The 113701-nt window shown below is 58.9% G+C and carries 109 protein-coding genes, 1 tRNA gene and 13 pseudogenes (2 of these 123 only partly in view); 52 read left to right on the top strand and 71 right to left on the bottom strand.

Annotation, left to right across the window (positions count from 1 at the left end):
* From bcp to C8029_RS01830, 6 genes are all read left to right on the top strand, one after another.
* A protein-coding gene (gene bcp / locus C8029_RS01850; RefSeq protein ID WP_009571470.1) for a thioredoxin-dependent thiol peroxidase crosses the window boundary here: on the top strand, positions 1-41 show its end. It extends 418 nt beyond the left edge of the window; the window shows 41 of its 459 coding nt (coding positions 419-459); the start codon falls outside the window, past its left edge; the stop codon is at positions 39-41.
* Entirely contained in the window at positions 38-889 is an 852-nt protein-coding gene (locus C8029_RS01845; protein ID WP_009571471.1) for a ferritin-like domain-containing protein, read from the top strand. Before bcp ends, C8029_RS01845 begins: the two co-directional genes overlap by 4 nt.
* 298 nt (positions 890-1187) lie before the next feature.
* On the top strand, positions 1188-2492 hold the full coding sequence (locus C8029_RS01840) for a M23 family metallopeptidase (RefSeq protein ID WP_009571472.1): 1305 nt from the start codon (positions 1188-1190) through the stop codon (positions 2490-2492).
* Positions 2482-3018 carry a bactofilin family protein gene (locus C8029_RS01835; protein ID WP_009571473.1) on the top strand — a complete coding sequence of 179 codons (537 nt, stop codon included), beginning with the start codon at positions 2482-2484 and terminating at the stop codon, positions 3016-3018. Before C8029_RS01840 ends, C8029_RS01835 begins: the two co-directional genes overlap by 11 nt.
* 266 nt (positions 3019-3284) lie before the next feature.
* Positions 3285-3419: a hypothetical protein gene (locus tag C8029_RS22640; RefSeq protein WP_269771040.1), complete on the top strand. Its 135-nt coding sequence runs from the start codon at positions 3285-3287 to the stop codon at positions 3417-3419.
* A 96-nt stretch (positions 3420-3515) separates the two neighbouring features.
* Entirely contained in the window at positions 3516-4412 is an 897-nt protein-coding gene (locus C8029_RS01830; RefSeq protein ID WP_152002111.1) for a DMT family transporter, read from the top strand.
* Between the two features lie 15 nt (positions 4413-4427).
* Here C8029_RS01830 and C8029_RS01825 read toward each other — a convergent pair whose 3' ends face one another.
* Positions 4428-5198: a DUF2189 domain-containing protein gene (locus tag C8029_RS01825; protein ID WP_009571475.1), complete on the bottom strand. Its 771-nt coding sequence runs from the start codon at positions 5196-5198 to the stop codon at positions 4428-4430.
* 153 nt (positions 5199-5351) lie between these two features.
* Here C8029_RS01825 and C8029_RS01820 point away from each other — a divergent pair, with 153 nt between their 5' ends.
* Both C8029_RS01820 and C8029_RS01815 read left to right on the top strand, forming a co-directional pair.
* Positions 5352-5801, top strand: a complete 450-nt coding sequence (locus tag C8029_RS01820) for a MerR family transcriptional regulator (protein ID WP_152002110.1) — start codon at positions 5352-5354, stop codon at positions 5799-5801.
* Positions 5788-6138, top strand: a complete 351-nt coding sequence (locus C8029_RS01815; RefSeq protein ID WP_226946211.1) for a carboxymuconolactone decarboxylase family protein — start codon at positions 5788-5790, stop codon at positions 6136-6138. Before C8029_RS01820 ends, C8029_RS01815 begins: the two co-directional genes overlap by 14 nt.
* Positions 6139-6153: 15 nt before the next feature.
* On the opposite strand, the gene C8029_RS01810 is transcribed toward C8029_RS01815, so the two are convergent.
* Both C8029_RS01810 and C8029_RS01805 read right to left on the bottom strand, forming a co-directional pair.
* On the bottom strand, positions 6154-7590 hold the full coding sequence (locus tag C8029_RS01810) for a S1C family serine protease (RefSeq protein WP_152002109.1): 1437 nt from the start codon (positions 7588-7590) through the stop codon (positions 6154-6156).
* Between the two features lie 54 nt (positions 7591-7644).
* Entirely contained in the window at positions 7645-8823 is a 1179-nt protein-coding gene (locus C8029_RS01805) for a divergent polysaccharide deacetylase family protein (RefSeq protein ID WP_152002108.1), read from the bottom strand.
* 568 nt (positions 8824-9391) lie between these two features.
* On the opposite strand from C8029_RS01805, the gene C8029_RS01800 reads away from it, so the two are divergent.
* Both C8029_RS01800 and trpD read left to right on the top strand, forming a co-directional pair.
* Entirely contained in the window at positions 9392-9979 is a 588-nt protein-coding gene (locus C8029_RS01800) for an anthranilate synthase component II (RefSeq protein ID WP_009571480.1), read from the top strand.
* The gene (trpD, locus tag C8029_RS01795) at positions 9976-11007 is read left to right on the top strand and encodes an anthranilate phosphoribosyltransferase (RefSeq protein ID WP_152002107.1); all 1032 of its coding nucleotides are present in this window, start codon (positions 9976-9978) and stop codon (positions 11005-11007) included. The genes C8029_RS01800 and trpD overlap by 4 nt, the downstream gene beginning before the upstream one ends.
* A gap of 85 nt (positions 11008-11092) precedes the next feature.
* On the opposite strand, the gene C8029_RS01790 is transcribed toward trpD, so the two are convergent.
* From C8029_RS01790 to C8029_RS22220, 7 genes are all read right to left on the bottom strand, one after another.
* The gene (locus C8029_RS01790) at positions 11093-12487 is read right to left on the bottom strand and encodes a TRAP transporter large permease (RefSeq protein WP_009571482.1); all 1395 of its coding nucleotides are present in this window, start codon (positions 12485-12487) and stop codon (positions 11093-11095) included.
* A 5-nt stretch (positions 12488-12492) separates the two neighbouring features.
* Positions 12493-13194, bottom strand: a complete 702-nt coding sequence (locus C8029_RS01785; protein ID WP_009571483.1) for a TRAP transporter small permease — start codon at positions 13192-13194, stop codon at positions 12493-12495.
* Between the two features lie 106 nt (positions 13195-13300).
* Entirely contained in the window at positions 13301-14305 is a 1005-nt protein-coding gene (locus C8029_RS01780; RefSeq protein WP_152002106.1) for a DctP family TRAP transporter solute-binding subunit, read from the bottom strand.
* A 329-nt stretch (positions 14306-14634) separates the two neighbouring features.
* The gene (locus C8029_RS01775; RefSeq protein WP_152002105.1) at positions 14635-15645 is read right to left on the bottom strand and encodes a DctP family TRAP transporter solute-binding subunit; all 1011 of its coding nucleotides are present in this window, start codon (positions 15643-15645) and stop codon (positions 14635-14637) included.
* A 113-nt stretch (positions 15646-15758) separates the two neighbouring features.
* Complete coding sequence (locus C8029_RS01770; protein ID WP_152002104.1) at positions 15759-17003, bottom strand: sigma-54-dependent transcriptional regulator; 1245 nt, start codon at positions 17001-17003, stop codon at positions 15759-15761.
* Positions 17000-17998: a sensor histidine kinase gene (locus C8029_RS22225; protein WP_226946210.1), complete on the bottom strand. Its 999-nt coding sequence runs from the start codon at positions 17996-17998 to the stop codon at positions 17000-17002. Before C8029_RS22225 ends, C8029_RS01770 begins: the two co-directional genes overlap by 4 nt.
* A complete protein-coding gene (locus tag C8029_RS22220; RefSeq protein ID WP_226946209.1) occupies positions 17998-18738 on the bottom strand; it encodes a cache domain-containing protein in 741 nt (246 codons plus the stop codon). Before C8029_RS22220 ends, C8029_RS22225 begins: the two co-directional genes overlap by 1 nt.
* A gap of 178 nt (positions 18739-18916) precedes the next feature.
* Between C8029_RS22220 and C8029_RS01760 the strand changes: the two genes are divergently transcribed.
* From C8029_RS01760 to lexA, 5 genes and pseudogenes are all read left to right on the top strand, one after another.
* Positions 18917-20101, top strand: coding sequence for a cytochrome P450 (locus C8029_RS01760; RefSeq protein ID WP_152002103.1), 1185 nt, complete (start codon positions 18917-18919; stop codon positions 20099-20101).
* Positions 20102-20152: 51 nt separating this feature from the next.
* Positions 20153-20959, top strand: coding sequence for an indole-3-glycerol phosphate synthase TrpC (gene trpC, locus C8029_RS01755; RefSeq protein WP_009571489.1), 807 nt, complete (start codon positions 20153-20155; stop codon positions 20957-20959).
* 13 nt (positions 20960-20972) lie between these two features.
* Positions 20973-21451: pseudogene (moaC, locus tag C8029_RS01750) on the top strand (cyclic pyranopterin monophosphate synthase MoaC).
* Positions 21448-22619, top strand: a pseudogene (locus C8029_RS01745) (molybdopterin molybdotransferase MoeA). Before moaC ends, C8029_RS01745 begins: the two co-directional pseudogenes overlap by 4 nt.
* 387 nt (positions 22620-23006) lie before the next feature.
* Positions 23007-23720 (top strand): transcriptional repressor LexA, encoded by a 714-nt coding sequence (gene lexA, locus C8029_RS01740; RefSeq protein WP_009571492.1) that lies wholly within the window; start codon positions 23007-23009, stop codon positions 23718-23720.
* A gap of 88 nt (positions 23721-23808) precedes the next feature.
* Here the strand turns inward: lexA and C8029_RS01735 are convergent, their stop codons facing one another.
* Positions 23809-25959, bottom strand: coding sequence for a ComEC/Rec2 family competence protein (locus tag C8029_RS01735; protein ID WP_152002102.1), 2151 nt, complete (start codon positions 25957-25959; stop codon positions 23809-23811).
* 91 nt (positions 25960-26050) lie between these two features.
* On the opposite strand from C8029_RS01735, the gene gltX reads away from it, so the two are divergent.
* A complete protein-coding gene (gltX, locus tag C8029_RS01730) occupies positions 26051-27508 on the top strand; it encodes a glutamate--tRNA ligase (protein WP_152002101.1) in 1458 nt (485 codons plus the stop codon).
* Between the two features lie 296 nt (positions 27509-27804).
* Entirely contained in the window at positions 27805-29100 is a 1296-nt protein-coding gene (gltA, locus tag C8029_RS01725) for a citrate synthase (RefSeq protein WP_009571495.1), read from the top strand.
* Positions 29101-29186: 86 nt separating this feature from the next.
* Here gltA and C8029_RS01720 read toward each other — a convergent pair whose 3' ends face one another.
* Positions 29187-29630 carry a hypothetical protein gene (locus C8029_RS01720; RefSeq protein WP_152002100.1) on the bottom strand — a complete coding sequence of 148 codons (444 nt, stop codon included), beginning with the start codon at positions 29628-29630 and terminating at the stop codon, positions 29187-29189.
* Between the two features lie 70 nt (positions 29631-29700).
* On the opposite strand from C8029_RS01720, the gene C8029_RS01715 reads away from it, so the two are divergent.
* The gene (locus tag C8029_RS01715) at positions 29701-30141 is read left to right on the top strand and encodes a MarR family winged helix-turn-helix transcriptional regulator (RefSeq protein ID WP_009571497.1); all 441 of its coding nucleotides are present in this window, start codon (positions 29701-29703) and stop codon (positions 30139-30141) included.
* Here C8029_RS01715 and C8029_RS01710 read toward each other — a convergent pair.
* From C8029_RS01710 to C8029_RS01655, 14 genes and pseudogenes are all read right to left on the bottom strand, one after another.
* The gene (locus C8029_RS01710) at positions 30138-30914 is read right to left on the bottom strand and encodes an enoyl-CoA hydratase-related protein (protein WP_009571498.1); all 777 of its coding nucleotides are present in this window, start codon (positions 30912-30914) and stop codon (positions 30138-30140) included. The genes C8029_RS01715 and C8029_RS01710 overlap by 4 nt on opposite strands.
* A 102-nt stretch (positions 30915-31016) precedes the next feature.
* Positions 31017-31577, bottom strand: a complete 561-nt coding sequence (locus tag C8029_RS01705; RefSeq protein WP_152002099.1) for a DUF2087 domain-containing protein — start codon at positions 31575-31577, stop codon at positions 31017-31019.
* Between the two features lie 230 nt (positions 31578-31807).
* Positions 31808-32257, bottom strand: a complete 450-nt coding sequence (locus C8029_RS01700) for a cytochrome c-type biogenesis protein (protein ID WP_152002098.1) — start codon at positions 32255-32257, stop codon at positions 31808-31810.
* A pseudogene (locus tag C8029_RS01695) lies at positions 32254-34229 on the bottom strand (heme lyase CcmF/NrfE family subunit). Before C8029_RS01695 ends, C8029_RS01700 begins: the two are co-directional and overlap by 4 nt.
* 157 nt (positions 34230-34386) lie before the next feature.
* Complete coding sequence (locus C8029_RS01690; protein ID WP_009571502.1) at positions 34387-34809, bottom strand: hypothetical protein; 423 nt, start codon at positions 34807-34809, stop codon at positions 34387-34389.
* Positions 34806-34943, bottom strand: a complete 138-nt coding sequence (locus C8029_RS21935) for a hypothetical protein (protein WP_157789798.1) — start codon at positions 34941-34943, stop codon at positions 34806-34808. Before C8029_RS21935 ends, C8029_RS01690 begins: the two co-directional genes overlap by 4 nt.
* A 4-nt stretch (positions 34944-34947) precedes the next feature.
* On the bottom strand, positions 34948-35124 hold the full coding sequence (locus tag C8029_RS21930; protein WP_176832808.1) for a hypothetical protein: 177 nt from the start codon (positions 35122-35124) through the stop codon (positions 34948-34950).
* Positions 35117-35713 (bottom strand): holin family protein, encoded by a 597-nt coding sequence (locus tag C8029_RS01685; RefSeq protein ID WP_152002097.1) that lies wholly within the window; start codon positions 35711-35713, stop codon positions 35117-35119. Before C8029_RS01685 ends, C8029_RS21930 begins: the two co-directional genes overlap by 8 nt.
* Entirely contained in the window at positions 35704-36315 is a 612-nt protein-coding gene (locus C8029_RS01680; RefSeq protein ID WP_152002096.1) for a holin-associated N-acetylmuramidase, read from the bottom strand. Before C8029_RS01680 ends, C8029_RS01685 begins: the two co-directional genes overlap by 10 nt.
* A 143-nt stretch (positions 36316-36458) precedes the next feature.
* Positions 36459-37061, bottom strand: coding sequence for a thermonuclease family protein (locus C8029_RS01675; protein ID WP_226946208.1), 603 nt, complete (start codon positions 37059-37061; stop codon positions 36459-36461).
* A 95-nt stretch (positions 37062-37156) separates the two neighbouring features.
* Entirely contained in the window at positions 37157-37600 is a 444-nt protein-coding gene (gene ccmE, locus C8029_RS01670; protein ID WP_009571505.1) for a cytochrome c maturation protein CcmE, read from the bottom strand.
* A 31-nt stretch (positions 37601-37631) separates the two neighbouring features.
* Complete coding sequence (gene argC, locus C8029_RS01665) at positions 37632-38660, bottom strand: N-acetyl-gamma-glutamyl-phosphate reductase (RefSeq protein WP_009571506.1); 1029 nt, start codon at positions 38658-38660, stop codon at positions 37632-37634.
* Positions 38661-38783: 123 nt separating this feature from the next.
* Positions 38784-39595, bottom strand: a pseudogene (locus tag C8029_RS01660) (glutamate racemase).
* Between the two features lie 28 nt (positions 39596-39623).
* Complete coding sequence (locus C8029_RS01655) at positions 39624-40580, bottom strand: lysophospholipid acyltransferase family protein (RefSeq protein ID WP_009571508.1); 957 nt, start codon at positions 40578-40580, stop codon at positions 39624-39626.
* Between the two features lie 267 nt (positions 40581-40847).
* On the opposite strand from C8029_RS01655, the gene C8029_RS01650 reads away from it, so the two are divergent.
* The 5 genes from C8029_RS01650 (at position 40848) to grxD (ending at position 45640) form a co-directional block, all read left to right on the top strand.
* The gene (locus C8029_RS01650) at positions 40848-41756 is read left to right on the top strand and encodes a LysR family transcriptional regulator (RefSeq protein ID WP_009571509.1); all 909 of its coding nucleotides are present in this window, start codon (positions 40848-40850) and stop codon (positions 41754-41756) included.
* A gap of 456 nt (positions 41757-42212) precedes the next feature.
* A complete protein-coding gene (gene purL, locus C8029_RS01645) occupies positions 42213-44372 on the top strand; it encodes a phosphoribosylformylglycinamidine synthase subunit PurL (protein ID WP_009571510.1) in 2160 nt (719 codons plus the stop codon).
* A gap of 70 nt (positions 44373-44442) precedes the next feature.
* On the top strand, positions 44443-44925 hold the full coding sequence (locus tag C8029_RS01640; protein ID WP_009571511.1) for a hypothetical protein: 483 nt from the start codon (positions 44443-44445) through the stop codon (positions 44923-44925).
* Positions 44926-45002: 77 nt separating this feature from the next.
* Entirely contained in the window at positions 45003-45233 is a 231-nt protein-coding gene (locus tag C8029_RS01635; protein WP_009571512.1) for a BolA/IbaG family iron-sulfur metabolism protein, read from the top strand.
* Positions 45234-45280: 47 nt separating this feature from the next.
* Positions 45281-45640, top strand: coding sequence for a Grx4 family monothiol glutaredoxin (grxD, locus tag C8029_RS01630; RefSeq protein ID WP_009571513.1), 360 nt, complete (start codon positions 45281-45283; stop codon positions 45638-45640).
* A 95-nt stretch (positions 45641-45735) separates the two neighbouring features.
* On the opposite strand, the gene C8029_RS01625 is transcribed toward grxD, so the two are convergent.
* The 3 genes from C8029_RS01625 to C8029_RS01615 are packed head-to-tail and all read right to left on the bottom strand — an operon-like array spanning position 45736 to position 47054.
* A complete protein-coding gene (locus tag C8029_RS01625; RefSeq protein ID WP_009571514.1) occupies positions 45736-46098 on the bottom strand; it encodes an MliC family protein in 363 nt (120 codons plus the stop codon).
* Entirely contained in the window at positions 46088-46495 is a 408-nt protein-coding gene (locus C8029_RS01620) for a cell division protein ZapA (protein WP_009571515.1), read from the bottom strand. Before C8029_RS01620 ends, C8029_RS01625 begins: the two co-directional genes overlap by 11 nt.
* A 1-nt stretch (position 46496) precedes the next feature.
* Complete coding sequence (locus C8029_RS01615; protein WP_009571516.1) at positions 46497-47054, bottom strand: hypothetical protein; 558 nt, start codon at positions 47052-47054, stop codon at positions 46497-46499.
* A 361-nt stretch (positions 47055-47415) separates the two neighbouring features.
* Between C8029_RS01615 and tkt the strand changes: the two genes are divergently transcribed.
* The 7 genes from tkt to C8029_RS21920 all read left to right on the top strand — a co-directional run bounded on the left by tkt (position 47416) and on the right by C8029_RS21920 (position 53916).
* Positions 47416-49437 (top strand): transketolase, encoded by a 2022-nt coding sequence (tkt, locus tag C8029_RS01610; RefSeq protein WP_009571517.1) that lies wholly within the window; start codon positions 47416-47418, stop codon positions 49435-49437.
* 108 nt (positions 49438-49545) lie between these two features.
* Complete coding sequence (locus C8029_RS01605) at positions 49546-50088, top strand: NADPH-dependent FMN reductase (RefSeq protein ID WP_009571518.1); 543 nt, start codon at positions 49546-49548, stop codon at positions 50086-50088.
* Between the two features lie 238 nt (positions 50089-50326).
* On the top strand, positions 50327-51325 hold the full coding sequence (gene gap / locus C8029_RS01600; RefSeq protein WP_009571519.1) for a type I glyceraldehyde-3-phosphate dehydrogenase: 999 nt from the start codon (positions 50327-50329) through the stop codon (positions 51323-51325).
* A 139-nt stretch (positions 51326-51464) separates the two neighbouring features.
* Positions 51465-51608 (top strand): hypothetical protein, encoded by a 144-nt coding sequence (locus tag C8029_RS21925; protein WP_040402006.1) that lies wholly within the window; start codon positions 51465-51467, stop codon positions 51606-51608.
* A 173-nt stretch (positions 51609-51781) separates the two neighbouring features.
* The gene (gene gap / locus C8029_RS01595) at positions 51782-52783 is read left to right on the top strand and encodes a type I glyceraldehyde-3-phosphate dehydrogenase (RefSeq protein ID WP_009571520.1); all 1002 of its coding nucleotides are present in this window, start codon (positions 51782-51784) and stop codon (positions 52781-52783) included.
* 166 nt (positions 52784-52949) lie between these two features.
* Positions 52950-53600 carry a MarC family protein gene (locus C8029_RS01590; protein ID WP_009571521.1) on the top strand — a complete coding sequence of 217 codons (651 nt, stop codon included), beginning with the start codon at positions 52950-52952 and terminating at the stop codon, positions 53598-53600.
* Between the two features lie 157 nt (positions 53601-53757).
* Positions 53758-53916: a hypothetical protein gene (locus C8029_RS21920; protein ID WP_193217567.1), complete on the top strand. Its 159-nt coding sequence runs from the start codon at positions 53758-53760 to the stop codon at positions 53914-53916.
* A gap of 108 nt (positions 53917-54024) precedes the next feature.
* Here C8029_RS21920 and coaD read toward each other — a convergent pair whose 3' ends face one another.
* The 3 genes from coaD to C8029_RS01575 all read right to left on the bottom strand — a co-directional run bounded on the left by coaD (position 54025) and on the right by C8029_RS01575 (position 56035).
* Positions 54025-54519: a pantetheine-phosphate adenylyltransferase gene (coaD, locus tag C8029_RS01585; protein ID WP_009571522.1), complete on the bottom strand. Its 495-nt coding sequence runs from the start codon at positions 54517-54519 to the stop codon at positions 54025-54027.
* A gap of 117 nt (positions 54520-54636) precedes the next feature.
* Positions 54637-55071, bottom strand: a complete 435-nt coding sequence (locus C8029_RS01580) for a CBS domain-containing protein (RefSeq protein WP_009571523.1) — start codon at positions 55069-55071, stop codon at positions 54637-54639.
* 70 nt (positions 55072-55141) lie between these two features.
* Positions 55142-56035 (bottom strand): LysR family transcriptional regulator, encoded by an 894-nt coding sequence (locus C8029_RS01575; RefSeq protein WP_040402080.1) that lies wholly within the window; start codon positions 56033-56035, stop codon positions 55142-55144.
* A gap of 180 nt (positions 56036-56215) precedes the next feature.
* On the opposite strand from C8029_RS01575, the gene C8029_RS01570 reads away from it, so the two are divergent.
* Entirely contained in the window at positions 56216-57715 is a 1500-nt protein-coding gene (locus C8029_RS01570) for a CoA-acylating methylmalonate-semialdehyde dehydrogenase (RefSeq protein ID WP_152002095.1), read from the top strand.
* A 183-nt stretch (positions 57716-57898) separates the two neighbouring features.
* Positions 57899-58102 (top strand): YgaP family membrane protein, encoded by a 204-nt coding sequence (locus C8029_RS01565; RefSeq protein WP_009571526.1) that lies wholly within the window; start codon positions 57899-57901, stop codon positions 58100-58102.
* Between the two features lie 4 nt (positions 58103-58106).
* Here C8029_RS01565 and C8029_RS01560 read toward each other — a convergent pair whose 3' ends face one another.
* The 11 genes and pseudogenes from C8029_RS01560 to C8029_RS01510 form a co-directional block, all read right to left on the bottom strand.
* Positions 58107-58763 carry a Crp/Fnr family transcriptional regulator gene (locus C8029_RS01560; RefSeq protein ID WP_009571527.1) on the bottom strand — a complete coding sequence of 219 codons (657 nt, stop codon included), beginning with the start codon at positions 58761-58763 and terminating at the stop codon, positions 58107-58109.
* 31 nt (positions 58764-58794) lie between these two features.
* Positions 58795-59232 carry a DUF302 domain-containing protein gene (locus C8029_RS01555; RefSeq protein WP_009571528.1) on the bottom strand — a complete coding sequence of 146 codons (438 nt, stop codon included), beginning with the start codon at positions 59230-59232 and terminating at the stop codon, positions 58795-58797.
* 77 nt (positions 59233-59309) lie between these two features.
* Positions 59310-60383 (bottom strand): c-type cytochrome, encoded by a 1074-nt coding sequence (locus tag C8029_RS01550; protein WP_040402008.1) that lies wholly within the window; start codon positions 60381-60383, stop codon positions 59310-59312.
* Positions 60364-61649 (bottom strand): annotated as a pseudogene (gene soxC / locus C8029_RS01545) (sulfite dehydrogenase). The gene C8029_RS01550 and the pseudogene soxC overlap by 20 nt, the downstream one beginning before the upstream one ends.
* Before the next feature lie 75 nt (positions 61650-61724).
* Complete coding sequence (soxB, locus tag C8029_RS01540) at positions 61725-63422, bottom strand: thiosulfohydrolase SoxB (protein ID WP_009571531.1); 1698 nt, start codon at positions 63420-63422, stop codon at positions 61725-61727.
* A gap of 121 nt (positions 63423-63543) precedes the next feature.
* Entirely contained in the window at positions 63544-64410 is an 867-nt protein-coding gene (gene soxA / locus C8029_RS01535) for a sulfur oxidation c-type cytochrome SoxA (protein WP_009571532.1), read from the bottom strand.
* A 66-nt stretch (positions 64411-64476) separates the two neighbouring features.
* Positions 64477-64806 (bottom strand): thiosulfate oxidation carrier complex protein SoxZ, encoded by a 330-nt coding sequence (gene soxZ, locus C8029_RS01530; protein WP_009571533.1) that lies wholly within the window; start codon positions 64804-64806, stop codon positions 64477-64479.
* A 27-nt stretch (positions 64807-64833) separates the two neighbouring features.
* Positions 64834-65249 (bottom strand): annotated as a pseudogene (gene soxY / locus C8029_RS01525) (thiosulfate oxidation carrier protein SoxY).
* A gap of 37 nt (positions 65250-65286) precedes the next feature.
* A complete protein-coding gene (soxX, locus tag C8029_RS01520) occupies positions 65287-65760 on the bottom strand; it encodes a sulfur oxidation c-type cytochrome SoxX (protein WP_009571535.1) in 474 nt (157 codons plus the stop codon).
* A gap of 159 nt (positions 65761-65919) precedes the next feature.
* Complete coding sequence (locus C8029_RS01515) at positions 65920-66516, bottom strand: thioredoxin family protein (RefSeq protein WP_414632328.1); 597 nt, start codon at positions 66514-66516, stop codon at positions 65920-65922.
* A 5-nt stretch (positions 66517-66521) separates the two neighbouring features.
* Positions 66522-67277: a cytochrome c biogenesis CcdA family protein gene (locus tag C8029_RS01510; RefSeq protein WP_009571537.1), complete on the bottom strand. Its 756-nt coding sequence runs from the start codon at positions 67275-67277 to the stop codon at positions 66522-66524.
* 158 nt (positions 67278-67435) lie between these two features.
* Here C8029_RS01510 and C8029_RS01505 point away from each other — a divergent pair, with 158 nt between their 5' ends.
* The 4 genes from C8029_RS01505 to C8029_RS01490 are packed head-to-tail and all read left to right on the top strand — an operon-like array spanning position 67436 to position 69826.
* Entirely contained in the window at positions 67436-67828 is a 393-nt protein-coding gene (locus C8029_RS01505; protein ID WP_009571538.1) for a thioredoxin fold domain-containing protein, read from the top strand.
* Between the two features lie 19 nt (positions 67829-67847).
* Positions 67848-68354, top strand: a complete 507-nt coding sequence (locus C8029_RS01500; RefSeq protein ID WP_009571539.1) for a GlcG/HbpS family heme-binding protein — start codon at positions 67848-67850, stop codon at positions 68352-68354.
* A gap of 54 nt (positions 68355-68408) precedes the next feature.
* Positions 68409-68738: an ArsR/SmtB family transcription factor gene (locus C8029_RS01495; RefSeq protein WP_040402083.1), complete on the top strand. Its 330-nt coding sequence runs from the start codon at positions 68409-68411 to the stop codon at positions 68736-68738.
* Positions 68739-68773: 35 nt separating this feature from the next.
* Positions 68774-69826 (top strand): YeeE/YedE family protein, encoded by a 1053-nt coding sequence (locus C8029_RS01490; RefSeq protein ID WP_152002094.1) that lies wholly within the window; start codon positions 68774-68776, stop codon positions 69824-69826.
* Between the two features lie 129 nt (positions 69827-69955).
* Here C8029_RS01490 and C8029_RS01485 read toward each other — a convergent pair whose 3' ends face one another.
* Positions 69956-70582 (bottom strand): YdeI/OmpD-associated family protein, encoded by a 627-nt coding sequence (locus C8029_RS01485; RefSeq protein ID WP_009571542.1) that lies wholly within the window; start codon positions 70580-70582, stop codon positions 69956-69958.
* Between the two features lie 163 nt (positions 70583-70745).
* A complete protein-coding gene (locus C8029_RS01480; RefSeq protein ID WP_152002093.1) occupies positions 70746-72044 on the bottom strand; it encodes a glycerate kinase type-2 family protein in 1299 nt (432 codons plus the stop codon).
* A gap of 154 nt (positions 72045-72198) precedes the next feature.
* Between C8029_RS01480 and selD the strand changes: the two genes are divergently transcribed.
* On the top strand, positions 72199-74394 hold the full coding sequence (selD, locus tag C8029_RS01475) for a selenide, water dikinase SelD (protein WP_152002092.1): 2196 nt from the start codon (positions 72199-72201) through the stop codon (positions 74392-74394).
* 5 nt (positions 74395-74399) lie between these two features.
* Here selD and mnmH read toward each other — a convergent pair.
* Positions 74400-75448: pseudogene (gene mnmH, locus C8029_RS01470) on the bottom strand (tRNA 2-selenouridine(34) synthase MnmH).
* 294 nt (positions 75449-75742) lie between these two features.
* Between mnmH and C8029_RS01465 the strand changes: the two are divergent.
* Complete coding sequence (locus tag C8029_RS01465) at positions 75743-76852, top strand: S-(hydroxymethyl)glutathione dehydrogenase/class III alcohol dehydrogenase (protein WP_009571546.1); 1110 nt, start codon at positions 75743-75745, stop codon at positions 76850-76852.
* Positions 76852-77691 carry an S-formylglutathione hydrolase gene (gene fghA, locus C8029_RS01460; protein ID WP_152002091.1) on the top strand — a complete coding sequence of 280 codons (840 nt, stop codon included), beginning with the start codon at positions 76852-76854 and terminating at the stop codon, positions 77689-77691. Before C8029_RS01465 ends, fghA begins: the two co-directional genes overlap by 1 nt.
* Before the next feature lie 15 nt (positions 77692-77706).
* On the opposite strand, the gene C8029_RS01455 is transcribed toward fghA, so the two are convergent.
* The 7 genes and pseudogenes from C8029_RS01455 to C8029_RS01425 all read right to left on the bottom strand — a co-directional run bounded on the left by C8029_RS01455 (position 77707) and on the right by C8029_RS01425 (position 85256).
* Entirely contained in the window at positions 77707-77910 is a 204-nt protein-coding gene (locus C8029_RS01455) for a formate dehydrogenase subunit delta (protein ID WP_152002090.1), read from the bottom strand.
* Positions 77907-78680 (bottom strand): formate dehydrogenase accessory sulfurtransferase FdhD, encoded by a 774-nt coding sequence (gene fdhD, locus C8029_RS01450; RefSeq protein WP_152002089.1) that lies wholly within the window; start codon positions 78678-78680, stop codon positions 77907-77909. The genes C8029_RS01455 and fdhD overlap by 4 nt, the downstream gene beginning before the upstream one ends.
* A pseudogene (gene fdhF, locus C8029_RS01445) lies at positions 78677-81609 on the bottom strand (formate dehydrogenase subunit alpha). The gene fdhD and the pseudogene fdhF overlap by 4 nt, the downstream one beginning before the upstream one ends.
* On the bottom strand, positions 81606-83123 hold the full coding sequence (locus C8029_RS01440; protein WP_009571551.1) for a formate dehydrogenase beta subunit: 1518 nt from the start codon (positions 83121-83123) through the stop codon (positions 81606-81608). The pseudogene fdhF and the gene C8029_RS01440 overlap by 4 nt, the downstream one beginning before the upstream one ends.
* Complete coding sequence (locus C8029_RS01435; RefSeq protein WP_193217566.1) at positions 83120-83614, bottom strand: formate dehydrogenase subunit gamma; 495 nt, start codon at positions 83612-83614, stop codon at positions 83120-83122. Before C8029_RS01435 ends, C8029_RS01440 begins: the two co-directional genes overlap by 4 nt.
* A gap of 90 nt (positions 83615-83704) precedes the next feature.
* Positions 83705-84607, bottom strand: coding sequence for a LysR family transcriptional regulator (locus C8029_RS01430; protein ID WP_152002088.1), 903 nt, complete (start codon positions 84605-84607; stop codon positions 83705-83707).
* A 223-nt stretch (positions 84608-84830) separates the two neighbouring features.
* Positions 84831-85256 (bottom strand): hypothetical protein, encoded by a 426-nt coding sequence (locus C8029_RS01425; RefSeq protein WP_009571554.1) that lies wholly within the window; start codon positions 85254-85256, stop codon positions 84831-84833.
* Positions 85257-85363: 107 nt separating this feature from the next.
* Between C8029_RS01425 and C8029_RS01420 the strand changes: the two genes are divergently transcribed.
* The 3 genes and pseudogenes from C8029_RS01420 (at position 85364) to C8029_RS01410 (ending at position 91490) form a co-directional block, all read left to right on the top strand.
* Positions 85364-86368, top strand: coding sequence for a GT-B fold glycosyltransferase domain-containing protein (locus C8029_RS01420; protein ID WP_040402010.1), 1005 nt, complete (start codon positions 85364-85366; stop codon positions 86366-86368).
* A gap of 166 nt (positions 86369-86534) precedes the next feature.
* Positions 86535-89411, top strand: coding sequence for a hypothetical protein (locus C8029_RS01415; RefSeq protein ID WP_152002087.1), 2877 nt, complete (start codon positions 86535-86537; stop codon positions 89409-89411).
* A 164-nt stretch (positions 89412-89575) separates the two neighbouring features.
* Positions 89576-91490, top strand: a pseudogene (locus C8029_RS01410) (monovalent cation:proton antiporter-2 (CPA2) family protein).
* A 144-nt stretch (positions 91491-91634) separates the two neighbouring features.
* On the opposite strand, the gene cobT reads toward C8029_RS01410, so the two are convergent.
* On the bottom strand, positions 91635-92639 hold the full coding sequence (cobT, locus tag C8029_RS01405; RefSeq protein WP_152002086.1) for a nicotinate-nucleotide--dimethylbenzimidazole phosphoribosyltransferase: 1005 nt from the start codon (positions 92637-92639) through the stop codon (positions 91635-91637).
* 124 nt (positions 92640-92763) lie between these two features.
* Between cobT and cobS the strand changes: the two genes are divergently transcribed.
* The gene (gene cobS, locus C8029_RS01400; RefSeq protein WP_009572705.1) at positions 92764-93540 is read left to right on the top strand and encodes an adenosylcobinamide-GDP ribazoletransferase; all 777 of its coding nucleotides are present in this window, start codon (positions 92764-92766) and stop codon (positions 93538-93540) included.
* On the opposite strand, the gene C8029_RS01395 is transcribed toward cobS, so the two are convergent.
* From C8029_RS01395 to C8029_RS01370, 6 genes and pseudogenes are all read right to left on the bottom strand, one after another.
* Positions 93537-93872 carry a hypothetical protein gene (locus tag C8029_RS01395; RefSeq protein ID WP_009572706.1) on the bottom strand — a complete coding sequence of 112 codons (336 nt, stop codon included), beginning with the start codon at positions 93870-93872 and terminating at the stop codon, positions 93537-93539. The genes cobS and C8029_RS01395 overlap by 4 nt on opposite strands.
* Before the next feature lie 99 nt (positions 93873-93971).
* Entirely contained in the window at positions 93972-94487 is a 516-nt protein-coding gene (locus tag C8029_RS01390) for a CarD family transcriptional regulator (protein ID WP_009572707.1), read from the bottom strand.
* A 423-nt stretch (positions 94488-94910) separates the two neighbouring features.
* Positions 94911-95249: a ferredoxin FdxA gene (gene fdxA / locus C8029_RS01385; RefSeq protein ID WP_009572708.1), complete on the bottom strand. Its 339-nt coding sequence runs from the start codon at positions 95247-95249 to the stop codon at positions 94911-94913.
* A 51-nt stretch (positions 95250-95300) separates the two neighbouring features.
* A pseudogene (locus C8029_RS01380) lies at positions 95301-95694 on the bottom strand (RNA-binding S4 domain-containing protein).
* 26 nt (positions 95695-95720) lie between these two features.
* Positions 95721-98672 (bottom strand): helicase-related protein, encoded by a 2952-nt coding sequence (locus tag C8029_RS01375; RefSeq protein WP_152002085.1) that lies wholly within the window; start codon positions 98670-98672, stop codon positions 95721-95723.
* A 50-nt stretch (positions 98673-98722) separates the two neighbouring features.
* A complete protein-coding gene (locus C8029_RS01370; RefSeq protein WP_009572711.1) occupies positions 98723-99301 on the bottom strand; it encodes a tetratricopeptide repeat protein in 579 nt (192 codons plus the stop codon).
* A gap of 95 nt (positions 99302-99396) precedes the next feature.
* On the opposite strand from C8029_RS01370, the gene C8029_RS01365 reads away from it, so the two are divergent.
* The 3 genes and pseudogenes from C8029_RS01365 to C8029_RS01355 all read left to right on the top strand — a co-directional run bounded on the left by C8029_RS01365 (position 99397) and on the right by C8029_RS01355 (position 102538).
* On the top strand, positions 99397-99687 hold the full coding sequence (locus C8029_RS01365; RefSeq protein WP_009572712.1) for an SCP2 sterol-binding domain-containing protein: 291 nt from the start codon (positions 99397-99399) through the stop codon (positions 99685-99687).
* A 5-nt stretch (positions 99688-99692) separates the two neighbouring features.
* Positions 99693-100643, top strand: a complete 951-nt coding sequence (locus C8029_RS01360) for an alpha/beta fold hydrolase (RefSeq protein ID WP_009572713.1) — start codon at positions 99693-99695, stop codon at positions 100641-100643.
* Positions 100644-100706: 63 nt separating this feature from the next.
* Positions 100707-102538: pseudogene (locus tag C8029_RS01355) on the top strand (M3 family oligoendopeptidase).
* Positions 102539-102614: 76 nt separating this feature from the next.
* Here C8029_RS01355 and C8029_RS01350 read toward each other — a convergent pair.
* Positions 102615-102932, bottom strand: a complete 318-nt coding sequence (locus tag C8029_RS01350; RefSeq protein WP_152002084.1) for a DUF4389 domain-containing protein — start codon at positions 102930-102932, stop codon at positions 102615-102617.
* A 172-nt stretch (positions 102933-103104) separates the two neighbouring features.
* Here C8029_RS01350 and C8029_RS22885 point away from each other — a divergent pair, with 172 nt between their 5' ends.
* Together C8029_RS22885 and C8029_RS22880 are read left to right on the top strand one after the other, a co-directional pair.
* Complete coding sequence (locus C8029_RS22885; protein ID WP_353617579.1) at positions 103105-103578, top strand: hypothetical protein; 474 nt, start codon at positions 103105-103107, stop codon at positions 103576-103578.
* Complete coding sequence (locus tag C8029_RS22880) at positions 103575-104282, top strand: dipeptidase (RefSeq protein ID WP_353617578.1); 708 nt, start codon at positions 103575-103577, stop codon at positions 104280-104282. The genes C8029_RS22885 and C8029_RS22880 overlap by 4 nt, the downstream gene beginning before the upstream one ends.
* A 276-nt stretch (positions 104283-104558) precedes the next feature.
* On the opposite strand, the gene C8029_RS01340 is transcribed toward C8029_RS22880, so the two are convergent.
* From C8029_RS01340 to C8029_RS01330, 3 genes are all read right to left on the bottom strand, one after another.
* Positions 104559-105530 carry a Gfo/Idh/MocA family protein gene (locus C8029_RS01340; RefSeq protein WP_152002083.1) on the bottom strand — a complete coding sequence of 324 codons (972 nt, stop codon included), beginning with the start codon at positions 105528-105530 and terminating at the stop codon, positions 104559-104561.
* Between the two features lie 112 nt (positions 105531-105642).
* Positions 105643-106551 carry an RNA polymerase sigma factor RpoH gene (gene rpoH / locus C8029_RS01335; protein WP_009572718.1) on the bottom strand — a complete coding sequence of 303 codons (909 nt, stop codon included), beginning with the start codon at positions 106549-106551 and terminating at the stop codon, positions 105643-105645.
* Between the two features lie 251 nt (positions 106552-106802).
* Positions 106803-107711, bottom strand: coding sequence for a LysR family transcriptional regulator (locus C8029_RS01330; RefSeq protein ID WP_152002082.1), 909 nt, complete (start codon positions 107709-107711; stop codon positions 106803-106805).
* 98 nt (positions 107712-107809) lie between these two features.
* Between C8029_RS01330 and C8029_RS01325 the strand changes: the two genes are divergently transcribed.
* Positions 107810-108460 (top strand): DUF4386 domain-containing protein, encoded by a 651-nt coding sequence (locus C8029_RS01325; RefSeq protein ID WP_193217564.1) that lies wholly within the window; start codon positions 107810-107812, stop codon positions 108458-108460.
* On the opposite strand, the pseudogene C8029_RS01320 reads toward C8029_RS01325, so the two are convergent.
* Positions 108457-109475: pseudogene (locus C8029_RS01320) on the bottom strand (RluA family pseudouridine synthase). The gene C8029_RS01325 and the pseudogene C8029_RS01320 overlap by 4 nt on opposite strands.
* Here C8029_RS01320 and C8029_RS01315 point away from each other — a divergent pair.
* A complete protein-coding gene (locus C8029_RS01315) occupies positions 109474-109794 on the top strand; it encodes a DUF6476 family protein (protein WP_152002080.1) in 321 nt (106 codons plus the stop codon). The pseudogene C8029_RS01320 and the gene C8029_RS01315 sit on opposite strands and share 2 nt — an antisense overlap.
* A gap of 52 nt (positions 109795-109846) precedes the next feature.
* Here the strand turns inward: C8029_RS01315 and C8029_RS01310 are convergent.
* Positions 109847-109923 (bottom strand) — tRNA-His (locus tag C8029_RS01310).
* Positions 109924-110110: 187 nt separating this feature from the next.
* Between C8029_RS01310 and C8029_RS01305 the strand changes: the two genes are divergently transcribed.
* Positions 110111-110299: a DUF6324 family protein gene (locus tag C8029_RS01305; RefSeq protein ID WP_009572740.1), complete on the top strand. Its 189-nt coding sequence runs from the start codon at positions 110111-110113 to the stop codon at positions 110297-110299.
* 3 nt (positions 110300-110302) lie between these two features.
* On the opposite strand, the pseudogene C8029_RS01300 reads toward C8029_RS01305, so the two are convergent.
* Positions 110303-110784: pseudogene (locus C8029_RS01300) on the bottom strand (MmcB family DNA repair protein).
* A gap of 96 nt (positions 110785-110880) precedes the next feature.
* On the opposite strand from C8029_RS01300, the gene C8029_RS01295 reads away from it, so the two are divergent.
* Complete coding sequence (locus C8029_RS01295) at positions 110881-111741, top strand: aminoglycoside phosphotransferase family protein (RefSeq protein ID WP_152002079.1); 861 nt, start codon at positions 110881-110883, stop codon at positions 111739-111741.
* A 241-nt stretch (positions 111742-111982) separates the two neighbouring features.
* On the opposite strand, the gene C8029_RS01290 is transcribed toward C8029_RS01295, so the two are convergent.
* From C8029_RS01290 to ribB, 4 genes are all read right to left on the bottom strand, one after another.
* A complete protein-coding gene (locus C8029_RS01290; protein WP_009572744.1) occupies positions 111983-112291 on the bottom strand; it encodes a hypothetical protein in 309 nt (102 codons plus the stop codon).
* 200 nt (positions 112292-112491) lie between these two features.
* Positions 112492-112980, bottom strand: coding sequence for a transcription antitermination factor NusB (gene nusB, locus C8029_RS01285; protein WP_009572745.1), 489 nt, complete (start codon positions 112978-112980; stop codon positions 112492-112494).
* Entirely contained in the window at positions 112977-113537 is a 561-nt protein-coding gene (locus C8029_RS01280; protein ID WP_009572746.1) for a 6,7-dimethyl-8-ribityllumazine synthase, read from the bottom strand. Before C8029_RS01280 ends, nusB begins: the two co-directional genes overlap by 4 nt.
* 3 nt (positions 113538-113540) lie before the next feature.
* Positions 113541-113701: the final stretch of a 3,4-dihydroxy-2-butanone-4-phosphate synthase gene (gene ribB, locus C8029_RS01275; RefSeq protein WP_009572747.1), read on the bottom strand. 946 nt of this gene lie beyond the right edge of the window; the window shows 161 of its 1107 coding nt (coding positions 947-1107); the start codon falls outside the window, past its right edge; it ends in the stop codon at positions 113541-113543.

The raw sequence follows: 113701 nt of genomic DNA, 5'->3' as shown, positions 1-113701 counted from the left end.
CGGGACACGCAGACGAGGTTCTTGCGGTCGCCACCGCATGAGCGCGACTTTGAACACAGGGCCGCTGACGCTGGCGCAAATGGCCGAGGCGGTGCTGCGCACGGCGGATGGGCGCGAGAAAACCGCGCTCAGCCACCGCTATGCCGAGATGTGGCGACAGTCGCGCGCGCCAAACGGCACTCCGATTGAGATCGGCACGGCCTCCCCGCCCTTGCAACCGGCGCGCCCGGACAAGCCCGAACAGCTCGACCCGCGCGATGTGCCGCGGCGCAAACCCGGCAGTCCCGAAGGCCGGATCGCGATTTTGCACGCGATTGCCCATATCGAATTGAACGCGGTGGATTTGCATTGGGACATCGTGGCGCGGTTCACCCATGTGCCGTTTCCGATTGGATTTTATGACGACTGGGTCAAGGCGGCGGATGAAGAATCCAAACATTTCAACCTGATATGTGATCGACTTGAAGCGCTCGGCTCCTTTTATGGCGCCCTGCCTGCCCATGCGGGGATGTGGCGCGCCGCCGAGGATACGGTGGAGGACATCATGGGACGGCTGGCGGTGGTGCCGATGGTGTTGGAGGCGCGGGGTTTGGATGTGACACCGGGCATGATCAAGATTTTCCAAAACGCCAAAGACCGCGAAACGGTGGAGGCGATGAACGTGATCTATGCCGAAGAAGTGTCTCATGTCGCCTATGGCGCCAAATGGTTTAACTTTCTCTGTGGTCGCGAGGGACTGGACCCGACCGAAGAGTTTCACGCCCTTGTGCGCCGGTTTTTCCCGTCGGGCACCAAGCCACCCTTTAATGACGAAAAACGCGCCGAAGCCGGGATGCCGCCGGATTTCTATTGGCCCCTGTCCGATGAGATGCCCGCCGCCTGGCGATAAAGCGTCAAGGCCCCCCCTGCGGCAGGCGGTCGCGGGGGGGGGCAAATTCGCCCACTATGGTGGCGCTCACATAGGCAAAAAACCGCCCACAAACAGTCATTTCCCGCCCATGGCTCGCCCAAACCGCCGACAGGGAGGCAAAAGCGTTGCCCGCTTGGACTTGGTTCGCTAACAGAGTGCAACCGCTTGTTTTTGTCAGTGCCGATTTGGGAAAAGCCACGCAAAAGACGTGCAAAACTCAAAGTTCACAAGGTCTGAAGCGGATAGAGATGGGAATGAGGACGGTTTTAGCCTAACAATGATACACAAGCTCAATCACATGCTTGAGCGCAGACTCCCCGAACGCCGGGTGTTTCTGCGGTCTGACTCTGAGACCCGCTATCTGCGGCTTTCTCCCCTGACGCAATTGGTGGCCGTGACCGGAACCTCGCTGATCGCCGTATGGATGATCGTCGCCTCCGCGATCATTTTGATGGACAGCATCGGGTCGGGCAATCTGCGCGAACAGGCGGGACGTGATCTTGTGTTGTTTGAAAATCGCGTGGCGGAACTGGCCCATGAACGCGACATGCGCGCCACGGAGGCCGCCGCCGCCCAAGAGCGCTTTAACACCGCGCTCAAACAAATCTCCGCCATGCAATCCCAGCTTTTGGCCTCTGAGGAGCGTGTGCGCGAACTGGAAACCGGCGTGGATGTGGTTCAGGCCAATCTGCGTGATGCGTTGAAAGCCCGCGACGAAGCGCAGATCAGCGAAGAACAGGTTTTGGCCAAACTCAACGGCGACGCGAATGCGGCCAAGGGGATGACGCCGCAGGACATGGAAAGCACCGTCGATGTGTTGGCCGTGGCGCTGGCCGATACGGCGGCGGAACGCGACGAGATGGCCCTGACCGCGTCTCAGGCGATGAAAATGGCCGATGTGTTGGAAACCGATCTCAAGCTGATGGAAGAAAAGAACGACCGTATTTTCACCCAGCTCGAAGATGCGATGACCGTGTCCGTCGCTCCGCTTGATAAAATGTTCAAAGCCGCCGGGATGCCGGTCGACTCGATGCTCGCCACGGTCAAGCGCGGCTATTCCGGTCAGGGTGGTCCACTGACCCCGATCACATTTTCGACCAAGGGCGGCATGATGGACCCGGATTCGATGCGCGCCAATGCGTTGATCGACAAGATGGACAAGCTCAACATTTACCGGATCGCCGCCCAAAAAGCCCCTTTTGCCCTGCCGCTCAAAAACAGCTTCCGTTACACTTCGGGCTTTGGCCCGCGCTGGGGGCGAATGCATGAGGGGACGGATTTTGCCGCCGCTTACGGCACGCCGATCTATGCCACTGCCGATGGTGTGGTGACATTTTCCGGCTGGTCCTCGGGGTATGGGCGTTTGGTAAAAATTCAACATGAGTTTGGAATTGAGACACGTTATGCTCACCAATCCCAACTTCTTGTGAAAGTTGGTCAAAGAGTCTCGCGTGGGGAGCAAATCGGTGCTATGGGGAATTCTGGCCGCTCCACTGGCACGCACCTCCACTATGAAGTCCGCGTACAGGGCAAGGCCGTCAACCCGATGATCTACATTAAGGCTGCCAACGATGTTTTCTAAAAGCAGGATCAATGAACCCGGCCCGAAACAGGGCGAGGATGTCACGAAACCCGAAGCGGCGGCTGCAAAGCCCGCCTTGCCGAAAACTCCGGCGCCTGACTTCTCCCAATCCGCCCCCAAGGCGAAACCGCCCGCATCGGTGCTGTCCTCTGACCTCACTGTCGTGGGCAATCTGAAAACCTCCGGCGATATTCAAATCGAAGGGACGGTTGAGGGCGACATTCGCGCCCATCTTTTGACGGTTGGTGAAACCGCGATGATCAAAGGCGAAGTGATTGCCGATGATGTGGTGGTCAATGGGCGTGTTGTCGGTCGTGTGCGTGGCTTGAAAGTCCGCCTGACCTCGACCGCTCGTGTCGAAGGCGACATCATCCACAAAACCATCGCGATTGAGAGCGGTGCGCATTTTGAAGGCTCGGTTCAGCGCGCTGACGACCCTTTGTCGATCGGCTCGAAAGCCGGCGGGGCGAAACCCCAGCCTGCGAAGGCACCGGAACCGGCCGCCGCACCGGCCAAACCCGCCTGATCGGGTCTCATATTTGACTTTTAAAAGGCGGCCTTCGGGTCGCCTTTTTCATATCTGGCTCTCGGATCAGCTCACTTGCGCAGATACAAACGCAGGCGTAGATTATCGTCAGCACGACCGCCCAGAGAGCGGCGTTTGCGACTCACCGAAATCATCGCCCTGGCTTGGTCCCCGCCTCTTGAGGCCCCCGTCTGGCAACCCTGATTTTCTTGAGGGAGACCCCTTCGGCCTGTCGCCGGAGGGTCATATCGACATGGGAGATCATCATGGGAAAAGGCGACAACAAGCGCGGCAATAAAGAAGTCAAAAAGCCGAAGCAAGAAAAGACCAAGGTCTTGGCCACAGCGAATTTTGGCGCGGCCAAGCCAATGTCTTTGGGCGAAAAGAAAAAGGGCAAATGATCTGAGCGGTACTGGCGTAAAACTGCAAAGCTGTTTTGCCCTTGAGACCCACGGTCGTCCCGGTCATGGTGGCGTGCACGCTATAGTGGAGCCACCATGACCCTCGCCCCTGACCTGACCCTTCTCAAAGCCGGAAATCTGCGCGGGGCGCTGTTGATGGTCATGGCCATGGCCGGGTTCTCGATCGAGGATATGGCGCTGAAATACGTCACCGCGCATGTGCCGGTGGGCGAAGTGTTGATCCTGTTCGGTCTGGGCGGTTTGACGGTATTTGCCGTGCTGACCCGTCAGCGCCGCGAGCGGATTTTTCACCCGATCCTCTTCACCCGCGTGATGGCCATTCGCGCCCTGTTTGAAATGATGGGGCGGGTGTTTTTCACCCTCTCGCTGGCGCTCACCGCCCTCTCCACCACCTCCGCGATTTTACAAGCCACGCCTTTGGTCGTGGCCGCCGCCGGGGTCTTGATCTTTCGCGAAAGGGTCTCGCCCCTGCGATGGGCCTTGATCGCACTGGGCTTTGTCGGTGTGTTGATGGTGCTCAGGCCGGGGTTGTCGGGCTTTACGCCGCTGTCGATCCTGGCCGTGCTGGGCATGATCGGTTTTGCCGGGCGCGATCTGGCCACCCGCGCCGCCCCCCCGATCCTGTCCTATGCGCAATTGGGCGTCACGGGCTTTGCCGCGCTTATCCCCTCGGGCGCGATCCTGTTGCTCTGGGGCGGCGCGTGGGTGATGCCCTCGCTGGTCGATCTGGCGTTTTTGTCAGTGGCGGTGGTCGTCGGGGTGATCGCCTACACCGGCATCACCATGGCGATGCGCATGGGCGAATTGTCGGTGGTCACGCCGTTTCGCTATGTGCGCCTGTTGTTCGCAATGATCCTGGGCGCGCTGGTCTTTGGCGAGCGCCCCGACGCGATGGAACTGGCGGGGGGCGCAGTGATTGTCAGTGCCGGTGTGTTGTTGATGCTCAGTTCGCGGCGGCGGCGCGCCGCCTGATCCGGCGCAACTGGGTCACACCAAAGCCCGGCGGTAGAGGTGCCATGTTGCATGGCCCATCACCGGCAAGACGATGAACAGGCCCAAAAACAACGGGATCAGCGCCAAGATCGACAGTATCGCAATCAGTCCGGCCCAGATCAACATCACCCAGAAATTGTCTTTGACCACGCGAAACGACAACAGCATGGCGGTGACGAAATCGACCTCTTTGTCCAACAGATGCGGCAGGGACGTGACCGTGAGGGAGAACAGCAAAAAGGCGAACAGGCTGCCCACGCCCAGTTCAACCGCGATCATGGTCAAACCGTTCGGAGTCAAGAAGACCTCATAGGAAGAGCTGATATTGGTCATCGCCGAGAGGCCCATGAAGAGCGCAAAGAGCATATGGGCAAAGAACGACCAGAACAGCACATAGATGACGATGATCGCCCCCATCCACGGGATTTGCCGGTCTTTTTCGGCCTTCACCACGCTTAGGACTTGATACCAATCGAGCACTGCCCCCGCCTCCATCCGGCGCGAAACCTCATAGAGGCCAACGGCGGCAAAGGGCGCAAACAGCGGGAAGGCCAGCGAGAAGGCAAAGGTCCACGCCACCGTGCCCGCGCCAAACAGGACAAACCCAAACCCGATCAGCACATAGACGGCGGAAAAGAAAATCCCAAAAGCGGGCGCGCGGCGAAAATCGCGCCAGCCGCCGCGCAGGGCGGCGCGTAAATCCGAGATCGTTAAATGCGCCACATCGGGCACCGGGGCCGCAGCCACCGCCTGAACCTGTTCCATAAACTCTCCCTGTCGGCTCTGCGCCGATCTCCTCGCCGCAAGTTCACGACAAAATGTCGCAGCCTGTCAAGCACGCGTGACGTGCAAATCCGCTCTTGACTTAGAGTGCGCTCAAAGCCCTAGGGTCGGAAGCGTCGAAGAAAAGAGGGTGGCATGAAGATCGGAGATTTGGCGAAACGCACTGGGATCACGGCCCACACCATTCGCTATTACGAACGGATCGGGCTTTTGCCCTATGCCCATCGCGATGGCTCCGGGCGGCGCGATTATGGCGAAGACAGCGTGGTCTGGATCGGGTTTCTGTCCCGATTGAAAACCACCGGAATGCCGATCCGCGACATGCTCCGCTATGCCAAGCTGCGCGCCCAAGGCGACAGCACTGGCCCGGCGCGCGCCGCACTTTTGAGTGAACATCGCGACCGGGTGCGTGCGCATCTGAATGAGCTTCATAGCGCCCTCACCGTCCTCGACACCAAAATCGCCGGATATGGCGAGACTGAAAGGATGGACCCAAATGACGCAGACCCAAATGACACCGACAACACCAAAGGCAACACCACAGACCCGATTGGAGCGCGGCACGGCCGCCATGGCCGCGATTGACGGCGAGGCAGGCGAAAACGTGATCGCTTCGCTGGCCGGGATCGCGCCGGATTTTGCCACCTACCTGTTGGAATTTCCCTTTGGCGATATTTACAGCCGCCCGGACCTCAGCCTACGCGACCGCGAAATCGCCACCATCGCCGCGCTTTGCGCCATGGGCACAGCACGCCCGCAATTGGAGGTCCATATTGAAGCCGGGCTGAATGTTGGCCTGACACGGGTGGAGATCACCGAAATCCTGATGCAAATGTCCGTCTACGCCGGCTTCCCCGCCGCCCTCAACGGGTTTGCCGCAGCCAAGGCGGTGTTCGCACGTCGTGAGGATCAGGGGATCTAACCCCCCTCTTGCGGATCAATCACAGGTGATGAAAACCGTGAATTTTGTTGCCTGCTCAGCCAGTTCAATGGACGAAAGTGGAGATATAATGTCACTCATCACCGGCGTCACAGAGTTTAGGGATAAAAAAAGACGCGCGGCCTCACCTCGAATCGCAAAGTTGATATTTTGCGGAATATCGCCAATGGCATCGGCCACCACCATCGCATCGAGTTTTGAAACAACAACGCCCAAGACCGCGCCCGTGTCAGAGAGGACGGGCCCGCCAGAATTACCGGGCTGAACGGGAGCGGAGATTTGCATGGTCGTCTCCTCTCCCCCAAGGCCTGTCACACTCGAAACAGCCCCGCGTGTCACATTCACACCGCCAAGCAACCCGGCCAACGGGTATCCGACAACAATGACGTCTTGATTGAGGCGGGCGGTGGATGGGGAAAAAGGCGCAATCTGTGTGCCTAAACTATCCGATGATTGCACAAGCGCCAAATCAAAGCTGGTTGAGACCGTTATGAGCTCGGCGGGCATACCATTGACCTCAAGGCTATTGCATCCCTCAACCACATGCGCATTGGTCAGAACGTGTCCGGCGTCAGAGACGATAAACCCTGTGCCTGAAGACGATCCATCTGAGGCTTCCTCAGAGGATCTGGGCGGAGTGGCGACAGCCGTTTCTTGACCGTCCCACTCTGCCGCATCAAGGAGATCCGCCGCTGTCGCAGCAATGGAGAAAAGGTAACCTCCGCGGGGTACATAAAGCTGAGCGTATTTCTCTGTCGCGATGCTGGCCGCCACAGCGGCCAAAAGGGCGGCGTCTTGGCGTTCGGCAGAAATCATCAGCGTTGACCACTGCCCCTGCCAAAACAGTGATCGTACATAAAGCGTTTGGCCGGACGCGTTTGTGGCAGAGGTGATCGCCATCCCCTGTTTCCGCACAGTGTATATGGGGTTTGGCCCAGCGTGAAAACGGTACGCATACTCATGCAATGCTTCGGCCTTTCGTAAATCGCCAAAGCCGATGGAATAGTTCAGCGAACTTTTCGAGTGCTCATAGTTTAACAAATTTGGCGTGGATTGAGCTTCGATAAGCGCCCGCGTCGGGATCAGAAAAGACAGGCCTAAACTGTCATAATATCTGATCTCCCAACCATCGCGTTCCAAAAAATCGGCGGCCAAATACGCGATGAGCGCTGCATGTATTTCAAGGGGTGCCTCATCAAAGGTGTCCCGTGCATAACGCGTTATGGCAGTGTTGGAAATGCGGCCCCATGCTCCGTCTAAAAGGCCATTGTAGTGACCTTCCAATGCCAACCCTAGTTGCAAGAAACGCAATTCATTTTGACTGTAGTGACTTGGTGTGAAGGGCGTAAAAAGGTGATCGTACTCCTGCGACACGGCCTGTTCTGCCTGCAGAGCAAGCCAAACACAAAGCAAAACGCGCAGAATTGCATTCATTTCCACCTCCTCCCCTACAGTGTTCCAGCTTCAGTGGGCAAGATCATGACACACTCAATGCGTCAGCAAATAGGACAGAGGCACGATCGAGACCGCCGCCGCGCGGTTGCCCAGGGACCATTCGGCCAGAGCCTGAAGTGTCTCCGGTCTTGAGCGGCCCAAGAGGACGATTTTCTCGTCAATATTGGCGCGGAAGGCTGCTTGGTCGAGGAACCGTTTGATCGCGGCGATGTCTTGGCCGCGGCCATCGAAATCGCGAAACACAAGGGCGGCGGGCGCATCGGCCCGCTGGGCTTCCTGCTCCAAGGCATTGAGCCCCCGCGGGAAGGTCAAAAGCCCCCGCCCGCTGTCCTGGGCGCTGGCCACGACTTGGGCGGCGATGGTGCGCGAGCTTTGGAAGGTGCCCGAGGGGACGTCCAAAAAGCCAATAGACACCGGCACAAGCTCAGCGGCCTGTTGCAAGGTCACAGAGACGTCTTGCGGTGTCGCGCCTTCGGGCAAGGACACCATGGCCATGACCTCGAGCCCCTTGTCGCGGTAGGTCTTGGCCCGATCGCCCGCCCGCGCCGCCACCGCATCAACGGCAAAAGTGACCGGAAACGGCAGTTTGGACAGGATCGGATCATTGGGGCCAAGCTCGGCAATATCCACCAAAACGATGCTCATCATCGGCCCTGTTGGTGTCCCGGCATAATCGGCGGAAAAGGCCACAAGGGCGGGAAGATCATCGGCCAGTACCATGGGGACCGCGTCATCCGGGGTGGGTTGCGCCGAAATAGACGGCAAGCGCGAGGATTTGCGGGCGTCGTCCCGGTCGGTGAAAGAGCCAACTTTTTCGCCCAGTTGGGTCTCGCCTTGTGGTGCCAGAAGACTGTCGGTCTGTTCTTGGACCGGGTCGCCAGGCACCGGCGGCGTCTCAGGTGTGGTATCCATCAGCACAGTGTCGACCGAGCTGCTTTCCGGCAATCCGGGCATGTTTGGTGCGACATCCGATCCTTCAGGCGTTGATCCCGGCACGCTCTCTTCCGCAGTCGGGAGCGCGTCTGGGGCTTCCGCTTCGGGGGCCAGCCCTAGCGGCGGGGTCAAAACCGGTTCGATTGCGGGCGCTTTTGCCGCCGTCTCCATTGTGTCGTCGGGCGCGAATTGTGGCCCGGTGGGGGCGGTGATGTCCGGGGCGGCTGCGGCGGCTGTTTCAGCCTCGGGCGGCGTTTCCTGGCCCTCGGGCGTGCGCACATCAGGCTGGGTGCCAGACCGGTTTGGGTCGCCGCGGCCATATCCGGGGCAATCTCCGGGGCGTCCTCGCCCTCAGGCGCGGTGGTCAAGGCGGGGGCGGCCTCTGTTGTACCCTCTGGGATCACTTGCGTCTCGGCGGACGCAGGGGGTGATGCCACTGGGGCCGACGCCACTGGGGTCATCTCCAACGTCACAGGTGCGACGATCTCATTTGCGACCGTCAGGATTCCAAATCCAACGACACCGCCCCAAATCAACCCAGTGAAAATTCCCCGCCCCATTGTCTTTGGCGCTCCTTGCCCTGTTGCCGGATGTGTCACACACATCGGCCCTGTCATTTGCTCTATCGGCCCTTTTACGATCAGCGGTATCAGGCCGTGATTACACCTTTTTGATCAAGGCGAACCCCTTGACCCTCTGAGGTCCTTGTGACCATGTATAACCCGGCTTTATCAAAGGATCATCCCCCTTTCATGCCACAAACTCTCCCCGCGCGGCGCTTGGCCGGTGCCAGTGCGGATTTATGTGCGGATTTCACCGCGTCATGTCACGCCAAAGGACCAAAGCGATGCTGCTTCTGATCGATAATTACGACAGTTTTACCTACAACCTCGTCCATTACATTGGCGAGATGGGGTGGCAAGCCAAGGTGGTGCGCAATGATGCTTTGAACGTGCAAGAGGCCATGGCGTTGCGCCCGTCTGGTATTGTGTTGTCACCCGGACCGAAAACGCCGCATGAGGCGGGCATTTGTGTGCCTTTGGTTCATGCCGCAGCCGATGCGGGCATTCCGTTGTTTGGCGTCTGCTTGGGACATCAATCCATTGGCGAGGCCTTTGGTGGCAACGTCGTGCGCTGTCATGAGATCGTGCATGGCAAGATGGGCGAGATTTATCATCAGGGCAAAGGCGTCTTTGCCGGCCTGCCCTCGCCCTTGCAAGGCACGCGCTACCATTCGCTGATCGTCGACCGCGCCACCCTGCCCGACTGTCTTGAGGTCACGGCGGAATTGGCGGATGGCACCATCATGGGGCTGCGTCACAAAACCCTGCCGATTGAAGGCGTGCAATTTCACCCGGAAAGCATCCGGTCCGAACATGGTCACGAGATGATCGGCACCTTTCTCAATCAACTCAAAGCGGAGGAAGCGGCATGAGCGCACCTGCAAACCCCAATGCGATGAAACCGCTGATTTTTGCCGCCTCCGAGGGACCATTGAGCCGGTCGCAGGCGGTGGAGGCCTTTGAAATTCTGTTTGAAGGCCAAGCAACCGACGCCCAGATCGGCGGCTTTTTGATGGCCATGCGCGCGCGCGGCGAGGCGGTGTCGGAATATGCCGCAGCCGCTTCGGTGATGCGCGCCAAATGCGTCAAGGTCACGGCGCCTGAGGGCGCGATGGACATCGTCGGCACTGGCGGTGACGGCTTGGGCACGCTCAACATCTCCACCGCCACCGCCTTTGTCGTCGCCGGCGCAGGCGTGCCCGTGGCCAAACACGGCAACCGCAACCTGTCCTCGAAATCGGGCGCGGCCGATGCGCTGTCGGTCAGTGGCGTCAATGTCATGGTCGGCAAGGACGTCGTCGAAGAGGCGCTGCGCGAGATTGGCATCGGCTTTATGATGGCACCGATGCACCACCCGGCAATGAAATATGTCGGGCCTGTGCGGGTCGAATTGGGCTGTAAAACCATTTTCAACATCTTGGGCCCCCTGACCAACCCGGCGGGCGTGAAACGTCAACTCACCGGGGCTTTCGCCCCTGATCTGATCTTTCCGATGGCCGAAACGCTGCAAATGCTCGGCTCTGAAAAAGCCTGGCTGGTGCATGGCGCGGATGGGATGGATGAAATCTCGATCACTGGCACAACGGCGGTGGCGGCCCTTGACGGTGACGTGATCAAATCAATGGAAATCCACCCCGAAGACGCGGGCCTGCCGGTGCATCGCCTGAAAGACATCCTTGGCGGCACACCACAGGAAAACAGCGCCGCGATGATTGCGCTGTTGAACGGCGAAACCGGCGCCTATCGCGATGCGGTCCTATTCAACGCGGCGGCGGCATTGGTTGTGGCGGACAAGGCGGCAACCCTGAAAGACGGCGTCGAGATTGCCAAAGAGAGCATCGCCTCAGGTGAGGCCATCGGTCGCCTGACCGCGCTGGCGGAACTGACCTCACGGCATTAAAGCGTCACACCTTTACCGTGACCTAAATACTCAAACAAAAGGGGCCCAAGAGGCCCCTTTTTCATGTCTGTGCTTTGGGCTCAGATCACTTCGTTATAATCTCAGGCCCCATCAACGCATTCGGCAGAACCGTCGAAATCCACGGCACATAGGTCACAAGGATCAAGAACACAAAGAGGATCGCAAGGAACGGCAGCGCCGCGCGGACCACCGCCATCATCGGCATCCCGGCGACGCCGGAGGTGACGAACAGGTTCAGACCCACCGGCGGCGTGATCATGCCAATCTCCATGTTCACCACCATGATGATACCCAGATGGATCGGGTCCACCCCAAGTTCAATCGCAATCGGGAACACCAAGGGTGCAACAATGACGATCAGGCCCGACGGTTCCATGAACTGGCCACCAATAAGCAAAATGACGTTGACCATGATCAGGAACATGATTTTGCCGAAGCCCGCCGACAGCATCGCATTGGCGATTTGTTGTGGGATTTGTTCGTCGGTCAGCACATGTTTGAGGATCAAAGCGTTGGCGATGATGAACATCAACATCACGGTCAGCTTGCCCGCATCAAACAGGGTCTGGCGCGTGTCTGCGTGAAACCATGCGGTGAGCAAGGCCTGCGGTTTTCGCAACAAAGGGGTCGGTCCCGCCCCGTTCCGCCCCGCCAGTGGTCCCATGTCACGATAGACAAAGGAGGCCACCAGGAAGGCATAAACGGAGGCAACGGCGGCGGCTTCGGTCGGCGTAAAGATCGCGCCAGTGAGGCCCGGAACGCCGTAAATGCCGACCATGATGATGACGATCAACATCAGGCCCCAAAACGCGTCTTTGAACGAGGCGTAGATCTCGCCCCAGCCCGCCCATTCGCCTTTTGGCAGGTGCTTGATCCGCGCGATGACATAGATCGCAATCATCAACATCGTGCCCGCCAAAATGCCCGGAATGACGCCTGCAAGGAACATCCGACCGACCGACACGTCCACGGCGGAGGCATAGACCACCATCACGATGGAGGGCGGGATCAGGATGCCCAAAGTGCCCGCGTTACAGATCACGCCCGCGGCAAAGTCCCGCGAATAGCCCATTTTGCGCATCGCCGCGATGACGATGGAGCCGATGGCCACCACAGTCGCAGGCGATGAGCCGGACAGAGCTGCAAAGATCATACAGGCAAACACGCCCGCAATCGCCAAACCGCCATGCATATGGCCGACGCAGGCGATGGAAAACCGCACGATGCGCGTGGCCACGCCGCCCGTCGACATGAAGGAGGAGGCGAGGATGAAAAACGGGATCGCCAGGAGCGTGTAATGCCCGGCCATCGCTTGGTATAAAGATTGAGCGACGGAGGCCAGGGAGGTGTCGGAGAAGACCAACAAAAAGATCATCGAGGACAGGCCCAAAGAGACCGCAATCGGCACGCCGATCAGCAGGAGCCCGATGATCATGACGAAAAGAAGGATGACATCCATAGGGGTTATTCCTCGTATTCGGGGTGCGCAGGATGGGCCGCGACACGCTCGACGTCTTCTTCGGCTTCATGGGAAACGATCAGGATCGACTGGGTGCCAAGGATGATGCGGATCGTCGCCTGAACCACGCGCAAGAGCAAAAGGGCGGCGGAGAGCGGGATGATGAAATAGGGCACAACGCGGGGCAACTTGTCATAGCTGTCGCCATAGTTGATCGCCGCCTCCAACCAGCGGAAAATCCCCAGCATCGGGATTTGATCGGTGACATAAAACGCCCGGTCGCGCACGCCCGAGTCGATGCCAGTCGGGAACCAGCGGCCTGTTGTGGGCTGAAGCCCGGCGAAGGGTGCCCAGTAATCCCACGCGCCTTTCATTAAAAGCGCCGCATAGACGACACAGGCCAGCGCCGAAAGGATGGCCAAAATCCGGTGCCCCCGCGAAGGCAGCATGTTGATCACTGCATCCACACCCAGATGCGAGGTCTTTTTAAACCCGTAAGGGATGCCCAAAAGCACCAGCCACGCAAACAGGATCAGCACCACCTCAAGCCCCCAAATCAGGGAGTCATTGAACAGGTAGCGCATCACCACATTCACAAAAGTGACCAGCGTCATCAGTCCCAAAATCAAAGCGATCAGGTTTTCTTCCAAAGCGTCGAAAAACTCGGCGATGGGCGTTGTAGGCAGGTTGTCTTGAGATTGTGTCATCACTGGCCCCCTCTTTTGGCCCCAGATGCCCGGATACGGGCAAAGGATGCAGAAAACGGCCCCGCGTCAAATGCGCGGGAACCGTTCGTGTTCAAAGGCTTAAGCCTTAGTTTTTGGCATTGATCTCTTGCGCTGCGGCAATGTTGTCTGCGCCGACATCGGCTTCAAACTGTGCCCAAACCGGTTTCATCACATCGACCCAGGCCTGACGTTGCTCATCGGTCAATTCACGGATCACACCGCCTGCCGTCAACACAGCCTGACGGTTGTCTGCGTCCACTTCGGCAATCGCGGCGTTCCGCTCGGCGGTCACTTCGTTCATGATCGTTGCCAATTGATCGCGGGTGTCGGCATCCAGCCCTTCCCACCAATCGACGGAGGTCACGACCATATAGTCAAGCACGCCGTGGTTGGTTTCTGTGGTGCCGTCCTGAACCTCAAAGAATTTCTGGCCGTAGACATTGGACCATGTGTTTTCCTGACCATCGACAACGCCGGTTTGCAGCGCGCCGTAGACCTCGGAAAAGGCCATTGGCTGCGGCGAGGCATCGAGCGCTTCCATCTGGGCGACCAACACGTCGGAGGGCTGCACCCGGAATTTCAGGCCTGCGGCATCTTCGGGCATCACAAGCGGTTTGTTGGCAGAGAATTGTTTCAGACCATTGTGCCAGAACCCAAGGCCCAAAAGCCCGCGGCGCACCATGACTTCTTTCATGTTCTGCCCGACTTCGGAGCTTTGGAACTCCTCGACGGCCTCCATGTTCTTGAACATGAAGGGCAGATCGAAAATGCGGTAAACTTTGGTAAAGGATTCAAATTTCGACAGCGACGGTGCCGCCATTTGAACGTCGCCCTGAAGCATCGCTTCCAGCACTTGGTCATCGTTATAGAGCGTGGAGTTCGGGTAGACCTCGACACAGGCTTTGCCGTCCATCTCGGCATTCACCCGCTCCATAAACAGGTTCGCAGCAATGCCTTTCGGGTGTTTGTCGGTGTTGGTGACATGGCTGAATTTGATCACCATTTCGCCAGCATCACAGCCCATCGTATCGGCAAAAGCCCCGGTTGCGGTGAGCGCGAGTGCGGTGGCAGCGGTTGCAAGAAATTTCATGGGTTTCCTCCCTGTCATGAAATCGAATGTCAGTCGCGGTGCACGCGATTTTGGCCCGTACACCTCTGGGGCAGACCAAACAGGGGCAAGAGATTTGGAACAAGGTTTCGTGACGGAGGCGTGAAAATTTTATAATTCCCTTTATTTTTCATTTGGTTGCAGCACAGCTCAAGCGCATAGCAGCCATGCTGCATCTGCATGGTGTGCGGATCCCCACACGCCCAACTTTCTCAGACGTGCGAAAATCCGCACACATCACAGATATTCAAAACATCGCGACCTGCGCGACTCAGCCCCTGCCGCGTCGCACACATCACGCTCAATTGCGCTCAATTGCGCGCGTTGAAGTCCTGCGCGGCGGCAATGTTGTCTGCGCCCACATCGGCCTCAAACATTTTCCAAACGGGTTTCATCGCATCGACCCAGGCTTGGCGCTGTTCGGGCGTCAGGGTGCGCACGACACCGCCTGCTGCCAAAATCCCGTCTTTGGCCTCCTGATTGACCCGCTCAGACTCGCCATTGCGCGCCACGGTCACCTCATGAAGGATGGTGGCAAACTGATCTCTGACATCCGCATCGAGGCTCTCCCACCAATCGACCGAGGTCACGACCATATAGTCAAGCAACAGGTGGTTGGTCTCGGTTGCCCCCTCCTGAACCTCATGGAACTTTTGGCCATAAATGTTGGACCAGGTGTTTTGCTGACCATCCACGACGCCGGTTTGCAACGCGCCATACACCTCAGGAAAGGCCAGTGGTTGCGGGTTGGCGTTCAGGGCGCGCATCTGTTCAATGATCACCTCGGCGGGCTGAACCCGCATTTTGAGTCCGGCCACATCTTCTGGCATGACAAGCGGCCTGTTGGCGGTGATTTGTTTCATGCCATTGTGCCAAAACTCAAGGCCCAAAAGCCCACGCCGCACCATGCCTTCTTTCATCGCCTGCCCGGTGTCCGAGGCCTGAAACGCATCCACGGCCTCCATGTTTTTAAACATGAACGGCAGATCGAAAATGCGGAATTGCTTGGTGAAGGATTCGAATTTCGACAAGGACGGAGCCGCAAGTTGGACATCGCCCTGAAGCATCGCCTCCAACACTTGGTCATCGTTATAGAGCGTGGCGTTGGGGTAAACCTCCATACAGGCGGTCCCGTCCATCTCTGCGTTCACCCGGTTCACCAAAAGTGTCGCGGCGATGCCTTTCGGGTGTTTGTCTGTGTTCACGATATGGCTGAACTTGATCACCATCTCACCCGGATCACAGCCTTCGGTTCCGGCGAACGCGCCAGAGACGGACAGCGTCAACAGTCCAGCGGCCAAGGCGCAGGTCAAATTTCTCATGGATTTCCCTCCCGTATTTCGTCCCGTGCTTTCGGTCGGGACTGGAGGCAGGAAACAAAGGTCGCATATTTTAGCAAGGTATCAGATCATGCTTTAGAGGCACAGCAAGGGTCTCAACCGCGATACAATTCCGCCCGCACGCCGTGGCGCGCGAGCTTGTCGTAAAAGGTTTTACGCGGCAATTTCAATCCCTTCGCCGCCTCTGTGGCATTGCCACCGTGGCGTTGCAGCGCGGCGATCAAGAGCGAACGTTCGACTTGCGCCAATTGTTCGGCCAGTCCCAATTCGTCCTCTTGCGCCTCGCCTTCGGACAAGCCCATGGCAAAGCGCATCGCTGCATTCATCAGGCTGCGCGCATTGCCCGGCCAATCCTGTGCAATCAGGTTGGAAATCACCTCAGGCGTGATCTCCGGCACCGGCAGGTCGGATTGCTCGCAAGCAATATCAACGTAATGACGAAACAAGGTCGGGATGTCTTCGCGCCGTTCGCGCAGAGGCGGAATGCGGATCACCGCCGCCTCAAGCCGGTAAAACAGATCGGGCGAAAACGTCCCTTCAATAGTCTCATGGCGCAGATCGGCATAGGTGCCCGCGATCAGGCGCGGGCGATCATGGCCTTCGAGCAGTTCCAAAAGCGCGAATTGCGTCGGACGCGACAGGGCGACGATTTCATCCAAAAACACCGAACCATCCTTGGCGGCGTCAAAGGCGGCGGCGAGGCTTTCGGGGGTTTGCGACACCGCCGGAAATTTCAAAAACGGTGCCATGGAGCCCGCCGAGAGCAAATGCACCACCTCGGCCATTTTCGCGGTGCCCACGCCCGGCTCGCCCGTGACCAACACATCGGCGGCGGAGCGCGCCACCGCGCGGGCCTCTTCGCGCATCCGCTTGGAGAACTCGGAGGTGCCGCGCAACAGCCGTGCGGCGGCATCGCCTTGGGCCACTTGCCGTTTCAACCGCCGGTTTTCCAACACCAGCGCGCGGGTTTTCAGCGCCTTTTCGACCACGGCAATCAAGTCTTTCGGGGCGCAGGGTTTTTCCAAAAAATCAAAAGCCCCAGACGAGATGCCGCGCACCGCCATCGGCACATCGCCCTCCCCCGTCAGCAAGATCACCGGCAATTCCGCATCGACCGATTGGGCGAACTCCAATAAGGCAAAGCCGTCTTTGCCGGGCATCCGAATGTCGGATACGATCACCCCCTCAAAGCGGGGCGTGATGTGATCTTTAGCCTCGATATAGCTGCCCGCCAGGGTCGGCACGAGATGGGCCAGCTCCAGCGTCTGCCCCAGAGCCTCACGTACCGAAGCGTCATCATCGACCAATAAAACCCGTTCCACGCGCCCTGCCCGGTTCATTCATCCGCCTCCTGTGCCAGTGTCAAACCTGCTGTCAAACGTGCCGGGATCAATTCGATGGTGAAAATCGCCCCCTTCGGCGGATGCCCCTCTTGGGCGCGATTGGCGCCGCGAATGCGCCCGCCGAAAGATTGGATCAAGCCGTAAGAAATCGACAGGCCCAACCCCATGCCCTCGGACGCGCCGACCTCTTTGGTGGTGTAGAACGGATCAAAGATTTTGTCCGGCTCGGCGATGCCCGGCCCGGTGTCGGCCACAGTCAGCCGGGTGGGTGTGACTCCCGCCTGGCCCGCAGATATGCGAATCTCAATCCGTTTATCAGGACTGTCCGACATCGCGTCCACCGCATTGGACAACAGGTTCATCACCACCTGTTGCAACCGCACCTCGCCGCCACGCACCCAGACCGGTTCCCCCGGCGTCCAGTCCAAAGTGACCCCCGCCCGCGCGACCTTGCCCAGGGTCATTTCCAACGCCGCCTCGACCACTGCGGTCAGTTCGACATTGGTGATGGTCTCGGATTCTTGTCTGGCAAAGGCGCGCAGGTTTTTGATGATCCGGCCCATGCGGCGCGCCAGTTCGGAAATCCGGCCCAGATTTTCCGCCGCCTTGGCCGCATTGTCGCGCTCTAAAAACGCCTGTGCATTCTCGGCAAAGGACCGGATCGCCATCAGCGGCTGGTTCAATTCGTGGCTGATCCCCGCCGACATTTCGCCCAGGGCCGAAAGTTTCCCGGCCTGCACCAAATCGGCTTGGACGCGTTTGAGGCGGGCTTCGGCCTCAAGCCGCTCTGTGACCTCGCGGGTCAGGTCGCGGTTGGCGATTTCCAGCGCCTGGGTGCGGGTCGCCACACGGGCCTCCAGCCGTGTGTTGGCCTCGGCCAAGGTGCGTCTGCGTTCACGGGCGAAAAACCAAAACGTCGCAAAGACCAAAGCCAGCGCCGACGCCATCCCGGCCTGAAGGCTTGAGAGCGCGATCACCGGTTTGAGATCCATCAGCAATTCGGCCTCCAAGCGACGACCGGCAGGGGCTGGGTGATGTGCAGCGCGGGCGAGGGAATATAGGGCCCGGCCTCATGCAACCAAAGATCATGGCCCGAAATCTGACGGCGCGCGGTGACCGGCATCGGCCCGGCCAAGCCGCCACGCAGCACCAATTCGGAACGGTTGGACACGAAGACCACGCCATAGTCATCGGTGAAATAGATCGCCGAGGGTTCGGTCGGCCAGCCCCATTCCAACAGGCCGATGTTGACGTTGACGATCACGGCGGCGCGGGCCGGGCCGCCCGGATCAAAAACCGGGGCGGCAAACACATAGCGGCGCTGCTGGTCGGTGTCGACAAAATGCGCCACGCCCAACGCTCCGCTCATGGCACGGTTAAAGGCGGCTTGAGCCCCTTTGGGCAGAGTCTGTTCGCCCGCCGCGGCCAAAACAGTCCCATCGCGGGCCACCAACATCAACGAATGCGCGCCGGTTTTATCCGCCAGATTTTGCAACACATCGGTGGCGGCGCGGGCGACGTCCGCAGATTGATCGGGGCTGAGCGCCCGCGCCCAAACAGTGGGGTGATCCGACAGGAACACCGCCAATTCGCGGTAGCGTTGCAGGCCCGTGGTCAACCGATCCGAGGCCAAGGCCAAATCAGATGCGCCCCGTGCAGACGCCTGATCCAACCCCGCCCGAAAACTCAGACCAAAGACCAAAAGCCCAAAGGCCACGACAGCGACGAACATCCCCAACGCCCAAGACAGGCGGGGGTGGACCGGGGGGGAGGCCGGATCAAGGGCTGGGGTGTGCTCTGTGGTCATCTGAACCGAGAGTAGAAAACCTGTCTTGCAAAGGAAAGCGGTTCCCGACAAGTTCGCGCCATGAAAAACAGACCCTGAAAAACAGACCGCGAAAACATAAACAATGAAAAAACTCAGCTGCGCCCCCACCGACCCCGGTTTTGTCCAAAACCCCTATCCGTTTTACGATCACCTGCGTGAGGCGGGTCGCATGGTGTGGTGGGAGGACTTGGGCCTTCCGGTGATTGCGGGCTATGATGGCGTGTCGATGGCGCTGCGTGACGCGCGGTTTGGCCGCGAGGCGCCAAGCGGGTTTGAGCCCGACATCCCGGTGCATCTGCGCCCGTTTTATGACATCGAAGACCATTCGATGTTGGAGCTTGAGGGCGACCGGCACAAGCGGTTGCGCGGGCTGGTGCTGCGGGCGTTTACGTCCCGGCGGATCAAGGGCTTGGTGCCCGATCTGGAAGAGATCACCAATGATTTGATTGACCACTTCCCGCAAGATGCGGATTTTGACCTGTTGCCCGCCTTTTGCAAAATGGTGCCGGTGCGGATTATTTGTCGGCTTTTGGGCGTGCCCGAAGCGATGAGCGAACAGCTTTTGGGGTGGTCCAACGCCATGGTCGCGGTCTACACGCCGGGGCGCACGATTGAGATCGAGAGGGCGGCGGCAACCGCCGCCACGGAGTTTGCCGCCTTTATGCGCGGCTATGTTGACGAGCGCCGGTCCTCCCCCGCCGATGATCTGATCACCAGCCTGATTGCCGCTGAGGAAGAGGGCGAAAAGCTATCGACCGATGAGTTGATCACCACCTGTATCCTGTTGCTGAACGCTGGCCATGAGGCAACGGTGCACAGTCTTGGCATCGCGGTGAAGACCCTGCTTGAACATCACACCCCGCGTGAGATGATCATGGACGGGCGCATTGACGGGGTGATCGAAGAGGTGATCCGCTTTGATCCGCCGCTGCATCTGTTCCAACGCTGGGTCTACGAGGACACCACGTTTTTGGGCCAAGCGTTGAAACGCGGCGACAAGATCGGGCTTTTGCTCGGCGCGGCGGGGCGTGATGATGACGCGTGGGACGATCCTAATGTGTTTGATCCGACCCGTCCGGTGAAACAAAACATGGCCTTTGGCGCCGGTATTCATTTTTGCGTCGGCGCCCCCTTGGCGCGGCTTGAATTGCGGGTGGCCCTGCCGATCCTGTTTGCCCGCTGCCCCAACCTGCGCCTGCTTGAGGTGCCGCGCTATGCCCAGACCTGGCATTTTCATGGGCTGGAACGGCTCATGGTACGAACCTGATGGCGCGTTTGACATCTTTCCTTTGATCCCAACCCAAGGTATCCCTGCCCCATGGCAACCGTACTCGATAAAATCAAAGCCTATAAACTCGAAGAGGTGGCTGCGGCAAAGACCGCCGTGCCGCTCTCGGAGTTGGAGGCGACAGCCAAGACCCAAAGCCCCGTGCGCGGCTTTGGCTTGGCGCTGCAACAGGCCGCCACAACCGGCTATGGGTTGATCGCGGAGGTCAAAAAGGCCTCCCCCTCCAAGGGCTTGATCCGGCCGGATTTCGATCCGCCCAGCATCGCGCGCGCCTATGAGGCGGGTGGCGCAACCTGCCTGTCGGTGCTGACCGACACGCCGTCCTTCCAAGGCGCACCGGAGTTTTTGGTGCAAGCCCGCGCGGCGGTGTCCCTACCCGTCTTGCGCAAGGATTTCATGTATGACCCGTATCAGATCACCGAGGCCCGCGCTTGGGGGGCAGATGCGATCCTGATCATCATGGCCTCGGTGTCCGACGCGCAAGCGGTTGAGTTGGAAGATGCCGCTTTTGCATGGGGCATGGATGTGTTGGTCGAGGTGCATGACGCCGAGGAATTGGAACGGGCACAGGTGTTGAAATCGCCGCTTCTGGGCATCAACAACCGCAATCTTAAGACCTTTGAAACCACATTGGACACCACCCGCATGCTCTCCAAACTCGCGCCGCCCGAGCGCACACTAGTCTGCGAAAGTGGGTTGTTCACCCCCGAAGATTTGGCCGACATGGCAGGATATGGCGCGCGCTGTTTCCTCATTGGCGAAAGCCTGATGCGGCAAGACGATGTCGAGGCCGCCACCCGCGCGCTTTTGGCCAACCCAGCCCCAGCCACGCTGTAACGGAGGCGCGCTTATGGCCGAACTCACCCATTTTGACGACTCTGGCAACGCCATATGGTCGATGTTTCCGGCAAAGCGGTCACGGATCGTTTGGCCGTGGCGGAGTCTTCGGTCACGATGACGCCTGAGACGTTGGCCTTGGTCGTGCAAGGCACGGCGAAAAAGGGCGATGTGTTGGGTGTCGCACGGCTTGCGGGCATCATGGCGGCGAAAAAGACCGCTGATCTGATCCCTTTGTGCCATCCTTTGCCGATCACCAAAGTGACCTTGGATTTGACCCCTGACGAGACCCTACCCGGCGTGCGCATCCGCGCCACGGTGAAAACATCGGGGCAAACCGGCGTGGAAATGGAGGCGCTCACCGCCGCCTCGATTGCCGCCTTGACCATCTACGACATGCTCAAAGCCGCCGAAAAAGGCATGGAAATCGGGCCAACTCGATTGCTGCGCAAAGAGGGTGGAAAATCCGGGGTGTATGAGGCGGGTCAATGATTTCTGTCGCGGAAGCACTCGACAAAATCTTTGCCCTGTGCAGCCCACTTGAGCTGGAAACCGTGCCGCTGCGCCACGCCCATGGCCGCGTCTTGGCCGAGGATGCCGTGGCCAAACGCGACCAGCCGCCCTTTGCCTCTTCGGCGATGGATGGCTACGGGGTGTTGGACCTTGATGTGCCCGTGGGGGCGCAGTTCACCGTTGTCGGTGAATCCGCCGCAGGTCACGGGTTTGACGGCACGTTGTCCAAAGGCTGCGCCATACGCATTTTCACTGGCGCGCCGGTGCCTGAGGGCGTCACCCGCGTGATCATCCAAGAGGACGTGACGCGCGAGGGCGATGTCATCACCGTCACCGAGACCTTGTCAGAGAACACCAACATCCGCCCCCTTGGCGGCGATTTTCGCGTCGGTGACCGGGTCACGGCCCCGCGCCGCCTGAGCGCGCAAGATGTGGCGCTTTTGGCCGCGATGAACATTCCCGAGGTCCGCGTCAGCCGCCGCCCCGTCGTGGCCCTGATCGCCACGGGCGACGAATTGGTCATGCCGGGCGAAACGCCTGGGCCGTCGCAAATCATCGCCTCGAATTCTTTCGGCTTGGCCGCGATGATCGAAGAGGCCGGCGGGATCGCGCGGATGTTGCCCATCGCGCCCGACAATGAGACCGCGTTGCGCGCAACGTTTGAGTTGGCCCAAGGCGCGGATGCGATCGTCAGCATCGGCGGAGCTCGGTGGGCGATCATGATTTGGTTGGCAAGGTCGCCGCTGACATGGGCTTGGATCGGGCGTTTTACAAAGTGGCGATGCGGCCCGGCAAACCTTTGATGGCGGGGCGGTTGAACGGGGCTTTGATGATCGGCCTGCCGGGCAATCCGGTGTCCTCTTTGGTCACGGCCAAGCTGTTTTTGATCCCCGCACTCTGCGCAATGCAAGGCCTGCCCGCCGCCCCTGCCCCGCACCATAAAGCCCCGCTTTTACAGGATATTTCCTCAAACGGTCCGCGGGCTCATTATATGCGGGCGCGGCTTGAAACCGGCGGCATTCGCCCCTTTGAGCGCCAAGACAGCTCGCTGATGTCGATCCTGTCCTCGGCCAATGTGCTTTTGGTCCGCCCGCCGCTTGATCCGGCGCGCATATGCGGAGAAATCGTCACCTATATTGCGCTCTGAATTTTACTCAGGCGCCTTTTGATAAAATTTTCCAAATCGACCGTACGTTTTAACGCCGAATTAACCAAGCTCCCATCTTCTCTCCGCAACAGGCCCAAAGCCGCGCGGTCCAAAAGGAGAGGAACGTTGACACATTTCGGGAACGACGGTAGAACATTATTAGAACATGGTGCAAAACCCGTCTGGGGACTCGCGGACAATGGCGGACCTGTCGCCTTTGGACAAAAGGGCCAGATTGGGCGTAATGACCAATTAACGATGCGGATTTCGGGCGTGATCCCGTCCGTGCCGGTGCATTGGGTCAAAACGCTTTCGGGGGATGCCGTGACCCACGGCCCGATCCAATCGGGACCAAACGATCCCGAACCGGGGAAGAGGACCGAGCAGATGCTGACACGCAAACAACTCCAGCTGTTGGAATTTATCAACACGCGGATGCACAAGGACGGCGTACCACCCTCCTTTGATGAAATGAAAGAAGCGCTGGATCTGCGCTCGAAATCGGGCATTCACCGCTTGATCACCGCTTTGGAAGAGCGTGGATTTATTCGCCGCCTCGCCCACCGCGCCCGCGCTATCGAGATTGTGAAACTGCCCGAATCCATGGGGGGGCCATCGACCGCGCCGACCTCCGCCGGATTTTCACCGCGCGTGATCGACGGCGACCACCCCAACAGCCCGCCGCCGAGCCATGCTTTGGATGTGGAGGTGGTCTCTGCGATCAACCTGCCGATCATGGGCAAAATTGCCGCGGGCGTGCCGATTGAAGCGGTCTCTGACGGGACGATGAACGTGGCTGTGCCGGGGTCAATGCTTTCCGGCCACGGCAATCACTATGCACTTGAAGTCAAAGGCGAATCCATGATCGAGGCCGGGATTAACCACGGCGATATTGTGGTCATCCGCGAGACCTCAAGTGCCAACAATGGCGACATCGTTGTGGCAATGGTCGAAGGCTATGAAACCACGCTCAAACGCTACAAACGCCAAGGCGATATGGTGGCTTTGGAGGCGGCGAACCCGGCCTTTGAAACCCGCGTATTGCCCGCCCATCAGGTCGAGGTACAGGGCAAACTTGTGGGCCTGATCCGCAGCTATTGATCGCGCATTGCTAAAACCGCCATCAAAGTCCCCTTTGGTGGCGGTTTTTTATGATTTCGTTTCCGTCATGTTTTTCGTTTCCGTCGGTTTATTGCCTGTTCGCCAAACGCACCGTATCGGGGGCAAACCGTGCTCCCAAAACCATGGGCGGTAATGCATCGCGCACCTCTCGCGCCTCGCCCCCGCGCGGCCCACGCAAGGCGGGCGTGTTCCAAAGGCGCACACCGGAGGTGGCATAGGCCGTGCGCATCTCCACCGTCTCGCCCCGAGGCGAGAGCGCCAAAGCGCCGCTTTGACGTAGGAAACCAACATCCACCAAAAGACAGCCCTCCGGCACTGCCTCCTGCCAAATCTGGTTGATCACCACGAAATCATGGTCGACACAGGCCCTGCGGGTGGCCTCCTGCCAGCCTCGTCCGCTGACATGGGCGATGCTCAGACCGGGCAGGTCCAAAACCGGCATATCGCGGGCGGCGGCCGTGATTTGATCGGCAAAATCGCCGTCATTCTCCAACCAGACAGAGGCGACAAAGCCCGCGCCTTTGGCTTTGTTCAGCACCCGCCCCTCGGCCCCGATCCGACCGATCAAACTGCCATCATCCGAGATCAAAAGCGCCGGGCGATCCGCCATGAACCAAAGCACAAACCCGGCCAACACCGGCAAGATGCCCAAAAGCTGTCCGCGCCCACGCCAAAGGATAACAAAAATGCCGCCGATCGCGATGAGCGGCAAGGTCTCGGGCGGCGGGGCGGCAAGGTGACTGACCGCGCCGTCCCAGCCCGAGACCATATGGGCCACCGCCAAAATCCACCGGATGCCACCGCCCATGACGGCAAGAGCAAGGCCTTGAAGCCCGAAGGGCGTCAGCAGGAGTGCTAAAATGGCGGCGGGCATGATCACAGCACCCATCATCGGCACGGAAATGACATTGGCCAACAGGCCGAAATCCGCGATGCGATTGAAATGCGCGGCAGCAACCGGAGCGGTGGCGATCCCCGCCACGGCAGAGGACAGAACGACCGTGGCAATCCCGCGCAGCCAAGTGGGCCAGCCCGACATCAACCGCAATCGGCGTACGATAGTGAAAACGGCGACAAGGGCGGTGGTGGCGGCAAAAGACATTTGAAAGCCGGGTTCGGGCAGGACTTCGGGACGCAACACGAGGATCAAAAGAGCGGCAATGGCGACGGCACGTAAGGAAATGGCTTGGCGGTCCAACAGCACGGCGACAAGCATGACTGAGACCATGACAAAAGCGCGTTCCGTGGCGACGTTGAAACCGGAGAGCGCGAGGTAAAACAGCCCTGCGGCCAATGCGCCGGAGGCGGCGATTTTCTTGAGCGGCCAAGTAAGTGCTGCGCCGGGAAACATGGCGAGGCAGAGGCGCAGGGCAAAGAACACGGACCCGGTCAAAAGCCCCATATGCAGACCTGAAATCGCCAAGAGATGCGACAGGTTGGCCCCGCGCAGGGCCTCGGCCGTGTCCAAGGTGATGCCGGATCGGTCGCCGGTGAGGATGGCGGCGGCGAAGGCACCGGGTTGGCCGGGGATTTGGGATTGGAGCGCCGAGGACAGGGTTTGGCGCAGACGATGGACCCAAAGCGTGAGCGAGCGATCGGTGTCAGCGATGCGCAGGGCGGGCACGCGGGTGTAACCGACCGCGCCCAGCTTGTCGAACCAGGCCATGCGTTGAAACTCGAACGCGCCGGGTTCAGCGGGGCCGGAGGGCGGCGACAAATGGGCGGTCAGTGCAAGGCGCATACCGGGTTCGGGGGCGACAAAGCTTTGGTCGCCATACAGCGAAATACGGACCTTATAGAGCGTGCGGTCCGGGGAAAAGTTCCGCAACGTGACCCGATCCAAAGTCAGGCGCAGGGCGTCGGAGGCGGAGCGGTCGATATGGATCACCCGCCCCTCGACCGGGCCGTAATAGCGGAAGGTCAGCACCGGCTCAGAGACCATATGGCTGCGCAACCCTGCCGCGAAAAAACCCATTGAAACCGTCAGCATCGCGATCAACAGAGGGGCTACGCGCGGCGGGGTTTTGATCAGGGCCAAAAGGCCCAGGATGACCCCGGCGAGGATCACGCCCAGCAGGGTGACCGAGGGTTCCAGAGATTGGGCGAAAAACACGCCAATGCCGATGCCGAAACACACGGGCAGCCAAAGGAAAAGCCGCCCGCGTTGCGCGTCGACGATATCGAGAGGCACCTGTGCAATGAGCGTGAAGAGGCGCACCCTTGTTTCCCTATCCCCGTTCCCTTATTCCGTGCTCAACACCTGTCTGCCATCATGGCGCAATCTTGGTTACCAAAGGGTTAATTCTCGCATGTCCGCCACCTCTTCCGCATCCGCCAAAACCTCTCCTGTTGTCACCCGTATCGCCCCCTCGCCCACCGGCGATATGCATATCGGCACCGCCCGCACAGCCCTGTTCAACTGGCTGTTTGCGCGCGGCCATGGTGGCACGTTTTTGATGCGGATCGAGGACACGGATCGGGCGCGGTCTACCCCCGAGGCAACGCAGGGCATTTTGGACGGGATGGCGTGGCTGGGCCTGGACTATGACGGCGAGGCGGTAAGCCAATTCGAACGCGCCGGGCGCCACGCCGAGGTCGCGCATCAGATGTTGGCGGCAGGCACCGCCTATAAATGTTTCGCCACCCAAGAGGAGATCGAAGCCTTTCGCGAGGCAGCGCGGGCCGAGGGGACATCCACGCTCTACCGCAGCCCGTGGCGTGACGCCGACCCAAGCACCTACCCCGATGCGCCCTATGTGATCCGCATGAAAGCCCCGCGCGAGGGTGTCACCGTGGTGCAAGACGCTGTGCAAGGCGAGGTGACGTTCAAGAACGAATTGCTTGATGACATGATCGTGTTACGTTCGGATGGCACACCCACCTATATGTTGGCCGTGGTCGTCGATGATCACGACATGGGGGTGACCCATGTGATCCGTGGAGATGACCACCTGAGCAACGCTGCACGCCAGATGACGATCTATACTGCGATGGGCTGGCCCCTCCCGGTTTATGCCCATATCCCTTTGATTTTTGGGCCTGATGGCAAGAAAATGTCGAAGCGCCACGGCGCGACCGGGGTCAAGGAATATCAGGCCATGGGTTACCCCGCCGCCGGGATGCGCAACTATTTGGCGCGGCTGGGGTGGAGCCATGGCGATGATGAGTTTTTCACCGATGCGCAGGCGCAAGAATGGTTTGAACTGGATGGAATCAATAAGGCTCCGGCACGGTTTGACACCAAAAAACTTGAAAACATCTGTGGTCAGCATCTTGCGGTGATGGAAGATGCCGAAATCTTGGGCGAAATCATCGGCTATCTTGCCGCCGCCGGTGAGACAAAATTGACGGATGCACAGCAAACGCGGCTTTTGGCGTCTCTGCCGTTTCTCAAAGGCTCGGCCAAGACATATCCGCAACTCATTGAAAAAGCACGATTTGCCTTGGTGGATCGACCTGTTTCGATGGATGAAAAGGCGCAAAAACTGGTGGGTTCAGTATCCAACGGTATACTGGAAGAATTGACGCCGCACCTGCAAAGTGTTAGCTGGGAGCGCGACGCGTTGGAGGAGGCTGTCGGCCGCGTTATGGAGGCGCAAGAGATCGGGTTTGGCAAGGTGGCCGCGCCTTTGAGATCCGCCCTCGCTGGCCGCAGTGCAACCCCAAGCGTGCTTGATATGATGGTGGTTTTGGGCCGCGACGAAAGCCTCGCCCGGATCGCGGATTTTATGGCAAGTGAGCCTGAACAAACGGGCGGGACTGCTTAATTTGGCCGAAAGACCACCTGAGATCAGGGTCACTTCGGCATGTGGTGACCGAAGCGTTTTGGTGACGGTCACATGAGATTTATGCCGAGGCTGGACAGGCTTCGGACGCCCGTAGGGTAAGGCCTCGCAGAATATGCGCCCCCCTCGCCCGCGGGATCGGAACTGGAACCAGATATGAGGTTCCCAAGCCAAGACGGTGCCCGAGAGTTTCTTGGGCGCTCGCCTGATCACCAACGGCCCTTTGGCGTCTGCAGACGCGGATCAAAAGGGCACCGTTGCCAACCGAAGGAACGACCATGGCAGACACTCAAAAGACCGCGACCCTGACGCTTGACGGCAAGACTTTCGATCTTCCGATTTATTCGCCCACCGTGGGGCCTGACGTGATCGACATCCGAAAACTCTACGGCCAGGCCGGTGTTTTCACTTACGATCCGGGCTTTACCTCCACCGCCGCCTGCGACAGTGCCATCACCTTTATCGACGGGGACGAAGGCGTTCTTTTGCACCGGGGCTACACCATCGGTGAACTGGCCGAAAAATCGCATTTCCTCGAAGTGTGCTACCTGTTGCTTTACGGGGCCCTGCCGACCGCGAAAGAAATGGAAGACTTCGAGGCGCTGGTGACCCGTCACACCATGGTGCATGAGCAGATGCATAAATTCTTCACCGGCTTCCGTCGTGACGCGCATCCGATGGCCATTATGGTCGGTGTTGTCGGCGCCATGTCTGCCTTCTACCACGACTCGATCGACATCGCCGATGCGCATCAGCGCGAAGTGGCGACCATCCGTTTGTTGGCAAAAATGCCGACGATCGCGGCGATGGCCTATAAATACACAATCGGTCAGCCGATGGTCTACCCGCGCAACGATTTGGATTACGCGTCCAACTTCTTGCACATGTGTTTCTCGGTCCCTGCCGAAGAATATGTGGTGAACCCGATCCTGGCCCGCGCCATGGACCGGATCTTTACGCTGCATGCCGATCACGAACAAAACGCTTCGACCTCGACCGTGCGTTTGGCCTCCTCTTCGGGTGCCAACCCGTTCGCCTGTATCGCTGCGGGCATCGCCTGTCTTTGGGGTCCGGCGCATGGTGGTGCCAACCAGGCCTGTCTTGAAATGCTGCGCGAAATTGGCACCGTGGACCGTATCCCGGAATACATCGCCCGCGCCAAGGACAAGAACGATCCGTTCCGCCTGATGGGCTTTGGTCACCGCGTTTACAAAAACTTCGATCCCCGCGCGACGGTGATGAAACAGTCCGCCGACGAGGTTTTGGAACTCTTGGGTGTGGACAACAACCCGACGCTTCAGGTCGCAAAAGAGTTGGAAAAACAAGCGCTTGCCGATCCGTATTTCCACGACAAGAAACTGTTCCCGAACGTCGATTTCTACTCCGGCATCATTTTGGAGGCCATGGGTTTCCCGACTGCGATGTTCACCCCGATCTTTGCGCTCTCGCGCACCGTCGGCTGGATTTCGCAGTGGAAAGAGATGATCGAAGATCCGGCGATGAAAATCGGTCGTCCGCGTCAACTTTACACCGGCGCAACCGAACGCCCCTATGTGAATGTCGAAGACCGCTAAGATCCTGTCGATTTTCTGAAAAATGCGAAACCCGCTTCAAAAGAGGCGGGTTTTTCTTTGAGTTTTTTGGCAACTATGGAAACGGATCACGCCGAACCCGCGCGGCGACGCGAGAGCCGCAATCCGTCACGCATGTTGAAGCTCAAAAGCGTGATGGTGGCGGCGCCAGCCAACGGCTCCACCGTCTGGATGCCCCAATAAGGCAGCCCGCCCTGCCCTTGCATCGCGAGAGGCAAGAGGATGAGCGCAGAGGGCACGAGGAAAATGATCCCGTTGAAAGCGATGATCTTCATCCGCTTTTGTTTGGCGCCGATCAGCGGCCCGCGCAGGTTCTGGCCGAGGCGATTGCCGGATAAACCTGTCAGGATCAGCATCGGAATGAGCGCCCAAAGACCCCAGGCGATACCGGTTTTTGCCATGACGATGAGGTATTTATCCCCGATTACAATCGTCGTGACCGTGGCAGCCCAGAAGGTCGCAATGATCAGGAGGGCCGCCGCCCCGAAGGCAGCATGGAATTTGGGCAGCATGGTGAGTCTCCACATTAATAGCTTGCTATATATATTTGCATAGCAAGCTATATTGTGAAAAACAAGCCTCATGACACAGACTAAATTTTCCCGCGCGCACTCCGAAGGCTATCAGGTGAACCACATGGCCCGGCTCTTCATCCGTGCCATTCAGGACCGGATCAAACCACTGGGCCTGTCCACCGGCACCTTCCCCGTGATGCTGGCGCTTTGGGAGAAAGAGGGCCAAACGCAGCGCGAGCTGGTGCGGGAGCTGGGCGTCGAACAGGCGACCATGGCCAACACGCTGTCGCGGATGGAGCGGGACGGTTTGGTGATCCGGCGCGCGCATGAGGCGGATGCACGGGTGCAGACCGTCTGGCTGACGGAACGCGCGCGGGGGCTCAGAGACCCTGCGATCGAGGAGGCGACTGAGGTCAATGATCTGGCGACCCAAGGCATGAGCGATCAGGAGCGCGCCGATTTCACCGCGCTGATGGCAAAGGTCGTCGCAAACCTGTCTGAGACTTAACGACCTTCATATTTGGGTTTGCGCTTTTCCAAAAAGGCGATGACACCCTCTTTGAAATCGCGGGTTTGGCCGCAGTGGTTTTGCAACTTCGCCTCAAGGGTCAATTGCTGGGCCAGAGTGTTGTCATAGGAGGCATGCATGGCCTCTTTGAGGTGGCGATAGGACACGGTCGGGCCCTTGGCCAGATACCCGGCCCGCGCGCGCCAATGAGCGTCGAAATCGGCGTCAGGCACGGCCTCGTAAATCATACCCCATTGCATCGCCTGAGCCGCCGAAATTTCATCGGCAAACAGCGATGCCCCCATGGCACGCGCCAGCCCGACCAAACGCGGTAAAACATAGGTGCCACCCGCATCCGGGATCAGGCCGATGCGCGAAAAGGCCTGAACGAAGACGGCGGATTGGCTGGCGATCACCACGTCACAGGCCAGCGCCAAAGAGGCCCCTGCCCCTGCCGCAGCGCCATTGACAGCGGCGATGGTGGGCACCGGACTGTCATGAATGGCGTGGAGCATCGGCTCATATTCATCGCGCAGCGTACGTTCCAGATCGGCGGTGGCGGCATTCACCCCATCGCCCAGATCCTGACCGGAACAAAACGCACGGCCCTCGCCGGTCAACACAACCACCCGCGCCGATTTGGCGGCGTCGCGCACCGCATGGGTGATTTCCGCGCGCATCTGGGTGTTGAGCGCATTCATCACCTCGGGGCGATTGAGGGTGACGACGGCAATGTCGTCCGCCTGCTCAAAGCGAATTGTGTCGTACTGCATGGACGTCTCTCTCCCTGATTGGTTGCCCCAAAGATAGGCATCGCGGCGCCAAAAGGAAGAGAGACGCTCCGTCATCGTGCAAGTTTCATGACTGACGTCTCATCAAAGACCAAACAGCGCAGAACTTCGGTCAGGCACATCGGGGTTGGCCTGCCGTCTGCGCATCACGGCGCGGATCACCGCCAAGGCGGTTTCATCGGGGCGCGCCTCAAGGCGGATGTAGCGCGAGCCATCGCGGTTGCGTTCCAAAAGCCCGTCCTCAATCAAAGAACGGCGGATTTGGGCGGCATCGCGAAAGGAGGTCATGGTGTCGAACAGATCGGAAATCTCGCGCTCAGAGAACACGTGGCGCGGCGGCACCTGAGCCCAGAGCGCCCAAAGCCCGTGTTGACGAACCTTGCGTTTGGTCGACCATGAGGTCAAACGCCCGGTCTCATCAAACCGCGCCAAAGCGCGTGACACGGCCCGTCCTTCGGCAGCCATGATCGGTTCGACGCCGATTTGAGTGGCTTTGAGATGTTGAAAATTGCGATAGCCCCCGGCGCGGGCAATCGCATTCAACAGCGATTGATGCGGCGGGGCCGTGTCGCCCAGATCGGATTTGAGCGCACGCGCAAAGGCGGACACGTCGGGAAGGGTGAGTGAAATCACGTCACGAGTCATCGGTTCTCTCCGTTGATCGCGTCTGTTACATCGTGCGGGAGCTGTCCTTGCCACGCTCAAGACGCGCGGAAACCGGGAGTGTTCAAAGGCTTAAACAGGTTCAGCGTATTTCCATGTGGAAACGACAGCGACTCGGTGAACTGCGGACCGTGGCACGGGTATACAGAACCCCGCCCTGCGATGGCAAGCGGCGGGGTTTGAGTATTTTTAACACGGTAAAGGCGGCGGCTTTAGTCGTTCAAAAGCGCCTGTAGCCGCTTTTCTTCGTCTTCGGTCAGCTCGGATTGTTCGGGTTCCGATTGCCGACGGCGCAGAAAGCCAAAACCGATGCCAAGCGCGATGATCAACATGGCGGGGCCTGCGATCCACAGCAATTTGTTGGCCCCGGTCAGGGTCGGTTTCAACAGCACATATTCGCCGTAACGGTCGACGATATAGGCCACGGTTTCCTCGTTCGTATCCCCCGCGACAAGGCGTTCGCGAACCAAAAGCCTCAGGTCTTTGGCCAGAGTCGCGTTGCTCTCGTCGATGTTTTCATTGCGACACACAAGACAGCGCAGCCCTTGAGAAATCTCACGGGCGCGCGATTCCATCACCTGATCGGGCAGAACCTCGTCGGGTTGCACCGCGTAAAGTGGCGTGGCGAGGAGCAGCGCGAGGGCAAGGATCAGGCGTTTCATTCGGCGGGCACTCCTTTTGGGGCAGAGGCCAGCGACTTTTTGCGCGCGCCTGCCGCGACCCGGTAACGGCGATCCGTGAGGGAGAGAACGCCGCCAAAGGCCATGATCAACGTGCCGCCCCAAATCCAGTTGGCCAGCGGTTTGATATAGGTGCGCACGGCCCAGCCACCGTTGGATTGCACATCCCCGATCACCAGATAGACATCGCGCAAAAAGCCGTTGTCGATCCCGGCCTCGGTGGTCGGCATTTGCGCCACCGGGTAGGAGCGTTTTTCGGGGTGCAACGTGGCGACTTTTTGGGGGCCTTCAAAGACAGACATGGTGGCCATGGTGGTGAGGTAATTCGGCCCCTGTTTGCGTTCGACCGCATCAAGCGTGATGGTGTAGCCCGCGACATCAAAAGTTTCACCAATCTGCACGACACGGATGTCTTCGACAGTCCAGGCCGTCAGCCCGGCGATGCCCGCGATGGTGATGCCGAGGCCGCCATGAGCGAACAAGCGCCCCCAATCGGCGCGCGGCAGACGGAACAGCCGCGACAGATTGCGGTTTTTACCGAGCTTCAGAACGATGTCTTGGATGGCGCCCGCAACGACCCAAGTGCCAAGGCCAAGACCGATGGGCGCAAGGAGGGTCTTTTGCGTTTGCATCGACCAGATCAGCCCCATGACCGCAAGCGTCAGGATCAGCGCCGGGATGAGCCTTTTCAGCGCCGCCCCAAGGCGCGCGCGTTTCCACGGCAGGATCGCGCCGATGGGCAAGACCACGGCCAGCATGGTGAAAAACGGCGTGAAGGCGGCGTTGAAAAACGGCGCGCCGACAGAGAGTTTGCGCGCCCAGAAGGCTTCGGCCACCAAGGGCCAGATTGTGCCGGTGAAGACAACCAGAGCCGCAACGGCAAGCAGGATGTTGTTCACCACCAAAGCGCTTTCGCGCGAGACCATGGAGAACACGCCCTTGGCGCTCATCACATTGGCGCGCAAGGAGAACAGGAGCAACGCACCGCCCATGAAAAAGGCCAAGATCATCAGGATGAAAATGCCGCGTTCGGGATCATTGGCAAAAGCATGAACCGAGGTGATCACGCCCGAGCGCACGAGAAACGTGCCAATAAGCGAGAAGCCGAAGGCCAAAATGGCCAGCAAAATGGTCCAGCTTTTGAGCGCCTCGCGTTTTTCCACAACGATAGCGGAATGCAGCAGCGCGGCAGCAAAAAGCCAAGGCATGAAAGACGCGTTTTCGACCGGATCCCAGAACCAAAAGCCGCCCCAGCCAAGCTCATAATACGCCCACCACGAGCCAAGGCCGATGCCGATGGTGAGGAAAATCCACGCCGCCAAGGTCCAGGGACGCACCCAGCGGCCCCATGCGGCATCCACCCGCCTTCGAGCAAAGCGGCGACGGCGAAGGAGAAGGTCATCGAGAGACCAACATAGCCGAGATAGAGGAACGGCGGGTGAAAGGCGAGGCCCGGGTCTTGCAACAGCGGATTAAGGTCTTCGCCATTCATTGGAGGGAATTCGAGACGAGTGAACGGGTTGGACGTGAACAGGATAAAGGCCAGAAACGCCAAACCAATCGAGCCTTGAACCCCCAAAACCCGCGCCCGCAATGTGTCCGGCAGGTTGCTGCCAAACAGCGCCGCCGCTGCACCGAAAAGGGCCAAAATCAGCACCCAAAGCAACATCGAGCCTTCGTGGTTGCCCCAAACGCCGGAGACTTTGTACAGCATCGGTTTGAGCGTGTGCGAGTTGGCCACCACCACTTTGAGCGAGAAATCCGAGGTGACGAAGGCGTAGGTCAACGCGCCAAAAGAGAAGGCAATCAACACAAGTTGCACCAAAGCCGCCGGTTCGCCCACGGCCATCAGGGCTCGTTTGCCCATTTGCGCGCCCCAGAGCGGCAAAACGGTTTGAGCGATTGCCACGACAAAGGCCATGACGAGGGCAAAATGTCCTAGTTCTACGAGCATGTGCGTCTCCCTTTTGCGACTGTTCTACCCGGTTGTGGGCGACCCGCCAATGGGCTGCGCGCGCATGTCGCAAGCGGATGCAACGAGACCCGCGACCAAAGCACAAGAAAAAGGGGCCAAAGCGGCCCCTTTTCCGTCTCACCCCACCCCCTTGTCGCTAAAGCAACAAAAGGACCCCAAGAGAGACAAACAACGCGCCAAACACCGGCCAAAGAAAGGCGAGGCCGCGCAGACCAAAGGAGCCTTGGATCACCGAAAAGTGAAGCACCGCCCCGGAGATCAGCAGTGAGAGGAACAAAAACAACGCCGCCGCTTCGGCTCCCCATGCCGGATTGTCAGCGATTTGCATCAACCACCACCAGCCGATGGTCAATCCAGACCCCGCCCACGACAGCGACATGCCAAGCGCCAAAGGCGTGGCGCGCACCTGCCAGAGCCATAAAAACGTCACCGAAATCAGCAACGCCATCAAGGCAATGGCCCCGTAGGCGATCAACATTGCCTGTTCATATCCGACGGTCTGCACCGCCAAAAACGCCGCTACGACAACCACGGCGTAAAGAATTGCGACCTGTTTCATTGTTCAAGCATCTCCTTGACGACCGCGTCCAATGCGGCGGCGGCCTCGCGGTTTTGGCGCAACGCCGTGGCAAGGGCTTCGCCCCACCAGAGCCTGCGAAGTTTGGTCCACATCTTGCGAAAGGGATCTGTCATCACGTCATCCCCTCGGCAGCCGTTCGCGGATCATCGTGGTCATTTCCACCAAAATCTGCGTGTTTTTGTTGAGCACATCACGGGTCGCCTGATCCTTTTGCGCATCGCGATAGAGCAGGAAAAACACCATCAACACCCAAGGCCCGTGTTCAGAGACAGCGGCAATCAACGCATCACTCATTCCCGCCCCCTTTCCAGGCCTCAAGGGCGGGATTTTCCGCCTCTGCCCCCGGCACATAGATCGGCTTGGCCTCCCAAGAGGGGTGAGATGCCACAGGCGGAACACCCTGCCCCTGCGCCCCCGCTTCAAGCGCCTTGAGCGCCGCGATATTGGCGGTCACAATCGGGGCTTGCGCCACGGTGGCGGCGACAGAGCGTTGAAATTCTTGCGATTTCACCTGATAGCGCGCGCCAAAGTAAAACGACACGATCGTGCCCAACAGCCACCAAAGCGGCTCCGGGATCAGCGCGACCCCCTGCATCCTTGAGGCAAACCAAAGCGGATCGACCATGGCCGAAACGCACAACCCGATGGTGCCAAAGGCCATCAACGGGCGAGGCACGCGATTGAGCGCATCCATCAACCGATCAAACGCGCCTTTGCGTTCCACCGCAAATTCGGCGGCGAATTGTTGCATCGCAGAACTGCGGTAATTGGCCTCGCGCACCGCGCCCGCCTCTTTGTTTTCGAAAAACACTTCGGCCGTGTCTTTGACCAGATTGCGCCCGTCGCCAAAGATCACCTCGAACAGCCTGCCGATTATCCCCATGACGCCACCCGCGCCGCATGTTCGGCCTCAGTCAAGTGATACCGTGGAGAGACGAATTCCTCGGCACGAGTGATCCAGCCGCCTTTGCCGCCCTTGCGTGTGCGCGCGTATTTGCGCGAGGTCGGGCGGCGATCTGCCAGAGCGTAATAGTAATTGCGCCGGGCGATGCCGTAGGCGTCGGCCAAATGATGCGGGGCCAAAGATTGCGCGATATGGGCGGCCTCGATGGTCTGCGGCCCAATCGCCCCATCCACCGCAATCCTCTGACCCATATCGGTCAAAAGCCGCTGCAAAATCCGCACGGCAGTCCCACCCGCGTTGACATACATGTCAAACACGCTGGCCTGCAAAACCGGGGGCAATTCGTCGATGCGGGGGCGGTGAAAGTAGTGTTCAACAAAAATGTCGCGCGCCTGAACCCGCGTCAGCTTGCGCAGGTCGGATGTCGTCACCCGCCCGTCGCCATCCACATCGACGCCCAGCGTGCGCATCGTGCCGATGGTGACGCCATATTTGGTTGCCCCGCCCGGATCGTCGGGGTCATTGACGTATCCGCCCTCACGGGCAATGATCTCGTCTGCGATCTGTTGTACTGTTTTCATATGCCTCAATCCCACCAATTGATGGGATCAAGGTTGCGCAAAAAGGTTAACGCCCGTGGACCTGAGCGCGCGTGTCAAAATTTACCACATTATTACAATATCTTGTGAAGAATATCCGTTCCCTTATCCGGAATGAAAGAAATCTAGCCGCCCCCTTGGCGCTCATCCTGTTTCACTTCGAATTGCTTCCAAACATGCATTCGCCCTTTTTGGCGGGCATCGGCGAGCCAGAGCTTTTTGCGTATATCTGGGACTTCCATAGACTGATAGAGACCGCCAGAAAACTTGGGCCAATCAATCGCAAGGCCTTGCTTGACCATTTCCGCAGATAAGTCGCGCCCATCCGGCAAATAACACCGCGCAACGGTGCGACCATGGCTATCCACATCAGTCACCTCGGCACGAATAGATTGCCCTTTGCAAAGACGGACCAATGCCCATTTCGCCTTTTTTCCATAGGGGTGGTTCATCTCCGGCGCATCGACACCGAAGAGACGTATTTGGGTTTTCTGGATCACAATCGTGTCGCCATCAACGACATAGGCACTTCCCCGCAGAACAGGTTTTTCCAGTGCCTCTCGTGCGGCCTTTTCGTTGAATGCGTTGGCGGGAGAAACAGGTTTGCTTCGATTAGGTGGAATAGATGGTTTCAACGCTTGACGTGCGGCGCGTCTCACCTCTTTCTTCGCATGACGCATAAATGCAGCGCCCGCTATAAGAGCGATAATAAAAAATAACTCAGCCAAAGCCCAATCCTCCCCAAAATAAAGAGGATTAAAATGCACAGATGCTAGGAATTCAAGAGGCGGGCAGCTTCGCGCCTCGCGGTGTTCAGAAAGACTTAGCTTTCCGGCTCTTTATAGAGACCCTGTTCCTTGAGAGCGTCCACAACCTCTTTCGGCATATAAGACTCATCGTGTTTGGCCAGAATTTCGGTCGCCACAAACACCCCGTCTTGCAGGCTGCCGGTGCCGATCATACCCTGATTTTCGTCAAACAAATCCGGCAAAACACCCTCAAAGCGCACCGGAATCGTCTCATTGGTGTCTGTCACGCTAAAGGTCACATGGGTGCCCTCACCGCGCACCAAACTGCCCTCTTCGACCAACCCGCCGATGCGAAAAATCTCGCCCGCGCGCGGTGGTTCTTCGACCACTTGCGTGGGCGAGCGAAACAGATTGATGCCATCGCGAAAGGCATAGCCAATCAGCGACACGGCCACCACAAGGGCCACGGCGGCAATCGCAATCACTTGAATGCGACGGGTCTTTTTCAGGGTCTTCAAACCGGCCATGGCGTCCTCCTGTGAGACAATGTTACGGATACATCGGTGCGTTCATAAGACCGGCGGTCTCATCGAGCCCAAGCATCAGGTTGGCGTTTTGGATCGCTTGACCAGACGAGCCTTTGGTCAGGTTGTCGATCACCCCCACCACGATGGTCCGGCCTTGGATACGATCCTCCACCACGCCAATATGACAGAAATTTGAGCCGCGCACATGTTTCATCGCCGGCACCTGCCCTAGTGGCAGCACTTTGATAAACGGCTCGTTCATATAGGCATCAGCCAGCGCGTAATGCACCGCACTCGCCTCGCCCTGAACATAGGCAGTGGCCAAGATGCCACGGGTGGCGGGGATCAGATGCGGGGTGAATTGAATGCGTACATCGCGGCCCGCGACCAGGGAGAACTCCTGATCAAATTCGCCCAAATGCCGGTGTTTTCCGCCGACCGAATAGCCAAAGCTGTTGTCTTCAAGCTCGCCGAACAAAAGATGCTCTTTCAGCGCCCGCCCAGCGCCGGAGACCGCCACTTTGAGATCCAAAATGATCTGATCGAGGTCGATCACCCCGGCGCCAATCAAAGGCCGCAGGATGAATTGCCCGGTCGCGGCGTTACAGCCGGTCCCGGCCACAAGCCGCGCGGTCTTGATCTGATCGCGGTAAAATTCGGTCAGGCCGTACACTGCCTCTTTTTGCAACTCGACCGCAGAGTGCGGTTTGCCGTACCATTTCTCATATTCAGCCGGGTCACGCAGCCGGAAATCGGCAGACAGGTCCACCACTTTCGTCGTCGCAGGCAGCTCTTTGATCACCGCTTGGGAGGTCGCATGGGGCAGCGCGCAAAAGGCCAGATCGACATTTGCAAAATCAATATCCTCGATCTTGCACAGCGCCGGAAGGTCCATGTGGCGTAGATGCGGATAGACATCGGCCATCGCCATGCCCGCCTTGCGATCACCAGACAGCGCCACGATCTCCATCGACGGATGGGTGGCGATCAAACGGACAAGCTCGGCCCCTGTATAGCCGGACGCGCCCAGAATGGCGATTTTATGGGTCATCGGTGTCTCTTTCGTGCATCGAGCCTCTGAGAGGCTCGGTTGAACTCTAATCTAGGGAGGAACGCGCCCCGCCGCAATTGCGACAGGACCGCGCGGGGTATCAAACGGGTCACTCTTTGGCGATCACGCCTTTTGAAACGTGACCGGTCGTCGCAAAAACTGCGTCGCCCCGCGGGAGACCTTGGCCGGGTCACCCGTGGTCAGGAACATCGACTCGGTGCCGGTGCCAATCATCTTTGGGTGGCGTTTGAGGTAATCCTCAAGGCTCGCGGCCACCAGATTGGCCTGAGAATAGACTTTCACCTCCGCGCCCAACGCATCTTGGAACACGTCTTGCATGATCGGATAATGGGTACAGCCCAAAATCGCCGCGCCCGGATGCGGCATTTTGCGTTTGAGCGCGTCCACATGCGAGCGCACCAAAGCATCCGCCAGGATCATATCGCCGTCCTCAATCGCATCCACGACACCGCCACAGGCCTGCGCCTCGACATCGACTCCAATGGCACGAAACGCCAATTCGCGTTGAAAGCGCGTGAGGCCACGGTCGCGGGGGTGGCAAACAGCGCCACATGTTTGACCTCGACTTCGCGCGGTGGCGAATTGTCGCCCCATTGCCGTTCGGTCAACGCCTCGATCAGCGGCACAAAGACGCCCAACACGCGCTTGTCCGAAGGAATCCAGCTTTCCTGCATCCGCCGCAACGCCGCAGCCGACGCGGTGTTACAGGCCAGAATCACCAAATCGCAGCCCGCCGCCCAAAGCCGCTCCACCGCCGCCGTGGTCAGATTGTAGAGGTCATCCGCGTCGCGCACGCCATAAGGGGCATGGGCATTGTCGCCGAAATACACAAAAGGCACGTCTGGCAACCGCTTGGACACTGCATCCAAAACCGTCAGACCACCCAACCCGCTGTCAAAAATACCCACTGCCATGTTCAATACCGGTCCTTTAGACCCTTGTTTAATATCGGTCTTTAAGACCCTTGCGGGGTTTGGCCCCGTGTTTGATTTCAAACTCGTACCCCAAAGCCGGATTTGGCATCGGGGTTGAGGATAAGGCATAGGTCTCGGCGCGCAGAAAATCCATCAACTTTTTCGGGTCACCCTTAAATTGTGCCAATTTTTCCGGCCCGATCGGTGCTCCCACCGACACCCGCACGGGTGCGCCGATTTTGGCGCGGAATTCCCGGATCAAAAGCCCCATCCTCAGGGTCGTGTGCAGGTGGCTGGCCAATTGAAACAGCCGCGAATTGGCCCCGTCGAAATAGAGCGGCACCACCGTCGCCCCGGATTTTGCCACCATCTTTGCCGTAAAGGCCCGCCAGCCCGGGTCCATCGGCCGTCCCATCGGGCGCGCCGCCGTCGACACCGTGCCACCCGGAAAAATCCCGATGCATCCGCCTGCGTCCAAATAGGACAGTGCCTCCTTGCGCGTCGCCAGATTGAGCGCCACTGCCTCTTTCGTCTCTTCAAACGACACTGGCAGGATCACGCGGTCAATGTCTTCGGCACGTTTAAACACGCTATGGGCCAAAATCCGAAAATCACCCCGAACCACGGACAGGATATGCCCCAACATCAACCCGTCCAAAATGCCATAAGGATGATTGGCTACAATGATCAAAGGTCCGGTAGCTGGAATCGCATCCAACGCACCGTTGATCACCTCAAGCTCCAACCCATAGCGTTCAACCATCACCGCCCAGAAATCGCGCCCCTCGGCGACATCAAGGTTATACCCCTTCGCCCGCCGGATCAGCGACAAGCGCCCCGTCGCATTCTCCATCAACCGGATCAGAACCCGCCCCGTGCGCGTGCCCGCAGAACTGGCATAGGAAATATCGCGCGCCACCTGCCGCTCGCTCCATTTGGCCTTTTGCCATTTGGCCGTCGGACTGTGCCTCAGTTGCTCTTGCATGGCCCTACTGTCCCTTCCGTTCGCGGTCCACGACTATATCGCGTCCACGCCCAAAGGCCAATCGGCACGAACCCGCCAATGCACTGCCTTAAAAACTTGCATTTCCTTCGCTCGTCTCCGCCAATTTGTGTTAGCGCAATGCATTCCTCTTGCGATCTGTGCGAAAAACGCGAATGAAACGCCCAAATGACCTCACACCCACATTATGTTAGCGTAGGGTAGATGTGTGAGACTTAAATATGTGTGGTCTTTTAACAGGTGACGGGTATGGACTGGGACAAACTTAGAATTTTTCACGCCGTGGCAGACGCGGGATCGCTGACTCATGCAGGGGATACCCTGCATTTGAGCCAATCGGCCGTGTCGCGGCAGATACGCTCGCTCGAAGAATCACTCGGCACCACCCTGTTTCACCGACATGCCCGTGGGCTGATCCTGACCGAACAGGGCGAATTGCTGTTTGACGCCACCCGCTCCATGGCCAAACGTCTGGACGCCGCCGCCGCGCGCATTCGCGACAGCGAAGAAGAGGTTTACGGCGAATTGCGTGTCACCACCGCCACCGGCTTTGGCACGCTCTGGCTCGCGCCGCGCCTCTCCAAACTCTATGCCAAATATCCCGAGCTCAAAATCGACCTGATGCTTGAAGAACGCGTGTTGGACCTGCCGATGCGTGAGGCCGATGTGGCGATCCGCATGAAAGAACCGTCTCAGGCCGATCTGATCCGCAAACGGCTGATGAACATCCGGATGCGCCTGTTTGCCACCAAGGAATATCTGGCCGAACACGGCACACCGCTCACCATGGACGATCTTTCCACCCATCGGTTGATCTGCCAAAACCCGAACGCCCATCAAGTCGCCGCTGGCGCGCGGTTGGTCGAAGAGTTGAATGAACATGACATCCGCTCGAAACTTTTCGTGAACAATTATTTCGGCGTGCTTCAGGCCGTGCTCAACCATTTGGGGATTGGTGTTTTACCCGATTACCTTGTCGAAAGCGCGCCGGATCTTGTGCGTGTACTGCCCGATTTGGAAAGTGGCGAAGTGCCGGTGTTCCTCGCCTACCCCGAAGAATTGCGTCATTCCAAACGGATCGAAGTGTTTCGCGACTTCATCACCGAAGAAATCAGCGCCCATCGCAAGAACATGCGCGACGACGAAGGATCACACTGATCCGCATCTTTGACTTTTTGGTCAATGTTTTGCCGAGGTTACGCGAGCTATGCGCAATCAGCATATCGGCATTGCGTGAAATGTGATGAAAATACCTTGAACCGTTCACAAACCGCCCCTAAATGCATCAATGAAGCCGCCGAATGAGGCAACTCCTAGCGGCTTTACCTCCCTGTTGGACTTGGGCCGAGCTTTTGCTCGGCCTTTTTTTTTGACCGCCACCTTATGTGACCCCCGATTTTTTGACCCACGACTTTATTTGGCCGTCGCCATGCTCTGTCTCGGCGTCTCTCGCGGATTTGACATGTGCCTGCGCGCGCCTCACCAACACTCCTCCTCCAACACTTCCCCTCAAAGCACAGCTCCGATACCCCACAGCGCCGTTTAGCCCCTTCCCCATTGGCCCCACTTGCCTAAGAGAACGCGGGAAAGACAGCTGCCGCCGAGGGACATACTATGACCGAGCCAATGATCACCGAGGACCTGATCGCCGCCCACGGGCTCAAGCCGGACGAATACGCACAAATCCTGCGTATTCTGAACCGTGAGCCGAGCTTTACTGAGCTTGGGATTTTCTCGGCGATGTGGAACGAACATTGTTCCTATAAGTCCTCAAAAAAACACCTGCGCGGATTGCCCACAACCGGCCCGCAAGTGATCTGTGGTCCGGGCGAAAACGCCGGTGTCGTCGATATTGGCGACGGTCAGGCCGTGGTGTTCAAAATGGAAAGCCACAACCACCCCTCCTACATTGAGCCTTACCAAGGCGCGGCCACGGGTGTTGGCGGTATTCTGCGCGATGTGTTCACCATGGGCGCGCGTCCGATTGCGGCGATGAATTCGCTCTCCTTTGGTGTCAAAGATCATAAGAAAACCAAACAGTTGGTCCACGGCGTCGTCGAAGGTGTCGGCGGCTATGGCAACTGTTTCGGCGTCCCCACCGTGGGCGGCGAAGTCCGCTTTCATGCCGCTTATAACGGCAACTGCCTTGTGAACGCTTTTGCTGCCGGTCTCGCCGATGCCGACAAAATCTTTTATTCTGCCGCCTCGGGCGTCGGTATGCCCGTGGTCTATCTGGGGGCCAAAACCGGCCGTGATGGCGTCGGTGGCGCGACCATGGCCTCGGCTGAATTCGATGACACGATCGAAGACAAACGCCCCACCGTTCAGGTCGGCGATCCGTTCACCGAAAAATGCCTGATGGAAGCCACGCTTGAGCTGATGGTCACGGGCGCTGTGATCTCGATCCAGGACATGGGCGCGGCGGGTCTGACCTGTTCAGCGGTTGAAATGGGCGACAAGGGGCACCTTGGTATCCGCCTTGACCTTGAAAACGTGCCACAGCGCGAACCCAACATGACCGCCTACGAGATGATGCTCTCCGAATCCCAAGAGCGCATGTTGATGGTGCTCAAGCCCGAAAAAGAGGCCGAGGCCCGCGCGGTGTTTGAAAAATGGGACCTCGATTTCGCCATCGTCGGCGAAACCATTGCCGAAGACCGCTTCTTGATCATGCACAACGGCGAATGCAAAGGCGATTTGCCGCTCTCCACTCTGGCCTCCTCTGCGCCCGAATATGATCGTCCGTGGGTGCCGACGCCTGCCGCCGAACAGGTCGCAGATGTGCCGCAGATTGATCCGATTGATGGTCTCAAGGGTCTGATCTCCTCACCGAACTATTCGTCCAAAGCCTGGGTTTACGAGCAATACGACACTCAGGTCATGGCCGACACCGTGCGCGCGCCAGGTCTTGGTGCGGGCGTGATCCGCGTCCATGGCACCGGCAAGATGCTGGCCTTCACCTCCGATGTGACACCGCGCTACGTCAAAGCCAATCCGGTTGAGGGCGGCAAACAGGCGGTGGCCGAAGCCTATCGCAATCTGATCTCCGTCGGCGCGACCCCCTTGGCGACCACCGATAACCTCAACTTCGGCAACCCGGAAAAGCCCGAGATCATGGGCCAGTTTGTCGGCGCGCTCGATGGCATCGGTCAGGCGGTGTCCTTCCTCGACATGCCGATCGTGTCGGGCAACGTCTCGCTGTATAATGAAACCGACGGCGAGGGCATCCTGCCGACCCCGACCATCGGTGCCGTGGGTCTGATCGCCTCCGAGGACGATCTCATTTCCGGTCTGGCGCAAAATGGCGATGTGGCTGTTTTGATTGGCGAAACCCATGGTCACCTCGGCCAATCCGCGCTTTTGGCCGAAGTCTTCCACCGCGAAGATGGCGATGCGCCGCATGTTGATTTGGCAACGGAAAAACGCAATGGCGAATTCCTGCGCACCCATGGCAAACTGATCAACGCGGTCACCGATCTCTCCGATGGCGGGCTGGCTTTGGCGGCGTTTGAACTCGCCGACGAGGCTGGCGTTGGCGTGCATCTGGACAGCGACGACACCGCCACGCTCTTTGGCGAAGACCAAGCCCGCTACCTCGTGGCCTGCACCTTTGATCAAGCCGAAGCCCTCATGGTCGCGGCAGGTCAAGCCGGGGTTGCCATCTCCACGGTTGGCAAATTCGGCGGCGATACCGTCAGCATGGGTGGTGCCTCCGCGCCTCTCGCGGAGCTTTCCACGATCTACCGCACCAGCTTTGGCGAGATCTTCGGCTAAGTCTTTCGCCGCGAGACACACACAATCAGGCCCGCGTTCGCGCGGGTCTGTTCCGTTATAAGGACCCCGGATGGACCTGCCCGATCTCGCCTCTGATTGCTCCAACTGCGCGGCGCTGTGCTGTGTTGGGCTGACGCTCGACAAAGGCGATCTTTTTGCCTTCGACAAACCGGCGGGTACACCCTGCCCCAATCTCAAAGGTCATCTTTGCTCGGTTCACTCTGAACTGAACGCCATCGGCAATCCCGGCTGTGTGCTTTATGATTGCGCCGGGGCCGGGCAACGGGTGACACAGATGCGCTTCAACGGCGAAAGCTGGCGCGATGCCCCCGAACTTTTGCCCGCCATGATCCGTGATTTTGAACGGCTGCGGCCGCTGCACGAACGCATGACACAACTCGTGGCCGCCCAACACCTCGCCCTCCCGCCCGCGCTTGAAACTGAGCGCCTCGCACTTTTGACCCGTCTATCGCGGGCCTGGTCCGACACGGACAAAATGGCGGCGGCGTTTGACACCTTTATCGACGCCCTGCGTCAAGGTGGCTTCGAGTGATCTCACCAAACCCGCTTGCAGCGCCGCGCCCGCGCCCTTACATTTGGCCCAACACCAAAGATCAAGGAGCGCCATTCATGGCCATCACTGCCACCGACATCGAACACCTGATCCGCGAGGCCTTTCCCGACGCCCATATCGTTGTGCAAGGCGACGACGGGCAACATTTCGCCGCCGAAGTGGTCGATGCATCGTTTGCGGGGATGAACCGGGTGCAACAACAGCGTGCCGTCACTGCCGCGATCCGTGAAAAACTCGACAGCGGTGAATTGCACGCCCTCGCCTTGACCACCCGCGCCCCCGAATAAGTCCCTCACCCACATCCGTGCTGAGCGACAGCTGAAAGGATACTCCAATGACTGCCCAAGACACCATCCAAAAGACCGTGACCCATAATGACGTTGTGCTGTTTATGAAGGGCACGAAAATGATGCCGCAATGTGGCTTTTCGTCAAAAGTTGCGGGCATTCTCAATTTCATGGGTGTGGACTATGCCGATATCGACGTGCTGGCCGATGCCGATATTCGCCAGGGCATCAAAGAGTTCTCCGACTGGCCGACCATCCCGCAGCTTTACGTCAAAGGCGAATTTGTCGGCGGCTGTGACATCGTGATCGAAATGACCTTGTCAGGCGAGTTGGATCAGATGTTCGCGGACAAAGGCGTTGTGTTTGATCAAGACAAAGCTGAACAAATCCGCGCGGCCAACGTCTAAGCCACGCAAGCCCCAAAGAAAAAGGCGCGATGGGTTCATCCCGCGCGCCTTTTTTCATACCGGTTTTCATGCCGCTGAGGGCCGTATCGTTCGCGCTATTCAGCCACGTTGCAAAAGGCAAAAAGCGTCACGGACTCGCCGTAGTTGGCGTCAAAGTAACTCAGCGTTGCCGTGTCGCCCTTGGTCCACCACTCATAGCCAGAGGCCCCTACGGCTTCTGCATAGCGCGCGCCTGAGGCCGATACCGCCTGTGACAAGGAGATCAGCCGCCCTTCGGCATAGATCACCGCAGCGGGGGCGTCATCCGTGCCGGTGTAAACCGCATCAATACCAACGCCGCGTTCACAGACGTAGTGAAAGACCTCCGGCGCGGCGGCCATCTGTGGCATCTCATCCGCCATCGCCACCCCCGCACACGGCACAAGGGCCGCCGACAGGATCAAATCCTTAAATCGCATCTTTTACGCCCAACCGCTCTTCAAACGCCGCCGCCATGCTTTCCGCCCGCGCCGCCATTTCGGCCAAAGTATCGGTCACCTCGATGGGCACCACGGGCACTTCGACCCGCTCGGGTGCCGGGGTGGGACGGGCGCGCATTTCTTCGATCAAGGCTTCTTGTGCCCCAAGTTTGGCCTCAAGCGCGCGCATCTGTTCTTCAAGCCCTGCGGTCTTATCCGCCAACATCAAGCCCGCCATCAATAGCATCCGCTCGGCGGGCAAACGCCCGATTTGGCTCGACAACACCGAGGCCTCATTGTCCAAAAGCTGGGCGGCGGATTTGAGAAAATGCTCCTCACCCGCTTGGCAGGCGACCTCAAACTCACGTCCACCGATCGAGATTTTCACTTCGGGCATATCACACCTCCTCGTTGGACAGGTCAGACGGCGCAGGCACGTCGGTTGGCGCGGCCCCATTGGCCACACGCGCCATAACTGCGCGCAGCTCGGTCAGGATCGCATCCATTTCGGTCACATCCGCCTCGCGCGCCACTTTGAGCGCCTCAAGTTCGGTGCGCATCCCGGCATCAATCAGCGCCGCATCACCAAGCCCTTGCGCATTGGCGGCCCGAAGCCCGGCATTGTTTTCGCGCAATTGCGTGTTCACCAACCGCAGTTTTTGCATCTCGCGGTCATGGTCCATCAGTTGCCGCCGTAGCGTCTCGACCTCTTCTTCGAGCGCCGCCACATGGTGTTCTTGCCGATCATGGATCGCCCGGACCCGCTCTTCGAGCTGGGTGTTGGCGGCTTTTTCCACCTCCAACGCCTCGGTCAACCGGCCCAGTTCCAGTTCCATCGCTTCAGAAGCGATTCCCCCCGTCGTCGCCTCAGCACGCTCCTCGGCCACAGCCACAGCCCGCCCAATGCGTTCCAGCGCCGCGGTGATCCGGGCTTCGAATTCAGAAATATCATTCATCGCCGTTCACTCACACTTTGACTTTCTTTGTCTCTGCTCTGTTTGGTCCAAGTGACAGGCTGGACCTTTCCCCGCCCCGCTTTGGTGCCAAAACCAGAAACTTCCTTTGGCATCAAAGGCGAAGCGCACGGGCCTCATCCTATCGCACTTGATTCGAGAGCCTAGCGCATGGGGCAGGCTTTACCAATATGTCTGACCAAGTTAGCCCCAAACACCGGCGAAAAGGGGCAGATGTCCCGCTCAAACGCCCGCGCCGCCTTGCACTTTGCTGTCACATCGTTATCACGAAGCCGGAAAAGCCAAGGAATGCGGGGCTTACGCGCGCGACTTGGTTGTTTTGGGAGAGCAAGGAGATCCGCTTATGGACATCGCAACCCTGCGCGAGGCGCACCCCGACCATTGGATGCGCGCCACCGCCATCCGCACGTTGACCCTCGATGCCGTTGCCGCCGCCAATTCCGGTCACTCCGGGATGCCGATGGGCATGGCCGATGTCGCCACTGTTTTGTTTGGCAAACACCTGAAATTCGACGCCTCCGCCCCGACATGGCCGGACCGGGATCGGTTCATCTTGTCTGCGGGCCACGGCTCGATGTTGATCTATTCCCTGCTCTATCTCACCGGCTACAAAGAGATGCCGATTGAGGAGATCAAAAATTTCCGTCAGATGGGCGCGAAAACCGCCGGTCACCCGGAAAACTTCCTGCTTGAGGGCGTTGAGACCACCACCGGCCCGTTGGGTCAGGGCATTTCCAATGCTGTCGGCTTTGCCATGGCCGAAGAATCCCTGCGCGCACGGTTCGGCTCGAAACTTCAGAACCACTACACCTATTGTATGGCCGGTGACGGTTGTTTGATGGAAGGCGTGAGCCACGAGGCCATTGCGCTGGCCGGTCGCCAGAAACTCGGCAAGCTCATCGTGTTCTGGGACAACAACAACATCACCATCGACGGCACCGTCGATCTGTCCGACCGCACCGATCAGGTGATGCGCTTCAAAGCGGCGGGTTGGCATGTACAGTCCATTGATGGCCATGACCCGGAACAAATCGACGCCGCCATCGAGGCCGCGAAGAAGTCCAAAAAACCGTCGATGATCGCCTGCAAAACCCACATCGCTCTGGGTCACGCGGCGCAAGACACCTCGAAAGGCCACGGCGCATTGACCAATGCCGATCAATTGGCCGCCGCCAAAGCCGCTTACGGCGTCACTTGGGGTCCGTTCGAAGTGGCCGCCGATGTGAAAGCCGAATGGGAAGCCATTGGTGCCCGTGGTCACGAAGATCACGCCGCATGGAAAGCCCGTTTTGACGAGCAATCCGAACGCCGTCAGATCGAATTCAACCGGGTGTTTGCAGGCGAGGTGCCGAAAAAGCTCTCCGCCACGATCAAAGCGTTCAAAAAACAAATCTCCGAGTCGCAACCGAGCCTTGCCACCCGCGCCTCGTCGCAAAAGGTGCTTGAGGTGATCAACCCGATCATGCCGGAAACCATTGGCGGTTCGGCCGATCTCACCGGCTCCAACAATACGCTGACGGCGGATATGGGCGTGTTTGACGAGACCAACCGCAAGGGTCGCTATGTCTATTACGGCATCCGTGAACACGGCATGGCCGCCGCGATGAACGGCATGGCGTTGCATGGTGGCATCCGTCCCTATGGCGGCACCTTCTTCTGTTTCACCGACTACGCCCGCCCCGCGATGCGCCTGTCGGCGTTGATGCAGATCCCGGTGACTTACGTCATGACCCATGACTCCATCGGCCTTGGCGAAGACGGTCCGACCCACCAGCCGGTCGAACATCTCGCCATTTGCCGCGCCACGCCGAACACCTTGACCATCCGTCCCTGTGACACGGTCGAGACGGCGGAAGCGTGGGAAATCGCGCTGACCTCGCAGAAAACGCCGTCTGTCTTGGTGCTGACCCGTCAAAACCTGCCAACGCAACGTGTCGAGCATAAAACCTCCAACCTCGTGGCCAAAGGCGCCTATGTGCTGGCCGAAGCGGAAGGCAAACGCGACGCGATCCTCATCGCCACCGGCTCTGAGGTTGAGATCGCCATGGAGGCCCGCAAAATCCTGCAAGACAACGGCATTGGCACCCGTGTCGTTTCCATGCCCTGCATGGAGCTGTTTGCCGAGCAAGACGAAACCTACCGCCGCAAGGTCCTGCCCGCAGGTCCGGTGCGTGTTGGCATTGAGGCGGCTGTGCGCGATGGCGGTTGGGATCGTTGGCTTTTGGGCGAACGTGGCCGCGAAGCGAAACAGGCGTTTGTCGGCATGACCCGCTTTGGCGCGTCCGCCCCGGCCGAAGAGCTTTACGCCAAATTCGGCCTCAGCGCGGAAAATGTCGTAGCTCAAGTCAAGGCGCTGTTGGGCTAAACCGCCCCACATCAAGATCACAAAAGCCCGCGCCACATGCGCGGGCTTTTTCATGGTCTGACGCCTCTGTGAATTGACGTTTTGGCGCACAGTGATGTTCATACGCCCATGCATATTCTTGCCCTTTCAGGCAGCACTCGCCGCGCCTCCACCAACACCGCCTTGCTCAATGCCCTGTCTGCTGTTGCGCCTGAGGGCATGAAGATCACCATATGTGACGGGCTGGGGCAGTTGCCGATCTTTTCGCCTGATCTTGAGGGGCCTGATCGCCCCAAAGCCGTGTCGGATTTCATCGCCCAGATCAAAGCCGCCGACGGGGTGATCATCGCCAGCCCCGAATATGTCCGCGCCCTGCCCGGCGGATTGAAAAATGCTCTGGATTGGTTGGTCTCCGGCGAGGAGTTAATTGGCAAGCCCATCGCTTTGGCCCATGCTTCTCATCGTGGTGAGGATATGCTGACCGACTTGCGTCGGGTGCTCTCGACCCTGTCCACCGGCTTTGCGGCGGATATTTTTCTGCGCGTCCCGGTGATGAAATCATCGCCTGAGGACATTCATGCGCTGGTGACCCACCCAGACACAGCCCAAGACGCCCGCGCCTTTTTGATCCGCTTTTCCGAGTGGGCACATAGCCTCGCCCCCTCCCGTTAACCCCATCGACGCCAAATCACTGTGCAGTGTTTGCGCTAACCTTTATGTTTTCGCTAACATGTTGGCGCTAAAGACTTTTCCTATGCAGCATACGCCCGTATACCACGCTCAACATCCTGCCGGTCTGCGAACCGCGGCCCCTGCCACTCGCCGCACAAAACACCGCTCTAAAGACCGCACAGAAACCGCACGGACGGCGGGCAATGCCCCGCCAACAGAGAGCTCGGGAGACGCAAGAATGACCATCAGACTTGGGATCAACGGTTTTGGCCGCATCGGTCGCTGCACCTTGGCACATATTGCCGAGGCCGGCCTCAATGAGGTTGAAGTGGTGAAAATCAACGCCACCGGCCCGATCGAAACCAACGCGCATTTGCTCAAATACGATTCTGTCCATGGCCGCTTTGGCGGCACCGTGCGCGTTGAGGGCGACACGATGGATCTGGGCCACGGCCCGATCAAAGTCATGTCCACCTACGATCCGCAGGAGTTGGATTGGGAGGGCGTTGACGTTGTGCTCGAATGCACTGGCAAATTCAACGACGGCCTGAAATCCGCCGTTCACCTTGAGCGCGGCGCGCGCAAAGTGTTGATCTCGGCGCCTGCCACCAATGTCGCGCGCACCGTGGTTTTCGGCGTGAACCACCGCGATATTTTGGCGGAAGACCGGATCATTTCCAACGGCTCTTGCACCACCAACTGCCTCGCGCCCTTGGCCAAAGTGTTGAACGACGCCATCGGCATTGAAAGCGGGATCATGACCACGATCCATAGCTACACCGGCGATCAATCCACCCATGACCGTCGCCACAAAGACCTCTACCGGGCGCGTGCCGCCAGCATGGCCTTGATCCCGACCTCGACCGGGGCGGCCAAAGCGCTGGGTCTGGTGTTGCCGGAACTTGCGGGCAAATTGGACGGCACCTCGATCCGCGTCCCGACCCCGAACGTCTCCGCCGTCGATCTGACCTTTCAGGCCAGCAAGGACGTCACCGTTGCGGATGTGAACGAAGTCGTGCGCCAAGCCGCCGCCGGTCACATGGGCGCGGTGCTGGGCTATGATCCGGAGCCGAAAGTGTCGATCGACTTTAACCACACCACCGAATCCTCGATCTTTGCGCCCGATCAGACCAAAGTCGTCGGTCGCACCGTGCGCGTTCTCGCTTGGTATGACAACGAATGGGGCTTTTCGGCGCGGATGGCCGATGTCGCCGCTGCGATGGGCCGCCTGCACTAAGCTCACTGGGCGCACGCCCCCACAGGTTTTGAGGTCCGGCATCACTTTGCCGGGCCTTTTTTTGTTTTTTTGATCTGAACCCTTTTTTTCTTTACCTCCCTGACGCATTGTTCGGTCAAAGAAACAGTTAGCGCTACACATGACCAACCAAATTGCCGTCGGGCTCGCCATTGTGATTTTGATCGCGCTCGGTCTTGATTTTGGGCTGAACGGGGGGCACGGCTCTCTTTTTCTGACCCGTAAGTTTCTTGAATTGCTGCAATTGGTCGCCTTCTGGCGATGAAAGTCGCATTCCGGTTGACCTTTTCGCTCGGATCGTGATGTTAGCGATAACAACGAATTGCTCACGAATTTCTCCATGGCGGGATTTGCCACAGCGCACCATCATGGATCTCATCTGAGAGGGCCCTCTCCCATCGCCCTCTTTCCTGCCAAAGCGTCATAGGAGGTGCTGATATGGCCGTAAAAGTTGCAATCAACGGATTTGGACGAATTGGGCGTAATATTTTGCGCGCGATCATTGAGTCGGGTCGCACCGACATCGAAGTGGTCGCGATCAACGATTTGGGCCCGGTCGAGACCAACGCTCACCTGCTCCAATACGACTCGGTGCATGGCCGTTTCCCGGTGGAAGTCACCTTTACCGAAGACTCCATCGACGTTGGCCGTGGCCCCATCGCAGTGACCGCCATCCGCAACCCGGCAGACCTGCCCTGGTCGCATATTGACGTTGTGCTCGAATGCACCGGCATTTTCACCTCGAAAGAAAAATGCCAAGCGCACCTCGAAAACGGCGCCTCGCGCGTGTTGATTTCGGCCCCCGGCACCAATGCCGACAAGACCATCGTTTACGGTGTGAATCATGACCAACTGAGCGCCGATGACATCGTCGTCTCGAACGCCTCTTGCACCACCAACTGTCTCGCGCCGGTGGTCAAAGTGCTCAACGACAATATCGGCATCGTCAAAGGCTTTATGACCACGATCCACTCCTACACCGGCGATCAGCCGACGTTGGACACGATGCACAAAGACCTCTACCGCGCCCGTGCCGCCGCTTTGTCGATGATCCCGACCTCAACCGGGGCTGCCAAAGCCGTGGGTCTGGTTTTGCCGGAACTCAATGGGAAACTCGATGGCGTTGCCATCCGCGTGCCGACCCCGAATGTCTCTGTCGTCGATCTGACCTTTGAAGCCGCGCGCGACACAACGGTCGAAGAGATCAACGAGCTGATCCGCACCGCTGCAAACGGCCCGCTCAAAGGCATCCTCGGCTACACGGACCGCAAACTGGTGTCCTCGGACTTCAACCACGATCCGCACAGCTCGACCTTCCATTGCGATCAGACCAAAGTCATGGAGGGCACCATGGTGCGCATTCTGACGTGGTATGACAACGAATGGGGCTTTTCAAACCGTATGGCCGACACCGCCGTCGCTATGGGCAAATTCCTGTAAGCGAGCGGTTACAAACGCAGCTATCCCGCGCGAACGGGAAGTGGGCGCTCCGAGCCTTTGGGTTCGGGGCGCTTTTTTTCGCTTTGCGGTCGAATCGGATCCACCTCCTCTTGCGTTCTCCTGCCCTGCGGCTATTTCAGAACAAACCCTCCAAACGCGCGTGCCCATGTTCAACCTCTCCACCCTCCTGAGCGAATTCATCACCCTGTGGGTCGTCATTGATCCCATCGGCACCCTGCCCGTGTTCATCGGTGCAACCGCCAGTCTGGAGCCGCGATTGGCCCGCATGGTTGCGGCACGCGCGGTGTTGACGGCCTTTCTCATCCTGTTGCTCTTCATCCTGTTTGGTCAGGTGATTTTGGACGCTTTGGGCCTTGGCCTACCCTCATTCCAAATCGCCGGCGGGCTGGTGCTTTTCCTCTTTGCTCTCACCATGATCTTTGGCGATGGCAAACCCTCGCATGAGGTCGCACAGGTCGAAAAACCGCTCTCCGACCAACATGTGCAGGCCCGCCGCGTGGCCGTCTTTCCGCTGGCGATGCCCTCCATCGCCTCCCCCGGTGCAATGCTGGCCGTGGTCATGCTCACCGACAATGATCGGTTTTCCATGGCGCATCAGGCGATGACCGCCTCGATCATGACCGTTGTCCTGTTGATCACTCTGCTGATCCTCTTGGCCGCCGCCCCCATCCTCAAGGTACTGCGCGAAACCGGCGCGGCCGTGGTCAGCCGGGTGATGGGGATGATTTTGGCGGCTGTGGCGGTGGACACCGTTCTCAAAGGCTTTGTGGCCATTGGCGTCATCCCAAGTTTCTGAGCGCGTGCTGCACAGCCCACCCTCAAAAGCCATGCAGTTTTACCCTCACCCATGCGAAAATCGCATGACGCCTTTGGCGAACCGGCATTGGTGTTAGCGCTAATTCAGGCGCATATAGGAGGCAGAAATTCATCATAGCCCAGAAAGGATCGGCACCATGAAACTTTTCGCCAACCTGAAAAACGCCGCTCAAAAACGGGCCGCTTATCGTCGCACCCTCGCCGAATTGGACGCCCTGCCGCAAAAGGTCAAAACTGATCTCGCCATGGACCATAGCCGCGCCTGCGACCTTGCCCGCCAAGCCATTTACGGCTGAGCGCCCCAACAGTTTCTCATGAAAAAGCCCCGCGGGTTTTCCCGGCGGGGCTTTTATCATCTCTGATTTTTATAATCTCGCAGTGCCGCCTTTCGACGGCAGAAGTGATCACCGCTTGAATTTTGCCAAAAGCCGGTCTGCCACGTCGGGGGCCACGAATTTGGAAATATCCCCATCAAGACGGGCGATCTCTTTGACCAGTTTCGACGCAATCGCCTGATGTTTGGCATCTGCCATCAAAAACACGGTCTCGATATTGCTATCAAGGGCGCGGTTCATGCCAACCATTTGATATTCGTATTCAAAATCCGCCACAGCCCGCAGACCTCGGATAATGATCGACGCATTCACATCGCGGGCGCATTGGATCAACAGGTTTTCAAACGGATGCACCACAATCTCACAGCCTGTCTCATCGGCAATACGGCTTGTGTACTGTTTCAGCATCTCCACCCGCTCTTCGAGCGTGAACAACGGCCCCTTGTCGCGGTTGATTGCCACGCCAATGACCAAACGATCGACCAAAGCACAGGCCCGGCGAATAATATCGCCGTGGCCATGGGTCACAGGGTCAAATGTACCGGGATAGAGTCCGATGCGCATGGGGGTCCTCCTCTTTCTGCGGTGCACGCAACTATATTGCGGGTGCAAAATCAAGGGGATTGGGGCGCGAACGCCCCGTCACCCCGTCATAATCACACCAAACCGCGATGAGAGGGCTCAATGCCCCATGATCATCCCTTCAAGGGCGTTGTTTTCCATCGCCAATTCATCAAGACGCGCTTTCACCACATCGCCAATCGAGACGATGCCGATCATCTTGTCGCCTTCCATCACCGGCATGTGGCGAAACCGCCCCTGGCTCATCCGCTCAAGCACAACAAGCGCGGTATCGGTCGGCTCACAGCTCACCAGTTTGCGGGTCATGAAATCACTGACTTGATGCCCAAGAATCTCGCCGCCAGTCTTGCCCAATTCGCGCACAATATCGCGCTCGGACAGGATGCCTTCGGGGCGCTCAGGGTCTGTGGCCACAATCACCGCACCGATTTTGCGAGACGACAAAAGTGCGGCCGCATCGCCCACGGTCATGTCCGGGCGAATCGTGATGGCTTCGCCAATGACTTTCGATTTCAGAATTTGTCCTACAAGCATAGGCCCTCCCTTATGTGTTTGAGTTCAATCGTCTCCCTGTCCTCAGCGTCCACTGAGCGGGCCGTATCTGTCAAGTCTCGGCTTCAAGACTTTCAACCACAGCGCGCATGTCCACCGCCAACATATCGGCAAAACGCGACAGCCGCTCGACCTTGCGATCGTCGGCATGGCGGACCAAATAAAACGCCCGTTTAAGGCGGATTTGATCGGGCAAAAGCCGTGTCAAACGCGGCACATAGGGCAGGCAAAAATCATGCACGACCCCCAATCCAAGTCCGGCCCGGATCATGTTGAGCTGAACCGAGACCGAATTTGACGTATAATCGACCTTTGAAACCCCGATTTCCTCAAGATAATCGAGTTCCTTGTCGAAAATCAGATCGGGCACATAGCCGACCATCTTATGGGTCGACAGATCCTCTAGCCTGCTCACCTCGCCATGTTGGCGCATGTACCATTTCATCCCGGCGAGCGAGAGGTGATAGTCGGTGATCTTCTGTACCAAAAGCCGCCCGGAGGTCGGCGCGGAGACGCTCACCACAAAATCGACTTCGCGTTTGGACAGGTTGAACAGGCGCGGTTGGGCCACGATTTGCACCTCAAGGTCCGGGTGCGCCTCTGCGATTCGCGCAATCACACGCGGCAACACGTAATTGGCACAGCCATCCGGCGCACCGACCCGGATCACGCCCTTCAGGCCCCGATCTCCCTCGCCGCTCATGTCCTCGGCGCCAAAGGCCACCGCCTGTTCCGCCGCCTCCGCATGGCTCAACAGCCGTCCACCGTCGCGGGTCAGCTCATAGCCCTGGGGCGATTTGGCAAACAACGCCACACCAAGCCCCTCTTCGAGCCGCGCGATCCGCCGCCCCACCGTCGCTGGATCAATTTTCAACTGACGCCCTGCCCCCGACAGGCTTTCGGTGCGCGCCACCGCCAAAAACACCTTTAGATCGTCCCAATTCATGCTCATAGGCGTGTCTTTCCCTTGATGAGAGTTGTCGAACCTCGTGACCTGTACAGGATACCAGCGCGCCGATGTCTCACCACGCGCCCTTTGCAATACTGCAAAATGTTTTTGAAATCTTCCCTCTTTTTAACTCATTTTCGCAAGGCTACCGTGGCGCAAATGAAAAGGAGCCCCCCCATGCAAGAGCTGCAACATTACATCAACGGTGCTTTGGTCGCCGGAACCTCCGGTCGGTTTTCAGATGTGCTGAACCCCTCCACCGGCGAGGTGATCGCACGCGTGCCGCTGGCCAAGCCTGCTGAATTGGACGCAGCGGTGCAAAAAGCCGCCGTGGCGCAACAGGCGTGGGCCAAGGTCAACCCACAGCGCCGCGCAAGGGTGATGATGCGCTTTGGTCAGTTGATCAACGACAACATGGACAAGCTGGCCGAATGCCTGTCGCGCGAGCATGGCAAGACCCTGCCCGATGCCAAAGGCGACGTGCAACGCGGGCTCGAGGTGGTTGAGGTCTGCATGGGCGCGCCTGCGATGCTCAAGGGCGAATATACCGGCGACGCGGGTCCCGGCATCGACCTTTACGCGATGCGTCAACCGCTGGGTGTTGTTGCGGGCATCACGCCGTTCAACTTCCCGGCGATGATCCCGCTGTGGAAAATGGCCCCGGCGATTTCGGCGGGCAATGCGATGATCCTCAAACCCTCTGAACGCACACCGATGACCTCTTTGATGCTGGCCGAGCTGTTCACCGAGGCGGGTCTGCCCGAGGGTGTGTTGCAGGTTGTCCATGGTGACAAAGAGGTGGTGGACGCCATTTTGGACCATGACACCATTCAGGCCGTGGGCTTTGTCGGCTCCACCCCGATCGCGCAATATATTTATGGCCGCGCCGCAACCAATGGCAAACGCGCACAGTGTTTTGGCGGGGCGAAAAACCACATGATCATCATGCCGGACGCTGATCTGGACATGGCTGCCGATGCGCTGGTTGGCGCGGGCTATGGTGCCGCAGGCGAACGCTGCATGGCGATTTCCGTGGCTGTGCCGGTGGGCAAAGAGACCGCAGATCGTTTGATCGCTAAACTGATCCCCAAAATCGAAGCCCTCAAAGTCGGCCCCTACACCGCGGGTGCGGATGTCGATTTCGGCCCGCTGATCACCGCCGCCTCCAAAACCCGCGTCGAGGGCCTGATCGCCTCCGGTGTCGAGCAGGGTGCCAAACTTTTGGTCGATGGTCGTGGTCTGAGCATTCAAGGCTATGAAAACGGCTTTTTCACCGGGGCCTCGCTGTTCGACGATGTGACTCCCGACATGGACATCTATAAAGAGGAAATCTTTGGCCCGGTGCTCTCCACCGTGCGGATGGACAGCTACGAAGAGGCGTTGCAACTGATCATCGCCAATGATTACGGCAATGGCACCGCGATCTACACTGCAGATGGCGACACGGCGCGCGATTTTGCCGCGCGCGTCAATGTCGGCATGGTCGGCATCAACTTCCCGATCCCGGTGCCGTTGTCCTATTATTCCTTTGGCGGCTGGAAAAAATCGGCCTTTGGCGATTTGAACCAATACGGGCCGGACGCGTTCAAATTCTACACAAAAACCAAAACCGTCACCGCACGCTGGTTCTCCGGCATCAAAGACGGTGCGGCTTTGAACTTCAAAGCGATGGACTAAAACTTCACTACATTGAACCAATTGAGACGGGGGGCCTTCGGGTTCCCCGTTTTCATTTGCAGATGCCGAACAGCCTTCGTGTTTCACGCGGATCAAACCCGTCCCGCGCCGCTTGTGAGTTTGTCACAGACAGAGCGGCGAAAACCGCCTATGGTTAAATCAGTGTCACAAAGGGAGACTCCCATGCTCAAACAGAACATCGGCAAGATCGACCGCATTTTGCGGATCGTCGTCGGCGCGGCCCTTATCCTCGGATTTTTCATGAACCCGGATGCGTCGATGCGCTGGCTTTACCTGCTCGGGATCATTCCCTTGGTCACGGGCCTGATGTCGAGCTGCCCGCTCTATTCCATCTTTGGGATCTCGACCTGCCCAATGAAGAAGTAAGGCGTTACGCCGCTTCTGACAGGTTTCTCAGTGCGGCGGGGTTGACCAACGTCACCTCGCCGCGCGCGGTTTCAACCCAGCCACGGCGTTGAAATTCCTGCAACTGACGCGAAATCACTTCCCGCGCGGTGCCCAATTCGGCGGCCAGTTGCGCATGGGTGGCTTTCAACCTGCCCGCCCCTTTCGACAATTCCAACAGCTTTTGCGCCAAACGAATATCGACCTTTTGAAAGGCAATCTCTTCGATCACATGAAACAGATCGGTGATCCGGCGCGAATAGGCGGAAAAGACAAAGGTGCGAAAGCTCTGAGAGTTCGCCACCAGATCGTCAAACACCCGGCGCGGAATAGCCACGGCTTCCACCTCGGTCTCCGCGATGCCTTCGGCGGAATAGTCCTCATAAGCCAAGAGGCACGCTGTGGTCAAAACGCAGCTTTCACCGGCGTGAACGCGGTAAAGCACAATCTCGCGTCCGCCTTCGGTGGTTTGTTGCACCCGCACCGTGCCTTCGAGCAACAACAACAGGTTCTCCGGGCTTTTCCCCGGTCCAAACAGCACCGTACCCAGAGGCAAATGGACGATCTGCGATTGCGCCACAAGCCGTTCGCGCACGCGCGGCTCAAGGGATGATAACCCCGCAAATCGGTCGATCCAGTCCATAGGCCTCATCCCTTTGGTTCAGAGGCTACATTTAGAAGCTTGTGGCCTCTTCGACAATCTCTGTCAGCAAATCTTCGACCGCTTGCATCGGGCCATCGGGGTAATTGGGAAAGCCGATGGTGACTTTTCCGGCTTGGTCGGCGACATAGATCGAATAGGGGCAATAGACGATATTCGCCGGATCGGCCTCCATCACCTGACGCGACACCACCGCCGAGCAGAACAGAAACACGTCGGCCGCATCAAATATCGTGACGTCAGAGCCAACATCCGCGCGGGTGCGTTCCAACATGTCGCCAGTGCGTGAGCGGTAGTCGATGACCAACCCTTTCGAGACGATAGCATCCTCGACCGCGAAGGTCGCATCCTCGAATGTGCCGTCATAGTCAAAGGTGATGGCCGGATCTTCGGCAGAGGCCGGGGATGCGCAAATGAGACCGACCGCAATTGCCTTTATCATTGTTTTCATGTGATTTTCCTCCCTTTGATCTCAGTCTACCACAGAAAAAGGGCGACCCCTAGGCCGCCCTTTCTAACTCTGTTCAATTACTGCGACACTGATTTGAGATATTCAATCACTGCCGCGATTTCGCTGTCTTTTTTCAGCCCCGCAAAGGTCATTTTGGTCTTGGCATAGACGCTCTTGGGCTTGGCCAGGAATTCCGCCAGATGCGCCTCATCCCAAACCGCTCCAGCCTCGTGCGCGCCCAGCATATCATTGGAGTATTTGAATCCATCGACATGGGCAACTTTGGCCATGAACACACCGTTGAGCACCGGACCTGTTTTGTTGGTCGCGCCCTCGCCGGTCTGATGACAGGCTTTGCACTTTTTAAAGACCGTTTCGCCTTTGGCCGCGAGATCGGCATCAAATGCCGCACTCACGACATCGGTCGGGGCTTCAACCGGCGCCTCTTCCGCCACGGCGACCTCAACAGGCGCGGCCTCGGCCACAGGCTCGGCGGCGGCTTGGTCCGTACCCTCTTCTTCGGGGGTCACATCCAAAACAGTCGCCCGTTTGGTGATCTCAACGTTGTCTTTGCAATTTTCGTAACAGGCGTTTTCTTCAGTGAAGATCGTGTATTCACTCGAAGGACGATCATCGACGATAAACCCATCGGCATTGGGCATGTCCACATCGAGGAAGTTCTCGTTGGAGAGCACGAAATCATCCTCAACGATGTAGTTCGAATAGAGGATATAGGCGGTGATCGCGTAGACATCATCATCCGACATGGTCTGCGCATTGCCAAAGGGCATGGAGCGGCGGACGTAGTCATAGACAGTCGAGAGATACGGCCAATAGGAACCGACAGTCTTAAGCGGATCTTTGTCCGCCAAAGTGCCGTCGCCGCCCGCCAGTTTCGGCCAATTGTCCACGCCCTCGGCAAACTCGCCGTGACACACCGCGCAGTTTTCCGAAAAGATCATTTCGCCATCTTCCACCGAGCCGGACCCCACCGGGAGCCCATCGCCATTGGGGGAAATATCAAGGTTCCATGCGGTGATTTCTTCGGGCAAAGCCGGGCGGCCCAGACCGAAGCCCTCGGCAAAAGCCGGGATGGAAAGCGTGGCGGCCAGCGCCGTTGCCGTCATGAGTTTAGGAAGAAACTTCGACATTCTCTGCCTCCCCGTTGGCTTTGACATGCCATGTCTGAATACAGTTGTTGTGATAGACCGAGTTCTCGCCGCGGACCTCGCGCAGCTGCGCTTTGGTCGGTTGAACATAGCCGGTTTCATCATGCGCCCGGCTTTGCAGCAACATCTCCGAGCCGTCCCAATCGGTATCGAGATAAAAGCGGGTGAGCGCCATTTTCTCGCCGGGCTTGGCCAAACGCGCCTTTTCCCAGGTCTTGCCTCCGTCTTTCGACACATCGACGCCGGTGATGGCGCCGCGCCCGGACCACGCCAGACCGGTGATCACCAAAGGCCCGGTGCCATGCGCAATCGGGCTTTGCGGGCTGGGCGAGGTGACGACGGATTTCGCATCCATCACCCATGTCCATTTGCGCGACGTGCCATCCGCCAAAGTGTCGGTGTATTTCGAGGTCTCTTCGCGGCCCTCAACGGCCTGTGCGGTCACTTCGATGCGACGCAGCCATTTGACCCACATGTTGCCTTCCCAACCGGGTACAACCAAGCGCACCGGATAGCCATGCTCCATGCGCAGCGCTTCGCCATTGGCCTTAAACGCCACCATGACGTCATCAAGCGCCTTTTCCATCGGAATGGAGCGACCGTTTGACGACGCGTCCGCACCTTCGACATAGACCCATTTGTCCGACAAATCGCCGGCAGCCGTCAGCCCCGCCTCTTCGAGCAGCGTGCGCAGGGAAACGCCCGAATATTCCATATTGTGGATCATGCCATGGGTGAATTGCGCCCCGTTCAATTGCGCCCCCGCCCATTCCATCCCGGTATTGGCGGCGCACTCCAAGAAGAACGTGCGGTTTTCACGCGGGAAACGCTCCAGATCGGCATAGGTAAAGACCAGAGGTTGATCGACCAAGCCATTGATCATCAAACGGTAATCTTCTTTTTTCAACTCAATCGCACCGGAGTGATGGCGCTCGAAGGCACAGCCCTGCGGCGTGATCGTCCCATCGAGAGCATGGATCGGCGTGAAGTTGATCGAGGAAATCGGATCGGCGGTGAGCACGGTACATTGCGCCGGATCACGTCGCCCTCGTATTTGATCGGCAAGCCATAAGGCGTTTCATCAACGCCCGCGCCGGTGGTCATGGCCCAATCTTGTTTCTCCGTGATCAACGGATCGGGTGTGCCTTGTGCCGAGGCTGACCCTGCGGCCAAACCGACCCCCGTTGCCGCCGCTCCGCGCAAAAACGCGCGGCGCGAGGGGCTTATGTCCTTTTGGGTGTCACTCATGGTGTGTGCTCCCTTTTGAGGTTGTGACGTTTCCGCCCGGCCACTGTGCAGCCTGGGCGACATGTTCAAATGCGATCAGGCGCCGATGACCTGAACCGAGGTGTTCGGTTGCAAGGTGATCGTGCCCTGTTTGCGGATGTGATCTTCGACCACGTCCCAAATCTGCGGCCCTTCGGTGGCCTCATTGACCGAAGCCCAGCCAGCAACGACGTAGTTTTTCGCCGGGTCGAGTTTTTCGCCGGTTTTCAACAGCGTCAGCTCGGAAATCCGCTCTCCCTGCGGTTTGGTGATGTCAATGCGGTAGCCAAGGCCGCCCATCCGCACCATGTCACCGCCCTGTTGGTAATAGGGATCGGGGTTAAAGATGTTATCGGCCACGTCTTCCATGATCGTATGGATGAACTCACCGGTCATCTCGCTCCGGTACGCCTTGCCATAGGTCATCGAGGTGGCGTTCCAAATGTCTTCACGGGTGATGTCATCGCCCGGAAGCAGCGAGGGGCCCCAACGCACGCCCGGAGACATGGCAATATCCGCCTCGCGCTCAGAGATCAGCGCATCACAGATCAGGTCATCCCATGTGCCGTTAAAGTTGCCGCGACGATACAGCAGGCTGTCTGTCTGGCCGATCACCTCGGACATATCGGCCTCATAGGGGGCGCGTTGTTCGTCAATCAACGCGGCGACCTCTTTGTCCGGCTCGATCACATCGGAGAAGATCGGGATCAATTTGTGACGGAAGCCCATCATCCGGCCATCGCGCACATCGAGATCAACGCGGGACACGAATTTGCCGTTGGAGCCAGAGGCAATCAGGATCGTCTCGCCCACCAGCACAGGTTCGGGCAGTGCGTCATGGGTGTGACCCGTCAGGATCACGTCGATGCCGCTGACCAGACCTGCCATCTTTTTATCGACGTCAAAACCGTTGTGCGACAAAAGCACGACCAGCTCTGCGCCCATGGCTTTGACCTCGTCCACCACCTCTTGCATCCGCTCGGTGCGAATGCCGAAAGAGTATTCCGGGAACATCCAGCCGGGGTTGGCAATGGGCATATAGGGAAAGGCCTGACCGATCACGGCGATCTTCACACCACCACGTTCAAAGAATTGGTAGGGCGCGAAATCCTCGGAGGGTTCGTCCCACTCGGCATCAAAAATATTGGCCCCAAGCGCGGCAAAGGGCAGATCGCCGACGATCTCACGCACCCGCTCAGAACCCAGCGTGAATTCCCAATGGAAGGTCATCGCATCGGGTTTGAGCGCGTTCATCACATTGACCATGTCTTGGCCTTCGGTGTGATAACAAGTGTAGGAGCCGTGCCATGTGTCGCCCCCATCCAAGAGCAACGCATCAGGACGGGCGGCGCGGATCGAATTGATCACTGTGGCCACGCGGTCAAGGCCCCCGACTTTGCCGTATGCCCGACCCAGTGCGGAAAAATCCCCCGCCGAGAGCGCGTAATGCGAGGGCGAGTTTTCTTCGATCCCATAGAGTTTGCGGAAATCCGCGCCGGTGACATGGGGCACCTGCCCTTTGTTGCCGCCCACCCCGATGTTGATCGACGGTTCGCGGAAATAGATCGGCTTGAGCTGGGCATGGATGTCGGTGACGTGGATCAGGGAGACATTGCCAAAGGTGTCAAAGTCCAAAAGCTGATCTTGGGTCAGCGCCTGTTGCGCCGCCAAACGGGACCAATTGCCAAAGCCAGACGCTCCCACCAAAGCGGAGGCGGCCATGGAGACCTGAAGGAAGTCACGACGAGAGATCATGCGTGTTGCTCCGTTGCATTTTGCCAAAACCGGCGCATTTGCGGCCAAGTTTCATGCGTAAAATTGAATATATTGAGGAAAACAAAGCCCCGCACAGCACAGCCGGCGGGGCTTTGACAGATCAGTTGCGGACAGACGGGCCTTCGACCGACAGGCCGTTGCCACGCGACGCGACATAAAGCTCAAGTGCTACGAACTCCGGTGAACCCGGCGCAAACGTCTCGGCGCGGGTGTCACGGATACAGCCTTTGAACCGGCTATGTGCGCCCGTCAGCTTGTTGTCTTTGATCCGATACACCGGGAACCCATTGGTCTGGCCCTGCGACAGGTGGTCAGCGCGGATCATGTTGCCGTAGTTCTGCTCATGACAGTTGGCACAGGACAGATCGAGTTGGCCAAAGCGTGTGTAATACATCTCTTTGCCCTGCTCCCATGTCGATTGAGCCGGACCGTCAATGGCCACGTTCATCGGAGTGCCGCGCGCCACAGAGGCCAGAACAGCTTCGAAGTTCAGCATTTTCTTGCTGTCGTATTTCTCAGCTTCCGCACCCATCCGTTCGGTCAGACAATCGTTGATCTGCATCTGAATGGTGTAAACCGCCTCTTTGGCGTCATTCCATTTTGGATAGGTCGGCCGTACAGAGGCCAGGCTTTCCACACCATCGTGACAATCGGCACAGGCTTTGCCTTCAGACCCCATCACGGTGTCGAATTGGGCAAGCCCTTCTTCGGCCCCCAACATGCCGGGGTTGTCGAAATCGTCCATTTCCATCGCCTGCGTGTCATCAGAGCGGAAGCGCCAACCCGACATGATCTCTGTGAGGTGCCCCTCAAGATGCGCGGGCGCCGTCGTCTTGGTGACGATCTCAATCTCGCCGTTGATCACCAGTTCGGCATCCTCATCGGCGAATGCCGGGGCCGCAACGGCAAAAGCGGTCAGGACCGCAGCCGTGCAGAGCTTGGTGGTGAGCGTATTTTTAATGTTCATGCGTTTCTCTCCTCCCTGGGTGTGCCCTATGCGCCCCGATCGTCCGGGCGCATAGGCTGACCTTGGTCAACCGATTGCGATCGGTTTCACGTCTTCGTAGACGGAGCCATCGTCATCGTACCAGGTGAATTTAAATTCACCTGCTTCGGGGACCTGCGCATCGAATTCGAAATACGGGTTGGTGGAAATCGCCGGTTCCATGGTCACGTCGATCACCGACTGACCGTTGAACTCACAGGTAAAGCGATTGATGATCGAGCGCGGGATGATGTTGCCATCACCGTCTTTGCGCTGACCCGATTCCATTGGATGCGAAATCAGGGTTTTGATCGTGATCACCTCGCCAGCAGCAGCCGACTTGGGGACCTTCACGCGGGGTTTGACACCAGATGCCATTGTCTTTGTCTCCTAGAATAAGTCGATTTAGCCGCCGCAGCCGCCGATGGTCACTTTCACGGTCGACGCCGCTTTGATAAAGGAGCCGTCCGCCAGTTTGGCGATGGCCACCACATCCTGCGTGCCTGCAAGGCGAATGCGGGTCGAGGCGGATTGCGATCCGGCCAGGGGGCCGAAGTTGAACGTGGCCACGCCCGGAGTCGGGTTGCCCGTGGCAAACACCGCGATGGCGACCGCACCCGGTGCATTGACCGAGACTGGCACAGTGTTGCCGTTTTCGGCGATTTCCGGCGCGGTCAGGGTGATGTCCCCGCTGCCCGCCTCTGCACCACCGGTAAAGGTGGCCATTTCGTCCTCGGCTGCGGCCGTTGCGCGCCAGGGCAAAAATGCCGCAGCCGTCGCACCAAGCCAAGAGCCAGAGCGTCACGTCGTGTGAGATTCATGGTTTGCTCCTCATAAATTCAGGGGCCGAAAAGGCGATCACTCGTCTTTCAGCGTCATCAAATAGGCCACCACATCTTCGACCTGTTGCGCCGACAAGAGCGGCGGCAGATCAGCAGGTGCGGCTTTGCCCGTAAAGGCGTCGCCCGGACGGTTGAACCCGTCGACCTTATAAAAGGCAGGCATCACAGTGCCTTCGAACGTCATTTTCGGATTGACCACCAGACCGCGCAATTGCGCCTCGTCCCAGCGCGACCCTGCCCCGTCCAACAGCGGGCCGACTTCGCCCGCAAAGGGCACATCGGCATAGTCTGTGGCGGCGTGGCAAGACACGCAGTTGCCGACGGATTTCGTGGTCATGATCGTGCGGCCTTCGGCCGGGTTGCCTGAGGTGCCGGTCAGAGACTGCGCCACTGCGCCTTCCTCAAACTGAATGCTACCCGGGGCCACTTCGGCCATCGCTGCGCTTGCCGTGAGGCCCAGCACAACAAAACAAGTTGCGATACGTTTCATGTCTCCTCCCAAAAGACTTATGTCCTAAACTGTGCGACCTTCCGCATATCTGCGGTACTGGTTTTGGATACCGTAGCGCACCATTTTGTCGCAGGGCAAGAACAAATTCAAAAAATCGAATTTTTCTGCGCTGCGGCAGGTATAGCGCTATCATACCCTCTATTCTGTCAGATTCAAATGACCCGCCTCTTGCTGGAGAACCACTTGACGCGCATGGTATTTTTGGAACGGCTCATCGCCCTCATAGCCATGTTCCAACACCCAACCCATCATGTTGAACGTGGTGTATTTGCCAAAGGCGCCGGGCACGGTCACCACCGCCGCATCCTTGGCGGAGACGCCTTCGGGCACCTCTTCGGGGAAATAGAGATTCGTTGGCGTGAACAGCGCCCCCCATTTTTGCACCATGTCCTTTTCCGGCAAAGACTCACCATCAAAATCGGTCACATCGACGTCGCCAAACATGTTGATTTGAATGACAAAAAAGTTGTCTTCGATCATCTTGGTGATCTCGGGATCGGGGTAAACCTCTTCGTGCATTTTGGTGCAATAGATACAGCCGCGCTGTTCGATCATCACCAAAAGCCGCTTTCCTTCCGCATTGGCTTCGGCCAAATCATCGCGCAGATCTTTGAACGTGTCGCGCTGCCACGGGGTTTTATGCAGACCGTCGTCACCCATTTCAAACGCCAGAGCGGGAGAAAAGGCGAGTACAGAGAGGGTGGCGGCCATCAATGTACGTCGTGCGATTTTCATCATTTTTAAAGACTCCCTTTTGATCCGATTTTAGCAAAGCTCGGGAAGGCTTCCAAAAGCCATGCCGCGATCACATTGACCGAATTTGTGACGATCAGCAGAGCGAACAGGATCAGGAACAGCCCCATCACCTTTTCCACTTTCGGCAAATGGCGGCGGAATTTTGCGGCGAATTTGAGAAACGGTTTAATGAAAAACGCCGCCACCACAAAGGGCGCGGTCATCCCGATCCCAAACACCACCATCATGATCAGCCCGCGCATCGCCGTCGATTCATTCGACGCCATCATCACCACACCGACCAAAACGCCCCCGACACAGGGCGTCCACCCGGCGGCAAAGGCAAGGCCGACCACATAGGACGACCAGATGTTCATGTTTTTGGTATCTCCCGCCTGCATTTGGAACTGGCGGTTGAGAAAACCGATTCGGATGATGCCTAAAAAATGCAGCCCCATGACAAAGACAATTGCGGCAGAGGCAAAGCGAAAGATGTCCTGATGGCTGCGAAACGCCTGCGACAGAGAAAAAGCGGCCGCGCCCAAAAGCACAAAGACCGTGATGATTCCGAGCGAAAACATCACACTTGATAACACGGCCCGGCGGCGCACGCCCGGGGCCAAATCGCCCTCGGCGTTGATTTCCCCCATCGAAGCCCCCGCCATATAAGACAGGTAGAACGGCACGATCGGCAGGATACAGGGTGAGAAAAACACCACCAACCCGCCCAAAAGGGCCGAGATAAAATTAACGTCGAACATTCAGTCCTCCCTAATGTGAATGAAGACTCCACTGCCAGATCGGCTCTTTGAGCGGCTGCATGGCGGAGCTCCTCCTCCGCTCATGAGTGATCCGTGACTTGTGTCATTCACATATTCAAATTAGGTTGTTTATGTCGCACCCGTCAATTGGTATACATATGTTGACAAAAATTCTGGCGTCAATCGCCGCCCTGATCGTATCGATTCTCCCCGCCTTTGCCACCGAACTGGTTATGGTGGAGCAAGACGGATGTGCCTATTGCGCCCGCTGGGATGCGGAAATTTCTGAGATTTATCCCAAAACGCCTGAGGGCAAATTCGCCCCTCTGCGTCGGGTCGATCTGCACGCGCCACTGCCAGAGGACCTGACCTTCAAAGGCCCGGTGATCTTTACGCCCACTTTCGTTCTCGTGGAGGACGGGATCGAACAGGGGCGGATCGAAGGCTATGCCGGTGACGAAATGTTTTGGGCGATGTTGACTATCACCCTACGCGACCACAGTGAGTTTGATGTTGAGGCCGTTCACGCCACACAGGCACCAAAGCCCTAAATCTCTCGGGAGGAGATCCATGAAACACTTTATTTTCGCAGCTATAACAGCCACTTGCACCCTCGCAACCCCAATCCTTGCTCAAGACAGCGACGACGCCTTCGTCACCTTCAAAGTGCTCAAACCCGAGGTCGCCCAAACCGCCGCCTTGGCCGCGATGCAAAGCTGTCGCGAGGCGGGCTATCAGGTCGGCGTCATGGTGGTGGATCGGTTTGGCAGTCCACAGGTCTATCTGCGCGACCGCTATGCCGGGCTGCACGTCTTTGAAACCGCCCGGCGCAAGGCCTGGACCGCCGTGTCCTTTCGCACCGATACGATGTCTCTCAGTGGCCTGACCGAACCCGGACAAATGATGGCCGGGATTCGCGAATTGACAGAACCGCTTGCTTTGGGGGGAGGTCTTGTGATTGAAGCAGCAGGCTCTATAGTAGCTGGCATCGGTGTTTCTGGTGCCCCAGGCCCAGATCTCGATGCGGAATGCGCCCAAGCGGGCATTGACGCGATTATGGATGACATCGCCTTCTAGAGGACAAATGAGGTGGACACAGTGAATTCGCCTTTGCCGGTAATTTCTGAGAACATGTCAGAAGATGACATGGACGTCATGATGGCCTCTGCCTGTGACGCGTCTCAGCTTTTGAAAGCGCTCTCGCATGAAGGTCGCCTGATGATCTTGTGTCATCTGGTCACCGGCGAGAAATCCGTCACCGAGTTGGAAGACCTCCTGTCCGCCCGCCAAGCCGCCGTGAGCCAACAACTCGCCCGGCTGCGTCTCGAAGGTCTGGTCACGCCCCGGCGCGACGGCAAAGCGATTTACTATTCCTTGACGGATGATCGTCCCAAACGCATCCTTGAAGTCATCTACGACATGTTCTGTTCGGTGGATGGCGGGAAAATGAAGCGCGGCTAAAGCCCCCTTCACGCTCCCGTAGGGAGGGAGACGACATGTTCGATCTGTTAGACCCGGGGCTGCTTGCAGCTCTGATCGGTGGTGCCGGTGGCCTCGTCTTGGGGCTGGCCGCGCGTTTGGGGCGGTTTTGCTCCATGGGCGCCATTGAAGACGCCCTGTATCAAGGCTCCGATTTGCGCGCCCGGCAATGGGGCGTGGCGCTTGGTGTGGCCTTGATTGGCACCTTCACCCTCATCGGCTTTGGCCTGTTCGATCCCGCCATGTCGCCCTATTTGGCCCTTAAATGGTATCCCATGGCCTCAATCACCGGAGGCCTGATGTTTGGCTATGGCATGGCGCTGGCGGGCAATTGCGGCTTTGGCGCCTTGGCGCGTTTGGGCGGTGGCGATCTGCGCAATTTCGTCATTGTTTTGGTCATGGGGCTGGCGACATATGTCGCGCTCAATGGCCCACTGGCCGAATTGCGTGTCACCCTGTTTCCGCCCCGCCCGGCCTCCGCCCTGCCCGGCTTTGCCCATGCGGTTTCAGGGGCGTTTGGCCTGCCGACCGTGGCCACGGGGATTGTCGCAGGTCTTGCCATCCTCACCCTCGCCCTCTCGTCTCGTGCCTTTCGCGCACAGCGGCGCTTGATCCTCTGGGGAAGCGCGGTGGGTCTGGCCATCGTCTCTGGTTGGGCTGGGACAAGCTGGCTCTCTCTGGCCACTTTCGAGGCCGAACCCGTCGCCTCCCACACCTTCTCCGCCCCCATTGGTGACACGTTGTTTTACCTGATGACCTCGTCGGCCTCCTCGCCCGGCTTTGGTGTCGGCTCGGTCATCGGGGTGCTTTTGGGCGCGGCCATCGGTTCGCTGATCAAAGGCCAGTTCCGTTGGGAAGCCTGCGAAGACCCGCGCGAATTGAAACGCCAAATCGGCGGTGCGGCTTTGATGGGCGTCGGTGCCGTGGTCGGCTTTGGCTGCACCGTCGGCCAAGGCCTTTCGGCCTTTTCCGTTCTGGCCTTCTCCGCCCCCGTGACCATCATCGCCATCATCATCGGCGCGGCCATCGGGTTGCGGCAATTGATCTATGGCTTTGCGTTTGGCCGCTGAGACGGCCCGAACGGTCTTTGCGGTCTATCTAAAGGTCCGGTCTGCGAACGAACCGGTCCTTCGTTGCACTGGCAGCAAGTGCCGCTTTTGCGCAATTCTGTCATACCCATTTCCGTAAGGGTGCCGCCCTTAACGGTCCATCGCGCCTTTGCCTGCCAATATTTTATCACGGAATTTCTCTATCCGGGCCATCCGGGTCGCGGATTGCTTTGCCTGATTGAGGTTGAACATATAGCTTTTCTGCCGGCCTGGTGTCAGTGCATGAAACGCCTCGGCCAGCTCCGGATCGGCATCCAGCGCCTCGGTCAGTTCATCCGGCATGTCGATCTCGCGGTCTACTTTAGGTGGTTTCGTGCCTGCCTCGGCATGAACCATCAACTGCCTCAGATAGGCTCGTATCACCGGCTCCATGGCGCGAACCTGCGCGACATCGCTAAAGCGGATCATTCCCGGCGTTTGGCTGTTCGGTCCCTGCCGCTCCAGCACGCCTTCGGTGTCTGCCAATAAGCCGGGGTTCATGAAGCTCAGCCTGAAGTCGCCCCTAAATGCGGTTAAAATTGCGATGTTGCGGCCAGCATGCATATAGGTGGGATGCGCCCATTTCACGGTTTCTTTCAGTCCCACATCGCGGCAAATGTGGCGCAGATCATTCAGCCCGTCGATCCATAACCGGATCGAACACTCCGGTGTCGCGAAACGGTCGCATCGACCACATCCCTTGGTAAAGAAATCATCCGCGTCGGCAATCATCGCCATGGCCGCCATCCTTGTCGTACCCGAGCCACCCTATAGTAGAATGACCTCATGATAACCCTATCCTGAAACCTAAGACAATCACAGCCGAAGCGCAGGTTTGAGTGCTTCGCACCAATTCTCACGTCGCGCTGTATTAACCAAAATGACTCAAAGCCATCGTATGTTATGCACCAAACAAATGGTCGCTTTTCCTCTTCCGCATGTACTCCACATCAGCGACATCTGAGCCCCCTCCCCCCCGGATCAACACCTGAAGGTCGGCCACATTCGTTCCGGTCGCCCCGATTTGCAACAAATCCCCTGCGGCCTCTAGCCCGTGATAGCTGTCATTGCGGGCCAGAACATCTTGCGGATCAAGCCCAGAGGCCCGCATCCGATCCAGCGTGCCGGGATCGACCATGCCGCCCGCCGCATCTGTCGGACCATCGCGCCCATCCGTGCCGCCAGAGAGAAACACATAGTCTTTCAGCCCCTGTTCTTCGGCCAAAACCGCCACGCGCAGCGCCAGTTCCTGGTTGCGCCCGCCCATGCCGTCTCCGGTCAGTTTCACCGTGGTTTCGCCACCAAACAGGAAAATCCCCGGCTCGATCGCGCTCTCAACAATGGTGCGCGCCGCCTCTGCGACATCGCCCTCAAGCGGGATCGGAAAGACATGAACGCCCTGTGTCGCGCCGCCCCCCGCCGCGCGGGCCATGGCCGCCACTGATATTTTATTCGACCCAATCAACGCCACTTCACTCTCGGGCAAAGGCCCAAGATCGGGACGTGGCCGCGCCAAATACTCCGCCACGGCGGTGGGCAATTTGTCCCACAGATCAAGCTCTTGCAGCATCTCGACCGCGTCTTCGCGGGTGCCAATGGGCGAAACCGTCGGCCCCGAGGCAATGGCACGCAGATCATCAGAGACCACGTCCGACAGCAACAGCGCCGTCACTTTCGAGGGCGCCGCGGCGCGCAAAAAACCGCCGCCTTTGAGTCGAGATAACTGTTGGCGCACGAGATTCATCGCCACAATATCCGCGCCCGAACCCAGCAAAAGCCGATTGACCTCCGCCTTATCCTCAAGTGAGACGCCGGGCACGGGGGCGGGCAAAAGCGCCGATCCGCCGCCCGAAATCAACGCCAAAACGTCGCCCTTGGCATGGGCCAGCGCATCCTCGATCAAAAGCGCCGCCCGCGCGCCTTCAAAATCAGGCACCGGATGTGCCGCCGCGCGCATCTCGGCCCCCTCCAGCGGCCTCGCATTCTCGTAATTGGTCACCACGATCACCCGCGCCGCATCGACCTGACGCATCGCCGCCTCGGCCATGCTGCGCGCCGCCTTGCCAACCGCGATGATCAAAGGCGCGTTGAACCTCCGTCCCTTGAGGGCGTCTTCAACGGCATGGGCGGGATCGGCGCTCGCGACACCTGTGAGGAAAATCTCGCGGGCTTGCCGGCGCATCTGGTCCAGTTGTGTCATGGCTGGGGTCTCTGTTTGGGATTGTCTGTTCGGGACTGTCTGTGCTGCATCTGCATAGCCGGATGGTGTCACGATCAGACTGCGGCGTCCAGCACCCTTGCCAAGACGCCCGGATCAGACCAGATTCCCCCAAACGAACAGAACGGACTCCGCCATGCAAGAGCTTCCCCTCACTCGCGATTTGGTCCTGATTGGCGGCGGTCACACCCATGCGCTGATCCTCAAACGCTGGGGCATGAATCCCCTGCCCGGTGTGCGTGTCACGGTGATCAATCCGGGTGCGGTTGCCGCCTATTCCGGCATGTTGCCGGGGTTTGTTGCGGGGCATTATCAACGGCAGGATTTGGAACTTGACCTGTTGCGTTTGGCGCGGTTTGCCGGGGCGCGGGCGGTTTTGGGACGCGCCACTGGCATTGATCGCGCGGCCAGGCTGATCCATGTCGAAGGCCGCCCTCCCATCGCCTATGATGTCGCCTCCATTGACATCGGCATCACCTCCGCCATGCCCGATCTGCCGGGGTTTGCCGATCATGGCATCGCCGCCAAGCCACTTGAGGCCTTCGCCAGCCGGTGGCACGCGTTTCGCGCCCGCGCATTGCGCGGCGAGGTGGTGCCTGAGGTGGCGGTGATCGGTGGCGGCGTGGCAGGCGCAGAATTGGCCATGGCCATGGCCCATGCCTTGCGCGCGCTCTCTTCGGCCAAAGTCACCCTGATCGACCGCAGCGAGATCCTGTCAGAGTTGCGCCGCAGCACCCGCCGCGCCCTCTTGGAGGCATTGGCGACATCCGGCGTTGCCCTACGACCGCAGTGCGAGGTGGACGAAATTGGCCCAGAGACGATCACCCTTGGTGACGGGTCCACCCTGCCTTCCCACTTTACCTTGGGGGCGGCGGGTGCGCGGCCTTATGATTGGTTGGCACAGACCGGGCTTGATCTGAGCGACGGCTTTGTCACCGTTGGCCCGAGCTTGCAAAGCTCCGACCCTATGATCTTAGCAGCGGGCGATTGCGTCCATATGGCCCATGCGCCACGTCCCAAAGCCGGGGTGTTCGCCGTGCGGCAGGCCCCGGTGTTGTACTACAACCTGCGCGCACTTTTATCGGAGCCCGCCGAGCGCGCCGATCTGCGCACCTATCATCCGCAAAACGACTATCTCAAACTGATCTCGTTGGGGTCGAAATCGGCGCTTGCCGATAAGTCTGGCATCCGTATGTCTGGGCCAGTGATGTGGCGGTGGAAGAACCATATTGATCTCGCATTCATGTCGAAACTCAAAGACTTATCCCCGATGACCGCAAAGCCTTTACCAGACCGTGTGGCCTTGGGGCTGCGCGATGAGGTGGAGGGCAAAAAGCCGATGTGCGGCGCGTGCGGGGCCAAGGTCGGGGGCGATATTTTGACCCGCGTTTTGCACGCCTCGGACGGCACAGACCCGCACCCAGATCGCGGTGACGTTCTGCATTTGCCCGGCGATGATGCCGCGATTTTGACCCATGGCGACACCTGGCAAGTGGCCTCGGTCGATCACCTGCGCAGCTTTGTCACCGATCCGGTGTTGATGACCCGGATCACCGCCACCCATGCACTGGGTGACATCTGGGCGATGGGGGCAGCACCTCAGGCGGTTTTGGCGACGATCACCCTACCGCCTCTGAGCGCCGCGTTACAGGAACGTTGGCTCACTGAGATCATGCAGGCGGCGCAGGACGTCTTTGCCGCAGAAGGTGCGCAGATCATCGGCGGGCATACATCTATGGGGGCGGAACTGTCGATGGGCTTTACCGTCACCGGGCTTTTGGATCGTCCTATTACCCTCAAAGGCGCGCGTCCGGGCGATCAGATCATTCTGACCAAACCGATTGGCACGGGTGTGATGTTGGCGGCGGACATGGCGATGCAGGCCCATGGCCGCGACATGGAACGGGCCTATGCCTCGATGGTGCAAAGCTCGGGCGCCGCCTCGCGGATTTTAAATGCGGCCCATGCGATGACCGATGTGACGGGATTTGGATTGGCTGGGCATTTGCTTGGGATCTGCCGCGCCTCACAGGTTGGCGCGCATTTGCGCCTCGCGGATGTGCCGCTATTGCCGGGGGCTTTGACGCTGGCGAAATCCGGGATGCGCTCGACCATTTTTCCCGCCAACCGCGCCTATGCCGCAGAATATCAAGGGCCAGAAACCGCCCGCGCCGATCTGTTGTTTGATCCGCAAACGGCGGGCGGGTTGTTGGCCACCGTGTCGCCAATGCGGGCCGAGAAACTCCTCAGTGTATTGCGCGATGCAGGCTATCCCTCAGCGATCATTGGAGAAATCACAGAGACTTCGGGGCTGCTGTCTGTGACAGAGTGAGCCGTTCAGAGCGTATTGAGCCTCGCGATGATCCGCTCGGCCGCCGCCTGCCGTGCGGCCATGCTCATGTCCAAAAGATCGACCTGCTCCAAAACCTCATGGGCATAGCGGGCACGGGCTTTTTCGTAGCGCGGATCGTAATGATGCGCCATCAACGCCTCCGCCAGATCGACAAAGGCCCCGGTCTGCGCCATCGCCCGCCACGCATCAATGCGCTCATAGCCCTGCAACGGCACAAGCTGATCCAGGCGCTGATCCATCTGATCGCGATCCGCGACAAGGTCGGCGTAGGCTTCGGCCAGATACCCGGCCCGCGCGGCCAGCGTGGCGTTTACCTCGATCCGCGGGGCATCACACATGGCGGCCCAAAGCATGGAGGGCAGGTTGCGCGCACCGATGCGTGAACTTTCCGCCTCGACCAAAACCGGGCGCTCGGGTCAAGCGCAGCGAGCGCAGTGGCCAGCGCGGTTTCAAAGCCTTTTTGCGACGGCTGCGTGCCCATCGCGCCAAAAATAGACCCGCGATGACGGGCCAGTCCTTCGAGGTCTAAAACCTGCCCACCCTTTGAGGCTACCCTTTGAAGAATATCCGTTTTTGCAGTCCCCGTATTGCCATCCAACAAGACGATCCGATAGGGCAGAGCGTGATCATAAAGCGCCTCCACCACCAGCCTGCGCCATGTTTTATAGCCACCCTCCAACACCTCAACCCGCCAGCCGATTTGCTTTAAAATCGAGGCAAAAGAGTTCGATCTTTGCCCGCCGCGCCAACAATAAACCAGCGGTTGCCAGCCGCCATCCTTGTCCGCAAGCGGCCCTTCGATATGAGTGGCGGCATTGCGCGCGACCATGGCAGCACCAAGTTTGCGGGCCAAAAACGGCGATTTTTGCTTGTAAATCGTGCCCACTTCGGTGCGTTCACGGTCGTTCAAAACGGGCAAATTGATCGCACCGGGGATATGATCCTCGGCAAATTCCAAGGGCGCGCGCACGTCGATGATCGTGTCAAACGGCGTGTCCAAAAGCGTCTTGAGACTGGAAAATGGGTCATTCATCCCCCTCTTTTAACGCCAGATCAAAGCCGAGAACAGCAACAAGATCGCGCGGCTTTTGACCTCTACCGGATCACCTGGGGTCAAGGCCGAAATAGGGGTGAAAAAACACACCCCTTTTGTGCAAAAAATGACCCCCAAGCGTTTGACCTCAGAGGCTTTTTGCCGCAACGTAAACAGGACGATTTTCCCATGAAATATGGGGAAATCTTCTCATTTCCGATGTGCGGGCCAAAGCTCACGCATCGTGCCCTTGTGATATAACGCGATAGACACTTCGCCCCGTAAGGAGACCCCATGAAAACGCGCGCAGCCGTGGCCTTTGAGGCCAAAAAACCGTTGGAAATCGTAGAACTTGACCTTGAAGGCCCGAAGGCCGGCGAGGTTTTGGTTGAAATCATGGCGACCGGCATTTGCCACACCGACGCCTACACCCTCGACGGGCTGGACAGCGAGGGATTGTTCCCTTGCGTTTTGGGTCACGAAGGCGCGGGCATTGTGCGCGAAGTCGGCGCGGGGGTTAAGTCCGTAAAGCCCGGCGATCACGTCATCCCGCTCTACACGCCCGAGTGTCGCGAATGTAAATCTTGCCTCTCAGGCAAAACCAACCTCTGTACCTCGATCCGCGCCACCCAAGGCAAAGGCCTGATGCCCGACGGCACCTCGCGGTTCAGCTACAAAGGCGAAACGCTGTATCACTACATGGGCTGTTCGACGTTTTCGAACTTCACCGTTCTGCCGGAAATCGCGCTGGCGAAAATCCGCGAAGACGCCCCGTTTGACAAAGCCTGTTACATCGGCTGCGGCGTGACCACGGGTGTCGGCGCTGTGACCAATTCGGCCAAGGTCGAAGTCGGATCGAACGTGATCGTGTTCGGTTTGGGCGGTATCGGCCTGAACGTGTTGCAAGCGGCGCGGATGGTTGGCGCAGATAAAATCATCGGCGTCGACATCAATGACGACAAAGAGGAATGGGGCAAACGCTTTGGCATGACCCATTTCGTCAACCCGCTCAAAGTCGAAGGCGACATCGTTCAACACCTTGTTGAGCTGACCGACGGCGGCGCGGATTACACCTTTGACTGCACCGGCAACACCACCGTGATGCGCCAAGCGCTTGAGGCCTGTCACCGGGGTTGGGGCGTGTCGACCGTGATCGGCGTGGCGGAAGCAGGCAAGGAAATCTCAACCCGCCCGTTCCAATTGGTCACCGGTCGTGTGTGGCAAGGCTCCGCCTTCGGTGGCGCGAAAGGCCGGACCGATGTACCGAAAATCGTCGATTGGTACATGAACGGCAAGATCGAAATCGACCCGATGATCACCCATGTTCTGACCTTGGATGAGATCAATAAAGGCTTTGATCTGATGCATGCGGGCAAGTCGATCCGTTCCGTCGTGGTGTTCTGATGACGCTTGGAACCGTTTCAACCAACAAGGCCTTCGGTGGCACGCAGGGGGTTTACACCCACCCGTCCACCGAGACCGGAACGGAAATGACCTTTTCCGTTTTCGTGCCAGATCACGCGCCGGGAGAAAAACTCCCGGTGCTTTGGTACCTGTCGGGCCTGACCTGCACCCATGCCAATGTTACCGAAAAAGGCGAGTTTCGTGCGGCTTGTGCCGAACATCGCGTGATTTTCGTCGCCCCCGACACCTCGCCTCGTGGCGAGGGGGTGCCGGACGATGCCGATGGGGCCTATGATTTTGGTCTGGGCGCGGGGTTTTATGTCAATGCGACCGAGGAGCCTTTCGCAAAAAACTACCGGATGCAGGCCTATATCGAAAGTGAATTGCCCGATCTGATCGCGGCGCATTTCCCCGCCGACATGGCGCGTCAGGGCATCACGGGTCACTCGATGGGCGGGCACGGCGCGCTGACCATCGCGCTGCGCAACCCGGATCGGTTCAAATCCGTCTCGGCCTTTTCGCCGATCGTCTCGCCGCTGAATTGCCCGTGGGGTGAAAAGGCGTTGACCGGCTATATCGGTGCGGACCGGAACACATGGCGCCAGTATGATGCCTGCGCTATGATCGAAGATGGTGCCTCTGTGCCGGATATTTTGGTCGATCAAGGCACCGGGGATAATTTCCTGGAAGGCCAGTTGAAGCCCGAGTTGCTGCAAGCGATCTGTGACGCGAAAGGCCAAAAGCTCACCCTGCGGATGCAGGAGGGCTATGATCACAGCTACTATTTTATCTCCACCTTTATGGCCGATCACGTCGCCTGGCACGCCGCGCGGATGTAATATTTGAGGGCCGCATCACACCTGTGTTGCGGCCTCAATCACCAACGGATCAAGCCCCTGCCCGCCCTCGGCCAGATAAGCGCGCAGTTGCGCAATCATCCGCGGCTCCCAAAAATCTTTGATGTGCTGCGCCACGCCTTTGGCCTGATCCGCCCCCGGTTGGGTGTTGAAAAACGCAGCAATTTGATTGGCCATCAAGATCATTTTATCATTGGTCACAGCACGGTTTCCTTTCCTGTCTGCGCAGTGGAATAGGTCACAATCGCCTCGCGCCGGATCACGCAAAGCGTCATGCCACAACGCCCGGCCAAATCGACCGCTGCGCGGGTCGGGCTTGAGAGGCTGAACAATCCGGGCACGCCGACGCGCGCGCATTTTTGCACCAAATCGACCGAAAGCCGCGAGGTGATCAACACCGTGCCTTTGGTGAGATCGCGGGTTTCAAGCGCGCCGATCAACTTGTCCAAGGCATTGTGCCGCCCGACATCTTCGCGCAGGGCCACCAATCCCGAGGCATCAAAAAACCCCGCCGCATGCATCGCGCCCACGTCTTCGCGCCGTTTCTGTCCGGCAGTCAACGCCGCAAGCGCCGCGCGGGCGTGATCCATCAGCCCCGGTTCCATCGGTGCGACTTGTCCGGGAAAGGCACTCGCCTGCGCCAGACTGTCGATGCCGCACAGGCCGCAGCCAACGGGGCCAACCGCCGCACGACGGCGCGCGTCCATCGCCTCGGAGCGATCTTCAGGGATGCGCCCACGGACCTCAAAGCCCGTCTCATGGCGGAGGGCCACCACCTCCGTGACCTCACCCGCCCCTTTCACGATGCCTTCAGAACGGGCAAATCCGCGCAGGAAATCCGGCAGATCAAAGGGCGATGCCATCATCACCGCCGCCGTCGAGCCATTGAACACCAGCGCCACGGGTTGCTCCTCCGGCAGGGCGTCTACGGCCATGGCGGCCCCGGACTTGGAGATGGTGACTTCGCTCATTCAGCCGCCGCAATCCGACGGGATTTTTCCGCCTGAGCCGAATAGGTTTGCTGCCAGTCGCTCGGTCCGTTGGAGGCCGCGACCTGCACCGCCGTCACCTTGTATTCCGGGCAATTGGTGGCCCAATCGGAATACTCCGTGGTGATGACATTGGCCTGCGTGTCCGGGTGGTGGAAGGTGGTGTAGACCACGCCCGGGCTAACCCGATCCGTCACCGTCGCGCGCAGCGAGGTTTCCCCCGAGCGTGACGCCAAGCGCACCCAATCACCATCCTTGAGGCCGCGATTTTCGGCATCATGCGGGTGGATTTCCAACAGGTCTTGGTCATGCCACTGCGAGTTTTCCGTCCGCCGGGTTTGCGCACCGACGTTATACTGGCTCAGGATCCGCCCCGTGGTCAGCAACAATGGGAAACGTGGACCAGTTTTCTCATCAGTCGGAATATACTCGGTGACGATAAACCGCCCCTTGCCGCGCATGAACTCATCCACATGCATCAGGGGCGTCCCAACCGGATGCTCCTCGTTACAGGGCCATTGCACCGAGCCTTCGGCCTCCAAAAGCGCATAGTCCACACCGGCAAAAGACGGTGTTGTGGCGGCGATCTCATCCATGATTTCCGCCGGATGGGTGTAGGTCCAGCGCGCGCCGCCGGTTTCTTTTAACACGGCATTGGCCAGCATTTGGGTGACTTCCCAATCGGCATAGCCATTTTTCGGTGCCATGACTTTGCGTACCCGGTTGATCCGGCGTTCGGCGTTGGTGAAGGTGCCGTCTTTTTCCAAAAACGTCGATCCCGGCAAGAACACATGGGCGTAATTGGCGGTCTCATTGAGGAACAGATCGTGCACGATGACACAGTCCATCGCCGCCAAACCAGCCGCCACATGTTTGGTGTCGGGGTCGGATTGCAGGATGTCTTCGCCCTGACAATAGAGGCCTTTAAAGGTGCCATCGACCGCCGCATCCAACATGTTCGGAATGCGCAAGCCCGGTTCCGCGTCCAACGTGACACCCCAGACCTGTTCAAACATCTGCCGCACCTCATCGCCATGCACATGGCGGTAGCCCGGAAATTCATGCGGGAAAGACCCCATATCACATGACCCCTGGACGTTGTTTTGACCGCGCAGCGGGTTCACCCCCACGCCCTCGCGGCCAATGTTGCCAGTCATCATCGCAAGGTTGGCGATGGCCATCACGGTGGTCGAACCCTGAGAGTGTTCGGTGACGCCAAGCCCATAATAGATCGCGCCATTGCCCCCCGTCGCAAAGGCCCGCGCCGCATCCCGCAGGCCGCGGCCGGCACGCCGGTGAGCGCCTCTGTAGCTTCGGGCGCGTGGCGATCTTCACTGATAAAGGCTTTGTAATCCTCCCAAGCGTCCAGATCACAGCGCGCTTTGATAAACGCCTCATCCATCAGCCCTTCGGTCACGATCACATGCGAGAGCGCGGAGACCACGGCAACGTTGGTGCCGGGTTTGAGTGGCAAATGATGGCCCTCGCCCATATGTGGCGTGTGCAAAAGGTCGATCCGGCGCGGGTCCACCACGATCAGTTTCGCCCCTTGACGCAAGCGTTTGCGCAGGCGCGAGGCAAAAACCGGGTGGCCATCCGTCGGGTTCGCGCCAATGACGATGATCACATCGGATTTCTCAACGGAATCAAAATCCTGTGTCCCGGCGGAGGTGCCGAATGTTTGGCCTAACCCATAGCCTGTCGGTGAATGGCAGACGCGCGCGCAGGTGTCGGTGTTGTTGTTGCCAAACACCGCGCGGGTGAGTTTTTGCACCAGATAGGTTTCCTCATTGGTGCAGCGCGACGAGGTGATCACGCCAATGCTCTTTTGGCCGTATTTGGCCTGAAGCCCGACGAGTTTCTTGGCGGCAAAGTCAAGCGCCTCCTCCCAAGACACCTCTTTCCACGGCTGATCGACGCTGTCGCGGATCATCGGGTTGAGGATGCGGTCCGAATGCGAGGCATAGCCATAGGCAAACCGGCCTTTGACACAGGAATGACCCCGGTTCGCCTTGCCATGTTTATAGGGCACCATGCGAACCAATTGATCGCCCTGCATCTCCGCCTTAAAGCTACAGCCAACACCACAATAGGCGCAGGTGGTGACAACGGACCGATCCGGCGTGCCGAGTTCAATGACGGATTTTTCCTGCAAGGTCGCGGTTGGGCAGGCCTGAACACAGGCGCCACAGGACACGCAATCGGAGGCCATGAAATTTTCCGCCCCGACCGCAACGCGGCTGTCAAAGCCGCGCCCTTCGATGGTCAGGGCAAATGTCCCCTGAACCTCTTCGCAGGCCCGCACACAGCGGTTGCAGACGATACATTTGGAGGCGTCATAGGTGAAATACGGGTTGCTGTCGTCTTTCGGCAACCATTCGGGATTGGCCGCGCCTGAGGTGTCGCGCGCTTCGAAATGGTTGGCCAGTGGCGCGCTTTCCGGTGCTTTATAGCGCACATCGCGCAGGCCCACGGCCCCGGCCATATCCTGCAATTCGCAATCATTGTTGGCGGCACAGGTCAGGCAATCGAGCGGGTGATCCGAGATGTAAAGCTCCATCACCCCCTTACGCAGCTTGCGCAGTTTCGGGGTCTGAGTGTGGACCGTCATCCCGGCGTGAACCGGTGTGGTGCACGACGCGGGTGTGCCGCGACGCCCTTCGATTTCGACCGCGCAAAGACGGCAGGAGCCAAAGGCCTCAAGACTGTCGGTGGCGCAAAGTTTCGGCACTTGGATGCCCAGTTCGGAGGCCGCGCGCATCACCGATGTGCCCGCAGGCACGGTGATCTCCATACCGTCGATGGTCAGCGTCACGGGCGCGCCGGTGTGCGCCGGAGTGCCGCGATCTGTCTCATCCTGAATGCCATTGCCCCACGCGTCATTCTGTCCGGGGATGATGAAATCTTTCATTCTGCGGCCTCCTTTTGCGGGGCGAAATCTTCGGGGAAATGTCGCAGTGCCGACATCACCGGAAAGGGCGTGAACCCGCCCAAGGCGCACAGCGAGCCATCGGTCATCACCTCGCAAAGATCGGTGAGCAATTCGATTGCGCCTGTGTCGCCTTCGGCAATTCGGTCAATCGTCTCAACACCGCGCACCGCACCGATCCGGCAGGGCGTGCATTTGCCACAGCTTTCCACCGCACAAAATTCCATCGCAAACCGTGCCATCGACAACATGTCGGCGCTGTCATCAAACACCACAATCCCGGCATGACCGATGAGCGCCTTTTGCCCGTCGAATTCTTCATAGCCAAAGGGCGTGTCAAACTGATCCGGGTGCAGATAGGCCCCCAAAGGTCCGCCAACTTGCACCGCTTTGACAGGCCGCCCAGTGGCGGTGCCGCCCGCGACTGTGTTGACCAATTCGCCCAACGGCATGCCGAAAGCGGTCTCAAACAGGCCACCAAATTTCACATTTCCTGCAATCTGGATCGGCATCGTGCCTTTTGAGCGCCCCAGACCGAAGCTCGCGTAATGCTCCGCGCCCTTGGCAAAGATCACTGGCACAGTTGCCAGAGAAATTACGTTGTTCACCACAGTGGGGCGACCGAGGAACCCCTCCAACGCGGGCAAAGGCGGCTTGGCGCGGACCACGCCGCGTTTGCCTTCGAGCGAGTTGAGCAACGAGGTCTCTTCGCCGCACACATAGGCTCCGGCCCCGGTGCGGACCTCCATGTCAAACGCCTTGCCCGACCCCAGAATGTCCACGCCCAAAACGCCCGCGGCGCGCGCAATCTCGACCGCACGGGACATGACGGCGATGGCGTCCGGGTATTCGGAGCGAATGTAGATATAACCTTTGGTGGCGCCACAGCCGATCCCGGCGATGGTCATGCCTTCGATCAGGGTGAACGGGTCGCCTTCCATGATCATCCGGTCGGCAAAGGTGCCGCTGTCGCCCTCGTCCGCATTGCAGACGATGTATTTTTGCGGCGCATGGGCCAAGCGCACGGTGTCCCATTTGATCCCGGTCGGAAAGCCCGCGCCGCCACGTCCGCGCAGACCGGAGAGTTTGACCTCATCAATGATCGCGTCTTGCGACATGGCAATCGCACGTTTGAGACCTTCAAGCCCCCCATGGGCCTCATAATCCGCGATGGAAAGCGGATCGGTGAGGCCGCAGCGAGCAAAGGTCAGGCGGGTTTGGCGGGCGAAAAACGGGATGTCTTCAACCGAGCCATGCGTGTCAACGCGACCGTCCAAAAGCGCGCCCACATCGGTGGGGGCAATCGGACCATAGGCCTGACGCACGCCGTCTTTCTCAATCTCAACAAGCGGTTCAAGCCAGATCATGCCGCGCGTACCGTTGCGGATGATCTCGACCTCAAGGCCGCGCTTTTGCGCCTCGGCAGCCAACACCCCGGCCACGTCATCGGCACCCAGCGCCTTGGCGGCGCTGTCCATGGGGACATAGATTTTCATGCACCAACCTCCGCCAAAACCGTATCCAAACGCGCGTCACCGACCCGACCGATCACCTTGCCGTCCACCATCGCGGCGGGGGCGCAGGCGCAAAGACCAAGGCAATAGACCGGCTCAACGGTGACCGCGCCATTGGCGGTGGTGCCGTGCCACTCCAGACCCAGTTTTTTCAACAACCGATCCGCCATGGCCGTCGCGCCCATCGCCTGACAGGCCTCGGCACGGCAGATTTTCAACACATGTTTGCCCGACGGGCGGGTGCGAAAATCATGGTAAAACGACAGCACGCCTTTGAGTTCGGCGCGGGTGATGTTCAGCGCGGCACAGAGCGGCGCGTGAGCGGTCTCGGGGACATAGCCATAGACCTCTTGCAGCGCGTGCAGCATTGGCAAGAGCGGGCCTTCGAGCGCCAAAAACGGGCGGATCACGGCTTCGATGTCTGTCGCGTCAGGCGACGTCAGATCGGACTGGGCTGGCATTGGGGTGCGCATGGCTGGCCTCTTTGGTCATTTCCACCACAAGACCCGAGCGACACACAAAAGGTCAATATCGCTATTCCGTTAACTGATAGAAATTTCCTATCAAACCGCCCCCGTTTCCCCCCGTATCCGCCGCGCCTCGGCCAAAAGTGCCTCGATCACCGGTGTGTGGGGGGCGCGTTGTGGCACGACGAGGCCAACAATATGGCTCTCCCGCCCCTCTGTGCCGCTCATCGGCACCAAGGACAGCCCCTTGCCCTCGGCCAAAAACCGCGCGATGTCATCGGGCAGGACCGTGATCCACTCCCCCGCTGCAACATTGGCGATCAGGGCAAGGATCGAGTTGGATTCGATTTGCGCTTCGGGGGCGATGCCCGCGCGCATGAAGGCCTGGTTGATGATCCGGCGGTTTTGCATGTCCGGTGTCATCAGCGCCAGTTTTTGCCCATTCAGCTCACCCCAGTCCACTTCTGTACGGCAGGCAAAGGGCGATGTCTTGGCGCAAACCAGCACCAGGCGCTCCTGCCCCAAGGCCTCGGTTTCGACCCGTCCCATCGGTTCGTTGTCCAGATAAGACAGGCCCGCGTCGATCTCGAAATTCTCCAACATCGCCAGAATATCCCGTGAGGGGCGCGACAGGATGACAAAGCGCACTTTCGGGTGTTTGCGACTGACCGCATCGGCCAATTTGGCAACCAGGTTCAGCGCCGTTGGGATCACCGCAATGCGAAGCTGACCGGACAGGCCATGCCGGGTCGAGCGCATTTCCTCGCGCAACTGTCGCGCGTCGCCCGTGATCCGCCGCGCCCAATCCAAGGCCCGCGTGCCCTCCGGCGTCAACCCGCCATAGCGCGAACCGCGAAAGATCAGTTGCACACCCAGTTGATCCTCCAACTGTTTGATCCCCGCCGAGAGCGTCGGTTGGGTGATGCCGAGGCTCACGGCGGCGCGGCCAAAATGATGTTCGCGCGCCACCGCGATAAACATGTCGAGCTTGTCCAGCATGATAGAAATTTCCAATCACTTTACTATAAAGTGATGGAAAACACCCCATTAGACAATGAAAATCCACAGCTTGACTGCGCCAGTCAGGAAACAGACCATGCATTTATCAATCCGGCGGCCAAACCGAGGCCGCCGGGATTTGGCTCTGACGTCAAAGCCATGCCACGCAGTTGGCGGGCGATGGTGAATTTTCGGACCGACGTGCTGCGCACACGAAATCGCGCTACTGAATCTCGATCGCCTTGCGCTCATAGTGCGCCTGATCGGATGTGCCATCGTCAAAGATCACATTCACCGACACGGTTTGCACCGATCCCGGCGCGAACATCACCAAAATACTGTCGAGGCTCTCGGCCTTCAGGGCGTTGGGTTGCGCGCTGTCCATGTAACAAGGTTCGGCCTGAAACGGCACCATGTCACCACCATTGACCGCATAGAAAATCTCGCTCACCCCACAACGCCACGACAAAAGATTGGTGAAATACAAAAGGTCTTGGCCGTCATAGCTGCGCACGGCGACCCATTGCGGTTTGGTCGCTTGCAAAATCGGCTTAACTTCCGCCGCTGTGGTGAAATTTTCAGCCATTGCGGGGGTGTGGGCCCCAAAGGTGGCCGCGAAAAGCAGAAGAGTGGCGATGACGGGCCTCATGGAAACAATCCTTTTGCAAACAAGGGAATTAGCACCTTTTGATACACAACGAACCACCTTATACTCCAACGAACAGGTGTCCTCCCGATCAGATCAAAGTAGTGCGTATGACCAGTAAGCCTCAAAATCCCGTTCCGTTCAATATTGTCGTCGTCGGCCAGAGTGGCCGATTGATGTATGAGGCTTTGCTGTTCGCGGCCTCTTTGCGTGCCTCGGACCCGGAATTCAAAGGTCGGCTGTTCATCGCCGAACCGCAACCGGGCGCGCTTTGGAATGGCGATCCGCGGATGAAACAATCCGATGCGCTGGAGGCGTTCAAACGCCTTGATGCGGAGATCCTGCCGTTTGAATCGCGCCATTTCGGCCAGGCCTACCCCTATGGCAATAAAATCGAGGCGCTGTTTGCCCTTCCCAAGGGCGAGCCTTTCGTGTTTTTCGACAGTGACACGCTGATCACCGGGCCAGTTTCCGAAGTGCCGTTCGATTTTGACCGTCCCTGCGCCAGTCAAAAGGTCGAAGGCACCTGGCCGCAAATCGAACTGTACGGACCGGGTTATGGCGAGATTTGGAAATCGCTCTATGACAAATTCGGGCTGGAGTTTGAAACCACGCTCGATCTCGATCAACCGGACGAATATTGGCGTCGCTACCTCTATTTCAACGCGGGCTTTTTCTTTTACAAATGCCCGCATGAATTTGGTCAGCGGTTCTTGGACTACGCCCTCGCCATCCGCGATGATCCGCCCCAAGCCGCAGCGCTTCAGACCTTTGATCCTTGGCTCGATCAGGTGGCCTTGCCCTTGGTGATCCATTCCTTTGGCGGTGCGCGCACCACCTTGCCAAAGAACACGCTTGATGGCGCGATCTCGTGCCATTACCGCACTTTTCCGCTGCTGTTTGCCCGCGAAAGCGAGCATGCCGTCGAGGTGCTGCGCGAGGTGTCTTCGCCCAACTGGATCAAAAAGGTGCTCAAAGAATATGAGCCGATCAAACGCTTGGTCTATCAACCCAAAGGCGAAAAAATCCGCGCCATGTTTGATCGCGACCATTTGCCCCGGCGCGAACAGATGATCCGCAATCAAATCAAAAAAGCCGGGCTTTGGATGCGCTAAGGCGGGTGTGCCCCGGCAGCGCTGAGGCACGGTCCTCCCGGCGGGGCGGCAAGAGTTCGCCCGCCGCAGTACCACAACCAAATCCGGGGTCGGTTTCGCTTTGCACCATCCAAAAGCTGCGTTAGGGTGCCTCTCGAACCGCGTCAAACCGAGCCAGTCCCCGGAAATGAAACCGAATTTTGCCCTCAACCTAAGCCATGATGGCATCGTTCTGTTGCACCGCGCCTCCGCCGGGTGGCATCATATGGGCGAGGTCGCGCTGGATGCCCCCGACATGGCCAAAGAGCTGGCCGATCTGCGACGCACCGCCACTGCGGTCTCGACGGCCGGACTGGCCACCAAACTGGTCATTCCGAACAGTCAAATCCTTTATCGCAGCCTGCCCGATCCCGGAGGCTCAGACAGGGCGCGCGAGACCGCTATTCGCGCTTCGCTTGAGGGGGCGACCCCCTATGCCCTGACCGATTTGGTTTGGGATTGGGTGGTGACATCCGGCACCATCCAAGTCGCGGTTGTCGCCAAGGAAACCCTTGAAGAAGCAGAAGCTTTCGCCACGGAGCATCGGTTCAACCCGGTGTCTTTTGTCGCTCTGCCCGAGGCTGAAACCTATCTGGGCGAGCCGTTTTTTGGCCGTGCCAAAGCCGCCGACGATTTGGTCGGAGCAAAGACACGAATTGAACCGGACGTTGAGGCGATTACGATTTTGGCGCATCGCGAGGTGGAGCCTGCGCCCATTCCCGAACCAGTTCATGCCCCTGCGCCCGAACCCGCAGCGATTGCCGATGTAGACCAGGGCCAGACGACTGAAAAGGCGGCTGATGTTGCTCCCAAACAGGCAGAGCAGATCGAAACACCTGCCCCGCGACAGGAACCGGAGCCCGCGTTCAAGCCCGAGGACGGGAGGGCGTCCGACAGGCTTGAGGCCAATTTTCTTACGCCCGAAGCGCAAGAGCCAAAGGTCAACCCGACTGATACGCCAGACGCACCAGATGACTCCAATGCCGCGACACCCGAAGCGCCCTCTTCGTTTCAATCCCGTCGCGTTTTGACCACCGCACCGGCGGACGATCCTGAGACCCTGTCGGGTGTGCCGCGCGTGTCGGCCCAGCCGTCGCGGGTCCTGGCCGATGTGCGCAAATCCCCCGAGGTCACATCCGCGCCGTTCCCCAACATGGCGGCCCCTGCCTCCGTGCCGCAAACGCCCGCCGATCCCGCGCCGCAAGAGCATCAGCATATCGCGGTGCATGTGCCTGTGACCTCGGGCGACCTGCCTTTGGCCCCGGACGACAGCGCGCCCAAACCCAAACCGATCAAGCCGCGCAAAACCGGACCTTTGCCGGAACCGCCGCCCATGCCCGCGCCCTTGCCTGTACAAACGCGACCGTCCCCCGCGTCACTCTCCGACAAGCCCAGCAAAGCGGCCGCGACCCTTGGTAAGCTCAAAACCCTCTCGGTGCGCGCCGCGCAAAAGGCCAAACCTGCTGTCACAAAGGCCAAAACCGAGCTTGCGAAACCCGCAAAGAAAAGCACCAAAGGTTTTAGCACCGCCGATATCATCACTGCACCTGTCGCTCAGAACGGCGTTGACGACACGGCGATGAGGCCGCTCTCAGATCGCGCTGCGGGTCTCGACTCGGTTGACAACACCCGTGATGAAGCCGAGGCAATGACCGTCTTCGGCGCCCGCCGCCGCAACCGCGAGACCGCGCGCAAACCGCGTCGCCTTGGGTTGATCCTGACCGGGGCGTTGGTGGCGTTGCTCTTGCTGGTCGGTTTGATTGCCGGGCTTTTGCCGTCGTCTGAGCCCCCTGAGACGCCCACCGAGACCAGTGCCACGGAGTCTCTTCCCGACGACGAGCCAACTGTACCGAATACGGTTCTGGCCGATGCCGCCCCCGTGTCCGACGCGGATCTGGCGGTCGAAACCGATGCGGCTGATGAAGAGGCGGAATTGACGCCTGAGCTGTTGGAAGAGGCCACCCGCCCCGCCCCGCTTGGCACCGAGACGGAGACCACCGAAGCCGATCTGGCGGACCTCACGGCCGATTATGCCGCGACTGGCATTTGGCCGCTGGCCCCCGATGCGGGGGATGGCGCGGTTGTGGAAGACAGCGTGGATGACGTCTACGTCGCCTCGATCGACCCCGGCATCCAATCGCAAGATGCGGGGGCTTTGGTCGATGTGGCCCGCCATCAGGGTGATGTGGCCCCGCGCGCGGCCCCCACGCCTGCGCCTTTTGGCACACGCTATGACTATGATGAGGCCGGGTTTATCCGCGCCACCCCCGAGGGAACTGTGACACCGGATGGCACGGTGGTTTATGCCGGACGGCCCGCGATTGTCCCCGGCGCCCGTCCGGGCAGCGCGGTGAATGAGGCGGTGGAAACCGCACTCAATCCGGCCCCTGTGGCGGCGGATGATCCGGTGCGTTTGGCGCTTGCCGAATTCCGCCCCAAACTGCGGCCCGAGGCCTTGGTTGAGAGCAATGAAAAGGCCAATCTGGGCGGCATCACCCGCGCCCAACTGGGTGGGTTCCGGCCAAAATTCCGTCCGGCTTCCGCTCAGGAACAAGCCGCCCAAGAGGCGATTGTGGCCGGGGCCAACGCCCCCGCACCGACCGCGCCGGTCGTGGTTGCCTCTTTGATCCCGAAAGAGCGCCCGAAAGATTTCTCCAAACTCGCCGCTGCAGCCGCGGCCGCAGCGGCGGCTGCCGCCATTGCCACCGATGAGGGCACAACGAAAACCTCCGCTGCCTCGACAGTCACGGCGCGTGTGCCCGACAGCAAAATCCCATCCAGTGCCCCCACCACCGTGGCACGCGCCGCGACGGTGAAAAATGCGATCAACCTGCGCGCCTTGAACCTGATGGGCGTCTATGGGTCGAGTTCGGATCGCCGCGCGCTTGTGCGTCTGCCATCTGGGCGCTTTGCCAAGGTCAAGATCGGCGACAAGATCGACGGCGGACGGGTGCAATCCATTGGCTCTGACTCTCTGACCTATGTGAAAAACGGCCGCTCCATCACGCTTGAGGTCGCGGGCTAAAGCACACAGCGCCGCTTGCCCGATTGCAGGCCTTTGGCGACGCTGCGGTGGTTTTGCATGCCCTTAGCGCAACAATCTTTTGGAAAATAGCCGCGTGCTCTTGTCGTGTGCGCGCAGGTCTATACCTCTTAGATCAAACAGATACCCCAGATCGGAGTCCCCGGATGCAAGGCATGTTGGCCCAAGCCGTCATTTACCTCGCTGCCATTGTCGTCGCCGTGCCTTTGGCACGCAGGCTCGGGCTGGGGTCTGTGTTGGGCTATTTGATTGCCGGGATGATGATTGGGCCAGTGCTTGGGTTGGTGCAGCATTCGCAGAGCACCGATCTGATGCATTTCGCCGAATTTGGCGTGGTGATGATGTTGTTTCTCATCGGGCTTGAGCTTGACCCGCGCGCCTTTGGGAGATGCGCAATCGGTTGATTGGGCTGGGCGGGTTGCAAATCGTCGCCACCGGCGCCGCAATCACCGGGGCTTCGGTCTGGGCCGGGCTGGACTGGCAAACGGGGCTGGCGCTTGGGATGATCTTGTCACTGTCCTCAACCGCGTGGTGCTTCAGACCCTCTCTGAAAAGAAGTTGATCCATACAGGCGGTGGGCGCGCGGCGTTTTCCGTGCTTTTGACCCAAGACATCGCGGTGATCCCGATGTTGGCGCTGATGCCGCTTTTGGCCACGGGATCGCGCCTGACCATCAACCCCGACGGCTCAATCAGCCGTCCATCGGATTTGGCGAAAGTGGCCAGTGAACATAGCGTGTCTTTGGTCGAAGGCCTGCCCGCATGGGGTGTCACCCTGGTGACTTTGGGTGCGGTTGCGGCGATCATATTGGCCGGGGTCTTTCTGACCCGTCCGGTGTTTCGCTACATCCACGCCGCCAATATGCGCGAGATTTATACCGCAGTGGCCCTGCTCATTGTCATCGGCATCGCGTTGTTGATGAGCTCCGTCGGCCTTTCCCCCGCCCTCGGCACATTTCTGGCCGGTGTCGTCCTGGCCAACTCCGAGTTTCGCCATGAATTGGAAAGCTCGATCGAGCCGTTCAAAGGCCTGCTTTTGGGGCTGTTTTTCATCGCCGTTGGTGCCGGCATCAACTTTACGGTGCTGTTTCGCGATCCGATTTTGATCATCGGGCTGACCGTGGTGTTGATGGTGTCAAAGGGGGTGATCCTGTTTGCCATCGGGCGAATTTTTGCATTGCGCAAACGGGCGCAATGGCTTTTTGCCCTCTCTCTAGCGCAGGCCGGGGAATTTGGCATGGTCTTGACCACCTTCGCCCTGCAACAGCATGTCTTATCAACCTATTTGGCCGAACGCGTGTTGCTGGTCATTGCGCTGTCTTTGATGTTCACGCCGCTGTTTTTCATGCTGCATGATGCTCTGCGTCAAAAATTGGCCGACCGGGTCGAGGATCAGCCCGCCGACAAGATCGACGAACAACATTCCATCATCATCGCCGGGATCGGGCGGTTTGGTCAGGTGGTGAACCGCTTGGTGCAGGCCTCAGGCTTTCACACCACGGTGCTGGATCACGATCTGAAGACCATTCAACTGATGCGCAAATTTGGCTTTAAGGGCTTCTTTGGCGACCCGACCCGCCCCGAACTTTTGCATGCGGCGGGGCTTGAGACGGCAAAGATTTTGGTGGTGGCGCTCGATGATCAAAAAGCGGCGGTGCATTTGGTCGCCTATGCCCGCAAACAGCGGCCCGATCTGTTCATCATCGCCCGTGCTCGCGACCGCATCCATGTCTATGAATTATACCAAGCCGGGGCCGATAAAATCGTGCGCGAAATGTTCGACAGTTCCCTGCGCGCGGGCCGCTATGTCTTGGAACAGATGGGATTCTCCGAATACGACGCCTCAGTCACCGAACAGGCCTATTACCAACATGACCGCGAGGCGTTGCGGATCATGGCACAGCTTTGGGACCCGAATATTCCGACAGCGGAGAACACCGCCTATATCGAACGCTCGCGCAGTTTGGCCACCGATTTTGAGGCGGAATTGATTGCGCTTTTGGAAAAGAAGCGTGCGGAAATTAAGGACAAAAGCAAAGAGCCTAAAGCGTCACGCCTTTAACCTGAGACAGGGGAAAGGTGTGACGCTGCCAGACATATCCATGGTGTGGGCGTTCTGCCATAAACCCATGAGTCAGGTTTTTGGCGCAACGCTTTAAAGCAAGCGCGTCGCCAAACCACGCGCGCGTGACACCCGACGCGCCGTTTACCCCGCCGACACGCCTGCCTCGGCAAAGGTCGCCATGCCCGACAGGCATTCGACCGCGCCTTTGACCAGAGGGATGACCAAGCCCGCCCCCGAGCCTTCGCCAAGGCGCAGACCCAGCGACACCAACGGCTCTTTGTCGATCGCCTCGAGGACGGCGCGATGGGCCGCTTCGGCGGACTGATGTCCGGCGATGCAATGGTCCAAAGCCCCCGGCACCGCCTTTTCAAGACAGGCCGCCGCCACACAGCAAATGAACCCGTCCAAAATCACCGGAATGCGCAAGACCCGCGCCCGCGCAATCGCGCCCGCCATCGCCGCCACTTCACGCCCGCCTAAACTCGCAAGGATCGCAAGCGGGGCTTTGCCCCCATGCAGGGCCACGCCCGCCGCACAGACCTCTTTTTTGATCTTGAGCCCGGCGTCATCCACGCCCGTGCCGCGCCCGACCCAATCGGCCGCAAGCCCACCAAACAAAGCATGGGCCATCGCCGCCGCCGAGGTGGTGTTGCCGATGCCCATTTCGCCGACGACCAACAGATCGGCCTTTGGATCGACCGCGTCCCAGCCGGTTTTGAGGGCGCGCACGCAGTCCTCATCAGACATCGCCACGGTTTCGGTGAAATCCCCGGTGGGACGGTCCAGATCAAGCGCATGCACAGACATCGATGCGCCTGCGTTGCGCGCCAATTGGTTGATCGCGGCTCCGCCCTGTTGGAAATTCGCGACCATTTGCACGGTCACCTCGACCGGAAAGGCCGACACGCCGCGCGCGGTGACGCCGTGATTTCCGGCAAAAATCGCCACTTGTGGCTTTTCAATCCGGGGCCGGCCCTCGCCGCGCCAAGCCGCGTACCAAATGCCGATCTCTTCCAAACGGCCAAGGCTGCCGGCGGGTTTGGTCAGTTGTGCATTGCGCGCGGTCGCCGCGGCTTGCGCCTCCATATCCGGGCCGGGGGCCTGTTTCAGAATCCGTTCAAATCCGGCAAGATCGGAAAAAGCCATGTACCGCACTCCCTCATTGTTTTGTCTGGGCATTGTCTTTGTCTGGCATTGTATTCGTGTCGCTGGGGTTTTATCCCGAGAGTCAGACCAAGGACAGGACCGATTTGCCGCAAAGGAGACGTCCATGACCAAAGCCGACACACCACGTTTTACACCGCGTTTTAAACCACGGGCCGAGGACATCGCCACCAGCCTCGCGATCCTGACGCGCATCCCGGTCAAGACCGGGTTCAGCCGCACGGCACAGGCGGCATGGGCCTTTCCTGTGGCGGGGCTTGCCGTCGGGCTTGTGCCCGGTGCCGTGGCAACGATTGCGGGCTGGTTCGAGTTGGGCGCGGGGTTGATTGCCGGGTTCACCATGGCCGCGGCGGTGATCGTCACCGGCGCGATGCACGAAGACGGGCTGGCCGATTGCGCCGATGGGTTTTGGGGCGGCTGGGAACGACTTAAGCGCCTTGAGATCATGCATGACAGCCGTATCGGCACCTACGGGGTTTTGGCGCTTGGCTTGGCCTTGCTGTTGCGGTTCTCGGCGCTCTCGGTCTTGGCGCATGAGGATGTGATCGTCACAGCGCTCATCGCCTCCGCCGTGCTGTCGCGCGCCTCCCTGCCCTATGTGATGCTGCTGTTGCCCCATGCCCGCACCGATGGGCTTTCGGTGCAAACCGGACGTCCGCCACGCGATGCGGCGAGCCTTGGGGCCATGGTGGCTTTGGTGCTGTCAGGGATTGTGGTCGGCTTTGTTCCGACCGTGATTGCGGCCTCGGCCATCGTGCTGACCAGCTTTGTCGCCGCCAAAATCGCGCAGTCCAAAATCGGCGGGCAAACCGGCGATGTTTTGGGCGCAACCCAAGTTTTGTGCGAGATCGCGGCGCTCACAGTGTTTACGGCGCTGGCTTAACTTGTTGGCGACAACCCCGTAAAGCCCCATCCATCCGGTGAAAACCCGAATTGCAGCGCCAAAAGAGTGACCTCTTCTTCGTGCAACCAAACGGTTTCCAAACTCATGGAAAGCGGCTGCGTTGTCGCCGTGAGATAACCCTCCCCCTCGAACCTCTTGACCGTATAGCCCGCTCGTCTCAATGCATCTTCACAGGCTTGCCAATCGGCAGCCTCGCCATTGGGAACCAATGCATAATCAATCTTGGCGCGTCCAGGAATGCCGTATTCGGCATCAATCTTTTGAAACACTGCGACGGTATCCGCCTGCAAACTTTGGAAATCAAAATCCATAGAAACAGCCTTTCAAAATACTCTGTCATCCAACGCCAACATGAAAACCGCCGCAAGGTCTCCCTTACGGCGGTCATCATGTCTACATCACAGCCGAGATCAGGCGGCGGCCACGCGGCCGACGAGCACGTCAGAGATTTTCTTTTGCGCTTCGGTCTCATCCGAGCCGGACACGGCCGCGAATTCGCGGGTCAGGCGGTCAAGGGCGGCTTCGTAAAGCTGACGCTCAGAATAGCTTTGCTCGCGCTGATCGTCGGTGCGGTGCAGGTCGCGGACCACTTCGGCGATGGCGATCAGGTCGCCGGAGTTGATTTTTTGCTCATACTCCTGCGCCCGGCGCGACCACATGGCGCGTTTGACCTTGGCCTTGCCTTTCAGCGTGCGCATGGCTTCGTTGACCACATCGGGCGAGCTGAGCGAGCGCATGCCCACTTCGGTCGCTTTGTTGGTCGGAACGCGCAGCGTCATCTTGTCCTTTTCAAAGGAGATGACGAAAAGTTCGAGGGACATGCCCGCGATTTCCTGTTCTTCGATCGACACGATCTGACCCACGCCATGGGCGGGGTAAACAACGAAATCACTGGGGCGGAAGTCTAATTTTCTGGTCTTGCTCATTTGCAGTCTTTTTCCTCGCAGGAACCTTTTAGGCACATCATCGGGCGCTTATCCTCGGCACGGGTCTCACATTGCCTCACCCAATCCGGCGCACATAAAAGCCTAAGGTCGGGAACCATCTGGCCCCGAGGGAGCTTTTGGGTCTAAATTTGGCGCGAAAAACCCAATCCCCTGAAAAGCAAGCTTTGGGGGTTGAGGTTGATATGCCTGATGTGGTCTGATCAATATAGCACAAAAATAGGGCCAAAGAAAGCGCGGCGCGCAGTCCGGACCGGATATCCCCCCGGTTTTCAGGCCCCTTCCCCTTGTTTTTAAGAGGATGAGTCGACTCTAAAGACGAAAATGGGCCCGAAATCGGACCCATTTCAAACGCGAATCACTTTCGGTCCCTCCTGAGGGCCGCAAAGAGTGGATAGCTTGGGCTTAGGAGCCCTCGCCCGGCGCCTCGGAGAAATATTTCTCCATCTTGCCGCTTTCACCGTCTTTTTCTTCATAGCCCGGCAGCGGGTCTTTTTTGGCCAAAATGACCGGCCAGGCTTCGGAGTATTTGCGGTTGAACTCGACCCATTTTTCCATGTCCGGCTCGGTGTCCGGGCGGATCGCATCGGCGGGGCATTCCGGTTCGCAGACGCCACAGTCAATGCATTCGTCCGGGTGGATCACCAACATGTTTTCGCCCTCGTAGAAACAATCCACAGGGCACACCTCGACACAGTCGGTGTATTTGCAGGCGATACAGTTCTCGATAACGACGTAGGTCATGTCGGCTCATCCAAATCTAAAGTCCCGACCCAATTAGCCGGATGGGGCGCATCATTCAAGCCAGTCAGGGCGAGAAAGGAGGCCGGTGCGACGATCTTTCTTTGTCGGACGCCTTTTCCCTCAAATTTCGGTGCGGGCGGAACATAATCCTTATCGCCAGGCACATGGGCACTGGCGGGCTAAGGTCCTCGTAAAGCGCTTGGGCTTCGGGGGCCGGTCCGCGGCGGGTGCCACAGGCGACCAGCTTGACGACGCGGATGTGATTGCCCTGCGCAAAGGTCAAAACATCCCCTGCGCCAACGGTGGTGGCAGCTTTCGACACTTTGTTGGAATTGACCCGCACATGGCCGCCTGTGACGATCTTGGCCGCCAAGCTGCGGGTTTTGAAAAAGCGGGCATACCAAAGCCACTTGTCGAGGCGAAGGCTGTCCCGCTTTTCCATCATAGGCGCACCGTAGACATTGGGGCCTCTTACTTTTTGTCTTTCAAACCCATCAGCGCAGCGGCGAAGGGGTTGTCCATGTCGATCGGCTTTTCTTTGCGCGGCGGGCGGGCGGAGAAGCTTTGTGGCTTGTTGCCGTCTTTGCCTTTGCCCCCATCACGACCACCATCACGGCGCGGTTTGCCGCCTTTACCCTCGGGTTTTCCATGCGGCTTGCCACCGGATTTTTTGCCCTGCGGACGCTCGCCGCCTTGGCGTTCGCCAGCTTGACGATCCCCGCCCTGACGATTTTGGCCCCGGTTGCCGCCACGGTTTCCACTGCGATTGCCACCCCAGGTGAAGGTCACAAAGCCCTCCATCTCAGGGCTTTCCATCTCAACGGGCGCTTCAACATCGGCATCACTCACGGCCTCGGCCGCGCTTGGCTCCGCATCGGCAATGACCGCCGCCTCTGGCGCGGCGGCAACGGCGTCTTCCGCCACAGGCGTTTCAGCGACGGTATCCGCAACGGGCGCATCTGTCGCTTCCGGCGCGGCAGCTTCAGTGGTTTCTGCATCTGGGGCTTCTGTAACAGGAGCCGCCACAACGGCTTTGACCTTGGGGCGTTCGCCTTTTTCGGCCTTATAGCCCAGACCCACCATAAGATCGGCGAATTGCTCCAATGTCATGCCAGTGATCGACAGCATGTCGGGGTTGGCCTCAAAGCCGCCCCGGCTGTCTTGTCCACGCAGCAAATCGGCCAGACGTTCCAACATGTCGATGCGGATCGCACGGGCCCCGGCCAAACGATAGCCGGAGGTCACGTAATAGCCCTCTGGCGCGTCAACAACCGCCGGAATGGTCACCAGACCTGCGGGCGGGCTGTCAGGGAATTCGTCGAATTTCGCGTTCAACGCCCAAAGCAAAAGCCGCAACCGGGTCGGTGCAGGTTTCAACAGCAAAGGCAGGAAGATCGTGAACTGACCAAAGCGCACACCATGTTTGCGCAGCGCGCCACGGGCATCTTGGTCCAGGTCCTTGACCTCTGTTGCCACCTGATCGCGCGGGATCACGCCATAGCTTTCGCCCAAACGGAAGGCAAAGCCACGCGCCAGCCCGGTCAGGGTCTCGTCGCGGGTCAGGTTCAACAGCGGTTCAAACAGGGTCGCGATTTTGCGGTCGATGAAATGCTGCAACCGGCGTTGGACCTTTTCAGCCACATCCGTGCTTGCGCCCTCGGCGACAAATGCCACCGCGCGCGGTTTCAAAATGTCATCGCCCGCAACCAGTTTGCCCACGGCATGTTCGCCCCACATCAGGCCACCTTGGTCGGTGAAATCCATCTCTGTGTCCGGCGCATTATAGAACCGGTCGGCACGCAGGCTAAATTCCGGTGCCAATGCGGCCAACGCGGCTTGTGCCAACGTCTTTGCCTCATCCGGCGTTGCGGATTTGTCCTGAATAAACTGGAACCCTTCAAGACGGCCGATGAACTCGCCCTCAACCGTCACTTCACCCTTGTCGTTCACGTCGGCCACAAGGCCCTCCTTCTGTTTGAGCCGCCGAAGGAGCATACTCGTCCGCCGGTCCACAAATCTCTGCGTCAGTGCACCATGGAGCGCATCCGACAAACGGTCTTCTACAGCGCGCGTCTCGCCGCGCCAATGGCTTTCGTCATCAACCCAGTTTTCGCGTTGAGCAACATAGGTCCAAGTCCGAATATAGGCGAGTCTTTTGGATAAAGTGTCGATATTGCCCTGCGTGTGGTCAATGCGTTTGACCTGCTGGGCCAGCCAATCGTCGGGAACCCGCCCATATTCGTGCAAAAATTCATAAATCCGCTCAAGCAACGTGGTGTGTTCGCCGTGACTGATTCCGCGAAAATCGGGGATTCGGCACACGTCCCACAACAGTCTCACATCGCGCCCGGTGCGCACCCGCGGCCGCACCGATTTGAGATCGGACAGCGTTTTGAGCGACAAAAGATCATCGGCATCACGCGCACGCACCAAGGCGGGATCGGTCGGCATTTTTTCGAGCGACTGAATGAGGGCATCGACAGAGCCGAATTCAAGCCGGGAATTGCGCCAATTGAGTTTTTTGATTGGGGTAAACCGATGTTCTTCGATGGCGAGGGTCACCTCTTCGTCAAATGGCTCCGCCTCGCCCGTCACGCCAAATGTGCCATCGGTTTGATAGCGCCCGGCCCGGCCCGCGATCTGGGCCAACTCATTGGGGGCGAGGTGGCGCATCCGGCGACCATCGAATTTAATCGTGGAAGAAAACGCCACATGGGTGACGTCCAAATTCAACCCCATGCCAATCGCATCGGTGGCAACCAAATAATCGACTTCGCCGTTTTGATACATCTCGACCTGGGCGTTGCGTGTCCGCGGGCTCAGCGCCCCCATCACCACCGCCGCACCGCCTTTTTGACGACGCAGCAGCTCGGCAATGGCATAGACGTCATCGACGGAGAATCCGACGATGGCGGCGCGCGCGGGCATGCGGCTGATCTTTTTCGAACCGGAATAGGTGAGCCGAGAGAATCGATCCCGATGCATGAACTGCGCCTTGGGCACCAGATTGGCAATCACCGAGCGCATCGAATCGCTGCCCATAAACAGCGTCTCATGCAGGCCGCGCGCGTTCAAAAGCCGGTCGGTGAACACATGACCGCGCTCGGGATCGGCACAGAGTTGAATTTCATCAACGGCCAGAAAATCCGCGCCCATTCCCGTCGGCATCGCCTCAACGGTACAGACCCAATATTGCGCCCGTGCGGGGACAATCCGCTCTTCGCCCGTCACCAACGCCACCACGGAGGGGCCGCGCCGCGCGACGATCTTGTCATAGACTTCCCGCGCCAAAAGCCGCAGCGGCAGGCCTATCACGCCGGTGCGATAGGCCAACATGCGTTCAATCGCATAGTGGGTTTTGCCTGTGTTGGTGGGCCCGAGCACCGCAGTGATGCGCCCCCCCGTCCCCATCGCGCCGCTCATCGCTTTGGTCTTTCTGTTTGGCCCCAAATGGGCGTCTGTGTCAGGGATGTTTAAAGCGCTGTTCCGCCAAGCGCCAGTTCCAGAGCGGCAATGCGTGCGCTGAGCCCCTCCATCTGCGGATGTATCTCGCGGATTTTATACAGCACCTCCAACGCCACCGCCTCGTCTCCGGTTTCCTCCAAAATCACCGCCAGCCCAGAAAGCGCGCCAAAATGGCGTGGCTCACGGGTCAGCACCGTACCGATGTCTTTGAGCGCCGGGCCATACAGCCCCGCCATGAAATAGGCGGTGGCACGGGCGTTATAGGCCTCAGGAAACTCAGGCGCATGATCGACAAGCGCGGTCAGATGACCGATTGCGCTGGAAAAATCGCCAGCCTGAGTGGCCGCACGGCCCCGCTCCAACAACAAATCCATCGCATCTGATCCAGAGCGTGACATTTCAACGACGATGTCCTGTTCGATCCGGCCCGCCTCATTGGGATCGGCCTGCGACAATTGGTCGAACAGATCATCCAGGCGCACCGCATCCGCCGCGAAAGCGGCCGAACTGGTGCAAAAAACAACGATCCCGACAAAAAACAGCCCGGACGCAACGGCACATTTGAGAAACTGTCGTAATGCTTTCATAACAGTTGGGATTGTAGCTTTCTGGCGCGCGTGGTCAAAGTCACAAATCCGCGTTCACACAAAACGCGCCATAATATTTTTCGGAGGAAGACCAAATGAGCGACGTCATCACCAAAGCGGTAGAGGCTCTGAATGAAAAAATGGGCGGTGGTTTCGACGCCGGCGTGGCGAAATTCGTCATCGAAGGCGAAGGCGCGATTGTCGTCGACGCCGAGGGCGCGCGCGCCTCTGACGATGTGGCCGACGTGACCCTGACCGCCAATCTTGAAACCTTTCAAGGTATGATCGAGGGCGACGTGAACCCGACCGCCGCATTTATGCAGGGCAAATTGTCCGTCGATGGCGACATGGGGCTGGCGATGCAACTCGGCTCCGTTCTGTCGTAAGCGCTATGACGGAAATCGCCCCCTATTTCGCAGATCTGGCCGAAGGACCTGAGGGTGGATCGGCCTATTGGCTGACCACATTGGATGGGGTGCGTATTCGCGCGGCGCTTTGGCCCTATCAGGGGGATGGGACGTGCAAAGGCACGGTGTTCATCCTGCCGGGGCGGACCGAGTGCATCGAAAAATATGGGCGCGGTGCGGCGGATTTGGCCGCCCGCGGCTTTGCCTCTTTGGCGATTGATTGGCGCGGTCAGGGCATTGCCGACCGGCTTTTGGCGGATCGCAACATCGGCCATGTCGGCACCTTCCCGGATTATCAAAAAGACCTCGACGCGGTGATCACCTTGGCAGAGGCAAAAGCCATGCCAAAACCGTGGTTTATCCTCGGCCATTCGATGGGCGGGGCGATTGGCTTGCGCGCGCTGGTGGAGGGCAAGCCTTTTCTGGCCGCCGGATTCTCCGCGCCGATGTGGGGGATTGGCCTGACCCCGATCCAAAAGGCCATGCTGCGCTTTCTCTCGCCGGTGATACATGCGCTTGGCCTGCAAAACCGCCGTGCACCGGGCACGCAAGCCCAGACCTATATGCTCTGGCACCCGTTTGAGGACAATCTTTTGACCTCCGACGCCGAGACGTACCGCTATATGACCGACCAAATCATCGCCCAGCCCGATCTGGGCCTTGGCGGGCCCTCGACCCATTGGGTGAGCGAAGCGATTGCGGAAAACGATTGGGCCCGCGAGCAACCGCTGCCGGATGTGCCTGTGCTGTGTTTCTTGGGCACGGATGAGAAAATCGTCAACACCGCTGCGGTCAAAGACCTGGTTGCGCGCTGGCCGTCCTGTGAGTTGGTGCCGGTGCCCCATGGCCGCCACGAGATTCCAATGGAGACCCCGGCGTCGCGCGCCCTGTTTTATGACCGTCTGGCCGCGATTTTTGCCGCTCAAAGCGCCTGATCCTTTGCATCGCGGCGCAGGAATGCCTATCTCTGTGTCACAGATACAAAACGGAGAGACGCAATGCGGTTCACGCAGCCCCAATTCGCCCAAAACATGGTTTTCGACGCCAATGCCACCGGAGGTGACGCGGCCTTTGGAGACTTGCCGGAATGGGACCTGACCGACCTCTACCCCGCCCCCGACGCCCCCGAGGTCAAGCGCGATCTCGATTGGATCGAAGAGGCCTGCCTGTCCTTTGCCCGCGATTATGAGGCAAACTGGCCGGTCTCGACGGTGCGGGCATGTATGAGTGCATCCTGCGCAATGAACGGATTTCACAGGTCGCGGGGCGTTTGGGATCGTTCGCCGGGCTTTTGTATTACCAAAACACCGTCGACAGTGAGCGCGCGACGTTCTTTTCCGACATTCAGGACAAGTTGACGACCTACACCGCGCCAATGGTGTTTTTCTCGCTTGAAGTGAACCGCATCCCGGATGAGACGATTGAGGCGATGCTGACCCATGAGGGCCTGTCGCGCTATCGCCCGATCTTTGAGCGGATGCGCAAAATGCGCCCGCACCAGCTTTCCGATGAGTTGGAGCGCTATGAGCACGATATGTCGATTGTCGGTGCCTCCGCGTGGAACAAACTGTTTGACGAAACCATCGCCGATCTGAAATTTACCGTGGAGGGCAAGGAGCTTGGGCTTGAGGCCACATCAACCCTGATGATGGATCAAAACCGCGACAAACGTGAGGCGGCAGCCCGCGAAATGGCCCGTGTCTTGGGCCAGAACATCAAGATTTTATCTCGTGTTCACAATACCTTGGCCAAAATGGGCGAGGTCGAGGATCGCTGGCGCAGGATGCCGACGCCGCAAACCGGACGGCACCTGTCCAACGATGTCGAACCCGAGGTCGTGCAAGCGCTGCGTGACGCCGTGGTCGCCGCCTATCCGAAACTGTCGCACCGCTATTATGAACTCAAACGCGGTTGGTTGGGCTATGACAAATTGCAGGTCTGGGACCGCAACGCGCCGCTACCGATGGAAGAAACCCGCGTGGTCGATTGGGACACCGCACGCGCTATGGTGATGGACGCCTATGCCGGGTTTGATCCCAAAATGGCCGAGATCGCCAAGCCGTTTTTTGAGCGCGGCTGGATTGATGCGGGTGTGAAACCGGGCAAGGCACCGGGCGCTTTTGCCCATCCGACCGTCACCGATGCGCATCCCTATGTGATGCTCAATTACCTTGGAAAACAACGCGATGTCATGACATTGGCGCATGAATTGGGCCACGGCGTGCATCAGGTTCTGGCCGCCGAACAAGGCGAGCTTTTGGCCGACACGCCGCTGACACTGGCGGAAACTGCCTCGGTCTTTGGTGAAATGTTGACCTTTCAAAAACTGTTGGCCGACACCACCAACCCGGCACAACGCAAGGTGCTTTTGGCCGGAAAAGTCGAGGACATGATCAACACGGTCGTGCGCCAAATCGCCTTTTACGATTTCGAATGCAAACTCCACGAGGCGCGCAAAGGCGGCGAATTGACCCCGGAGGCGATTGGCCAACTTTGGATGTCGGTGCAGGGTGAATCCTTGGGCCCGGCGTTTGACTTCATGGACGGGTACGACACCTTCTGGGCCTATGTGCCACATTTCGTTCACTCGCCATTCTACGTCTACGCCTATGCCTTCGGTGACGGCTTGGTCAACGCGCTCTACGCCGCCTATCAAGAATCCCCCGAGGGCTTTCAGGACAAGTATTTCGACATGCTCAAAGCGGGCGGATCGAAGCACCATTCCGAGCTGTTGAAACCCTTTGGTCTTGACGCCTCTGATCCCAAATTCTGGGACAAGGGCCTGTCGATGATCTCAGGCTTTATTGATGAATTGGAAGCGATGGAGTAACCGCCGCCACTCCACGAAAAAGCCCCCGGCCAGATGGCGCGGGGGCTTTTTTATGTTTGATCTCAAGAGGTTTAAGTCAATCCAACTCGGACCAAGGCCACGGTTTTTCCTCGGAATCGGCGGTGATGTAGCGCGTCGCTTTGGCAAACCAGATGCCAACATCGGTGCCAAATCCGGCGATGCGCGCGTTTGGTTTTTTACCCGTGGTTAAAAGCACAATCGCCTGAAGCACCGCCAAGAAGCCGATGATGGTCGAAGCAAAGCTCATCATCATCCAGATCAGCACTGAAAACAGAATGCGCGCGCCGATGTTTTCCTGGACCTCTTCCAACCGTTTGGGCGCGGACGAGGACATGTTGGGCATGACGTGATCAAATTCATGCGGGTCGGCCATGGGTGATTCCTTTATGTTTCACCGGACAGTTTACAGGGTTTGGCCGAAGACAAAAATCGCTTCGCACCAGCACGGGACAAACAGTCTATAAAAGAGGCACAAACTGACGCGAGGTTTCGCTTGGCCCTGCCCCCTGCCCAGCCCTAGGCTCGCGCAAACGGGAGGATTTCAAATGATCAAGTGGATTGGACGTGGGATTGGGCTTTTACTCATCGCGGCGGCGATTGTATTTTTCGGGGTGCTCCCCGGCATCGTTGAAAAGGGTCAAAACCCGGTAGTGGCCCATACCCCCTACGCGATTTCACCCAAGGCACAGGCCCTGCATGACAGTCTGATCATCGGTGATTTGCACACCGACAGCCTGATGTGGAACCGCAATCTATTGAAGCGCGGCGATCGCGGTCAGGTCGATTTTCCGCGTCTGCGTGAGGGCAATGTGGCGGTGCAGGTGCTCACCACGGTGACCAAAAGCCCGGCTGGGCAGAATTATGACCACAATTCAACGGATGCGCGCGACAACATCACCTTGCTCGCTATGGCCGAGATGTGGCCAATCAAAAGCTGGTTCGACCTGACCGAACGCGGGCTTTACATGGCCGGCAGGTTGGAGGCTACGCCGAACAAGCCCCTGATCAGGTCCATATGATCCTGACCAAAGAGGATTTGGACGCCGTTCTGGAGGCTCGCACGGGCGGCTCCAAGGTGGTTGGCACCCTGCTTGGCTCCGAAGGCGGGCATGTGCTTGAGGGCGAGATCGAAAATCTGGATCGGATCTATGACGCCGGATTTCGCCTGATGGGTCTGACGCATTTCTTTGACAACGCGCTGGGTGGCTCGCTGCATGGCGAGGGCAACGCCGGGCTGACCCCGTTTGGCCGCGAGGTGGTGTCGCAGATGATGGACAAGCATATGATCATTGATCTCGCCCACGCCTCGCCCCAAATGGCACAGGATGTTTTGGCGATGGTCGCGGATCAAAACATCCCCGTGATTGTATCGCATTCCGGCATCCATTCCCATTGCGCGGTCAAACGCAATTTCGAGGACGATCTGATGCGCGCCATTGCGGCGACGGGCGGGGTGATTGGCATTGGCTATTGGGAGGATGTGACCTGTGACGCCACGCCCCAAGGCATCGCGCGGGCGATCAAAGCCGGGATTGGCGTGGTGGGGATTGATCACATCGCGCTGGGATCGGATTTTGACGGTGCGGTGGAGACCCAATTTGACGTCTCAGAATTGGCCGCGGTGACGCAGGCGCTGATGAATGAGGGCTTGAGTGATGCAGACATCGCGGCGGTCATGGGCGGCAATATGATGCGGGTGCTCGGGCAGGTTTTGCCGCAGTAAGCCGCGCCAAAGCGACAACACCCCAAAACAAACACGGGCGCCAAACGGGCGCCCATCACATATATACCTCCCCAAATCCTCCCTGATATCGCACGAAGGGCATCCCACGCGGATCATCCTCTCCTGATCGCAGCCCGGTTTCCCTCCAGAATCCCGGACCGCCTCACATATCGGGCGGATCGCCTGTGTCGTCTTTGCCAGAACCTCGGGACAGTCTCATGTCACCCTCCTTTCCTTGCCTTTCCAACATCTTAACTATAGCGCGAGTCGCCTCGCTTAGCCTTGATCCGCATCAAATACCGCATCAATCACCGCTTGCGTGCCGCGCGCATTCTCCAAACTCCAAGGGTAGTCCGCCCCATCGCGCGCAGAGTGCACAAAATTCTCAACCTGAACGACATACTGCCGCACGGTCGGGAAAGTCTCGATCCGGGTGACGCCATTGGCGGCCCGAATCTGCACCTCTGCACTGCCATAGGTGCCGGCATTAAACGGCGTTTTGACGGTGATCACGCCTCTGCGACCATGAAACCGGGCCTCTTGGAACGGCGACATTCGCATGGAGACATAGGCGCTATAGTCAAAGCCCGCAAAGCGCGCGGTGAAGGCGGAGGTCACATCGACACCGTTCTCATAGGTGATGTTGGCGGAGGTGATCGCCTCTGGCTCCTGGCCCGTGGCAAAGCGCACCGATCCGATCGCATAAACGCCAATGTCGCCCATCGCGCCACCGCCTGTACCGGGCTTGTTGCGGATGTTGTCGAGGTCCGGATTGTCAAAGGAAAACGCCACATCGACACGGATCAAATCGCCGATCTCGCCCGCTGCCAACATCTCTTTCACCCGCGCCCATTGCGGGTGATGGACGATCATGAACGCCTCCGCCGCCAGCAACCCGGTTTCATCGCGTTTGGCGATCAGCGCGTCGATCTCGGCGGCTTTCATCGCAATCGGCTTTTCACAAAGTACATGTTTGCCCGCCGCAAGCGCCTTGAGGCTCCATTCGACATGCATGTGGTTGGGCAGAGGAATGTAGACCGCGTCGATTTCGTCAGAGGCGAGCATGGCATCGTAGTCAGTGAAGACCTTAAGCCCCGGACAAAACGCCTGAAACGGCGCGGCTTTGGCCATGGAGGAGGTGGCAAGGGCTGTGAATTCCGCGCCCTCAGCCTCATGAATCGCCCGCGCCATGTGGTTGAGCGCAAATTGCGCCCCGCCCAAAACGCCAAACCGGATTGGATTGCTCATGTCTCTCTCCCTTATGCGATGTTAGCGCGATCATGACGCAAACCAACGCAAAGAAAAAGGGGCGGCCTTGGCCACCCCTTTTCATCTCTTCAATTGTGACCCTGCGCGAGGATCAGGCGTCTTCGCTGACCCCGGTTTCCATACCTGCCTTAGTCGCCAACTCGCGCATCCGGTTTTGCAGCTTTTCAAAGGCGCGCACTTCGATTTGACGAATGCGTTCGCGCGACACGTCATAGCGGCCCGACAGTTCCTCAAGCGTCACCGGCTGATCCTCAAGGCGGCGTTGCATCAGGATGTCTTTTTCGCGCTCATTGAGCACATCCATCGCCTGAACCAAGAGCGCACGACGGCTTTCCAACTCGTCCCGTGCCTCATAATCGGCGGCGGTGTTGGCGTTTTCATCCTCAAGCCAGTCCTGCCATTGCCCCGACCCTTCGTCGTCACTGCCGACCGTGGCATTGAGCGAGGCGTCGCCCCCGGACATCCGGCGGTTCATCGAAATCACCTCGTCCTCGGTCACGCCCAGATCGGTGGCGATGCGTTTGACGTTATCAGGATGCAAATCGCCCTCTTCCAAGGCCCCGATGCGGGCTTTGGCTTTGCGCAGGTTAAAGAACAGTTTCTTTTGACCCGAGGTGGTGCCGAGTTTAACCAAGGACCACGAGCGCAGGATATATTCCTGAATGCTGGCGCGAATCCACCACATCGCATAGGTCGCGAGACGAAAGCCCTTTTCGGGATCAAAGCGTTTGACCGCCTGCATCAAACCGACATTGGCCTCGGAGATCACTTCGGCCTGCGGCAGACCGTAGCCGCGATAGCCCATGGCGATTTTTGCCGCCAAGCGCAGGTGCGAAGTCACAAGTTTATGCGCCGCCGAGCTGTCTTCATGATCGACCCAGCGTTTGGCCAACATATATTCCTGCTCTGGCTCCAGCATCGGAAATTTGCGAATTTCCTGCAAGTAGCGGTTCAGGCCCTGTTCCGGGCTTGGGGCTGGCAAATTGGTATAGCTGCTCATCGTTCACATTCTCCCGCGTCATCTGCGCCTTATGTAACAACCTTTAACATGGGGCGCGCCATGTTACAACACTTAACATCAAACACCGTATCCTGACTTAGGATCGCACCACGCGCCCTTCAAGGGCGGCACCTTATGGCTGCACATGATGGCAGCAATGACGTCCTACATTCAGAATTCTAACGAAGGGTGAAACAAATTCTGCCGTGACACCACGGTATTTCATCCCTCTCACGGCAATGTGCCGTCTGTTACACCGTTATATATTGCACCAAAGAGTCGAACAATGCGCGAATTCGTGCAGAAGTGCGCAGCTCCCTATGCGCCACCGCCCAGAGATCATAGTGAATCGGCGGATAGGACCCGACCCGCACCAGATCGCCCATCTGCGTAGCGACCCGCTCCGGCAATATTCCAACCCCAAACCCCGCACACAGCATATCCGCCACCACGAGATGCGAATTTGACAGGCGCATGAACTGGCGCTCCGCCACCTCAAGCCCGAGCGTTGAGAGTGCCGCACGCAGGCGCGGGCCGCTGTCATAGCCGATGAAATCCGCCCGTGAGAGGTCCGCATGGGCGGGGTCCGGCCCCAGCGTGGCGGCATAGTCTTTGGCGGCATAGAGATACACCGCCTCAGAGCGCAGTTTGCGCGCGATGAGGTCAGGTTGGGTCGGGCGAAAGGACCGGATCGCCACATCGGCTTCGCGACGACGCAGGTCGGAGGCCTCGTTTGAAACCAGCACCTCGATTTGCAACCCGGGCGCTGAGCGGCGCAAAGCGCTGAGCACGGGCGCAAGGTAGTAGGCCGCGACGATTTCCGACACGGACAAGGTCACACTGCCCTCAAGCGTTGTGGCCTGCCCCGAGGCCACCCGTGCCGCCTGGGTCGCCGCTGCGCCCATGGCGCGGATATGGGGCAACAAGTCCAGCCCCGCCGGGGTCAGGCTCAATCCGCGCGGGACGCGGTCAAACAGCGTCACGCCAAGCTCCGCCTCAAATGCCGCCACCTGTCGCCCCAATGTCGGCTGGCTCATGTTGAGCGCCCGCGCGGCGGCGGAGAAGGACCCGGTTTCCGCCGTGACCAAAAAGGCGCGCGCATGGGTCCAGTCAAAGCGGGCGGCGCGAAAGTCGGTGAGGGGAGCGTTTGGCTTATCCATGCAAATATGAATATCATAATGGCAAATCTAGGCAATATGACACATATGAACGCATAGATATGAGAGGGCATCACATGTTGTTCCCGAAGGAGTCCCCGATGTTGACGCCCTCCCCTGCACTCTTCACCCGACTGCGCCGAGCCGGGATGGCCTATTGGGTCATCATCCTCGCCGGACTGAGTTCCGAAATGATGTTTCGCGCCACGGCCCTGTCCGCCACATCACTCTCACAGACGGTCTCGGCCTTGCGGATCAGTGCGCTTTTGGACAGCGTGATGATTGGCGCGGACATCTATGTCGCGTTGACGTTTTACGCAGTGTTTCGCGCGGTTGATCCGCAAAAAGCGCTGTTTGCCATGGTGTTTCGGCTGACACAGGGGGCGGTGATTGCCGGATCTTTGATGTTGCAACTGGCCGCTCTTCACGCCCCGGATCAGGCCGCTTGGCTCATGGCGGCACAGGCCGATGGCTATGATCTTGGCTTGCTGTTCTTTGCGCTCAACACGGCACTGATGGCGCAGCTTTTGTGCCACTCCGGTCTGCTGTCGCCTATGACCAAGCGGGTCTTGCCCCCTTTGCTCATGGCCTCGGCGCTGATCTATGGAATCAACAGCACGCTGGCACTTTTGGGCTCAAACTTTGCCGAAACCCTTGCGCCCAGCTATGCCATTCCCCTGGTGTCTGAGAGTTTTTTCGCCCTCTGGCTGCTGTTCTCACGCCACAGCCAAGCCGTCGTTTCACCGCATTAGAGGTGATCCAAAAGCCCCTGCATATCCTCGGGCAGAGGCGCCTCAAACAGCATGTCCTCGCCCGTCACAGGATGCACAAAGCCCAGCACGGCCGCATGAAGCGCCTGACGCGGAAAGGCCGCGACGGCATCGCGCGCCACCTCTGAGAGGGCTTTGTGATTGAGCTTGCGCCGCCCGCCATAGGTTTGATCGCCAACCAGACCATGCCCGGCATGGGCCATATGCACACGAATTTGGTGGGTGCGCCCGGTTTCCAACCAGCATTCCACAAGGCAAAGCTGCACAGGCGTGCCATAGGTCTCAACCACCCGCGCGCGGGTGATGGCGTGACGGCCCTCGCTAAACGACACCGCTTGTTTTTGCCGATCGGCCTTGTGACGGCCCAGCATGGTGGTGATGCGCATCACATTGGAGCCTTCAAAGCTCACGCCTTTGACGCCGCGCAGACGCGGGTCCATGATGTCGGGCATGCCATACACCAGCGCATAATATTTGCGCTCGACCGTGTGTTTTTCGAATTGTTTGGCAAGGCTTGATGCGCCTTGTCCGATTTGGCAACGACCAAAAGCCCCGATGTGTCTTTGTCGATCCGGTGCACGATGCCGGGGCGCTTTTCACCACCAATACCCGACAGGTTGTCACCGAAATGATACATCAACGCATTGACCAAGGTGCCCGACGGCGAGCCCGGCGCGGGATGCACCACCATGCCGACGGGTTTGTTGATCACGATCAGATCGTCATCCTCATAGATCACCTCCAAAGGGATGTCTTCGGCGACGATCTCGACGTCGGCAGCCTGTTCCACAGTGATCTCAACCCGATCCCCCGCCGCGATTTTACCGGTCTGGTCCGTCGCCACCACGCCATTGACGGTGATCGCCCCCTCGGCCAGCAATTTTGCCAGGCGCGAGCGCGACAGCGTGGCTTCTTCTGGCACATCGCGGGCAATCGCCTTATCAAGGCGTTTGGGCGGGTTGTCCGCAATGACGAAAGCAACGGTGGTAACAGACATGAGTGATCCGATTGAGTTGGACCCAAAAGACATGGCGGGATTGACGCTGTTGCGTCGGCTGGTCACCGGGCTTTTGGTCGTGATGATTTGCGGGTTTCTAGTCCTGATTGGGCTGCTTGTCACCCGTTTCCCTGACATGAAGGGGTCAAGCGCGGCGGCGGTGTCTTTTGACTTGCCAGAGACGATCACTTTGCCCGAGGGCGTGAGTCCCACCGCCTTCACCCGTGGGGACGACTGGGTGGCGATTGTCACCGATGATGCGATCTTGATTTACAGCGCTGAAACCGGCGCGCTGCGCCAGACAGTGTCGCTGAAATAACGCCGAATAGCACGACAGCCCTGATGCGTCACATAAAACGGATGGGTAAAAGTGGTACCACCACCCCGGCTCGAACGGGGGACCTCCTGATCCACAATCAGGCGCTCTAACCTACTGAGCTATGGCGGCACTGGCGGGGGATTTACCTGTCCCTCCATCTGAATGCAAGGGCAGTTTACGAAAATATCTGTGCAAATCAATGTGGCGTGTGAGCAAAAGCGTAGCGCAGGTCACCCACAAGGGCGCGGCCTTGCGGCCTCTTGTCATCCAAGGCCCAAAGTCGTACTCCCTTTTGGGTCGAAAAGGAGCCAAGCGCATGGGCATCAACTCGGAACAAGATATCGAAGCAAACCTGCAAATCGGGCCAACCTCGCTTGGCATGGTGCGCCTGTTCATCGAGGCCAAGGGCGTTGAAATCCCGATGGATTTTGAACCAGAAGAGGCCGAAGAGATCGCCGAAGAGCTGTGCGCCGCCGCAGCCCAGGCGCGCAAGCTGGCGAAATAGGCCTCAGCCGCCAAACAGCGCTGCCACGCCCGGATCGCGGTAGCTTTGCAACCGCAGCGCAGCTTGGCGCGCGAAACTCAGGTGCAAAACCTTGCGTCGCGCTGTGGGCAGCTTGTTTTCATCCGGCATCCGAACAATCTCCGCGCCATAGCCATCCGCAAGGATCAGCCCGGTCTCCTCGGGTAAAATCTCCGTCGGAAACGCCTGATCCACCGCAAAGAAATACCGATCACACCAAGCAGATAGCCCTGCCATTTGCTGTCCGAGGTAAAATCGGCGCGGCTGGATTTGCACTCAACCACCCAGACCTCCCCCTTCGGTCCCAGCCCCATCACGTCAACGCGCAAGCCGCGTGTGGGCACCATTTCCTCAAGGCAGGTGACATCAAGCGTGCGCAAATACCGACAGACCCCGCGGGCGAGACGTTGACCGGGTTGGGTGTGAACCGGCTGGCGAGAAGAGAGGGCGGGATCATCGGCGTGCATGGCCCAAAGGTGAACAAAACATAAACAAATCGCAAGAGGAAATCGAAAGCAAAAATTCACTCTTTCCCGTTTCCGCAGTCTCCCTATTGTTCACCCATGCTTGATCCGTCCCCCTATCTCACGCTTTGGTCTTTACATGCGCCCCTCCCGCTCAAGACAGAGGGTCACGCCCATGTCTGGCGTGTGATGGACGCAAAAGGACAAGCCGCCGCGCTCAAACTGTTTCAGCCCGGCAAAGGCGACAGCGAGCGCGCGGCGGAGCAATGGGACCGCGCCTTTGGCGCCTCGGGCCTCATCGCCCGGCTGCGCAACGCCCAAGGTGACGCGCTGTTGTTCGACTGGGCCGAGGGCGCGCCTTTGGGCGATCTGTCGCGAAGCGGTCAGGATGACCGGGCCACGTCAGAGCTGGCGCGTTTGACCGCCGCTCTTCTGCGCGCCGCCCCAAAACAGGCCCAAGGCTTTGCCGCCCTACCTGACTATACCCGCGCGCTCAGGCGCTTTGCCGGCGACTCACGCCTCCGGGCCTTGGAACACGTCGCAATGATGCGCGCCAAGGCCTTGATCGAGGTTTTGCTGAGCAGCACAGAACGGGTTCAGCCGATGCATGGCGATTTACACCATGACAATGTGATTGGGACGCCCGGCCACTGGACGGTGATTGATCCCAAAGCGGTTTGTGGCGATCCACATTACGAACCCGCCAATGCCTTTCGCAATCCAAAGGGAGCAAAGGACGAAACCCTGTCCGTCGCGCGTTTCGCACGGATGGCCGAGGCCTATGCCCATGAAACCGGTCTGGATCGTCAGCGGCTTTTGGACTGGGCGGCGGTCAAATGCGCGCTCTCGATCTGCTGGACCTTGGCCGCCCCCACCGCCCAGCCGCCGCGCCTCGACCTGATCCGCCTGCCCCGCCTTCTGGGCCTGTCGCAGAGCGCCCCCTTGTCTTCGGCCCGCTGACCCACTATCTCCTGCGGTGGCGGGATCTGCTCGTTTCGTACATATGGGTGCAAGACTCCGGTGGCCTTAAGCAACCGAAAGGGGGCTGGCTCTGTCCAGACCGTGGTTTGGTTATCTGGCGCCCACCTGAATATTCAGGCTTCGGGAGCAACGCACTGCTACGGATGCTGTGGTCCCCCGCCACTTTCAAACACGAAACGCGCCCTCGATTGGGGCGCGTTTCGTTTGAGCTTTGGGTGGTTTAAGAGCGATCTGTGCTTTCGACCCGGATCGGTTCCAACACGCGCAGCGGGATGTCATCGCGTTTGCCGCCATGATCGTCGTCGTCTTTCCCGGCCATCCGCATGATCGTGATTGCGAATTGCACCCCCGAAAACACCACGCCATTGGCCAGCCATAGAATCAGCACCGCAAGCCAACCAATGTCGGAATGGGTCACAAGGTGCCACATGTTGGCGACATTGAAAGAGAGCAGCGCAGCAACGAAGGCCGCCGAGATGGCAAAGCCAATCAGCACCTGAGTGATGTAAAGTTTGATGAGCTTGGGCATGGCGACGCTCCTCTGCGAGAACACATTCACAAACTGTAGCATATTGGGATGGATTTTCCACGTTCCCTTTCGTCGCAGGCGGCGTCCCCTCCCCCCCCCCTCAACGCAACAACGCCCCGACGATTGCGGGGCGTTTGCTTCGAGAAGGTTCAAAAGGCGTCAAAACGCGCCTCACCTGTTGATGTGCTCGCCCTCAGGCCTCAAAACGCCTCGGGCCTCACTTCGCGGGCCATATGATCCAACACCGCGTTGACGAATTTCGACTCGCGCCCTTCGGGGTAAAACGCTTTCGCCACGTCGACAAATTCCACAATCACCACTTTCGGCGGCGTCAGCCCGGACAAAAGCTCCGCCCCCGCCGCCCGGAAAATCGCCCGCAGCGTCGAATCGATCCGTGCAATCGGCCATTTCGCCACCAAAGCACGGTCGGTCATTTGGTCGATCTTGGCCTGTTCATTGACCGCCACTTCGGTGATCTCATGGAACAGATCGCTGTCGCCGTCGATGAATTCGCCCTCTTCCTCGGTCACCAGACCAAAGAAGAAATCGTAAAACTGGCGGCGGACCTTATCGACCGTCATGTCAGAGGCTTCCATCTGAAACAGCGCCTGCACAGCGTAAAGCCGCGCGGCAGATTTCTTTTCGCGCTTTGAGGGCGGTTTCAGATGGTCGGTGTTGTCAGAGGTCATGCGTTTTTCGGTCCTGTGGATTCACTCGCCTGAGTGTCTTGGGCGAGACGGATCGCGTCGGAATGAAATCCCACGCCCTTGCTCGGATTTGCCCATTTGCGCGAAAGCGCGATGAGATGCAAGGCCGCAGCCGCCGCTCCACCGCCTTTATTTTGTCCCTTGGCCTCGGCGCGCACCACAGCTTGGTCGCGATTTTCGACCGTCAGGATGCCATTGCCGATGCACAGCCCTTGCAACCCCATCAGTTGCAAAGCCCGTGAGCTGTCGTTGCAGACCGTGTCATAATGGGTGGTCTCGCCGCGGATCACACAGCCCAGCGCGACATAGCCGTCAAAGTTCGACATCTTGTCCGCAATGGAGATCGCGGTCGGCACTTCCAAAGCGCCGGGCACCTCGACCAGATCCCAGGTGCCGCCGACCTCTTCGGTCACGGCCTTGGCGCCTGCGACCAATTCGTCGGCAATGTCTTTGTAATAAGGCGCGACCACGATCAAAAGTTTGACCGGCTTGTCGAATGTCGGCAGATCGAGGATGTGGTGCTGTTCATTCGCGGCCATGTCTTAGCCCTCCTGAGAAATCTTGCGGGTGCCGGTGATGGTCAGGCCAAAGGCCTCAAGCCCCGGCACTTTCGGCTGTGGGTTGTCAGTGACAAGGATCAGGTCATGCAGGCCAAGGGCGGCCAGAATCTGTGCGCCGATGCCATACTGACGCAGGGTGTGCG

The organism is Roseobacter sp. TSBP12 (assembly GCF_009129705.1).
GTDB lineage: Bacteria > Pseudomonadota > Alphaproteobacteria > Rhodobacterales > Rhodobacteraceae > Celeribacter > Celeribacter baekdonensis_A.
Note: the sequence above shows the minus strand (reverse complement) of the source record. Positions and strands in the feature narration are given on the sequence as shown.

Coding starts and splice junctions, on each gene's coding strand:
- C8029_RS01845 (WP_009571471.1), top strand. CDS start 38: ATGAGCGCGACTTTGAACACAGGGCCGCTGACGCTGGCGCAAATGGCC.
- C8029_RS01840 (WP_009571472.1), top strand. CDS start 1,188: ATGATACACAAGCTCAATCACATGCTTGAGCGCAGACTCCCCGAACGC.
- C8029_RS01835 (WP_009571473.1), top strand. CDS start 2,482: ATGTTTTCTAAAAGCAGGATCAATGAACCCGGCCCGAAACAGGGCGAG.
- C8029_RS22640 (WP_269771040.1), top strand. CDS start 3,285: ATGGGAAAAGGCGACAACAAGCGCGGCAATAAAGAAGTCAAAAAGCCG.
- C8029_RS01830 (WP_152002111.1), top strand. CDS start 3,516: ATGACCCTCGCCCCTGACCTGACCCTTCTCAAAGCCGGAAATCTGCGC.
- C8029_RS01825 (WP_009571475.1), bottom strand. CDS start 5,198: ATGGAACAGGTTCAGGCGGTGGCTGCGGCCCCGGTGCCCGATGTGGCG.
- C8029_RS01820 (WP_152002110.1), top strand. CDS start 5,352: ATGAAGATCGGAGATTTGGCGAAACGCACTGGGATCACGGCCCACACC.
- C8029_RS01815 (WP_226946211.1), top strand. CDS start 5,788: ATGGCCGCGATTGACGGCGAGGCAGGCGAAAACGTGATCGCTTCGCTG.
- C8029_RS01810 (WP_152002109.1), bottom strand. CDS start 7,590: ATGAATGCAATTCTGCGCGTTTTGCTTTGTGTTTGGCTTGCTCTGCAG.
- C8029_RS01800 (WP_009571480.1), top strand. CDS start 9,392: ATGCTGCTTCTGATCGATAATTACGACAGTTTTACCTACAACCTCGTC.
- trpD (WP_152002107.1), top strand. CDS start 9,976: ATGAGCGCACCTGCAAACCCCAATGCGATGAAACCGCTGATTTTTGCC.
- C8029_RS01790 (WP_009571482.1), bottom strand. CDS start 12,487: ATGGATGTCATCCTTCTTTTCGTCATGATCATCGGGCTCCTGCTGATC.
- C8029_RS01785 (WP_009571483.1), bottom strand. CDS start 13,194: ATGACACAATCTCAAGACAACCTGCCTACAACGCCCATCGCCGAGTTT.
- C8029_RS01780 (WP_152002106.1), bottom strand. CDS start 14,305: ATGAAATTTCTTGCAACCGCTGCCACCGCACTCGCGCTCACCGCAACC.
- C8029_RS01775 (WP_152002105.1), bottom strand. CDS start 15,645: ATGAGAAATTTGACCTGCGCCTTGGCCGCTGGACTGTTGACGCTGTCC.
- C8029_RS01770 (WP_152002104.1), bottom strand. CDS start 17,003: ATGAACCGGGCAGGGCGCGTGGAACGGGTTTTATTGGTCGATGATGAC.
- C8029_RS22225 (WP_226946210.1), bottom strand. CDS start 17,998: ATGGATCTCAAACCGGTGATCGCGCTCTCAAGCCTTCAGGCCGGGATG.
- C8029_RS22220 (WP_226946209.1), bottom strand. CDS start 18,738: ATGTTCGTCGCTGTCGTGGCCTTTGGGCTTTTGGTCTTTGGTCTGAGT.
- C8029_RS01760 (WP_152002103.1), top strand. CDS start 18,917: ATGAAAAAACTCAGCTGCGCCCCCACCGACCCCGGTTTTGTCCAAAAC.
- trpC (WP_009571489.1), top strand. CDS start 20,153: ATGGCAACCGTACTCGATAAAATCAAAGCCTATAAACTCGAAGAGGTG.
- lexA (WP_009571492.1), top strand. CDS start 23,007: ATGCTGACACGCAAACAACTCCAGCTGTTGGAATTTATCAACACGCGG.
- gltX (WP_152002101.1), top strand. CDS start 26,051: ATGTCCGCCACCTCTTCCGCATCCGCCAAAACCTCTCCTGTTGTCACC.
- gltA (WP_009571495.1), top strand. CDS start 27,805: ATGGCAGACACTCAAAAGACCGCGACCCTGACGCTTGACGGCAAGACT.
- C8029_RS01720 (WP_152002100.1), bottom strand. CDS start 29,630: ATGCTGCCCAAATTCCATGCTGCCTTCGGGGCGGCGGCCCTCCTGATC.
- C8029_RS01715 (WP_009571497.1), top strand. CDS start 29,701: ATGACACAGACTAAATTTTCCCGCGCGCACTCCGAAGGCTATCAGGTG.
- C8029_RS01710 (WP_009571498.1), bottom strand. CDS start 30,914: ATGCAGTACGACACAATTCGCTTTGAGCAGGCGGACGACATTGCCGTC.
- C8029_RS01705 (WP_152002099.1), bottom strand. CDS start 31,577: ATGACTCGTGACGTGATTTCACTCACCCTTCCCGACGTGTCCGCCTTT.
- C8029_RS01700 (WP_152002098.1), bottom strand. CDS start 32,257: ATGAAACGCCTGATCCTTGCCCTCGCGCTGCTCCTCGCCACGCCACTT.
- C8029_RS01690 (WP_009571502.1), bottom strand. CDS start 34,809: ATGAAACAGGTCGCAATTCTTTACGCCGTGGTTGTCGTAGCGGCGTTT.
- C8029_RS21935 (WP_157789798.1), bottom strand. CDS start 34,943: ATGACAGATCCCTTTCGCAAGATGTGGACCAAACTTCGCAGGCTCTGG.
- C8029_RS21930 (WP_176832808.1), bottom strand. CDS start 35,124: ATGAGTGATGCGTTGATTGCCGCTGTCTCTGAACACGGGCCTTGGGTG.
- C8029_RS01685 (WP_152002097.1), bottom strand. CDS start 35,713: ATGGGGATAATCGGCAGGCTGTTCGAGGTGATCTTTGGCGACGGGCGC.
- C8029_RS01680 (WP_152002096.1), bottom strand. CDS start 36,315: ATGAAAACAGTACAACAGATCGCAGACGAGATCATTGCCCGTGAGGGC.
- argC (WP_009571506.1), bottom strand. CDS start 38,660: ATGACCCATAAAATCGCCATTCTGGGCGCGTCCGGCTATACAGGGGCC.
- C8029_RS01655 (WP_009571508.1), bottom strand. CDS start 40,580: ATGCAAGAGCAACTGAGGCACAGTCCGACGGCCAAATGGCAAAAGGCC.
- C8029_RS01650 (WP_009571509.1), top strand. CDS start 40,848: ATGGACTGGGACAAACTTAGAATTTTTCACGCCGTGGCAGACGCGGGA.
- purL (WP_009571510.1), top strand. CDS start 42,213: ATGACCGAGCCAATGATCACCGAGGACCTGATCGCCGCCCACGGGCTC.
- C8029_RS01640 (WP_009571511.1), top strand. CDS start 44,443: ATGGACCTGCCCGATCTCGCCTCTGATTGCTCCAACTGCGCGGCGCTG.
- C8029_RS01635 (WP_009571512.1), top strand. CDS start 45,003: ATGGCCATCACTGCCACCGACATCGAACACCTGATCCGCGAGGCCTTT.
- grxD (WP_009571513.1), top strand. CDS start 45,281: ATGACTGCCCAAGACACCATCCAAAAGACCGTGACCCATAATGACGTT.
- C8029_RS01625 (WP_009571514.1), bottom strand. CDS start 46,098: ATGCGATTTAAGGATTTGATCCTGTCGGCGGCCCTTGTGCCGTGTGCG.
- C8029_RS01620 (WP_009571515.1), bottom strand. CDS start 46,495: ATGCCCGAAGTGAAAATCTCGATCGGTGGACGTGAGTTTGAGGTCGCC.
- C8029_RS01615 (WP_009571516.1), bottom strand. CDS start 47,054: ATGAATGATATTTCTGAATTCGAAGCCCGGATCACCGCGGCGCTGGAA.
- tkt (WP_009571517.1), top strand. CDS start 47,416: ATGGACATCGCAACCCTGCGCGAGGCGCACCCCGACCATTGGATGCGC.
- C8029_RS01605 (WP_009571518.1), top strand. CDS start 49,546: ATGCATATTCTTGCCCTTTCAGGCAGCACTCGCCGCGCCTCCACCAAC.
- gap (WP_009571519.1), top strand. CDS start 50,327: ATGACCATCAGACTTGGGATCAACGGTTTTGGCCGCATCGGTCGCTGC.
- C8029_RS21925 (WP_040402006.1), top strand. CDS start 51,465: ATGACCAACCAAATTGCCGTCGGGCTCGCCATTGTGATTTTGATCGCG.
- gap (WP_009571520.1), top strand. CDS start 51,782: ATGGCCGTAAAAGTTGCAATCAACGGATTTGGACGAATTGGGCGTAAT.
- C8029_RS01590 (WP_009571521.1), top strand. CDS start 52,950: ATGTTCAACCTCTCCACCCTCCTGAGCGAATTCATCACCCTGTGGGTC.
- C8029_RS21920 (WP_193217567.1), top strand. CDS start 53,758: ATGAAACTTTTCGCCAACCTGAAAAACGCCGCTCAAAAACGGGCCGCT.
- coaD (WP_009571522.1), bottom strand. CDS start 54,519: ATGCGCATCGGACTCTATCCCGGTACATTTGACCCTGTGACCCATGGC.
- C8029_RS01580 (WP_009571523.1), bottom strand. CDS start 55,071: ATGCTTGTAGGACAAATTCTGAAATCGAAAGTCATTGGCGAAGCCATC.
- C8029_RS01575 (WP_040402080.1), bottom strand. CDS start 56,035: ATGAATTGGGACGATCTAAAGGTGTTTTTGGCGGTGGCGCGCACCGAA.
- C8029_RS01570 (WP_152002095.1), top strand. CDS start 56,216: ATGCAAGAGCTGCAACATTACATCAACGGTGCTTTGGTCGCCGGAACC.
- C8029_RS01565 (WP_009571526.1), top strand. CDS start 57,899: ATGCTCAAACAGAACATCGGCAAGATCGACCGCATTTTGCGGATCGTC.
- C8029_RS01560 (WP_009571527.1), bottom strand. CDS start 58,763: ATGGACTGGATCGACCGATTTGCGGGGTTATCATCCCTTGAGCCGCGC.
- C8029_RS01555 (WP_009571528.1), bottom strand. CDS start 59,232: ATGAAAACAATGATAAAGGCAATTGCGGTCGGTCTCATTTGCGCATCC.
- C8029_RS01550 (WP_040402008.1), bottom strand. CDS start 60,383: ATGTCGAAGTTTCTTCCTAAACTCATGACGGCAACGGCGCTGGCCGCC.
- soxB (WP_009571531.1), bottom strand. CDS start 63,422: ATGATCTCTCGTCGTGACTTCCTTCAGGTCTCCATGGCCGCCTCCGCT.
- soxA (WP_009571532.1), bottom strand. CDS start 64,410: ATGAACATTAAAAATACGCTCACCACCAAGCTCTGCACGGCTGCGGTC.
- soxZ (WP_009571533.1), bottom strand. CDS start 64,806: ATGGCATCTGGTGTCAAACCCCGCGTGAAGGTCCCCAAGTCGGCTGCT.
- soxX (WP_009571535.1), bottom strand. CDS start 65,760: ATGAAACGTATCGCAACTTGTTTTGTTGTGCTGGGCCTCACGGCAAGC.
- C8029_RS01515 (WP_414632328.1), bottom strand. CDS start 66,516: ATGAAAATCGCACGACGTACATTGATGGCCGCCACCCTCTCTGTACTC.
- C8029_RS01510 (WP_009571537.1), bottom strand. CDS start 67,277: ATGTTCGACGTTAATTTTATCTCGGCCCTTTTGGGCGGGTTGGTGGTG.
- C8029_RS01505 (WP_009571538.1), top strand. CDS start 67,436: ATGTTGACAAAAATTCTGGCGTCAATCGCCGCCCTGATCGTATCGATT.
- C8029_RS01500 (WP_009571539.1), top strand. CDS start 67,848: ATGAAACACTTTATTTTCGCAGCTATAACAGCCACTTGCACCCTCGCA.
- C8029_RS01495 (WP_040402083.1), top strand. CDS start 68,409: ATGTCAGAAGATGACATGGACGTCATGATGGCCTCTGCCTGTGACGCG.
- C8029_RS01490 (WP_152002094.1), top strand. CDS start 68,774: ATGTTCGATCTGTTAGACCCGGGGCTGCTTGCAGCTCTGATCGGTGGT.
- C8029_RS01485 (WP_009571542.1), bottom strand. CDS start 70,582: ATGGCGATGATTGCCGACGCGGATGATTTCTTTACCAAGGGATGTGGT.
- C8029_RS01480 (WP_152002093.1), bottom strand. CDS start 72,044: ATGACACAACTGGACCAGATGCGCCGGCAAGCCCGCGAGATTTTCCTC.
- selD (WP_152002092.1), top strand. CDS start 72,199: ATGCAAGAGCTTCCCCTCACTCGCGATTTGGTCCTGATTGGCGGCGGT.
- C8029_RS01465 (WP_009571546.1), top strand. CDS start 75,743: ATGAAAACGCGCGCAGCCGTGGCCTTTGAGGCCAAAAAACCGTTGGAA.
- fghA (WP_152002091.1), top strand. CDS start 76,852: ATGACGCTTGGAACCGTTTCAACCAACAAGGCCTTCGGTGGCACGCAG.
- fdhD (WP_152002089.1), bottom strand. CDS start 78,680: ATGAGCGAAGTCACCATCTCCAAGTCCGGGGCCGCCATGGCCGTAGAC.
- C8029_RS01440 (WP_009571551.1), bottom strand. CDS start 83,123: ATGAAAATCTATGTCCCCATGGACAGCGCCGCCAAGGCGCTGGGTGCC.
- C8029_RS01435 (WP_193217566.1), bottom strand. CDS start 83,614: ATGCGCACCCCAATGCCAGCCCAGTCCGATCTGACGTCGCCTGACGCG.
- C8029_RS01430 (WP_152002088.1), bottom strand. CDS start 84,607: ATGCTGGACAAGCTCGACATGTTTATCGCGGTGGCGCGCGAACATCAT.
- C8029_RS01425 (WP_009571554.1), bottom strand. CDS start 85,256: ATGAGGCCCGTCATCGCCACTCTTCTGCTTTTCGCGGCCACCTTTGGG.
- C8029_RS01420 (WP_040402010.1), top strand. CDS start 85,364: ATGACCAGTAAGCCTCAAAATCCCGTTCCGTTCAATATTGTCGTCGTC.
- C8029_RS01415 (WP_152002087.1), top strand. CDS start 86,535: ATGAAACCGAATTTTGCCCTCAACCTAAGCCATGATGGCATCGTTCTG.
- cobT (WP_152002086.1), bottom strand. CDS start 92,639: ATGGCTTTTTCCGATCTTGCCGGATTTGAACGGATTCTGAAACAGGCC.
- cobS (WP_009572705.1), top strand. CDS start 92,764: ATGACCAAAGCCGACACACCACGTTTTACACCGCGTTTTAAACCACGG.
- C8029_RS01395 (WP_009572706.1), bottom strand. CDS start 93,872: ATGGATTTTGATTTCCAAAGTTTGCAGGCGGATACCGTCGCAGTGTTT.
- C8029_RS01390 (WP_009572707.1), bottom strand. CDS start 94,487: ATGAGCAAGACCAGAAAATTAGACTTCCGCCCCAGTGATTTCGTTGTT.
- fdxA (WP_009572708.1), bottom strand. CDS start 95,249: ATGACCTACGTCGTTATCGAGAACTGTATCGCCTGCAAATACACCGAC.
- C8029_RS01375 (WP_152002085.1), bottom strand. CDS start 98,672: ATGAGCGGCGCGATGGGGACGGGGGGGCGCATCACTGCGGTGCTCGGG.
- C8029_RS01370 (WP_009572711.1), bottom strand. CDS start 99,301: ATGAAAGCATTACGACAGTTTCTCAAATGTGCCGTTGCGTCCGGGCTG.
- C8029_RS01365 (WP_009572712.1), top strand. CDS start 99,397: ATGAGCGACGTCATCACCAAAGCGGTAGAGGCTCTGAATGAAAAAATG.
- C8029_RS01360 (WP_009572713.1), top strand. CDS start 99,693: ATGACGGAAATCGCCCCCTATTTCGCAGATCTGGCCGAAGGACCTGAG.
- C8029_RS01350 (WP_152002084.1), bottom strand. CDS start 102,932: ATGGCCGACCCGCATGAATTTGATCACGTCATGCCCAACATGTCCTCG.
- C8029_RS22885 (WP_353617579.1), top strand. CDS start 103,105: ATGATCAAGTGGATTGGACGTGGGATTGGGCTTTTACTCATCGCGGCG.
- C8029_RS22880 (WP_353617578.1), top strand. CDS start 103,575: ATGATCCTGACCAAAGAGGATTTGGACGCCGTTCTGGAGGCTCGCACG.
- C8029_RS01340 (WP_152002083.1), bottom strand. CDS start 105,530: ATGAGCAATCCAATCCGGTTTGGCGTTTTGGGCGGGGCGCAATTTGCG.
- rpoH (WP_009572718.1), bottom strand. CDS start 106,551: ATGAGCAGCTATACCAATTTGCCAGCCCCAAGCCCGGAACAGGGCCTG.
- C8029_RS01330 (WP_152002082.1), bottom strand. CDS start 107,711: ATGGATAAGCCAAACGCTCCCCTCACCGACTTTCGCGCCGCCCGCTTT.
- C8029_RS01325 (WP_193217564.1), top strand. CDS start 107,810: ATGTTGACGCCCTCCCCTGCACTCTTCACCCGACTGCGCCGAGCCGGG.
- C8029_RS01315 (WP_152002080.1), top strand. CDS start 109,474: ATGAGTGATCCGATTGAGTTGGACCCAAAAGACATGGCGGGATTGACG.
- C8029_RS01305 (WP_009572740.1), top strand. CDS start 110,111: ATGGGCATCAACTCGGAACAAGATATCGAAGCAAACCTGCAAATCGGG.
- C8029_RS01295 (WP_152002079.1), top strand. CDS start 110,881: ATGCTTGATCCGTCCCCCTATCTCACGCTTTGGTCTTTACATGCGCCC.
- C8029_RS01290 (WP_009572744.1), bottom strand. CDS start 112,291: ATGCCCAAGCTCATCAAACTTTACATCACTCAGGTGCTGATTGGCTTT.
- nusB (WP_009572745.1), bottom strand. CDS start 112,980: ATGACCTCTGACAACACCGACCATCTGAAACCGCCCTCAAAGCGCGAA.
- C8029_RS01280 (WP_009572746.1), bottom strand. CDS start 113,537: ATGGCCGCGAATGAACAGCACCACATCCTCGATCTGCCGACATTCGAC.